Source organism: Kitasatospora purpeofusca, from assembly GCF_000718025.1.
GTDB classification, from domain to species: domain Bacteria; phylum Actinomycetota; class Actinomycetes; order Streptomycetales; family Streptomycetaceae; genus Kitasatospora; species Kitasatospora purpeofusca.
Genome location: NZ_JODS01000023.1, coordinates 1 through 113,346 on the forward strand (window position 1 = coordinate 1; position 113,346 = coordinate 113,346).

The window sequence follows — 113,346 nt, forward strand, 5'->3', positions numbered from 1 at the left end:
GGTGAGGGTGGCGGTCGGAGCGGGGGGCGGGGGCATGGGCGGGGGCTGCGCCGTCCAGCTGGGCGCGGTCTGCGGCTGCGGGGCCGAGGGGGACGGTTCGGGTCCCGGCCGGAGGGTGACGGCGGCGTGCGGCGGGAGCGGCGGCGGGGCGAGCTTCGCGGGCTGCCGGGTGACGGCCGGGGTGGTGGGGGTGGTCGGGACGGTGGCGGTGGTGGGCGCGGTCCGCACGGGCGACGGTGCGGCCGACTCGGGGGACGTGGCAGCGGACGGCGCGGCGGGAGCCGGAGCGGACGGCTGGGCGGACGGCGACGGCGACGGCGACGGCACGGAGGGCGCCGACGGCGAGGAGGACGGCGCGGGCCAGGGCGTGGAGGACGGTGAAGGAGACGGCGACGGGCAGGGCGTCGCGGAGTGCGAAGGGTGCGGGGAGTGCGAAGGGTGCGGGGGATGCGGCGGGAACCACGGCCACGGCGGCCAAAGCCACGACGGTGACGGCACCGCGGGCACCTCCGGCACATCGGGCGCCCCCGGCCCCGGGCCATGGGCATAGTCCATCGCCCGATTGTCGGACCGTCCCACCGACCCCGTCAGCAGCTGACGGCCCCTCACCCGCAGCCGGGCCGTCAAACCCATCGCCCCGGTGAACTCCCCACCCCCGGACCGCGAACGGACGACCGATGCGGGACAATCTGTGCGCCGATCCGGCCGCCGGCCCCGACGCACCCTCGTGCCCGGCGTAAGGGCCGTGACATACTCCCGATCGTGACGACCTCCACCCACGCGACGAGGGCCCTGCGGGCCGCGGTGTTCACCGCGCTCGCCGTGCCGCTGTCCGCGCTGGGCCAGGTGGTGATCACCGGTCGCCCGCTGCCGCTCACCCTGGTGATGGTCGCGACCGCCGTCGTCTTCCTGGTCGCGGCCGTACTGGCCGGCGGGGAGCGGCGGTTGACGCAGATCGCGGCCGTGCTGGTCCCGGTCGAGCTGCTGCTCAACACGACGTTCAATCTGGGCCAGACCAGTTGCGGTCCGGTCCTCGGCGCCGACCTCCCCGCCCGCGGCATGAACCTGCTGGTCTGCGGCGGCGGCTCGGTGGACGGGTCGTCCTTGCTCTACGGCCAGTTGGGGCACTCCGGGCGGTTGGCGCCCGCGGCCACCCAACTGCTGCTCCTGCTGGTGCACCTGGTGATCGCGCTGGCCGCCGCTGCCTGGCTGCGGCTGGGTGACGCGGCCCTGTCCGGCCTGGTGCGGGCGCTGCGCGCGCTGCGCCAGGCGGTCGCCGCGCCGCTGCGCGCGCTGGTCGCGCTGCTGGTCCCGGCACCGGCCCGGCCGGTGCTGCGGGTGCCGCTGCCGGTCCCGGACCGCCGCCGCCCGCACCGCGAGGACGTGGTGCTGAGTCCGGCGCCGCGCCGCGGCCCGCCGCTGCTGGCGCTCGCCCGCTGACGACTCCCTGACGACTCCCTGACGACTGCCCCGTGACGGGCTCGCAGGTGTCCGGGGTGTCCGGCGGGCGGTGCGCGACTCCGCCTCCAGTCCAGTAGTCCCCTCCGGCCCGTACCTGCGCCGGCGCCCCCGCGCGCCCGCGCCGTACGCCGTGCGCCGGGGTAGGGACACCTCCGCGCGCCCCTGGGCGCGCCCCATTACGGAGTTGAACCGACATGGCTCACCCCAACCAGAAGCCCTCCCGCAAGCAGGCCCAGAAGATCAGCGCCCGTGAGCGCATCCAGGAGGCGCAGCGCCTGGAGAAGCAGGCGAACGCGCGCCGCCGGCGGATAGTCGTCAGCGTCTCGCTCGTGGTCGGTCTCGCCCTGGTCGGCGGCACCGCGCTGGCGATCAGCACGGCCGGCGGCGACAGCAAGTCCTCGGCGGCGGACGCGGTCGAGCCGACCGCGATGGTCGTCCCGGCGAACACCTCGGGCGCGGACGGCACGGTCATCACCTACGGCAAGGCGGACGCCGCGCACACCCTCCAGGTGTTCGAGGACTTCCGCTGCCCGGTGTGCAAGAACTTCGAGGCGGCCAACGGGGACGCGGTCCGCAAGCTGGCGGAGGACGGCACGGTCAAGGTCGAGTACCACCTGGCCGCGTTCCTGGACAAGAACCTCGGCGGCAAGGGTTCGCGCACCGCGCTGGCGGCGATCGGCGCCGCGGTGAACGAGGGCGTGGACAAGTTCAAGGCGTACCACGACGTGCTGTACGCCAACCAGCCGGACGAGCGCGAGGACGGCTTCGGCGACGTCAACCACCTGCTGGAGCTGGCCGACAAGGTGCCGGGTCTGAAGTCGGACGCCTTCGTCAAGGCGGTCACGGACCGGACGTACGCGCCATGGGCGAAGAAGGTCGCGGACGCGTTCAACGACAGCGGGGTGACCGGTACCCCGACGGTGAAGGTGGACGGCAAGCCGCTCACGCTGTTCAGCGGCAACAAGGCGCTGACGGCGGAGCAGTTCACCGCGCAGGTGAAGCAGGCCGCGGGCTTGCAGTGAGCACCACCGGCCCGGCCGATCTCCCGGCCGGGCCGGCCCCTTCCCCATCCACGGAGTGCTCTGCCATGACCGCATCGACCGCTCTGCCGTCCCACTCCTCCTCCCGTCCCGCTGCCTCCGGTCCGGCCGTGCCCGCTCCGGGGCCGGTCGGCGCGGGCCGCGCGTTCTCGCTGTTCGTCCTGCTGTGCGCCCTGGTCGGGCTGGCCGCCTCGGCGGTGCTGACCTTCGACAAGCTCCGGATCCTGGAGGATCCCTCCTACATACCGAGCTGCAACATCAATCCGGTGATCAGCTGCGGTTCGGTGATGCGCACCGCGCAGGCCGAGGTGTTCGGCTTCCCGAACCCGCTGCTGGGGCTGGCCGCGTTCGGCGCGCTGGCGGCGGTCGGCGCGGGTCTGCTGGCGGGGGCCGCGTACCGGCGCTGGTTCTGGCTGGGGCTGCAGGCCGGGACGCTGTTCGGGGTGGGGTTCACCCACTGGCTGATCGTCCAGGCGCTGTACGACATCGGCGCGCTGTGCCCGTACTGCATGGTGGTCTGGGTGACGGTGGTGGCGCTGTTCTGGTACACGACGCTGCACAATCTGCGGTCGGGGGTGATCCCGGTGGGGCCCCGGCTGCGGCCGGTGGTCCGGGAGGCGGCCCGCTACCACTGGGCGCTGCCGGTGCTGTGGGCGGCGGTGATCGCGCTGCTGATCCTGAACCGGTTCTGGTCGTACTGGTCGACGCTGCTCTGACCTGCGGCGCCACTGCAGGCACGCCCCGCCGGGCCGTCAGCCGAGGACGGCCCGGCGGAAGGCGTTGCGCAGGTCGGTGAGCGGCCGGAAGTCGCGGTCGTAGTGGACCTTGTTGGTGAGCAGCAGTGCCCAGCGGCCGCGGCGGCGGGAGATCCAGATGCCGGTGCCGGTGAAGCCGTAGTGGACGAAGGTGCCGGCGGCGGGGTCGGTGCCGGCGGCGCAGAGCCAGGACAGGCCGCGGGCGGGGGCGAGGCCGCCGGTGTGGACGCGCAGGGACTCGGTGATCCAGGGTTCGCCCCAGGGCAGTCCGGCGGGTGGGGCGAGCAGGGCGGTGAGGAAGCGTTCCAGGTCGCGGGCGGTGGAGAAGGCGCCGGCGTTGCCGGAGACGCCGCCGAGCAGCCGGGCCGAGGGGTCGTGCACGGTGCCGCACAGGATGCCGCCGGCGGTGCGCTCGTACTCGGTGGGGGCGGTGCGGTGGGCGTTGTCCGGGCTGAGCGGGCCGTAGTGGGTGTCGGTCATGCCGAGCGGCTGCCAGACCTGCCGGGCGGCGAGCCGGTCGAGCGGTGCGCCGGCGAGGTCCTCGACGAGGTGGCCGAGCAGGACGGCGGCCCGGTCGGTGTATTCGACGGCGGCGCCGGGCGGGCGGTGCAGCGGGGCGGCGAGCACGCCGGCCCGGATCGCGGCCGGGTCGTCGCCGTAGAGTTCGGCGAAGCGGGTGCGCAGCGGCATTCCGGCGGTGTGGGTAAGGAGTTGACGGATCGTCACGGCGCCGACGGGGTGCCGGGCGGCCGGGGCCCAGAGGTCGGCGAGGGGGCGGTCGAGCGGGAGCCGGCCGGCCTGTCGGAGGGCTCCGGCGCACGGCCAGAGGGCGACGATCTTGGTGATGCTGGCCAGGTCGAAGAGGGTGTCGTGGTCCATCTCCCGTGCGGCCCAGGCGCCTTGGCCGAGGGGGCCGGTCCGGCCGCGGGCCCGGACGCCGCCGGCGTCGCCCACCGACCAGACGCCGCCGGTCCCGGCGGTGCGCAGGCCCTCGGCCACCAGGCGGGCCAATGGGCCGTCGGGGTCGGCGAGTTCTCCGAGGTCACCGTCTCCGGTGGTTCCGGCGCGTTCGGAGGGCAGTACCGGTCCGGTCATCCGCGGTTCTCCCCCGCCCGTCGCCGGCCGTCGGCCGGCGCCCCTCCCGAGGGGGACCGACCGGTCCCCCTCGGGAGGCTACCCGGCCCGAGCGCGGGTCAGACGGCGGACGCGCCGTCGAACTCCTTGCCCAGGCAGATGCTCTGCGGGTGCTCGCGGTAGATGCCGAACTTCTCGATCGCCGCGTACCCCTCGGAGGCGTACAGGGCGATGGCCTCGGGCTGCTCGGTGCCGGTCTCCAGGACGAACCTGGTCCGGCCGGCGTCGGCGGCGGTCCGCTCCAGGTGGCGCAGCAGCGTGCGGGCCAGGCCTCGGCCGCGCGCCTCGGGTCGGACGAACATCCGCTTCAGTTCGGCGTCGCCGTCGCGGATGCCGAACGGCGCCGCCGACTTGGCGCGCCAGCCGCCGCAGGCGACCGGCCGGTCGTCGAGGTACGCGATGACGAAGAGGCCGGCGGGCGGCTCGAAGTGGTCGGGGTGCAACTGGGTGATGTCGCCCTCGCCGTAGCGGACGACGTACTCCTGCTGGACCTCCGCCGTGAGGAGCTGGGCGTCGGGGTGCCCGAAGCCGGTGACGCGCAGCTCGATGCGGTCACCCGTACGGTCGTGTGCGAAGGTTCCGCCGGTGGTGGTGCTCTCCATGGTCGTCAAGCCTACGACTCTCGCTCAGCCCGCCTCCGCCCGCCCCTCGAACCGGGCGAGCAGAGCCGCCTTCTCGAACATCCGGGCGGTGTCCACGGCGGACGGGGTGCCGGCGGCGGGGTCGGCGCCACCGGCGAGCAGGGCGTCGAGGACGTCGTCGTTGCCCTTGAAGACGGCGCCGGCGAGCGGGGTCTGGCCCCGGTCGTTGGCCCGGTTCGGGTCGGCGCCGCGCTCCAGCAGGGCGGTGACCGCGTCGGCGTGGCCGTGGTAGGCGGCGAGCATCAGCAGGGTGTCGCCGCGGTCGTTGGTGAGGTCGGCCGGGGCACCGGCGTCGACGTAGGCGGCGAGGGTGGCGGAGTCCCCGGCCCGGGCGGCGTCGAAGAGCTTTCCGGCCAGGGCGATCACGTCGGCGTCGGGGGTGTCGGTCATGTCTCGGCCTTTCTCCGCGGCGCGGCCCGGATCGGGGCCGCGCCGGTGTGGTCGGTGGTCGCGCCGGACGCACCGTAGCGCACGACACGCGGGCGGGAAGGTTGCGCGCCCGTTCGGGGGAACTTTGCACCACCCCCGGAAGCTTCCCGCCCGGGGGCCGGGAATGGCTCGGCACGCCGGAAATGCGGCACCCCCGGGCCCCGGCGGGGTCGGTTCGCACACCGCCGTCCGGGTCACAAGGTGGGGCATCTCCGGAGATCCACCCATTTGCACCGTTCCATCATCTATTACTTTTTGTCACGATTATGGCACTTTCCGTGACACTGTCCCCGTCCCCTCCTTCGAGGAGCAGAACGTGATCCTCTCGATTTCCGGCATCGTCCTGTTCGGCACCATCACATTCCTCTTCTTCCGCAGGGACGGACTCAAGGTCTCCCATGCGATCGTCTGCGCCCTTCTCGGTTTCTACATCGCCGGCTCCTCGATCGCGCCGAGCATCACGGCGGGCGGCGCGACCCTCGCCAGCCTGCTCGGCGGCATCAAGTTCTAGCGGGGCTCTTCCGCCCTACGGGCCCGGGCGCGGATCCCACCGCCCCGGGCCCGGTCGTTCCCGCCGGAGCCGCCGGCGGACCGGCCGCTGCCGCCACCGGACCGGCCGTCGCCGCAAGCCCCGTTCCACCCGACCGTCCCACTCGCCCGGGGAGCCAGGAATGCCGCTCAACCGCCACCACCTCAACAAGGGCCGCGACCTCGCCCGCACGGCCGGCGACCACGCCTCCGACATGTTCGCGCCGCTCACCGTCGTCGGCCGGGGGCTGCGCCACCACGTCGGCTGGGCCAAGGCCCGCTGGCAGGCCACCCCGAAGGAGCGGCGCGGGCCGACGGTGTTCCTGGTCGCCGCGATGCTGGTCGGCATCTTCCTGCTGCCGCACGGCCTGCTGTTCGCGCTGGTCGCGCTGATGGCCAGCGCCGCCTGGGCCGGGCGCGCGCCCAAGGCCCCGGCGGCCCCGCCCGAGCCGGACGTCGCCGAGGTCAAGCTCACCGCCCTGTACGCGGCGCTCACCCCGTACCTGGCCGGGCCGGACGAGCTCGCACCGCTCTACCACCACGAGGGCAGCTGGAAGAACGTCTTCACCGGGTGGGAGTTCGACGCCGAGGGCCGCCTCTCCCGGCTGGAGATCGCCTACCCCGCGTACTTCACCGACACCGAGCCGGCCGCCCGGGCCCGGATCGAGCAGGTCGTCCAGGGCAAGGCCGGCCGGGCCCGGGAGTACCGCTTCGACTGGGACGAGGAGACCAACCGGCTGCGGATCGCCGCCCTGGCGCCGCTGCCCACGGACATCGCCGCCCAGCGCTTCGTGGCCGCGCCCGGCGAGATCGTGCTCGGCTTCACCGACGAGGACGGCAGCGCCAGGACCATCCCGGTGCAGCAGGGCGGCATGCCCGCCCAGCAGCCGCCGGTGGTCTGGCGCACCGGCCCGCGCTCGGCCGAGCCGCACCTGCTGGCGCTCGGCGTCAGCGGCTACGGCACCTCCAGCCTGATCCGCTCGATCGCCCTCCAGGTCCTGCCGTACGCCGACCTGATGGTGATCGACGGCGCCGGCACCGGCGAGCACGCCTGCCTGGTCAACCGGCCCGGCGTGCACACCGTGGAGACCAGCCTGCACGGCGCGCTGGCCGCGCTGCACTGGGCGGCCCAGGAGACCGAGCGCCGGCTCACCGCGCTGAACGCCGCCCGGCACGCGGGCGCCGCGCCGCCCGCCGACGTCACCCGGCCGCTGTGGCTGCTGCTGGACCACCCGACCGAGCTGACCGAGCTGGCCCACGCCGAGGGCCGCCCGGACCCGCAGGACCTGCTGGAGCTGCCGCTGCGGCACGGCCGCGCCGCCCGGGTCACCGTGGTGGTCGCCGACGACATCGAGGCGCGGGACCGGATCTCGCCGAGCGTCCGGGCCACCGCCCGGGCCCGGGTGGTGCTCGGCCCGGCCGGCCCGGAGGAGAGCCACGCCGCCCTCGGGGTGCCGCTGGACATCGTGCCCGCCGCGCACGCCCCGGCCGGACGCGGCTACGCCCGGATCGGCACCGGCGCCCCGGTCCGGCTCCAGCTGCCGGCCACCGTCGACCCCCTGGACGAGGAGGCGCCGGCCGCGCTGCGGGACGCCGTGATCACCCTGCTGCCGCACCGCGACACCCGCACCGAGGCCCCCGCGCCGGTCCCCTCCGCGCAGCCGCTGCCGGTGCACCCGGACGGCCTGCCGACCGTCGCGGTGGAGCTCGATCCGGCCGCGCACGCCGGGGTGGACCTCGCCAAGGGCCCGGCCGCGCTACGCTTCCGCCCACTCGCCTGACCTGCGGCCGTACATCCGAAGGGGAGGGGCGGCTTCCGCCGTCGAATCCCGGCCCGGTACGCTCGTCGGGGAAAGGCCGACCGATCACCAGATGTGAAATAGGTGACACCTGGGGTGATATCACCGGCCAGATGTGACAAATCGGGCGCCGGTGGGTACAAACAGGGACGGCACAACAGACGACGCATGTCCCGGGACGGGAATCTTCGTCGGAAGCCGAGCGTTGACCGAACGACGAAGAACAGCGACCACTAGTCCTGTGGGCCATAAGCCCGGGAGGCACGATTCATGAGCGAGCGAGCTCTCCGCGGCACGCGACTCGGGGCCACTAGCTACGAGACCGACCGCGGTATCGATCTGGCTCCCCGCCAGACCGTCGAGTACGCATGTCAGAACGGACACCGATTCGAGGTTCCTTTCTCGGTCGAGGCCGAGATCCCCTCCGCCTGGGAATGCCGCTTCTGCGGCCAGGAGGCGGTACTCCTCGACGGTGACGAGCCCGAGGAGAAGAAGACCAAGCCGACGCGTACCCATTGGGACATGCTGATGGAGCGCCGGACCCGTGAGGAGTTGGAGGAGGTGCTGGCCGAGCGGCTGGCCGTGCTCCGCTCCGGTGGGATGAACCTCGCGGTACACCCGCGGGACACCCGCAAGAGCGCCTGACCCCGCTCCCGCCGACCGGCGGGGGCACGCGAAAAGGGACCCTGGTCACCAGGGTCCCTTTCGCGTTTCCGCCGGCAGGCGCCTCGCGCCCGTCAGCCACTCGCACCGGGTACAGCTGACCGCTGCTCGTACCGGGTGCACGTGACCGTCGGCCGGGTGCACGCGGCCGCCGGCGCTCCGGAACAGGAGCACCGGCGGGCGGGCGCCGACGGGCGGGGTCAGCCGTTGAGGGGCGGACGGTAGCCGGTGTCCGGGCCCTGCGGTCCGGCGGCCGGACCGGCGCCCGGCTCGACCACCTCGCCCTGGATCACCTTGCCGTCCGGGCGGTGGATCCGCAGCTGCTCCTGCAGCCGCATCGCGTCCGCCAGCGGGTCGGTGCCGGCGGTGGCGGCGGAGCGCAGCACCTTGTCGGCCGCCCGGCGTCCGGCCGCCCGCCACAGCGCGCGGGTCGGCGGGAACAGCAGGGTCAGCGCCAGCCCGTCCGAGAGGAAGCCGGGCAGGATCAGCAGCAGACCGGCCAGCACGGTCAGGCTGGTCCCGGTCTGCGGCTGCTCCGGTCGCGGGTCGCGGGTCTGCTCGAAGGCCGCCGACAGGGCGCGGGCGCCGGCCCGCTTGATCAGCGAGCCGCCGATCAGCGCGCCCGCGATCAGCAGCAGCACCACGGTCAGGCCGCCCAGCCAGGAGCCCACCTGCACCAGCAGCCAGATCTCCAGCACCAGCCAGGCGGTCAGCAGCAGCGGCAGCGCGCGCCGTAGCTTCGAGCGCGGGGCCGGACGGGTGGGGGTGTCTTGCCGGGTCACGGTACGAATCCACTCCATGCGGTGCTCTGCGCGCCGCACGGGAGGTCCGGGCCGGCTACGGCACCACCTGGTCCAACGGTCGGCCGGCGGCCGGTGTTCCACCGGGCGCGGGCCCGGTGGAACAGCGGGTCACTCGCCGGGGGTGGGCGCGCCGCCGCGGGCGGTGGTGCCGGTCTCCCCGGCGGTGGTGGTGCCGGCGTCCCCCGCAGCGGTCGTACGGCGGCGGCGGGTCAGCAGCACGCCCCCGGCGCAGGCCAGCAGGCCGGCCACCGCGAGTGTCCACTCGGGGGCGGCGCCGACCCGGTCGGCGACGGTGGTGCCGTCGCGAAGCGGGACGGTCGCGATCAGCTCGGCGGCGGTCAGCTCCTCGGTGCGCTGGACGACCTTGCCGTCCGGGGCGATGACCGCGCTGATGCCGCTGGTCGCGGCGATCAGCACCGCGCGGCCGTGCTCGACGGCGCGCAGCCGGCTCATCGCGAGCTGCTGCTCCGGCTGTCCGGTCTTGGCGTAGGTGGCGTTGTTGGTCTGCACGACGAGGACCCGGGCGCCCTGGTCGACGGTGTCGCGGACGATCTCGTCGTAGGCGACCTCGAAGCAGATGACGTCGCCGATCCGGGCCGGGCCGAGCTGCATGACGCCGTTGTGGTCGCCGGGGTAGAAGTCGCGGGCGACCCGCTGGAGGCGGGTGATGACCTTGGAGAGCTGGTCACGGAAGGGCACGTACTCGCCGAACGGCACGGGGTGCTGCTTGGTGTAGGAGGCGCCGGGGCCGGTCTTCGGGTCCCAGACGATGCCCTCGTTCTGCACGTGCTGCTCGTCGGGGCCGTCGACGAGGGTGCCGACCAGGGTGGGCACGCCGATCGCGCGGACGGCCTCGTCGATCCGCCGGTAGGCCAGCGGGTCGGAGAACGGGTCGAGGTCGGAGGAGTTCTCCGGCCAGATCACGATGTCCGGCTTCTCGGCCCGGCCGGCCCTGATGTCCTCGGCGAGCTTCTCGGTGGCGGCGGCGTGGTTGTTGAGGACCATCATCGGGCGGCCGAGGAAGTCCATGCCGGGGTTGGGCACGTTGCCCTGGATGACGGCGACCTTGACGGTGTCGGCGGGCGCGGTGGGCACCGGCACCAGGAACCCGGCGAGCATGGTGGCGACGGCGCCGAGCGCGGCGAGCGCGGCCGCGACCGGGCGGCGGTCGGTGCCGCGGCCGGTGGCCCGCACGGCGGCCCAGGCGAGCAGGGTGCCGGACAGGGCGACGGCGAAGGTCACCAGCGGGGCGCCGCCGAGCGCGGCCAGCGGGGTGAACGGGGTGGCGGTGTTGGCGAAGGCCAGCCGGCCCCAGGGGAAGCCGCCGAGCGGCAGCCGGTCCCGGGCCCACTCCTGGGTGATCCACAGGCAGGCGCCCCAGAGCGGCCAGCCGGGCAGCCGGGAGGTGACGGCGAGGCCGGAACCCAGGGCGGCCAGGAAGAGCGCCTCGACGACGGACAGGCCGACCGTGGCGTCCCAGCCGACCACCCGCAGCCAGCTGAGCAGCATCAGGAAGAACGGCAGGCCGAAGGCGAAGCCGGTCCAGGCGGCCTGGCGGACGGTGCGGCCCCGGGTGAGCAGGGACAGCGCGGCGACACCGAGCAGGGACAGCGGCCACAGGTCGAACGGCGGGAAGGCCAGCGCGAGCAGCAGCCCGGCGAGCGCCGCCAGTCCGGTGCGGGGCAGGCCGGCCCGGATCCTGGCGAGGGCCCGGGCGCCGCGGCCGGGGCCGGGACCGGGTTCCTCGTCGGGGGTTTCGGGTGCGGTACCGGACCGCTCCTGGGTGACGGGCATGACCACCGTCGCACCATCTCTCTCGACGCCGTCCCGCTGTGGTGTACCGGGACGGCTGTTCGGACGCTGTCCGAAGAAGGTACCCCGTCCGGACACCCCGCCGTGAGGTGAGGGTCGCTTTGCGCCGTCCCGCCGGGCCGGCGCGGCGGCCCGGCGGGCGTCGCCCCGGCCCGGTCAGCGCGGGGCGTACGTCACCTCGGCGAACGGCCAGGCGGTGGCGAGCCAGTCGGAGACCGCGCGGTGGAGCGGGGCGTCCAGCTCGGCCCGGTCGGCGCGGACCCAGGAGCTGGCCTCGGCGGCGCCGGGCCGTTCCTGGTCCGGGTAGAGGTAGACGCAGCCGACGACGGCGTCGCCGGGCACGGCCAGGACGCTGTAGGTGAAGCCCCGGCGGGCCTCGAAGTCGGCGGCGTGCCGGCGCAGGTCGGCGAGGTTGCGGTCGAGGTCCATGCCCTCGGCCGGCGGCCAGGTGCCGTCTCCGAAGCCGGGGGTGGCCCGGATGTGCGCGACGCTGCCGGTCCAGGCGGCGTGGTCGGCCTCGTTGTGCTGCTCGCCGAGGGGTTCCAGGCGGAACCCCTCGGCGTCGAGGGCGCGGGGGACGGTGAAGTCGGCGGGGACGAACGGCTGATCGGTCATGGGCGCCAACCTACGGCGGCCGGCCCGCTCCGATCATCCGGTTTTCCGCCGGTTCCGGTGCCGGTCTACGCGCCGGTGGCCGCACCGGTGTCCGTGCCGGTGGCCGTGCTGCTCACGGCCTCGGCGAGGTGGACGGTGCGGCCCCGGACCACGGTGCGCAGGCAGGTGGGCAGCGGGTGGCCCGGGGTGAGGTCGGGCAGGCCGGGGGTGCCGGAGCGCGGGTCGGTGGACCAGCCGGCCACCCGGTCGTCCGGGGCCTGGACGACCAGGTCGGTGGCGGCCCAGATCGCGTAGCTGGCGACCGCGCCGGGGACGAGCACGCCGTCCTGGTCGCGGCCGACCGCCCGCCAGCCGCCCCGGGTGTGGGCGGTGAACGCGGCCCGGACCGAGATCCGGTGCTCGGGGGTGCGGTGGAAGGCGGCGGCCCGGACGGTGCCCCAGGGGTCGAGCGGGGTGACCGGGGCGTCCGAGCCGAAGGCCAGCGGGACGCCGGAGCGCAGCAGCGCGGCGAACGGGTTGAGCGCGGCGGCCCGCTCGGCACCGAGGCGCTGCACGTACATGCCGTCCGGGCCGCCCCAGGCGGCGTCGAAGGCGGGCTGCACGGAGGCGGTGAGGCCGAGTTCGGCGAAGGCGGCGACGGTCTTCTCGTCGAGGGCCTCGGCGTGCTCGACCCGGTGGCGCAGCGCCCGGACGCGGTCGGCGCCGACCCGGTCGCCGGCCGCCCGCACGCCGTCCAGGACGGCGGCGACCGCGGCGTCCCCGATGGCGTGGAAGCCGGCCTGGAGGCCGGCCTCGGTGCAGGCGGCGACGTGGTCGGCGACCTGGGCGGCGGTCAGGTAGGAGGTGCCGGTGTGGGCGGCGTCGGCGTAGTCGTGCTGCAGGCAGGCGGTGTGCGAGCCGAGGGCGCCGTCGACGAAGAGGTCGCCGCCGGCGCCGACGGCGCCGAGCCGGCGGGCGGTCTCGACGCCGCCGTGCTCGGCGAGCTCGCCCCAGTAGCCGAACACCTCGGGGCCGTCGCCCTCGGCGGCCAGCTCCAGCAGGGCCGTGAGGTCCTGCTCGGAGGAGATCTGGGGGCCGGCGCACTCGTGCAGGGCGCCGATGCCGAGTTCGGCGGCGCGGGCGAGGGCGGCGCGCTGGGCGTGGCGGCGCTGGGCGGGGGTGAGGCGGGCGAGCGCGGTCGCGCGGACGGCGTGGTGGGCGTCGCGGGTGAGCGGGCCGTCGGGGTGGTGGCCGGGCCGGTCGGCGAGGCCCTCGGTGAGGTCGCGCAGCGCGGTGGTGGCGAGCGCGGAGTGCACGTCGGTGCGGGAGAGGTAGACGGCTGCGCCGCCGGCGGCGGCGTCCAGTTCGGCGAGGGTCGGCGGGCGGCCCTCGGGCCAGCCGGTCTCGTCCCAGCCGTGGCCGATGAGGACTCCGCCGGGCTGCTGACGGGCGGTGAAGGCGGTGACGGCGGCCAGGGCGGCGGCCAGCGAGGGGGTGCCGGTGAGGTCGAGGCCGGTGAGCGCGAGGCCGGTGGCGGTGGCGTGCGCGTGGGCGTCGACGAAGGCCGGGGTGACCAGGGCGCCGTCGAGTTCGACGATCTCGTCGGCGGTCCGCGCGTAGGCCTCGGCGGCACCGTCGCTGCCGACCCAGGCGACGTGCTCGCCCTCGACGAGCATGGCGGTGGCGAAGGGGTCGGCGGGGCTGTAGACGGCGCCGCCGCGCAGCAGGACGGTCCGTGAGGTGCGTTCGGTCATGGGCCAAGTCTGCACCCCGCGGAGGGCCGGTCAGAGCCTCGGGGGGCGGGCCTCGTAGGGGGTGGAGAGGACGACGGTGGTGCGGGTGGAGACGCCGGCGGCGCTGCGGATGCGTGCCAGCAGGTCCTCCAGGTCGCCGGGGGCGCCGACGCGGACCTTGAGGATGTAGTTCTCCTCGCCGGCGACGCTGTGGCAGGCCTCGATCTCGGGCAGGTCGGCCAGCCGCTCCGGTGTGTCGTCGGGGGCGCTGGGGTCGAAGGGTTTGACCGAGATGAACGCGGTGAGCGCGAGGTCGACGGCGTCGGGGTCGATGATCGCGGTGTAGCCGCGGATCACCCCGCGCTGTTCGAGGCGGCGCACCCGCTGGTGCACCGCCGAGGTGGACAGGCCGGTGGCCTTGCCCAGGTCCGTGTAGCTCATCCGGCCGTCCTGGAGAAGCAGTCGGACGATGCGTTGATCGAGATCCTCCACAAGGCGCAAACCTACCCCCTCGTGGGCGCGCGGATCGCGGCGGCGGGGGGCGCGGGCGGCGGCGGACCGGGGGCGCACGCGGGACCGGGAGGGGGCGCGGAGCGGCACCCGGCGCGCCCCGGAGTGCCGTACGGGCACATGCCGGACGAATGTGGCGAAGGACACACCCGGTGCATCACAGTGCGCCGAACTGCAGGGTTATGAGTCCGCGTCGGCGGGAAATGCTGGTTGTGGCCCCGGGCGACCACGCCGGGCCCGATCCGAGGGGGATCACCATGCGCGTTACCGACCAGCGCCCGACGGGCGCGGACGACGCCCACGATACGACCGACCGCGAGGACCTCGCGGTCCCCTACGACGCCGCGCCGGGGGTGGATCCGGGCGAGGCCGAGCCGTGGGAGACCGTCCGGGTCGACTGCCCGTCCTGCCGGCGTCCGATCGCCCTGGTGGGCGACGAGGCGCGGCTGCCGCAGCACGCCGTGCTGCCCCGGGCCTGGCACCCCTTCTCCCCCACCCTGTGCCCGGGCTCGGGCACGCCGACCGACGACCTGGCCGAGGTGGAGTGCGCCGAGGAGGCCGACTCGGCCGGCCTGGCCGCGCTGCTCGCGCTGCCGGGCGAGCACGACTGGCGCACCCAGCCGTTCTCGCACGCGCTGGTGCACCGCCCGGTCCGCTCGGGCTCCGCGCCGGTCATTCCGGAGCAGCGCGGCCGATTCTCCCGGCGCTGAGCGCCGGCCGCGCGCCCGGGCATCGCGCGTCGGCCCCGATGATCGGCAGAACGGCCCCCGGCCACGCTCCGCACCCAGGAGCGACGCCGGGGGCCGTTCGCGTGCCGCCCGCCGGGCCCCCGGGAGGGGACTGCGGCCGGTCGGCGGTCAGCCCTTGGTGAGGTGGCGGCCGATCACCAGGCGCTGGATCTGGTTGGTGCCCTCGACGATCTGCAGCACCTTGGCCTCGCGCATGTAGCGCTCGGCCGGGAAGTCCTGGGTGTAGCCGTAGCCGCCGAGCACCTGGACGGCGTCGGTGGTCACCCGCATCGCGGCGTCGGTGCAGAACAGCTTCGCCATCGCCGCCTCCTTGGAGAACGCCTGGCCGGCGTCGCGGCGGCGGGCGGCGGACAGGTAGAGCGCGCGGCCGGCCTCGATCTGGGTGGCCATGTCGGCGAGCATGAAGGACAGGCCCTGGAAGTCGGCGATCGGCCGGCCGAACTGGTGGCGCTCGCGCGCGTAGTCGACGGCGGTGTCGAGCGCGGCCTGGGCGACACCGATCGCGCAGGCGGCGATGCCGAGCCGGCCGGAGTCCAGCGCGGCGAGCGCGATCTGGAAGCCCTGGCCCTCGCTGCCGATCAGCCGCTCCCGGGAGACCCTGGCGCCGTCGAAGTGCAGCTGGGCGGTGGGCGAGGACTTCATGCCCATCTTGTGCTCGGGCGGGGCGGCCGACAGGCCGGGCTGGGTGCCGGGCACCAGCAGGCAGCTGATCCCCCGGGCGCCCTCCTCGCCGGTGCGCACCAGGGCGCTGTAGAAGTCGGCCTGGCCGCCGTGGGTGATCCAGGCCTTGGTGCCGCCGACGACGTACTCCTCGCCGTCCAGGTCGGCCCGGGTGCGCAGGGCGGCGGCGTCGGAGCCGGACTGCGGCTCGGACAGGCAGTAGGCGCCGAGCTGCTCGCCGGAGAGCATCCCGGGCAGCCAGCGCTCGCGCTGCTCGTCGGTGCCGAAGGTGGCGAGCGCGTGGCAGGAGAGGGTGTGCACGCTGACGCCCAGGCCGACGGCCAGCCAGCCGGACGCCAGCTCCTCCAGCACCTGGAGGTAGACCTCGTACGGCTGCTCGCCGCCGCCGTACTTCTCGTCGTAGGGGAGGGAGAGCAGGCCGGCCTCGCCGAGCGTGCGGAAGACCTCGCGCGGGAAGCGGCCGGCGGCCTCGTCCTCCGCGGCGCGCGGCTTCAGCTCACGCTGGACGAGGTCCCGGGTGAGGTTCAGGAGCTCGCGGGCCTCCTCGCTGGGCAGCTGGCGGTCCACGGACTTCGCGGGGGAGGTGGTCATAGCGGCTGGTCGCCTCCTCGGTCGTGCGCCGGGCCCCGGGGTGTGGTCGGGCCCGCGCAGGGTGTGGCAGCCTCGGCCGGGCGGCACCGGATCGCGGTGAACGGCCGTTCACAGGCATGGCGATGCGAGTATGCCTGATCAGGGCGCCGCCGTCACGGGCAGGACTCGAACACTGTCCGGACCGGCGCGGAGTCCGCCGTAGGGTTGACGTTGTGGCTTCTTCCGAGACTTCCGCCGCCCCGGTAATGGGGCCCGTCACCCGGTCCGTCGCCCGGTCCGTCGTGCGGCCCGGCGCGCGGCCCGTGGTGCGGCCCGGCCCGGGCGGACCCGCGGCGTCCCCGGCGGCCTCCGACGCGCCGGCGGCCCCCGACCAGCTGGCCGCCCTCGCCGCCGAGCTGCGGGCGCTGCCGCCGTCCTGCGGTCCGGTGCGGCTGGTCGCGGTGGACGGCCACGCGGGCTCGGGCAAGACCACCTTCGCCGCCCGGCTGGCGGCCGCGCTCGGCGGCGCCCCGGTGGTGCACCTGGACGACCTGGCGACCCACGCCGAGCCGTTCGGCTGGACCGAACGGCTGCGCGGCCAGGTGCTGGAGCCGCTCGCGTCGGGCCGGGACGCGGAGTACGAGGTCTACGACTGGACGCTGCGCCGGTTCGCCGGGACGGCCGCGGTGCCGCTCGCGCCGGTGGTCCTGGTCGAGGGGGTCGGCGCCGGGCGGCGCGCGGTGCGGCCGGAGCTGGCCCGCCTGGTGTGGATGGAGCTGGACGCTGCGGCGGCCCGGCGGCGGGGCGAGCGGCGGGACGGTCCGGGGCTGGCGGAGTTCTGGGCCGGCTGGGCGCTCGCCGAATCGGCACATTTCGCCGCGGACCCGAGCCGCCCGCACGCCGGCACCCTGGTCGACGGGGTGACCGGGCGGATCGCGCCGGGCACCGTCGGTGAACCTTCAACCATGCCCTTGACCTGCGACGTCGCCAGGAAATAAGTTCTCCCTCGTTCGCGGAATTGTTGATTCCGCAACTTCGGACCCGGCATCCCCGGCTTGTTCCCCCGTGAGCCGGGGATGCCGTCCGACTCCCCCGCCCCGGGGCCGGCCACCCCTCAACGGCCCTCCGCCCGATCGCTTTTGACATCGTGCGGCACCCTTCCGGATCAGCGCCGCGCCGGTACGATTCCAGGCAGGCGCATATGCGCCCCGTGGGCAGACGACCACCGGCGGGTCCGCACACCGCCGCACCGGCCGGGCCCCGAGCCACATCGCGGGGGGCGTTGAGTGGAGAGTTCCGACAGCAACACCGCGGGCGGCCCGGCTCCGAACCGGCTCGCCGACCGCGCCTGGCTGCGTGCCATGGACGCCTACACGGCCGGGGCGTACACCCGGGCCGAGGAGGAGTTCCGCGCCGCCGTCCGGCTCGACCCCGGCATGGCCGACGCCTGGCTCGGCCTGCACGCGCTGCGCAGCGACACCTCCGGCGCGCTGCTCGCGATGCACCGGCACCGGGAACGCTTCGGCGAGCAGCGGCGGCGGCACGGACGCCCGCTCAGTTCCTGGTACTGGCTGGGCTGGTGGGTGCAGCCGGTACTGGAGACCGGCCGGGACCTGGCCCTCGCGCACGCCTCGCACTGGCTGGACGGACGCCACCTCACCGAGCTGGACCACGCCCTGGAGCAGTGCCCGGCCCCCGCCGAGGACCCGTCCGCGCGCTTCCTGCACGCCTGCCGCTCCTACCTCCTCAAGGACTGGGAGCAGCTGATCCGGGACACCGACCGGCTGCTCGACGACCCGCTGCTCGGCATCGAGGCCGGGCTGTTCGCCGGTATGGCCCGGGTCCGGCTGGACATGTGCGCGCAGGCCCAGCCGCCGCTCGCCGCCTCGCTCGCCCGCTGCCGCTCCGAGCAGCCGCAGCGCAAGGAGCTGCGCTACTGGCTGGCCCGCGCCTACGAGGGCGCCGGGCGCAGCGCGGCCGCGCTGCCGCTGTACCGGGCCGTGCACCGGGCCGACCCGGCGTTCATGGACACCGCCGCCCGGCTCGCGGCGATCTCGGCGGAGGACGGCCTCGCGGACGCCCTGCTGGACGGCGCCGGGATCGGCGGCCGGGACGCGGGGCGCGGGGCGGAGGACGACGCGATCGACGCGGCGCTGCTGGACGCGGCCGTCCTGGAGCAGGCCGGCTTCGAGGCGCTCGGTGCGGGCTCGGAGTTCGGCGCGAGCGCGGAGTTCGGGACGGGTGCGGAGTTCGGGACGGAGCAGGCGGAGTCGGAGCAGGCGACGGCCTTCGCGGGCGCCGAGCTGTCCGGTCCGGAGTTGCCGCCGGGCGCCGAACCACCGGGTGCCGAGCTGTCGGGTGGCGAGCTGCCGGGAGCCGGTGCGTTCGGCGGGCCCGGGTTCGCGGACCCGTTCGGAAGTCCGTCTCCCGGCGGGCCGGTCGAGGCCGACAACGACGAGGCGGACGACGGCCACCCGGCCCTGCCCACCTCGGCCGGACCGGGCAGCGGCACCGGCACCGGCGGCACCGGCGGTACGGGCGGTACGGGGAACAGGCCCGGCGGCGGAGCGGGCGCACCGCCCCCGCTGGTCGGCAACGGGCGCTCCGGCTCGACCGCCCCGCAGCCCGCCGCCGCCTCCCCGGCCGCCGCGGCGGCACGCGGCGAGACGGCGCTGGCCCAGGCGGCGAGCACCAGCGCGATGTCCGAATGCGACGACCACCGGGCCGAGTTGGACGCCGCGCTGGCCGAACTCTCCCGGATGGTCGGCCTGGAGCCGGTCAAGCGGCAGGTCCGGGCACTCTCGGCGCAGCTGCGGATGGCCCGGCTGCGCGCCGAGCAGGGCCTGCCGGTCCAGCCGCCCAAGCGGCACTTCGTCTTCTCCGGCCCGTCCGGCACCGGCAAGACCACCGTCGCCCGGATCCTCGGCCGGGTCTTCCACGCCCTCGGCCTGCTCTCCGGGGACCACCTGGTGGAGGCCCAACGGGCCGACCTGGTCGGGGAGTTCCTCGGCCAGACGGCGGTGAAGGCGAACGAGCTGATCGACTCCGCGCTGGACGGCGTGCTCTTCATCGACGAGGCCTACAGCCTCTCCAACTCCGGTTACAGCAAGGGCGACGCGTACGGCGACGAGGCCCTGCAGGTGCTGCTCAAGCGGGCCGAGGACAACCGGGACCGGCTGGTGGTGATCCTGGCCGGCTACCCGGAGGGCATGAACCGGCTGCTGGCCACCAATCCCGGGCTCAACTCCCGCTTCACCACCCGGGTCGACTTCCCCAGCTACCGCCCCGGCGAGCTGACCGCGATCGGCGCGGCGCTCGCCGGGCAGGACGGCGACGGGTGGGACGAGGACGCGGCCGAGGAGCTGGCCTCGATCTGCACCCATGTGGTCCGTGAGGGCTGGATCGACGATCTCGGCAACGGCCGCTTCATCCGCACCCTGTACGAGAAGTCCTGCGCCTACCGGGACCTGCGGCTCACCCTGCTGCGCGAGCCGCCCGGCCGGGAGGACCTCGCCACGCTGCGGCTGCCGGACCTGCTGCAGGCGTACGGCGAGCTGATCGACGGCCGGGGCTGAGGCCGGGCCGGACCCGGCCCCGCCCGGCCCGGCCCGCTCGTCGGGCTCGGACTCGGACTCGGGCACGGGCGCGGCCATGGGTTGCGGCGTCGGTCGTCAGCCGCCCAGCGCCGCGGCCTCCAGCTCCGGGTCCAGGCCGACGGTCGGCCGGTCCGGGCGCTGCGGCGCGGCCCCGCCGATCGACCGCAGCCACGCCCAGGTGTCGGCCACCGTCTCCGCCGCCGGTCGGCAGCGCAGCCCGGCGGCCAGCGCCTTGCTCACGTCCGCGCCGTGCACGGTGTCGTACAGCTCGCCCGGCGGGACCCAGAACGGCAGCTGGACCCACGGGGCGATACCGGCCTCGGCGATCGCCTCCGGCGCCGTCCAGCGCAGCTCGGGCTCGGCGCCGGTGGCCTTCGCGCAGGCCTCCAGCAGCTCGCCCATGGTGCTGTGCCCGCGCGGGCCGACCAGGTCGTACGGGCCGCCGAGGCCGGCCGCGACCGCGTCCAGGGTCCAGATCGCGAGGTCGCGGACGTCGATGAACTGCACCGCGAGGTCGCGCGGACCGGGGGCGAGCACCGGGCCGCCGCGGGCGATCCGGCCGAGCCACCAGGGCAGCCGGCCGATGTTCTCGTACGGTCCGACGATCAGCCCGGCCCGGACCAGCAGCGCCCGGTCGCCGAAGGCGTCCAGGGCCGCCAGCTCGCCGCCGCGCTTGGACTCCGCGTAGGGCATCTCACCGTCGTCCGGCGAGCCCTCGACCAGCGGGGCGCTCTCGTCCGCGCCGGCCGGCGTCGGGTACGCGTACACCGACCGGCTGGAGACGTACGCGTAGCGCCCGACCCGGCCGGCCAGCAGGCGGGCGCTGTCGCGCACCGCCGACGGGGCGGCGGACCAGGTGTCCACCACCGCGTCCCACTCCCCCTCGGCCAGGGCCGCGAGCCCGCCCTCGGCCGTCCGGTCCCCGTGCAGTACCCGGGCGCCCGCCGGCGCGGCGTGCGTGCCCCGGTGGAAAACCGTCACCTCCCAGCCCCGCTCCAGTGCCGCCTCCGCGACGGCCCGCCCCACGAATTCCGTCCCACCCAGCAGGAGAAGTCTCATGCCGACCACCCTGCCCGGCGAGGGTCCGCAGCGGAACGCCCCCACGCTCAGAGCGGAATCGCCGAGAGCGAAGCGGCCCCGGGAACCCCGGGCGGAACCGGGGTTCCCGGGGCCTCCCGGGGTGTGCGCGGGGCCGCGCGGGCGGCCCGGGCGGCCTACGCGGCCGAGCGGTGGTCCGGGTCGTGCACCTCGCCGACCAGCTCCTCCAGCACGTCCTCCAGCATCACCACGCCGAGCGTCCGCCCGTCCTGGTCGAGCACGGCCGCGAGGTGGCAGGTGGCCCGGCGCATCGCGCCGAGCGCGTCGTCCAGCGGCAGGGTGCCGCGGAGCACGGTGATCGGCCGCCACAGCCGGGCCGGGACGGGCACCGACGGGTCGTCGACCTCCAGGATGTCCTTGAGGTGCAGGTACCCCAGGTAGCCGTGGCCGGCCGGGTCGCCGTCGGTGACCGGGAAGCGCGAGAAGCCGGTGCGCAGCGCCAGCTCCTCGACCTGGGCGGCGGTCACCTTGGTGTCCACGGTGACCAGCTGCTCGGGGGTGAGCAGCACCTCGGTCAGCGGGCGGCGGCCCAGTTCGAGGGCGTCCTCCAGCCGCTCCTGGCGGTCCTTCGCCAGCAGTCCGGCGTCGCCGGAGTCGGCGAGCAGGTAGATCAGCTGCTCGGTGGTGAAGACCGACTCGACCTCGTCCTTGCCCTCGACCTTGAACAGCCTCAGCACGCCGTTGGCGAAGGCGTTGAGGAAGGCGATCACCGGGGCCAGCCAGCGGGCCAGCCGGTCCAGCGGCGGGCCGAGCCAGAGCGCGGCCTTCTCCGGGCCGGCCAGCGCCATGTTCTTGGGCACCATCTCGCCCATGACCATGTGCAGGTAGACCACGACGGCCAGCGCGATCCCGTAGGAGAGCGGGTGCATCAGGCCGGCCGGGACGCCGAGCGCGTGGAACGGCCCCTCCAGCAGGTGGGCGATGGTCGGTTCGGCGAGCGCGCCCAGGCCCAGCGAGCAGACGGTGATGCCGAGTTGCGCGGCGGCGAGCATCGCGGAGACGTTGGACAGCGCGTGCAGCACGGTGCGGGCGCGCTTGTTGCCGGCCTCGGCGAGCGGTTCGATCTGGCTGCGTCGCACCGAGACCACGGCGAACTCGGCGCCCACGAAGAAGGCGTTGCCGAGCAGCAGGACGAGGGCGACGGCGAGTTGGAGCGCGGTCATCGGGTGCGGCCCTCGTCCTCGGTGCTGTGCGGGTGGTCGTGCCCGGCGGTGCGTTCCACCCGGACCCTGCTGGTCCGGTGGCGGTCCACGGCCTCGACGGTGAACCGCCAGCCGGGCAGTTCGGCCCGGTCGCCGGGGGCGGGCAGCCGGCCGAGCAGGTCGGTGACCAGGCCGGCCAGCGTCTCGTAGGGGCCCTCCGGGGCGTGCAGGCCGATGGCCTCCAGCTGGTCGAGCCGGGCCCGGCCGTCGGCCGCCCAGACGGGCTGTCCGTCGACCGGGGGCAGCGGCAGCAGTTCGGGGCGGTCGGCCGGGTCGTGCTCGTCCTGCACCTCGCCGACGATCTCCTCGACGATGTCCTCGACGGTGACCACGCCGGCGGTGCCGCCGTACTCGTCGACCACGATGGCCATCGGCTGGAGGCGGCGCAGCTGGTCGAGCAGCCGCTCGGCGGGGAGGCTCTCGGGCACCAGCAGCGGCGGGACGGCGAGGTCGCCGACCCGGACGGTGCCGCGCCGGGCGGCGGGGACGGCGAGCGCGTCCTTGAGGGTGACGGTGCCGGTGACCTCGTCCAGGGTGTCGGTGTACACCGGGAAGCGGGACAGGCCGGTGGCCCGGGTGAGGTTGAGGACGTCGGCGGCGCTGGCGTCCCGCTGGAGCGCGGAGACGTCCACGCGGGGGGTCATCACGGACTCGGCGGTGAGGTCGCCGAGGCCGAGGGTCCGCACGAACAGGGTGGCCGACTCCTCGTCTATGGCGCCGGCCCGGGCGGAGTGCCGGGCGAGCGAGACCAGCTCGGCGGGCGTGCGGGCGTGGTCCAGCTCCTCCTGCGGCTCGATGCCGAAGGCGCGCACGGTGCGGTCGGCCGAGCCGTTGAGGACCCGGATCAGCGGGCGGCAGGCCCGGGAGAACGCCATGTGCGGGGCGGCGACCGCGCGGGCCACCTGGAGCGGGCGGGAGATCGCCCAGTTCTTCGGGACGAGCTCGCCGATCACCATCTGGACGACGGTGGCGAGCAGCATGCCGAGCACCACGGAGACGCCGCGGGAGGCGCCGGCGGAGAGGCCGACGGCTTCGAACAGGGGCTTCAGCAGGGTCGACAGCGCGGGCTCGGCGAGCATGCCGACGACCAGCGAGGTGACGGTGATGCCCAGCTGGGCGCCGGAGAGTTCGAAGGAGAGGTGGCGCAGGGCCCGGGAGACCCGGCGGGCCTTGGCGTCCCCCGTGGCGGTGGCGCGCTCGACGGCGCCGCGCTCCACGGTCACGAAGGCGAACTCGGCGGCCACGAAGAGGCCGTTGGCGAGGATGAGCAGGAGGGCCGCGAGAAGCAGCAACCAGGCCGTGATCACAGTGCCGCCTGCCGTCCGTCGGTCGGAGGGTGGGCGGCGCAGGTACTACCGGACGGATCGTCCATGGACGGGGAGTGTCACTCCTCAGGTCGATTTCGGGCAGGGCAATGCCTTTGCCCCGCTTTTGCCAGCGTAGACCATACCCGTGCGAGGGTCGGATTCACGTTCGGGCGCGGCCGGACGTCGGATTCCGGTCACCGGGCGCCGGTCACCGGGCCTCCGCCGACGGGCGTCGGTCGGCGGCTGTTCAGCCGCCGTGCCGCGCGACCAGGTCGCGCAGGGCGCGGGCGTCGGCGATCGCCTGGTTCCGGCCCACGCCGGGCTGGATGCCGACGGCGGCCAGCGAGGTGCCGTCGGCGAGGTCGAGGGAGGCCCACGGGTCGCCCTGGCGGAAGTTCACGCCGACGATCTCCGCCCAGGCCAGCCGACGGCTGCGGACGAAGTTGACCACGGTCACGCCCTCGGCGTCGGCGCTGACCCGCGGCCGCGCCAGCATCAGGCCGACGGAGGCGAAGAGCAGCCCGCTGAGCGCCATCATGATCCGGTCGTTGAGCTGCCAGTTGGCCGGGAGGGCGACCGCGATCACGGCGAACAGCACGACCAGCACGACGCAGACCGGCAGCAGCACGGCGCGGGTGCGGCGCGGGGCCCAGGTGACGGGGAACTCGGCGGGGGTGGACACGAGGGGCTCCGGGGTGGTTCGAGGGGTGGGGCGGTCGGACGGCGAACGGGGTCGGACCACGGAAACGGGGTGGGGCGCCGACGGCGGCCCCACCCCATTCAACCGGTGCTTATGCCGGCGCCGCTCAGAGGCGGCAGGCGTGGATGTTGGTGACCAGGATCGCCCGGGCGCCGATGCCCCACAGGTCGTCCATGATCTGCTGGGCCTCCTTGCGGAGCACCATCGAGCGGACGGCCACCCAGCCCTCGGTGTGCAGCGGGGAGACGGTCGGCGACTCCAGGCCCGGGGTCAGGGCGACGGCGGCGCCGACGTTCTCGGCGCGGATGTCGTAGTCCATCAGCACGTAGCGGCGGGCCACCAGCACGCCCTGCAGCCGGCGCAGGAACTGGTCGACGCGGGGGTCCTCGCCGGCGCCCTTGGGGCGGATCACCACGGAGTCGGAGATCAGGATCGGCTCTCCGAACACCTCCAGGCCGGCGTTGCGCAGGCTGGTGCCGGTCTCCACCACGTCGGCGATCACATCGGCGACGCCCAGCTGCACCGCGGTCTCCACCGCGCCGTCCAGCTTGGTGACGGTGGCCTTCACACCGCGGTCGGCCAGGTGCTGCTCGACCAGGCCGGTGTAGGAGGTGGCGATCCGCAGGCCCTCGAGGTCCGCGACGTCCTCGACCGCCGCGCCGACCGGGCGGGCGAACCGGAAGGTCGAGCCGGCGAAGCCGAGCGCGAGCACCTCCTCGGCGTTGGAGTGCGAGTCCAGCAGCAGGTCCCGGCCGGTGATGCCGACGTCCAGGCGGCCGGAGCCGACGTAGACGGCGATGTCGCGCGGGCGCAGGAAGAAGAACTCGACCTGGTTGCCCGGGTCGACCAGCACCAGTTCCTTGGAGTCCTTGCGCTGCCGGTAGCCGGCCTCATGGAGCATCTCCGCCGCGGGACCCGAGAGCGAACCCTTGTTGGGCACGGCGATGCGCAGCATGGAGGTCAGTTCCTTACCTGTTCGGTGTGGGTGGGGTTTCCGGGCGGCCGGGGCGGACCGGTGGTCCGGGCGGCCGGTCGGAGGTCCGGCGGTCTAGAGGTACTTGTAGACGTCGTCGAGCGTCAGCCCGCGGGCGACCATCATCACCTGAAGGTGGTAGAGGAGTTGCGAGATCTCCTCGGCGGTCTGCTCGTCGGACTGGAACTCGGCGGCCATCCAGACCTCGGCGGCCTCCTCGACGACCTTCTTGCCGATCGCATGGACGCCCTGCTGGACGAGCTGCGCGGTACGGGAGGACGAGGGGTCGCCGGTGGCGGCCTTCTGCTGGAGCTCGGTGAAGAGCTCCTCGAATGTCTTCGAAGCCATGATGGGACTCACCATACGGCGTGCGGGCGGACCGGCGGTAAACAGTTCCGGACCGTGGACAGTCCGGTGGACGTCCACGGTCCGGGTGGCGCTCCGGCCGATCGGCCGGAGACCGGCCCTCTAGAGGGCGCGCAGCGCGAGGGCGGTCGCGACGGCCGCGGTGACCGCCTCGTGGCCCTTGTCCTCGGTGGAGCCGGGCAGGCCGGCGCGGTCCACCGCCTGCTGCTCGTTGTCGCAGGTCAGTACGCCGAAGCCGACCGGGACGCCGGTGTCCACGGAGACCTGGGTGAGGCCCGCGGTGGCGGCCTGGCAGACGTAGTCGAAGTGCGGGGTGCCGCCGCGGACGACCACACCGAGGGCGACCACGGCGTCGTAGCCGCGCTCGGCGAGGCGCTTGGCGGCCACCGGCAGCTCGAAGGTGCCGGGGACGCGCAGGACGGTCGGCTCGGCGACGCCCAGTTCCTTGAGGGCGCGGTGGGCACCGTCGAGCAGGCCGTTCATCACCTGCTCGTGCCACTGGGCGGCGATCACGGCGACCTTGAGGTCGGCGGCGTTGTCGATGGTCAGCTCGGGGGCTCCGTGGCCGCTCATGTGCGGTGCCTTTCGGTGGTTCGGGTTGCTGGTTGCGGGTTGCGGATCAGTACGGGGGTCCGGGTGCGGATCAGTACGGGGGTGCGGGTGCGGGTCGGTGCAGGGGGTGGTGCGGCCGGGTCAGCCGTCGAGGCCGGGCAGGTCGTGGCCCATCCGGTCGCGCTTGGTCCGCAGGTAGCGCGCGTTGTGCTCGCCGGCCGGGATCTCCACCGGCTCGCGGCCCTTGACCTTGAGCCCGTGCTCGGTGAGCGCGGTGAGCTTGTCCGGGTTGTTGGTCAGCAGCGTCAGCGAGCGGACGCCGAGGTCGCCGAGCATCTGGGCGCCGATGCTGTAGTCCCGGGCGTCCGCGGGCAGGCCCAGGTCGAGGTTGGCGTCGACGGTGTCCCGGCCGCGCTCCTGGAGCTCGTAGGCGCGCAGCTTGTGTGCCAGGCCGATGCCCCGGCCCTCGTGGCCGCGCAGGTAGAGCACCACGCCGCGGCCGGCCTCGGCGACCCGGCGCAGCGAGGCCTGCAGCTGGGGGCCGCAGTCGCAGCGCAGCGAGCCGAGCACGTCGCCGGTCAGGCACTCGGAGTGGACCCGGACCAGGACGTCCTCGCCGTCGGGGAGCCGGCCGTCCTCGGCGAGTCCGCCGGCGACCAGCGCGATGTGCTCGACGCCGTCGAGGGTGCCCCGGTAGCCGACGGCGGTGAACTCGCCGAACGCGGTCGGCAGGGAGGTGACGGCGGCCCGGTCGACGTGCAGCTCGGTGCGGCGGCGGTAGGCGATGAGGTCCTCGATCGAGATGATCGCCAGGTTGTGCTCGCGGGCGAAGGCCACCAGTTCGGGCAGCCGGGCCATGGTGCCGTCGTCGTTGACCACCTCGGCGATCGCGCCGGCCGGCGGCAGGCCGGCCAGCCGGGCCAGGTCGACCGCGGCCTCGGTGTGGCCGGGGCGGACCAGCACGCCGCCCTCGACGGCGCGCAGCGGGAAGACGTGTCCCGGCCGGGCGAGGTCGGCGGGGCCGGTGCCGGGCGAGGCGAGCAGGCGCACGGTGCGGGCCCGGTCGGCGGCCGAGATGCCGGTGTCGACGCCGTCCCTGGCGTCCACCGAGACGGCGTAGGCGGTGCCCTTGCGGTCCTCGTTGACCTGGGTCATCGGCGGGAGCTTGAGGCGGTCCAGTTCGGCGCCGGTCATCGGGGCGCAGATCACGCCGGAGCTGTAGCGGACGGTGAAGGCCATCAGCTCGGGGGTGGCGGCGGAGGCGGCGAAGACGATGTCGCCCTCGTTCTCGCGGTCCTCGTCGTCGACGACGATCACGGCGCGGCCGAGCGCGATGTCGGCGACGGCCCGCTCGACCGGGTCGAGGACGAACTCGGCGGCGCTGTCCCCGGCCGGGGTCGCGGTGGGGTGCTCTGCCGGACGCGTGGTGGGGTTCTCGGTCATGCGGAGGCTCCCTGGAGGGCGGGGTCGGTCACGGGGTGTGCGGTGCGGCCGCGGAGCCACCAGGCGCGCAGGCCGAGCAGGACCAGGACGAAGTACACGGAGTAGGTGAAGCCGGAGAAGACCAGCCCGTTGTCGAAGGCGAGCGGCACGCCGACCAGGTCGACGGCGATCCAGGCGAACCAGAACTCGACCCAGCCGCGGGCCTGGGCGACCATCGCGGCCAGGGTGCCGACGAAGATGTAGGCGTCCGGCCAGGCGTCCCAGGACAGTTGCGGGACGGCGGTGAAGAGCGTGCCGACCGCCAGGGTGCCGAGCGCGGTGCCGCCGATCAGCGCGGCGCGCTCACGGCCGGTGGCGAAGCGCACGGCGACGTCGCCGTCGCCCCGCCTGCCGCGCTGCCACCGGGTCCAGCCCCACACGGCGGCCGTGATCACGACTATCTGCTTGCCGACGCCGCCGCTGAGGTGGGCGCTCCAGTAGGCGCCGACCAGGACCAGGCCGGAGAGCAACTGGACCGGCCAGGTCAGCCGGGAGCGCTGCCAGCCGAGGGCGAGCGCGGCGAGGCCGAGCAGGTTGCCGATGATGTCGGAGCGGTAGACGTCCTGGCCGAGCAGGTGGACGGTGCCGTTGAGCCAGTTCACCGTTCCTCCCCCGGGGTGGCGTCGGTCGCGTCCGGCACGTTCGCCCCGGGCAGCGGCGGGAGGGTGCGGGCCTCCAGCAGCCGCTCCACGTACTTGGCGAGGACGTCGACCTCCAGGTTGACGCTGTCGCCGACGGCCCTGGTGCCGAGGGTGGTCAGCGCGAGGGTGGCCGGGATGAGGCTGACGGTGAAGCTGTCGCGGGCGGCCTCGACCACGGTGAGGCTGACGCCGTCGACGGTGATCGAGCCCTTCTCGACCAGGTAGCGCGAGACGGAGTCGGGCAGCGAGAACCGCAGCACCTCCCAGCGGAGTTCGCCGGCCGCGTCGCGCTCCCCCGGTTCGCGGCCCAACAGCCGCCCGGTGGCGTCGACATGACCCTGCACCAGATGTCCGCCGAGCCGGGCGCCGAGCGTCATGGCGCGCTCCAGGTTGACCCGTCCGCCGGGCTTCAACTCGCCCAGGCTGGAACGGTGCAGTGTCTCGGCCATCACGTCGGCGCTGAACTCGCCGGTGCCCGCCGCGAGTTCCTCGGGGCTGTCGACGACGGTCAGGCAGACGCCGTTGACCGCGATGGAGTCCCCGTGCCGCGCGCCCTCGCAGACCACCGGGCCGCGCAGACGGATTCGCGAGGAGTCGCCGATCTCCTCGATCGACACGACCTCGCCGAGCTCTTCGATGATGCCGGTGAACACCCGGGTTCTCCTCGCGCTTGGGGCGCGGACTCCGGGGTGCGGCACGGGAGAAGGACGCGGACAGGCGCGGGCAAGGGGTACACGGGCGCCGGACGGCAACGGGACCCGTCACCGGGCTGCCGCCGAACCGGGCGCCGGAACGAGGGGGGACCCCGTCCGTCGCCGCACACCGCCTCCCGAGGTCCACCGGGGGACCACGGGCCCTGCTCACTCGTCCGCCGCGCACACCTCCCATCCGGACTTTAACCGTCGGTCCAGGAATTTCACCTGGTCAACCGGCCGCTGGCTGCGGACGGGTCGCGGACTGTAACCGCCGGTTCGGATTTTCACCGACCCCGGAGTGCGCTGAACGTCACTGCTGATTCTGCCGTCATTCTGCCATGATCCGCGCGGAGCCAGGGAGAGGTGTCCACTGTGGCCTCTTTCACTCGGCGCCGGGGAATGGACGACGCGGGTCGCCGGAGGGGGTTCGCCGCCCGCGCGGGGCCTCCGGCGGCGCGCCCGCGCGGGGCGTCCGGTGGCGGCCCGGGGTGCGGCGGGCGCAGGCTGGTGGTACCGGGGCGGCGGCACGCGCCGTCGCGGGCGACCGCAGGAGGTGCGGGAGCTATGGCCAAGTTCATGGACGTCCACCACGGGATGGCCGGCATCACCGAGGAAGAGTTGCGGATGGCGCACCAGGCGGACCTGGCGATCCAGGCCGACGAGGGCGTGACCTTCGAGCAGGCCTGGGCCGATCCGGAGTCGGGCCACGTCTACTGCCTGTCCGAGGCTCCGTCGAAGGAGGCCGTGCAGCGGATCCACGAGCGCACCGGGCATCCGGCGGCCGAGGTGCACCCGGTTCCGCTGATCGTCTGAGCACGACCCGGCGGCGGGCCCCGGCGGATCAGGGCGCGGGGACCGGCGTGAAGTGGGTGACCTCCGGCGGGTGGGCCAGGTACCGCAGTTCGCCCTCCGACCAGACCGGCCGGATCCGCCACATCGGCCCCGCGTAGCCGAGCAGCGCCGCCTCGTCGCGCCAGCGGCTGACCACGAGCACCCGGTGCCCGCCCTCGGTGACGGAGCGCAACAGCTCGCCGCCGAGGCAGCCCTCGGTGCGCCCGAGTTGTGGCAGCACCTTGCTGGTCAGCACCTCGCAGAACTCCTCGATGTGCCCGGCCATGACCTGCCCGGCCCAGATTCTGATGATCACGGCGACCACCTGCCCCGAAAGCGTCCTGGCCCCATTATCGACGCGAAAGCGCTGGTGGCGAGGGGTTCGGGCAGGATTTCCCGACGGTGACGGGCCGCGTCGGCACGGGCTCGGTTACGTTGATCGGTATGACCAGCACACCGGAATCCGTTGTTCCGTCAACACCCGGGCCGGACCGGCCCTCCGGCCTGTTCGAGGCGCTCGCCGCCACCTCCGTGCGTGACGCGGCCGGGCTGCGGGAGGTCTACGAGCAGCCCGGGGACCACGCGCGCCGCAAGCAGGTGGACCGCATCCACGAGGTCGCCCGGCAGCTGATCGCCTGCTCCTCGCTGGTCCTCCTGGCCAGCACGGACGCCGAGGGACGCTGCGACGTGTCGCCGCGCGGCGGACCGGCCGGACTCGTGTCCGTGCTGGACGAGTTCACCCTGGCGATCCCGGACGCGACCGGCAACAAGCGGCTGGACACCCTCCACAACATCGTCGGGACCGGCCGGATCGGGCTGCTGTTCGTCGTGCCGGGCCGGGACACCACGCTGCGGGTCAACGGGCGGGCCTGCGTCTCCACCGATCCCCGGCTGCTGGAGCAGCTGACGGCGGTCGGCAAGCCGCCGCGCAGCGCGATCGTGGTCGCGGTCGAGGAGGTGTTCGCGCACTGCCCGAAGGCGTTCCTGCGCGCCTCGGCGTGGAAGCCGGAGAACTGGCTCGCCGAGGACGCCCAGCCGAGTTCGGCCGAGGTCACGCTCTCGCACCTGGCGGACCCGTCGCTGACCGTCGAGGCGATCGAGCAGAACGAGCGGGAGGCCCTGCTCTACCGCTACGAGTAACGGCGGGAGCGTGGGCGGGAACGACGGTGCGGGGCCGGGCCGGGGCTGCTCGTGCCGCCCCGTCCGGCCCCGCACGACCGCCGGGGTCAGGCCGCGGCCCCGGACTTGGCGACGTCCACCACGCTCGCGCCGTTCGCCGCCCGCTGGACGGCCTCGACGCCCTTGTGGGCGGCGTCCTTGCTCGCGTAGCCCTGGCCGGTGGCGACGATCTCGCCGTTGCCCGCCTTGAGCCGGAACCGGAACTTGCCGCCGGCGTCCTCGTACACCTCGAACTTGCCCGCCATCCGGGCCACCTCCTCGTCGACGGGACGCGCCGCGCGCCCCACCTGCACGGTGCGCCCGGGCGCCGTCGGCCCGCACCCGCTCGGGGTCCGGACGGGTGACCCCGGCCGGAGCGGGTGCCGGGGCGGCCCGGGGCCGGTTGAATGGACGGATGGACTGCGTCTTCTGCGCGGTGGTCGCCGGCACGGAGCCCGCGCACCGGGTGCTGGACGACGAGGTGGCGGTGGCCTTCCTGGACCGCCGGCCGCTCTTCCCCGGCCATGTGCTGGTGGTCCCCCGCGACCACCGCCCCACCCTCACGGACCTGCCGCCGGCGGACGTGGGCCCGTTCTTCCTGCGGGTGCGGCGGGTGGCGGCCGCGGTGGAACTCGGCCTGGGGGCGGCGGGGAGCTTCGTCGCGGCGAACAACCGGGTCAGCCAGTCGGTGCCGCACCTCCACGTCCATGTGGTGCCGCGCAACCCGAAGGACGGGCTGCGCGGCTTCTTCTGGCCGCGCCGGGCGTACTCCGACGAGGCGGACGCGGCGCTGGTCGCCGAGCGGCTGCGCGCCGCGCTCGCCCCCTGAAGCCGTTGCCGCCGGAGCCGCCCGGCCTCAGGTCCGGCCCTCCGGCTCAGCCGACCCGGACGTTGTCGACCACCCAGTACCAGTTGTTGCTGCCGGTGTACCGGAAGCGCAGCCGCAGCCGGCTCGCGCCCGCCGGGACGGCCAGGTCCAGCCGCTGGCGGCCGTTGGTGTCGGCGGTGTAGCTCTTCACCTCGACCGGCGTGCCGCCGTCCCAGACCGCGAGCACCCGGGCGGTCTGCACGCCCTCCGGTCGGTAGAAGGTGTTGAAGGTGACCGGGACGCTGCTCCGGCCCGCCACCGGGTACTCCGGGCTGACCAGGGTGGAGTCGTAGTTCCCCTGGAAGGTCTTGTCGGCCCACTCGTCGGAGTCGGCGACGGCGAAGACGTTGCGGGAGCGGACGTTGAGCTCGCGGTTCTGGTCGCGCTGGGCCTTGGTCCAGAACTCGTCGGTGGTGAACGACCAGCCGCGCCACTCGGTGACGCCGCCGGTGCCCATCGCCGAGTTGTCGACGGACCAGCCGGCCGGCGCGGTGCGGGTGAAGCCGAGGACGCCGGCCGGGATGCCGGTCTCGTCGACCCGGCCGGTGAGCTGCGGGCGCAGCGCGTCGAAGTCGTCCGGGACCAGGGCCGGGATCGGGGTGCCGTCGAGGCCCCAGGCGGGGTCGGCGGTGATGCCGAGGTGAGCCAGGGCGGTGGGCGCGATGTCGACCATCCGCACGTCGTAACGGACCGAACCGGCCGGGAACGCCGAGCCGTTGGCGATCACGAAGGTCTGCCGCTCCTCCCAGGTGGAGCCGCCGTGGCCGCCGGTGGGGGTGTGGCCGTGGTCGGCGGTGATCATCACCAGCCAGTCCTCCTGGGCGTAGCCGGCCCGGCCGCGGACGGCGGTGAGGATCTGGCCGACCTGGGTGTCCACGCCCCGGATCGCGTCCAGGTAGGCCTGGCTGGCGGAGCCGCTGCTGTGGCCGGCGTGGTCGACGTTGTCGAGCTGGACGAAGACCGCGTCGGGGTTGCCGTCGCGCAGCCGGGCGACGGCGCGGGAGGTGGTGCCGGTGTCGTACTCGGCGGACGGGGTGGCGACCCGGGTGTCGACCCGGCCGGAGTAGATGGTGTCGGCGATCGGCGCCCAGGACGCCACCACGTAGGTGGAGAGCGCCGGGTTCGCCGTCTCGACCCGGGTCAGGAAGTCGGGGTAGGTCGCGAAGGCGGGGGCGGTGAAGTTGTTGTCGAGGACGTTGTGCTTGTCCGGCCAGACGCCGGTGGCGATGGTGGACCAGCCGGGGCCGGAGGAGGTGCCGGCCATCGGGCTGGTGTAGAGGCTGCTCGCGGCGGTGAGGCCGCCGGCCATCAGGGCGGCGAGGTTCGGGGCGCCGGAGTCCTTGATGCGGGTGAGCATGGTGCCGTCCAGGCCGATGACCAGGACCTTGGGGGTGCGGGCGGCGGCAGCGACGGCGGTGGCCGCGCGGGCGGCGGTGGCGGCCAGCGGGCCGGTGGCGAGGGCCGCGGCGGCGGTGCCGAGGAGCAGGCCGCGGCGGGACAGTCCGGGGGCGGCGGGGCTCTGCGGGGTGGCGTGGGTGTGCTGCGCGGCGGGGGTCCGGGCGTTCACGTCGTTCTCCTGATGCGTCGTCATGGCGCGGAACGGGGCGGTGACTACGGTCGGAGCAGCGGATGGCCGGGGGTCGCCGGGTTTCCGACCCGGGTGTGAACAACGCCCGAATTCGGTCCAGACCCGTTATCTTTCTGTGATCAAGGCCGACCCGTGAAGGAAGTCGGAGGAGGGGGCCGGAGGAGGGGCCGGGGGAAGGTCAGTCCGCCTCGAGGCGGGTGGTGAAGCTGAAGCGGTCGCCCCGGTAGAGCGAGCGGACCCGCTCCACCGGCCGGTCGGCGGAATCCCTGGTCAGCCGGTGCAGCAGCAGCATCGGGAGGGCGGGCGGCGTGCCGATCAGCAGCGCCTCGCGCGGGGTCGCCAGCACGGTCTCGATCCGCTCGTCCGCGGCGCCGAAGGAGATGCCCACCTTCTCGCCGAGGTACGCGTACAGCGAGGACCCGGGGTCGAACTCGTCCTCCAGCCCCGGCACCCGCCCGACCGCCAGGTAGGTGCTCTCCAGGCCCACCCGCTCGCCGTCCGCGAGCAGCACCCGCTCCAGGTGCCAGACCGGATCGCCGGCGTCGATCCGCAGCTGCCCGGCCAACTGGGGGTCGGCGCCGAGTCGTTCGAGCCCGATCAGGGTCCGGCCCGGCACCCGGCCCTGGCGCCGCACGCCCTCGGTGTAGCTGGCCAGCGAGAGCGGCTGCTCCAGCTTGGGGCCGGCCACCACCGTGCTGCGGCCGCGCCGCCGGACCCGGCCCTGGATCAGCAGCTCGCGCAGGGCCTGGCGGAGGGTCTCCCGGGCCACCTCGAAGCGGGCGGCGAGCTCGCGCTCGGTCGGCAGCACGCCCCCCTCGCCGAGCTCGTCCAGCAGCGCCTCCAGCTGGCCCTTGACGGCGTAGTACTTGGGCACCCGGCCGTGCTCCGGGATGCCCGACCTGATCGGTGCGCCGGGGCCCGACCGGGCGTCGGCGTCGGGGGTCTGATCCACCCGGACATCCTCCCAGACCCGGCAGCCGGGCCATGACAGGCCGTCGGGCCGCCGCCGGTCCGCCCGCCGACGGACGCATTCCGGGCGATTCGCCCCGACCCCCTTGACAGGTATAGACCACTCCGCTTGAGTCTGGAACAGCCCCGCACCCGGCCCGCACCCCGGTCGGCCCGTCCCCCACGACGCGCCCCCCACCGCGGGGCCCCGGCTCCCCTGCCCCGACGTCCCGTCCTCCACGACCGTGCGGCCCCCACCGCACAAGGGGTGATCAAGTGTCCACGAAACGCCTGCTCGCACTGCTCTCCGCCGTCCTCACGGCGCTCGCGGTGATCCTGCTGCTGCCCGCCGCCAACGCCAGCGCCGCCGTCTGCGCGACGCCCTGGAACTCCTCCGCCGTCTACACCGGCGGGGCCGCCGTCTCGTACAACGGCCACAACTGGCTCGCCAAGTGGTGGACCCAGAACGAGCCGCCGAGCACCGGCGGTTCGGGCGTCTGGTCCGACCAGGGCGGCTGCGGCACCGGCCCGAACCCGACCGGAACGCCCACCCCCACGGGCACCGTCAACCCCGGCGGATTCCCGGTCAGCCAGGCGCAGTTCAACCAGATGTTCCCGAACCGGAACCCCTTCTACACCTACCAGGGCCTGATCGACGCCCTCTCCGCGTACCCCGCGTTCGCCGCCACCGGCACCGACACCGTGCGCAAGCAGGAAGCCGCGGCGTTCCTCGCCAACGTCAACCACGAAACCGGCGCGCTGGTCTACGTGGTGGAGCAGAACACCGCCAACTACCCGCACTACTGCGACACTTCCCAGCCCTACGGCTGCCCCGCCGGACAGGCCGCCTACTACGGGCGCGGGCCGATCCAGCTGAGCTGGAACTTCAACTACAAGGCCGCCGGCGACGCCCTCGGCATCGACCTGCTGCACAACCCCAACCTGGTGCAGACCGACCCGGCCGTGGCCTGGAAGACCGCGCTCTGGTACTGGAACACCCAGAACGGGCCCGGCACCATGACCCCCCACAACGCCATGGTCAACGGCGCGGGCTTCGGCGAGACCATCCGCAGCATCAACGGCTCGCTGGAGTGCAACGGCGGCAACCCCGCGCAGGTGCAGAGCCGGATCAACGCCTACCAGCGCTTCACCCAGCTGCTCGGCACCGTCCCCGGCAACAACCTGAGCTGCTGACGGACCGGCGGGACGGCGGCGCCGTACCTCCGGGGGACGAGCGGCGGGTGCCGAAATCGTCGCCGCGGTGGACGAAACCACCGTCCCGCCCCTCCTAGGCTCGGACTCATGAACGATCTTGGCAGCCTCGTCCAGCAGACCGCCGACCGCCTCGCCGGCCAACAGGTCGGCGCGGTGGTCGCCGGGCTCGCCCGCGGCACGGTGGAGATCCGCGGCGCCGGACGCACCGGCCCCGGGGCCGCGGGCGGACCCCCCGGACCGGACACGCTCTTCGAGATCGGCTCGGTGACCAAGGTCTTCACCTCGCTCGCGCTCGCCCGGCTGACGCTGGCGGGCACCGTCACCCTCGACGACCCGCTCGCCGAGGTCCTCGCCGACGCCCTCCCGGCCGGCGCCGCCGTCCCGGCCAAGGGCCCCGAGCCGCTCGCCCTGCGGCACCTCGCCACCCACACCTCCGGCCTGCCCAGGCTGCCCGCCGGCATGCTGCTGTCCTCCCTCCTCAGCCCCAACAAGCCCGACCCGTACGCGCACTGCACCGCCGACGCCCTGCTGACCGGCCTCGGCCGGACCAGGCTCCGGGCCGCCCCCGGCCGCAGCTTCCGCTACTCCAACCTCGGCGCCGGACTCCTCGGCCTCGCCCTCGCCCACCGGGCCGGCGTCGGCTACGGGGAACTCGTCCGGCGGGAGATCTGCGAACCGCTCGGCCTGCGGGACACCGTCCTGGAGCCCTCCCCGGAGCAGACCGCCCGGCTCGCCCCCGGCCACACCACCGGCGGACGGCCCGTCCCCGCCTGGCAGCTCGCCGACCTCGCCGGCGCGGGCGGCCTGCGCTCCACCGCGGCCGACCTGGCGGTCCTGCTCCAGGCCCAACTGGCCGGCGACACCGGCTCCGCACCGCTCGGCCCCGCGATCGCCCTCACCCGTGAGGTGCGGCACCGGGTCAACCCGGTCGCCTGGATGCACCTCGGCTGGCTCGGCCACCGCCTCCACGCCCGCCAGGGCGGCCACCTCCAGATCTGGCACAACGGCGGCACGGGCGGCTACCGCTCCTTCGTCGCCTTCGACCCCGAACGCCAGGTCGGCGTCATCGTCCTCGCCAACACCCGCCGCTCCGTCGACACCCCCGCCGTCCGCCTCCTCCGCACCCTCCAGACCACCCGCGCCACCTTCCCGGGCCAGTAGCGTGGCCCGAACAGGGAGAACCGCGTTTCGCACCGACCGACCGGAGGACCTGACCGAGCCGGTCGGCCAGGTCCACACCGCGCTCGTGACCCTCCGGGGTACCGGAGTCCGACACCTCACGAGCTCGACCCCGGGAACCGGCCGGCAGGTCGTCCGGGGAGCGAACCCGCCACCGCCGCAGGTACCGACCGCCGCTCCTTGAGGCGGCGGCCGACCACCGGTGGTCGCCGGCCCGGCGGCCCATGAGAACTGGAGCGGCGAACCTCCACCCGGCCCGTCCGGAACGCGGATCCCGCCCGTGCCGACACCGTTCGCAGCAGGTGTGTCGTGCGGGGTCGGTGGGGGGCGTGGGAGGATGGCAGGGCTGATGGGGACGACCTCCGGGCGGTGCTGGCCATGGTGACCGAGCATGGTGAACGAGCGTCCTGAGCACGAGGCCGGCGGGCCCGGACGGGTGCCGTCCGGGGACGGGGTGCGCCCGGAACCGGCCGAGGGCCCGGACGCGCTGCTGATGGTGCCGATCGCCACCGCGCTGATCGAGGCGGACGGGCGGATCCTGCACTGGAGCGGTGACGCCGAGGCCCTGCTCGGCTACTCCGCGGCCGAGGCGATCGGCGCGCGGGCCGCGCAGCTGCTGGCCTCCGAGGAGGACCGGCCGGAGGTGCTGGAGCTGTTCCAGCGGATCCTGGACGGCCGCGGCTGGTCCGGGGTGTTCCCGGTACGCCACCGGGACGGGCACCACGTCAACCTGGAGTTCCGCACCCATCCGATCGCCGGTCCCGGTGGCAGCCCGCTGGTGCTCGCGGTGGCCTCCGACGTGACCACGCTGGAGCGGATCCAGGCGGACCTGGCACTGCTGGACGGCTTCTTCTCGCAGGCGCCGGTCGGGATGGCCGTCTACGACGCCCAGCTGGCCTTCGTACGGATCAACGAGGCGCTGGCCCGGGTCAACGGGCTGCCGGTCGAGCGGCACCTCGGGCACCGGCTGACCGAGCTGCTGCCCGGGATCAACGGCGCCGAGAGCGAGGCCGTGATGCGCCGGGTGCTGGAGACCGGCGAACCGGTGGTGGACGCCCGCTCGCACGGCCGCACCCCGGGCGACCCGACCCACGACCACGCGTGGTCCGCCTCCTACTTCCGGCTGGAGGAGCCGGGCGGGCAGGTGCTCGGCGTGAGTTCGACCATCATCGACATCACCGAGCGCTTCCGGGCCGACGCCCGCGCCGCGCGCGCGCAGGAGCGGCTCGCCCTGCTGGTCGAGGCCTCCGCCTCGATCGGCACCACGCTGGACCTGCGGCAGACCGCCCGGGAGCTGGCCGACGCCATGGTGCCCAAGGTGGCCGACATCAGCGGCGTCTTCGCCCTGGAGGCGCTGGCGGCCGGCCGCACCGTGGAGCCGCTGGACCCGACCGCGCCGCAGCACGTGCGCCGGCTGGCCCTGGCGACCTCCGATCCGCTGTACCCGGCCGAGGCGCTGCCGGTCGACACCGTGTACGAGGTGAACCCGGACACCCCGTACGCGCGGGCGCTGGCCACCGGGCGGACGGTGGTGGTGCCGTCCTGGGAACTGCCACCGCTGAGCGACGCGATCACCGAGAGTCGCCGGCAGGCGTTCCTCGGCGACCGCCCGCGTTCGGTGCGGATCACCCCGCTGGTGGCGCGCGGCACCACGCTCGGCATGATCGTCTACTCCCGGCGCGGCGAACGGGAGTCCTTCGCCGAGGCCGACATCACGCTCGGTGACGAACTGGCCTCCCGGGCCGCCGTGGCCATCGACAACGCCCGGCTCTACCTGCGCCAGCACCAGATCGTGCTCGCCCGCCAGCAGGCGCTGCGCGAGGCGAAGGCCGCGCAGGAGCGCCTCGCCCTGGTGAATGTGGCCTCCACCCGGATCGGCACCACCCTCGACCTCACCCAGACCGCCGAGGAACTGGCCGCCGTAGCGACCCCCCGGCTGGCCGACACGGTGGTGGTCGAGGTGCTCGACGACCTGGTGCGCGGCGAGCGCGAGGCGCGGCCGTCCGGCGACGGCTCGGCGCTGCTGCGGCGGATGGCCTTCCACTCGGCGGACCGCTCCACCCTGCGCCCGATCGACCGCAGCGGCGGGGTGCACCGCTTCCCGCCCTCCTCCCCCTACGCCTGGGCGCTGCGCCACCGCCGTCCGGTACTGGTCCCGCGGATGGACGAGGCCGGGATGGCCTGGTTCCGGGACGATCCGGTGCGGGCCGCGGCGGTGCACGAGCAGCAGGTGCGCTCGTTCATGGTGGTGCCGCTGATCGCCCGCGGTTCGCCGGTCGGCGTGGCGGCGTTCTACCGGACGGTGCTGGAGCGCCCGTACGAGGACGACGACCTGGCGCTGGCCGGGGAGTTGGCGGCGCGGGCGGCCGTCTCGATCGACAACGCGCTGCTGTTCACCCGGGAGCGGGACGCGGCGGCCGCCCGGCAGCGCGCGCTCGACGAGGCGTGGGCCGCGCAGCAGCGGCTGTCGCTGCTCAACGAGGCGTCCAACCGGATCGGCACCACCCTCGATCTCCACCGCACCGCGCACGAGTTGATCGAGGTGGTGATCCCCCGGTTCGCCGACTTCGTCACCGTCGACCTGCGCGAGGCGGTGCTCGGCGGCGAGGACCCGGCGCCCGTGCCGCCGGACGGCTCGGTGCTGATGCGGGCGGTGGCGGTCGGTGAACTGGACGCCGACGGGCTGATGTCGGACGCCGCCGACGCGGTCGGCGAGACCTCGCAGTCGGCCAAGGTGTACGCGGAGAGCCTGCGCACCGGGCGTTCGATCCTGGTGTCGGAGGTCGACGAGGCGGCGCTGCGCCGGATCGTCGCCTCCGAGGACCGGGTGCAGCCGGGGCTGGAAGCGGGCGTGCACTCGTACCTGATGGTGCCGTTGATGGCACGCGGACTGGTGCTGGGCGGTGCGGAGTTCATCCGCACCCGCAATCCCCTGCCGTTCGGCCCGGCGGACCGCGCGCTGGCCGAGGAGTTGGTCGGCCGCACCGCGCTGGCCATCGACAACGGCCGGCTCTACCGGCGCGAGCGGGAGACGGCGCTCACCCTCCAGCGCAGCCTGCTGCCGCAGGAGATCCACCGCACGCTGGGGCTGGAGATCGCCTACCGCTATCTGCCGAGCAGTGTGGTGAGCGAGGTCGGCGGGGACTGGTTCGACGTCGTCCCGCTCTCCTCGGGCCGGGTCGCTCTGGTGGTCGGCGACGTCATGGGGCACGGCATCAGGGCGGCCGCGACCATGGGGCAACTGCGTACCGTGGCAAGAACGTTGATCACCCTGGAGCTGGCGCCCGACCGGGTGATGCAGCGGCTGGACGAGGCCACCACGGCGATCGGCGAGGGCCAGTTCGCCACCTGCGTCTGTGTCGTGTACGACCCCGTCGACCGGAGCTGCACCGCTGCCTGCGCCGGCCACCTGCCGCCGGTGGTGGCCGACACCGCCGGGAACGCCCGGCTGCTGGAGCTGCCGCCCGGCGCGCCGCTCGGGGTCGGCGGAGTCCCGTTCGAGAGCGTCGGGTTCACCCTCCCCGAGGAGGGACTGCTCGCCCTCTACACCGACGGCCTGGTCGAACGGCGCGGCCGCGACCTCGACGAGGGGCTGCAGTTGCTGTGCCGCACCATCGCGGACCGGCGCGGTTCGCTGGAGCAGACCTGCGACGCCGTGCTCTCCGAACTCACCGGCCGCAGCAGCGAGGACGACATCGCGGTCATCATGGCGCAGGCCCGGCCGGTCGGTTCGGACCGGATCGCCACCCTCGCGCTCGACGACGACCACGCGATGGTGGCCCACTCGCGCCGGTTCACCCGGGAGACGCTGACCGGCTGGGGGCTGGCGCAACTGGCCGACTGGGCGGAGCTGCTGACCAGCGAACTGATCACCAACGCGCTGGTGCACGCGGGTTCGCCGACCCAGCTGCGGCTGCTGTGCAACCGCACCCTGACCGTGGAGGTGGCCGACCGGGACGCCGGCACCCCCCGGATGCGGCGCGCCGACGAGGAGGACGAGGGCGGTCGCGGCATCCACCTGGTGAACGAACTCGCCCACCGCTGGGGCACCCGGCAGACGCCGGACGGCAAGGTGGTGTGGTTCGAACTCGAGCTGCCACCGGGGCTGTCGGAGCGGTGACGGCGCCGCCGCACCGGCGGACGGCGCCGGATGTCCTGGGACCGGCGGCCTCAGGCTTCCTCGGCCGCCAGCAGGTGTTCCAGGACCGGGAGGGCGGCGAGCAGGACGGCCTGTTCGTCCGGGGTGAGGGTCTGCATCCGGCGGGCGAGGAGTTCGGAGCGCTGTCGGCGGATGCCCGCGAGCAGTTCGGCGCCGGCCGGGGCGACGGCCACCAGGAAGGACCGGCCGTCCGTGGGGTCGGGGAGCCGTTCGACCACCCCGGCCGTCACCAGCGGGCCGACGGTGCGGGTCATGGAGGGCGCGGACACCCCTTCCAGGGCGGCGAGTTCGCCGAGCCGCAGCGGTCCGTGCTGCTCGATCCTGGCGATCGCGGACTGCTGGGCGAAGGTGAACTCCTGGCCGGCCGAGGACTGCGCGAGGCGGCGGTGCAGGCGGGCGATCACCAGCCGCAACCGGGCGACGGCCGCCGCGTCCGGGGCGTCGGGGCCCTGGGGTTCGGGGGTGGTCACGAGCGCGCTCCCCCGGTCGCCGCGCGGGGCTTCCCCGCTCCGCCGCTACCGCCCCCGGCCCCCGGGCCGGCCGGGGCCCGGCCGGTGCGCCCGCGCAGCAGCGAGGCGACGGCGGCGACGAGCGACATCGCGATGGCGAGCGAGAACACCACCATCAGGCCGTCGTGGAACGGGCCGGAGATCAGGTGGGGGAAGAACTCCCGGCCGGTGAGCGTCTCCGCGTTACCGGCGGGCACTTGGGCGAGGACCTGCGGGCCGAGCAGTTCACGGACCGGGTTGTAGCCCAGGAACGCCGCGAACAGCGTGCCGACCGGGGGCAGTTGGGCGACGGCGTGGGCGTCCGCGGCGGGCACGCCCTGGGCGGTGAGCCCGTCGGAGAGGGTGTGCGGCAGGGAACCGGCCAGGCCGGCGACCATGAGCGAGAAGAAGACGCCGATGGAGAGCACCATGCCGGCGTTCTGGAAGGTGGCCCGCATGCCGGAGGCGGCTCCCCGGTCGGCGGCGGGCACGCTGGACATCACCAGCGCGGTGTTGGGCGCGGCGAACAGGCCGCCGCCGAGGCCGTTGAGGAACACCAGCAGCGCGAACGCCGGGTACCCGAAGTCGGTGGGCAGGGCGAGCAGTCCGGCGAAGGAGGCGGCCATCACCAGCAGGCCGCCCGCGGCGAAGAGCCTGGCCCCGAACCGGTCGGACAGGTACCCGGCGACCGGCCCCGCGGCGAGGAAGCCCACGGTGAGCGGGACGAGGTAGATGCCCGCCCACAGCGGGGTGTCGGCGTAGTCGTACCCGTGCAGCGGCAGCCAGATGCCCTGGAGCCAGACGATCAGCATGAACTGGAGGCCGCCCCGGGCGATCGAGCCCAGCAGGGTGGCGAGGTTGCCGCCGGTGAACACCGGGTCGCGGAAGAGCCGCAGCGGGAACATGGGTTCGGCGACCCGGCTCTCGACCACGCAGAACACGCCGAGCACGGCGGCGCCGCCGAGCAGCCCGGCCAGGACCCACGGGTTGGTCCAGCCCATGGTGTGCCCGCCGTAGGGCTGGATGCCGTAGGTGATCGCGGCGAGCAACGCGGTCAGGCCGACGGCGAAGGTGATGTTGCCCCACCAGTCGATGCGGCCCGGGCGGCGGACGCCGGTCTCGCGCAGCGAGCGGTAGGCCCAGACGGTGCCGATCACGCCGATCGGCACGTTCACCCAGAAGATGGACCGCCAGTTCCACTCGGCGAGCAGTCCGCCGAGCACGAGCCCGACGAAGGAGCCGGCGATCGCGGCCACCATGTTGACGCCCAGGGCCATGCCGCGCTGCCGGGCGGGGAAGGCGTCGGTGATGATCGCGGCGGAGTTCGCCATCAGCATGGCGCCGCCGACCGCCTGCACCACCCGCCAGCCGATCAGCCAGAGCGCACCGCCCCCGCCCTGGAGCGGGTCGAGGGAGAGGACGACCGAGGTGAGGGTGAAGATCAGGAAGCCGGCGTTGTAGATCCGCACCCGGCCCCAGATGTCGCCGAGCCGTCCGAGGGTGACCACGAGCACCGCCGTGACCAGCATGTAGCCCATCAGCATCCACAACAGGTAGCCGACGTTGCCGGGCCGGAGCGGGTCCAGGTGGATGCCGTTGAAGATCGCGGGCAGCGAGATCAGCACGATCGAGGAGTTGATCGTGGCGATCAGCATGCCCAGCGTGGTGTTGGAGAGCGCCACCCATTTGTAGCGCGGGTGGTCCGTGTCGACGTCCATCGCCCCGTCCTCCCCCGGATGGGCCGGGCCCCGGCCGGGCCCGGGATTATTTAGCTGAGGTCAACTAAATTACTCCGTTCGGGGCTCCGGGAGAAGGCCCGCGCGGACCCGGGCGCGCGGGCGCGGCGGACAGTCGCGGCAGGCGCGGAATGCGCGGCGGGCGCGGAATGCGCGGCGGGCGCGGAATGCGCGGCGGGCGCGGAATGCGCGGCAGACGGGCTACCAGGACTCCGGGTCCGACCAGGCCGCCAGGGTCCGGCGGCTCTCGAAGCGGCACGGACGGCCGGTCAGCGGATCGGTGAACTCCATCGCGGCGGAGAGCAGCTGCAGCGGGCGGCGGAAGTCGTCCGGGGCGGGCTCCGGCAGCACCACCGGGTACACCGGGTCGCCCAGGATCGGCAGGCCCAGACCGCTCATGTGCAGCCGCAGCTGGTGCGTGCGGCCGGTCGACGGCCGGAGCAGGTAGTGGCCCAGCGCGCCGCGCCGCTCCAGCAGGCCGATCCGGCTCTCGCTGTTCGGCGGCGCGTCCAGCTCCTGGGCGGCGATCACCCCGCGCTCCTTCACGATGTGGCTGCGCACGGTGCGGGGCAGCTCCACCGCGGGGTCGTAGGCCGCCACCGCCCGGTACTCCTTGCGGACCAGCCGGTCCCGGAACAGCGACTGGTAGGCGCCACGGTCCTGCGGCCGCACCACGAACATCGCCAGCCCCGCCGTCAACCGGTCCAGCCGGTGCGCCGGGCTCAGCGCGGGCAGGTCCAGCGTGTGCCGCAGCCGGCTCAGCGCCGTCTCCACCACGTGCCGACCGCGCGGCGTGGTGGCCAGGAAGTGCGGCTTGTCGACCACCACCAGGTGCTCGTCCCGGTGCAGCACCTCCAGTTCGAACGGGACCGGCACCTCGGCCGGCAGCTCCCGGTAGAACCACAGGTGGGCACCCGGCCGGAACGGGTCGGCCGGACCGACGGACCGGCCGTCCTCGCCGACCACCTCGCCGGCCCGCAGCAGCCCGTCCACCCGCTCCGCCGCCACCGCGGGCAGCCGCTCCCCCAGGTACTCCCGCACGGTCTCCCACGGCCCGCCGGTCACCGGCAGCCGCAGGTGCACCGGATCGACCCCCTGCCGCTGCGGCAGGGGGGAGGTCGGGGCCGCGCTCCTACGTCTCATCGCGTCCGTCAGCCTAGTTCGTCGCGACCCCCGGCCGGACGGCGGGCGGAGGGCGGCCCCCGGCCGGAGGGCAGCCGGAATGCGCGCGGGCGGGCCGCCGGGATGCCGGTGGGGCGGGCGGCGGTGGAGAGTGGACGGAGGGGGCGGCACTCCTGCGGGCGCCGCCGTCGAGTCGTCGGACCGTCGAGTGGCCTGGAGGCGGGTGCGTGAGCGCGAGCGGCGAGGGCCCCGAGGGCCCCGAGGGCGCCGAGGCACCGGACCGGGTGCCGCTGCCCCGGCTGCCGCGGCGGACCAGGCTGCTGCTCGGCGGCGCCTTCCTGCTGCTGGTCGGGGCCGTCGTGACGGACCTGCTGACCGGCCCCGGCAGCACCCTCTCCCCCGTGCTCGCCGCCGCGCCCGTCCTGGTCGGGGCCACCACCCGCCGGGCCCGGGTGCCGCTCGCCACCGGCGCGGCCGCCGTCGTCGTGGCCGGTCTGCTGGAGGAGGCCAACTCCCACCTGCCGCTCTCCGTCCACCTCGCCTCGCTGATCACCATCACCGCCACCACCCTCGCCAGCACCGCCAACGTCGTACTGATCGCCGCCCGCGAGCGCGAGCTGTTCCAGGTGCGGACCGTCGCCGAGGCCGCCCAGCGGGCCCTGCTGCGCCCGCCGCCCGAACGGATCGGGCCGCTGCGGATCGCCGTCCGGTACATGGCGGCGGCCGCCGAGGCGAGGATCGGCGGGGACCTCTACGACGTGGTGGACACGCCGTTCGGGATCCGGATCCTGCTCGGGGACGTCCAGGGCCACGGCCTGCCCGCCGTCGAGACGGCGGCGGACGTGCTCGGCGCCTTCCGCACGGCGGCGCGCACCGAACCGGACCTCGCCCGGCTCGCCGAGCACCTGGACGCCGCGCTGGCCGGGCGGCCCGCCGACGGACGGTTCGTGACCGCGGTACTGCTCGCCGTGGACCGGGGGGACAGCGCGGCCCTGCTGGTCAACTGCGGCCATCCGCACCCGCTGCTGCGCCGTGGCGGCCGGGTCACCGAACTCGTCCCCACCCGGCACGCCCCGCCGCTGGGCCTGCTCGGCCTGCTGGGCGACGGCCGCTACACGGCCGAGCCGGTCGACCCGTGGCCCGGCGACCTGCTGCTGCTGTACACCGACGGGGTCTCCGAGGCCCGTGACACGGCGGGCGAGTTCTACCCCCTCCCCGACCGCTTCGCCGCGCTCCCGGCCGGGACCCCGGAGGACCTGATGGACGCCCTGCTGCCCGACCTCGCCTCCTGGGTCTCCCCGGGCGGCCTCGCCGACGACGCCGCCGCGCTCGCCGTCCGCTGGGACCGCTGACCCCCGTCGGCCCGCCGACCCGCTGACCCGCCGATCCGCCGGCCCCGCCGGCCGTTCCGGGGCGGTTGTCGGTGGTGCGTGCGAGGGTGGGTCCGCGGTCGGTACCGGCCGGGCGCACGGGCTTTCGTCGAGGGGACGGTGCGATGGGCGGCAGGGCGAGTGGGGCCTTCGAGGTGACGGCGTTCGAGCCGGAGGAGTCGGACGAGCAGCCGGGCGCGACGCTCGGCCGCGTCCGGCTCACCAAGGAGTTCACGGGTGGGCTGACCGGCGCGAGCGTGGTGCGGATGCTGTCGGTGCTGGACGGCGCGGGCGGCCCGGCCGCGTACGTGGCGGTGGAGCGGTTCACGGGCGCGCTGGACGGGCGGCAGGGGTCGTTCGTGCTGCAGCACTCGGCGCCGGGGAGCCACGGCGAGCGATTGGCGATCCGGGTGGTCGCGGGCACGGGCGCGGGCGAGCTGGCGGGGATCACCGGGGTGTTCGAGCTGGAGGTGGACGAGGAGGGCCGGCACACGTACGTCCTGGAGTACGACCTGGGCTGAGGCGCGGCGCCGGTGCGACACCCCCCCACTGCTGTCACGATGATGCGATCAATACACGATCGACATCGGAGAGTGACGGATGGTCGGGGTGCCCACAGGAAGCCCGGACGGGGCACGGGGGATCGACGGCGTGGTCCGGCGGCTGCGGGCGATCGCGGCCGGACTCCCGCCCACCGACGGGGTGGCGGTGTTCAACCGGATGTATCTGACGGTCACCGAGGGCGTCCGGACCGGACTGGGCGGGTTCACCGATCCGCCCGCCGTGGCCGAGCTGGACGTGCTCTTCGCCGGGCGCTACCTGCTGGCGGTGGACGCGGTCGCGGCGGGGCGGCGGCCACCGGCCTGCTGGCGGCCGCTGTTCGAGCAGCGCGCCGACCCGGAGGTGCACCCGCTGCAGTTCGCGCTGGCCGGGATGAACGCCCACATCCAGCACGACCTGCCGCTCGCCGTCGTCGACACCTGCCTGCGGCTCGGCCGCGAGCCGGAGCAACTGGAGGACGACTACCACCGGATCAACGGTCTGCTGGCGGAGGTCGAGACGGCCGTGCGCGAGCAGCTGATGCCCGGGCCCGACGTGCTGGAGCGGCTGGAGCCGATGACGCACCGGATCGGGGCGTGGTCGGTCGGCACCGCGCGGGAGGCCGCCTGGGGCTCGGTGCAGCTGCTCTGGGGGCTGCGCGGGCGGCCGGCGGCGGCGCGGGCGTGCGCGGCGGCGCTGGACGGGGCGGTCGGGCTGCTCGGCCGCGCCCTGCTCCTGCCGCTGGGCCTGCGGGAGCCCGCGGTGGGCGGCGCGCCCACCGCCGCCGCACCGGTGCCCGGAACGCCGGTGGCCGGTCTGCTCCCCGTGGCGAGGAGCAGACCGGCCACCGACACGACGCGCGCCGGGCGGTGATCAGGCCCAGCTGGAGTGCAGCGGCTTGCCCTCGGCGTAGCCGGCCGCGCTCTGGATGCCGACCACGGCCTTCTCGTGGAACTCCTCCAGGCTGGCCGCGCCCGCGTAGGTGCAGGAGCTGCGCACGCCCGCGACGATGGAGTCGATGAGGTCCTCGACGCCCGGGCGGGCCGGGTCGAGGAACATCCGGGAGTGCGAGATGCCCTCCTCGAACAGCGCCTTGCGGGCACGGTCGTACGAGGAGTCCTGGGCGGTGCGGTTGCTCACGGCCCGCTTGGAGGCCATGCCGAAGGACTCCTTGTACTGGCGGCCGTCGGCGGCGGTCTGGAGGTCGCCGGGCGACTCGTAGGTGCCGGCGAACCAGGAGCCGACCATCACGTTGGACGCGCCGGCGGCCAGCGCCATCGCGACGTCGCGCGGGTGGCGCACGCCGCCGTCGGCCCAGACGTGCTTGCCCAGGCGGCGGGCCTCGGCGGCGCACTCCAGCACGGCGGAGAACTGCGGGCGGCCGACGCCGGTCATCATCCGGGTGGTGCACATGGCGCCCGGGCCGACGCCGACCTTCAGGATGTCCGCGCCGGCCTCGACCAGGTCGCGCACACCGGCCGCGGAGACGACGTTGCCCGCGACGATCGGGACCTGCGGGTCGAGCCCGCGCACGGCGCGCAGCGCGCTGATCATCGACTCCTGGTGGCCGTGCGCGGTGTCCACGACGAGCGTGTCGGCGCCGGCCTCCAGCAGGGCCTTGGCCTTGCCGGCCACATCGCCGTTGATGCCGACGGTGGCGGCGATCCGCAGCTTGCCGGCGGCGTCGACGGCCGGGGTGTAGAGGGTGGCGCGCAGCGCGTTCTTGCGGGTGAGCAGGCCGACCAGGCGGCCGTCGGCGTCGACGACCGGGGCGAGCTTGCGGTGCGCCTCGCTGAGCTTGTCGAAGGCGTCGCGCGGGTCGATGCCCTCGTCGAGCAGCAGAAGGTCGCGGGACATCACCTCGGCGAGCGAGGTGAAGCGGTCGACGCCCTGGCAGTCGGAGTCGGTGACGACGCCGACCGGGCGGCCGTCCTCGACCACGACCAGCGCGCCGTGGGCGCGCTTGGGCAGCAGCGAGAGCGCCTCGGCGACGGTGGCGCCGGGGTCGAGGGTGATGGCGGTGTCGTGCACCAGGTGGCGCTGCTTGACCCAGCCGACGACCTCGGCGATGACCTCGGTCGGGATGTCCTGCGGGATGGCGACCAGGCCGCCGCGGCGGGCGACGGTCTCGGCCATCCGGCGGCCGGCGATGGCGGTCATGTTGGCCACGACCAGCGGGATGGTGGTGCCGGTGCCGTCGTTGGAGGACAGGTCGACAGCCTGGCGGGAGCCCACGGCGGATCGGCTGGGGACCATGAATACGTCGTCGTACGTAAGGTCGTACGAGGGCATGAGGTCGTTCAGGAAGCGCATGAAACGGGGCTCTCTGGCTGGGAGAAATTACACCTCGGGTGCGGGTGCGGCACGGCCGCAGGGCGCACTCGGGCGCCCCTGCACCCAACGTTCGATTCTCCGGTACCGGTAGGACAAACGCCAGCTGGCCGCCGTTTGCTGGGGCTGCGTACAAGCCATGATCAAAGCTTCGCGCGTAGATATGGAGGATCCTCCAAATCCCGGGCTTTCGCCCCGGCCGGGGCCGCTCCCGTAGCATTCACGCGGTAGACGCGGCGGACGCCGTGATCGGCGAGGCGAGCGGGAACGGCAGAGGCATGGCGGCGGGATCGACGGCAACAGCGGGCGTGGACAGCGGGCAGCGGCGGGGCGACGAGGACATCGAGGAGATCGACTACGGCCCCGGCCTCGACCCCGAGCGGCTCCGGCTCTGCCTGGAGGTGCTGGCCGAGCTGGACGAGCTGCACGTCGACCACCCGGACGCGATCACCGTCCGCCAGGCCGTCGGCGGCATATTCCGCACCCTCAAGCAGCGCCGCCGCCAGGAGACCCGGGCCCGCAAGACCGCCAACGACCGCGAGGTCACCGCGCGCACCGCGACCGGCGCCCCGAGCCGGATCGACGACGAGACGGCCGGCGCCTTCGGCCTGACCACCGTCACCACCACGGAGATCGCCGGGATCCTGGAGCGCCCCCGCTCCTGCTACATCTGCAAGCAGCGCTACATCGAGGTCGACGCGTTCTACCACAACCTCTGCCAGGGCTGTGCGACCAAGAACCGGGCCCGGCGCGACGCCCGCGCCGACCTGACCGGCAAGCGCGCGCTGCTGACCGGCGGCCGCGCCAAGATCGGTATGTACATCGCGCTGATGCTGCTGCGCGACGGCGCGCACACCACCATCACCACCCGCTTCCCCAACGACGCGATCCGCCGCTTCACCGCGATGCCGGACAGCGCCGAGTGGCTGCACCGACTGAAGATCGTCGGCATCGACCTGCGCGACCCGGCCCAGGTGATGGCGCTGGCCGACGAGGTCGCCGCGGACGGTCCGCTGGACATCCTGATCAACAACGCCGCGCAGACCGTGCGCCGCCCGCCGGAGTCCTACCGGGAGCTGGTCGCCGCCGAGTCGGCGCCGCTGCCGGCCGGCGAGCTGCCGCAGTCGACCACCATCGGCCGGTTCAACAGCGGCAGCGTCGACCTGCCCGCGCTGCCGCACCAGGCCTCGGACAGCGCCGAGCGGATCTCGGCCGAGGACGTCACCTCGCTCGCCCTGGTCACCGGTTCGGCGACGCCGGAGCGGATCCAGGCCGGGACGGCGATCGACGCCGGCGGCCTGGTCCCGGACCTCGCGGACACCAACAGCTGGGTGCAGACCGTCAACGAGGTCGGCCCGGTCGAGCTGCTGGAGGTGCAGCTCTGCAACTCCACCGCGCCGTTCATCCTGATCAGCCGGCTGCGCCCGGCGATGGCCGCCTCGGCCTCCCGCCGCAAGTACGTGGTCAACGTCTCGGCGATGGAGGGCGTGTTCCGGCGCGGCTACAAGGGCGCCGGCCACCCGCACACCAACATGGCCAAGGCCGCGCTGAACATGCTCACCCGTACCAGCGCGCAGGAGATGTTCGAGACCGACGGCATCCTGATGACCGCCGTCGACACCGGCTGGATCACCGACGAGCGCCCGCACCCGGACAAGATGCGCCTCGCCGAGGAGGGCTTCCACGCCCCGCTCGACCTGGTCGACGGCGCGGCCCGGGTCTACGACCCGATCGTGCGCGGCGAGCAGGGCGAGGACCTCTTCGGGTGCTTCCTGAAGGACTTCGACCGCTCCGCCTGGTAGCCGTCCGGCAGGGCGTCGCGTCACCGCGGCGTCCTGCCGCACCTGCCGGACCCACCACCCCTGCCGGACCCACCGCCCCTGCCGCACCGTCGCCCTGTCGCCCGTTCGGAGGAACCCCGACGTGACCCACGCACCGCTGCTCGGCGCCGGAGTGATCGTGCCCACCGGGGACGGCCGGGTGCTGATCGGCCGCCGCACCACGGCCGGCGAGCCGCCGACCTGGAGCCTGCCCGGCGGCAAGGTCGACCCCGGCGAGTCCTTCGAGCGGACGGCCGCGCGCGAGCTCGCGGAGGAGACCGGCATCGTGCTCCCCGCCGAGGAGATGCGGGTGCTGGCGCTGCTGCTCGACCACGAGCTGGGCCGCCCCCGGCTCACCGCCGCGGTGCTCGCCCCGCCGAGCCTCGCGGAAGCGGTGGTCACCGAGCCGCACTCCTGCGGCGGCTGGGAGCGGCTGCCGCTGGACGCGCTGCCGGAGCCGATGTTCTACCCGTCCGGGCTGGTGCTGGGCGCCTGGCGGGCGGAACTGGGCTTCGCGCCCCGGCCGGGAACGCACGCGTACGCCGTCCGGGACTGACCCGGCGCCGGTCCGCCCGGGTGACTCCCCGCACTTTGCAAAGTCGCCCGCCACTTTGCAAAGTGCGGAGCGGCTTTGCAAAGTGGCCGGGACGCACGCACGCGAACCCCGCTCCCCCGTTTCGAGGGAGCGGGGTTCGCGCTTGTCCGGCCGGGTTCGCGCTTGTCCGGCCGGGTTCACGCGGCTCCGGCCGGGCCCACGCGTCGCACCGGGCCGGAGGTCAGCCGTTGCGGGCCGCCTCCGGGCCGGTGATCCGCTTCAGCAGCGGCAGCGTGGAGGCGATGATCCCGAGCGAGGACACCAGCCCGAGCAGCACCAGGCCGAAGAACACCCCGCCGGGCGACACCAGGTCGTAGTCCATCTGCGACTTGAGGAACATCGCGGCCGCGGCGAAGCCCGTCCCGATCGCGAGGGCCGCCACCACCAGCAGCGGCAGCGCGCTCTCCAGGCCGATCACCGCCCGCAGCATCCGCAGCGGCGCCCCCGTGAGCCGGAGCATCGCGAACGGCCGGCGCCGGTCGGACAGACCCGCGACCACGCTCACCGCCAGGCTGCAGCCGGCGATCGGCAGGGTGGTGAGCAGCACCACGTCGGCCAGCTGCCGCCAGCCGGCGAGCTCCTGCTGCTGGGTGGAGCCCCAGTCCTGGACCATCCGGGCGTGGTAGTCCGGGAAGGCCCGGCTGAGCACCGTGCGAACGCGCTCCTTCGTGACCGTCGCCCCGTCCGTCGTCACATAGAGGGACTGCACCGGCAGCCGGGCGGCGGCCTCCGCCGTGATCGGCGCGGTCGGCCACTCGGTGGCCTCCTGCGACACCAGGTCCAGGAAGCCGAACGGCTCGACGGCCGCGACCTCGGCACCGGGGGCGCAGTGGCCGACCACCGGGGCCTGCGCGAGGTCGGAGCAGAGGGCCAGCACGGGCGGGGGGAAGTCCTTGGGCACCGAGGGGTCGCGGGCCAGGCCGTCCGGGTTGGCATGGGCGACGGCGAGGCCCCGGAAGCCGGGCACGGCCCGCACGTCCGCGAGGACCCGGTCCGGGACAGCATCGGTCATCGGCGGCTCGCCGGACATGGCGCCGTGCTCCACCGCGACCCGGGTCTGCGGATCTCCGCTGAGCACACCGCGGTTGGTGTCGATGGTGCCGATGATGGCGACCGTGGCGGTGGTGACGAACAGGGCCAGGATCAGGCCGGCCACCGAGCGGAACCCGGCCTTGGGGTCGTCGGCGAGCCGGCGCACGGCGATCAGGGTCGCCGGGCGGCTCGTCCGGGCGGCGACCAGGCGGGCCACGGCCATGGTCAGCCACGGGCCGGCGATCACCAGGCCGAGCATGACCACCAGGAAGCCGGTCAGATAGGCGGCGGTCTGGCCGTTGGTGGTGTCCGGGCGGCGGCCGACGAACCAGGCGAGTTCGGCGAGCCCGGCCACCAGCGGCGCCGCCCGCCAGGCGGACGGCGGCTTCGGCGTGGTGCGGCGGCTGACGCCGAGCGGGGAGACGGTGACCCGGCGCAGGGCGAGCCGGGCGGCGACGGCCGCCGCCACCGGGACGCCGACCAGTACCGCCAGCCCCTGCGGCACGGTGAGGACAAGGTCGTCCTGGAAGAAGCGGTCCCCGGTGAACGGGACGTCCGCGACCAGCGGGCGCAGCAGCAGGAAGAGCCCGAAGCCGAGGACGGTGCCGGCCACGGCGGCGACGGTGGACTCGGCGGCCGCGATCAGGGTGATCTGCCGGGGTGTCGCCCCGACCAGGCGCATCGCGGCGTAGCGCTGCTCGCGGGTGGCGGCGGAGAGCCGGGTGGCCGTGCCGATGAAGATCACCACGGGGAAGAGCAGGGCGCCCGCGACCACCGAGAGGATGAGCGTCATGGCGTCCCCGCGGACGCCGGTGCCCGGGCAGTCGGCGTGGCAGGCCGGGAGCCGGTCGGCGATGGTGGTGATCGGTCGGGCGTCGGGGCGGGCCGCGAGGGCCGTCCGGTCCTGGCCGCCGACCAGGACCAGGGAGTCCGGGGAGGTGAGCGCGGCCTTGCCGATCTCGCCGACGAGCCGGCCCGGGAAGCGGTCGGCCAGTTGGTCGGCCGGCGTCTCGCGGATCAGTTTCGCGAGGGCGGGCGAGGCGTAGTACTCGCCCGCCGCGGGGAGCTTCGTCAGGCCCGGCGGGACCGGCGAGGTGGGACCGGTGGCGGCGACCTCGATGAACAGCAGCCGCTTGCCGTCGTAGAACTCGGGGCCGTGGTCGCGCCACCAGAGCGGGTCCACGGCCGCGCTCTCGGTGCGGCTCTTGGCGCCGCTGTTGGCCCAGAGCACGCGTTCGTTGGTGGCTCCGACGGCGTTGACGGCGGCGAGTGTGGAGAGCAGCAGGCCGACGCCGACGGCGGTGGCGGCGGTGATGGTGAGCAGCCGGGCGGCGGCCTGGCGGCCGCCGCTGACGGCGAGGCGCAGGGCGAAGGCGATCACGGGGCGACCCGCTCCGCCGCGACCGGCGCGGACCCGGTGGAGAGTGTCCGGGCCCGGCCGTCCCGGACCACGGCCTCGCGGTCGGCGTAGGCGGCGACCCGGGGTTCGTGGGTGACCAGGACGACGGTGGTGCCCTGTTCGCGGGCGGCGCCGACCATCAGCTCCATGACCTGCTCGCCGGTGAGGGAGTCCAGCGCGCCGGTCGGCTCGTCGGCGAAGAGCACCCGGGGGCGGGTGACCAGGCCGCGGGCGAGCGCGACCCGCTGGGCCTGGCCGCCGGAGAGTTCGCCGGAGCGGCGGCCGCCGAGGCCGTCGAGGCCGAGCCGGGCGAACCAGGGCCGGGCCTCGGCGAGGGCGGCGGCCCGGCGGACGCCGCCGAGCAGCAGCGGCAGGGCGATGTTCTCCTCGGCCGTCAGTTCCGGGACGAGCTGGCCGAACTGGAACACGAAGCCGAAGGCGTCCCGCCGTAACGCGCTGCGCCGGTTCTCGTCCAGCCGGTCGATCCGCTGTCCGTCGAAGTGCACCTCGCCCGCGTCGGGGACGAGGATGCCGGCCAGGCAGTGCAGCAGGGTGGACTTGCCGGAGCCGCTGGCGCCCATCACGGCGAGCACCTCCCCGGCCTCGGCGGCCAGGCTGGCGCCGCGCAGGGCGGGGGTCTCGCCGAAGGCGAGTTCGATGTCGCGGGCTTCTATCAGGGGGCTCATGCGCGTACCTCCGCGGCGAGGGCGTCCAGGCGGGCAGTGGTGAGGTCGATCCAGCGGAGGTCCGCCTCCAGGTGGAAGAGGCCGTGGTCGGCGAGCAGGGCGTCGACCAGCGGGCCGGTGCGGCGCAGTTCGGTGAGCTCGCGCATCCGGCGCAGGTGGGCGGCGCGCTGGGTGTCGAGGTACGCCTCGGCGTCGCGGCCGAGCAGCAGGGCGAGCACGACCTTGGTGAACAGCACCGACTGGAGGGTGGGTTCGGGGGCGACTGGCTCGCCGAGCCAGTGCTCGAACTCGGTCACCCCGGCCTCGGTGATGACGTAGCGCTTGCGTTCGGGCCCGTCGCCGGGCTCGGCCTCGCCGGCGACGACCTTGCCGTCCCGGGCCAGTCGGCCGAGCGTGGAGTAGACCTGACCGTACGGCAGGGGCTTGCCGCGCCCGAAGAAGGCGTCGTAGTCGCGCTTGAGGTCGTAGCCGTGGCTCGGCTCGCGCTCCAGCAGCCCGAGAAGGGTGAGGGGAACACTCATGGGAGGAACATACACCAGGGATATACACCGAGTGTATATCTCGCGAGAATACGGCGCTGAGCTGGGAAAACGTCGTGCCGACCGGCCATCGACCGGCCATCGACCGGCTGACGCCCGGCCAGGACCGGTCCAGGAACGCCGCGAGCGGGGGACGGCCCCGAACCCCGTCCCCCGCCCTGCACGGCGGCCCGGCGAGCCCCCACAGCGGGCCGGACCACCGCGCCCCCGGCACGGAGGGCGCGGCCGGTGCCAGCCTGCCCCCTCGACCCCCGGCCCGCCGAGGGCCGAACGTCCCGGTCCCGGCACGAACATCCCGTCCCGGCGCGAACGTCCCGGTCCCCGCGCGCACGTCCCCGTCCCGGCACGAAGGTCCCGGTCCCCGAACCCGACCCGGGACCGGAAGTCCCCCGCACCGGCGGCCCGACCGACTCTTGTGCCCGGGGGCGGTGCCGGGGGAAATTGGAGTCGACGGGGCCCACGCACGCCGACCGCCGTGAGGAGCACGCATCGTGTCCAGGACACCCCGCCCTGCCCGCACCGTGCCGCCGCCCCGGCGGGCCGGCCGCGCGCTGCGCCGCGCCCTCGGCCGCCGACACACCGTCCGGGCCCGCGAACCCCTCGCCCGCCCGGTCGACCGCGCCCGCAGCCGCGCCTGGCTCGCCGCCGGCCTCGCCCTGGCGCTCGGCCTGGCCGGGATCGCCGCCGCCGCAGTCCTCGGCCACCGCGCCGCCGGGCGCACCGCCGAGGCCGAACGCGGCCGGCTGCACCGCACCGAGGCCCTCGTGCTCGGCCGGCTCCGTGCGGAGGACACCGGCGCCGGCCGGTGGAGCGGCGGCTACGAGAAGCGGGTCGACACCTCGGTCTCCTGGACCTCCCCCGACGGCCTGGCCCGCACCGGCACCGTCGAGGCCCCGCGCAGCGCCGCCATCGGATCCACCGTCACCCTCTGGGTGGACGACGACGGGCGGCCCGCCACTCCCCCGGCCACCGCGGTCGGCCTGGCCGTCGGGGTGGTCTGCACCGGACTGGCCGGTACCGCCACCCTGGCCGCCCTGATCGGCGGTCTGCTCACCCTGCGGCTGCGCGTCCTCGACCGGCGGGCCGCCCGCGACTGGGAACGCTCCTGGGCCCACTGGGAGCCCCGCTGGTCCGGCCGCGCCAGCCAGCCGCAGGACGACTGACACGACGTCCGAGAACCCTCGAAGACCCGATGGAGACGCCCTTGTTCAGCACCGAACGGCTGACCGCCCGCCTCTGGCAGCACGCCGACGCCGAGCGCGCGTTCGACACCTACGCGCGCTGGGAGGTCGCCCGGTGGCTGGGCGCCGCCCCTCGGGTCCTGGAGTCGCCCGCCGAGGTACCGGCCATGATCGACCGCTGGCGGCAGCGCTCGGCCGACCCCCGCTACGGGATCTGGGCCCTGGAGCGCAAGGACACCGGTGTGGTGGTCGGCTCGGTGATCCTGATCCCGCTGCCGGACGAGGACGGCACCGGCAACGGCGAGATCGAGGTCGGCTGGCACCTGCACCCGGACTCCTGGGGCCACGGATTCGCCACCGAGGCGGCCGGCGCAGCCCTCGCCAAGGGCTTCGCCGACGGCCTCGCCGAGATCCACGCCGTGGTCCGCCCCGGCAACGACCGCTCCGCCGCGGTCTGCCGCCGCCTCGGCATGGTCCCGCAGGGCCGCACCACCCGCTGGTACGGCGCCGAGTTCGACGCCTTCCTCGCGACCCGCCCCTGAGTCCGGCCGGGCATCCCGGGAGAGCCGGCCGGTCAGCGGCCGGGGTCGGGACGGGTCCAGGGCGCGGCGGGGTGGCCGGAGGCGTGGTGGGTGAGGGCGGCGACGGTGAGCAGGAGGGCGAGGGCGGCGGCGAGGGCGACCGGGACGGCGGCGTGCAGGACGAGCACCGCGCCGAGCAGGGCGCCCGCGAACATCCAGGCGGCCGAGGCCAGGCGGCGGGGGCCGGCCCGCTCGGCGGCCAGGGCGGTGAGGGTCATCGTCAGCACGGTGGTGGTCAGGTCGGGAACCTTGAGCGCGCGGACCACCGCGTTCTGCAGTCCCATCGCGCCGCCCAGCACGCAGATCAGGGTGTAGCGGACCGGTTCGGCGGTGTGGCCGAGGAACGCGCTGAGGAGGGCGCAGCCGGCGAACAGCGCCGACTGGACCGCCACGGTGAGGACCAGCAGCCGCCCGCGGTGGGCGGGGCGGCGCCGGGCGAGGTGGCCGCCCGCGAGCGCGCCGGCCAGGAAGGCGGCGAGGGCGGCCAGCGAGGCCCGCGCGGAGAGGCCGGGCGCGCCGGCCAGGGCGAAGCCGAGGAAGATCACATTGCCGGTCATATTGGCGACGAAGACGTGCCCGAGGGCGAGGTAGCTGACGGCGTCGACCAGCCCGGTGACCACGGTGAGCAGCAGCAGCATCGTCACCAGTGGCCCGTGCCGGGGGTCGTGCATCCTGGCCCTCCTGCCGCTCGCCTCGCCTCCCGGCAGCCTAGCCGGGACGCGCCGGTGGGGCCCGGCACGCGCGTGCCGGGCCCCACCGGGCGGACCGTCCGTCAGACGGCGAGCGCCGGGCGGTGGTGGTCCAGCCAGAGCGCGAGGTCGACGACCCGCTCCAGCCGGAGCCGGTGGCCCCACTCCAGCTGGTCGGCCGGGGTGTCCAGGCTGGCCTTGATCACCGTCTCGTCGGCGATGTCGCGCACGTGCGGCGCGTCCAGCGCCTCGCGGGCGAGCCGCTGCAGCCCGCCGTTGTAGTCGGCGTGGTGGGTCGCCGGGTAGTGGTTCTTGGGCCGCCAGAGCACCGAGTCCGGGGCGATGCCCTGGCCGGCCGCGCGCAGCAGGCTCTTCTCCCGGCCGTCGTAGCTCTTCATCGCCCAGGGGGTGTTGAACGCGTACTCGACCAGCCGGTGGTCGCAGTACGGCACCCGCACCTCCAGGCCCTGGGCCATCGAGAGGCGGTCCTTGCGGTGCAGCAGCTGGCGCAGCCAGCGGGTCATCGACAGGTGCTGCATCTCGCGCTGGCGGTGCTCCTCGGGGCTCTCGCCGTCCGCGTGCGGGACGGCGGCCAGCGCGCTGCGGTAGGTGTCGTCGCGGAACTCGGCGATCCGCAGGTGGGCGGCGAGGTCCGGGTTGATCGGCATGGCCGCCTCGTCCCCGGTGACCAGCAGCCAGGGGAAGGTCTGCGCGGCGAGCGCCTTGGGGTTGTGGAACCACGGGTAGCCGCCGAACACCTCGTCGGCCGCCTCGCCGGAGAGCGCGACCGTGGAGTGCTTGCGGATCTCGCCGAACAGCAGGTAGAGCGAGGTGTCCATGTCGCCGACGCCGATCGGCGAGTCCCGGGAGACGACGACGGCGCGGCGGTGCTCGAGGTCCAGCAGGGTGCGCGGGTCGAGCACCACGGTGGAGTGGTCGCTGCCGATGAACGCGCCGGCCTCGGCGGCGAACGGGGTGTCGTGGCCGGTGCGCAGCACGTCGCCGGTGAACTGCTCGGCCTGGTCGCTGTAGTCGACGGCGTAGGAGCGCAGCTTGGCCTCCGGGCCCTCCTGGAGGCGCAGTTCGTCGGCGACCAGGGCGGTGACGATGGTCGAGTCCAGGCCGCCGGAGAGCAGGCTGCAGAGCGGGACGTCGGCCTCCAGCTGGGCGCGGGCGGCGCGGTTGACGAGCTCGCCGATCCGCTCCTTGGTGGCGTCCAGGTCGTCGGTGTGGGGGCGGGCGGTGAGCTCCCAGTAGCGGGTCTCGCGGACGCCGTTGCGGTCCAGGACGAGCAGGGCGCCGGGGTGGACCTCGCGGACGCCGGCCCAGACCGTCGGCCCGGTGTTGAAGAGCAGGCTGTAGGCCTCGCGCAGGCCGTCGGCGTCCACCGTGGGGGTGATCTCCGGGTGGGCGAAGAGCGCCTTGGGCTCGGAGCCGAAGGCGACGCCGCCGTCGATCTCGGCCCAGAACAGCGGCTTGACGCCGAGCCGGTCGCGGACCAGCAGCAGGCGCTGCTCGCGCTCGTCCCAGACGGCGAAGGCGTACATGCCCTCCAGCCGCTCGACGAGGGCGTCGCCCCACTCCTGGTAGGCGCGGAGCACCACCTCGGTGTCGCTGCGGGTCTCGAAGCGGTGGCCCTTGGCGCGGAGTTCGGCGCGCAGCTGGTGGTGGTTGTAGACCTCGCCGCTGTAGGTGAGGACGACGCCGGGCTCGTCCCGGCGGTCGGGCATCGGCTGGGCGCCGCCGTCGATGTCGATGACGGCGAGGCGGCGGTGGCCGAGGGCGGCGTGGCGGCCGAGCCAGACGCCGCCGGCGTCGGGGCCGCGCAGGGTCATGGTGGCGGTCATCGCCTCGATGACGGGGGCACTGTGGCGGACGTCCTGGTGGAAGGACACCCAGCCGGTGATTCCGCACATGCGCGAGCACTCCTTGAACGAGCTTGAGCGAGCTTGGGCGAGCAGACGATCGGATCCGGACCACCAGTCGGGTGAGCGGCGGTGGTGGTTCCACGGATTCGGACACATTTCCGGCCATCTGCTGGCGACACCGGCATTTTGAACACGTTCAGGTCGACCGCTAGGGTGCGCACGACCAATCGTTTCGAGGGGGAGCAACGATGAGGATCGTCATACCGGGCGGGACCGGCCAGATCGGGCGCATCCTGGACCGGGCGCTCAGCGAGGACGGCCACGAGGTCGTGGTGCTGACCCGCCGGCCCAGCCGTGACCAGGAGATCTTCTGGGACGGCCGCTCGCTGGGCCGCTGGACCGCCGCGATCGACGGCGCCGACGCCGTCGTCAACCTCGCCGGGCGCAGCGTCGACTGCCGCTACACCGAGGAGAACCTGCGCGACATGATGGACTCCCGGGTGCACTCCACCCGGGCCGTCGGCCGTGCGATCGCGGGCGCCCGGCGCCCGCCCCGGGTCTGGCTGCAGATGAGCACCGCCACCATCTACTCCCACACCTACGGCGCCCCGCACGACGAGGACACCGGCGTCATCGGCGGCCAGGAGCCCGGCGTCCCCGCGTACTGGGAGCGCAGCGTGCGGATCGCCCGCGCCTGGGAGCGCGAGCAGACCGACGCGGCCACCCCGCACACCCGGCGGGTCGCGCTGCGCTGCGCCATGGTGATGAGCCCGGAGGCGGGCGGTGCCTTCGACCAGTTGCTGCGGCTGGCCAGGACCGGCCTGGGCGGGTCGGTCGACGGCGGCGCCCAGTACCTGTCGTGGATCCACGACCGGGACCTGGTCCGCTCGGTCCGCTTCCTGCTCGACCGGGAGGACATCGCCGGACCGGTCAACCTCGCCGCGCCGACGCCGGTGCCGCAGCGGGTGTTCATGCGCACGATCCGGCGGGCCAAGGGCATCCCGGTGGGGCTCCCGGCCACCCGGTGGATGGCCGAACTGGGCGCGTTCGCGCTCCGCTCGGACACCGAACTGCTGCTGAAGAGCCGGGCGGTGGCCCCGGGCCGGCTGCTGGCGGCCGGGTTCGGCTTCGAGCACCCGCACTGGCCCGCGGCGGCCACCGACCTGCTCCGCCGGATGCGCCGCTGACGCCGGGCCCGGGGCCCCGCCCTCGCGGCGGGGCGCGGCCGTACGATGGGCGGGCGCCGGGCACAGGAACAGGAGACCCGGGGGCGGGACGGCGGAGGAGCGGACGGGTGCTGCGCGGACTGGGCGATCTGGAGGCCGAGATCATGGACCGGCTCTGGTCCTGGGACCGGCCGGCCACCGTGCGCGAGATCGTCGACGACCTGCAGCGGCAGCGCCCCGTCGCCTACACCACCGTCAACACCGTCGCCGACATCCTGCACACCAAGGAGTGGCTGCGGCGGACCAAGGTCGGCCGGGCCTGGGTCTACGAGCCGACCTGCACCCGGGAGTCGTACACCGCGCAGCTGATGCACCAGGCGCTGGAGACCAGCCCGGACCGCGCCGGGGCCCTGCTGCACTTCGTCGACCGGATCAGCGGCGACGAGGCGACGGCCCTGCGCGCCGCCCTGGCACAGGTCGAGGCGCGGGGCGAGGCGCGGGGCGACGACCGGTGACCCTGGCCCTGCTGGCGCTCCACCTGCTCCTGGTCGGCGTCCTGCTCCCGAGGCGGCTGGCCGGCTCGCCGCGCCTCCAGTCCCGGCCGGCCCTCGGCGCCGCCGTCTGGCTCGCGCTGATGGCCTCCTTCGGCACCGGACTGCTGCTGGCCGCCCACCACCTGGTGGCGCCGCTCGGACACGAACCGGCCGGGCTCGTCGGCCTGCTCCCGCACCTGGAGCCGGCCGTCGCGCCGCACGCCCACGACTGGTGGGCCCCGGTCGCGGCCGCCGGCGCGGTCGCGGCGGTCACCGCCGTGCTCGCCGCGCGGGCCGCCCTGGCCCGGCGGCGGCACCGGGAGACGCTCGACCTGGTGGCCACCCGGGACCGGGGGCGCCGGCTGCTCGTCCTGGAGGACCCCCGGCCCGCCGTCTACTGCCTGCCCGGCCGCCGGGCCCGGGTGGTGGCCACCCGGGGCGCCGTCGACCTGCTGGACGAGCGCGGCCTCGCCGCCGCCGTCGCCCACGAGCACGGGCACCTGCACGGACGCCACCACCTGGTCCTGCTCGCCGCCGACACCTTCGCGCTCCTCCTCGGCCGGCTCCCGCTGGCCCGGCTCGGGCGGACCGAGGTGGCGCTGCTGCTGGAGATGGCGGCCGACGACGCCGCGCTCGCCCGGGTGACCCCCGGTGAACTCGCGGGCGCGCTCTACGCCCTGGCCACCGCCGGGAGCGGGGCGGGACCGGCCGGCATCGCCGCCGCGTCCACCGGCGTGCTCGCCCGGGTACGGCGCCTCGCCCGGACCCCCGCGCCCCCGGCCCCCGCCTACCGGCTGGCCGCCCTCGCCGCCCCGCTCCTCCCCTATCTGCTGGCCTGCGCCCCGCACCCGTAGCGCGCCGGGGGTGGCACCGGCGCCAGGGGTGCGGCCGTGCCTCAGGGCCGGACGGCGCCGACGTAGGGCATGGCGGAGATCGGGAGGACCTCCACGTTCTTCCCCGTGCGCGGAGCGTGGATCATCCTGCCGTCGCCGATGTAGAGGCCGACGTGGTGCAGGTCGCCGTAGAAGAAGACCAGGTCGCCCGGCTGGAGGTCGGCGCGGGCGATGCGGGCGCCGGCGTTCCACTGGGCCTGGGAGACGCGCGGCAGCTGGACCCCGGCCGCGCGGTAGGCGGCGCCGGTGAGGCCGGAGCAGTCGTAGCCGGACGGGCCGGTGGCGCCCCAGACGTACGGCTTGCCGAGCTCGGAGTAGGCGAACTGGACCACGGCGGCGGCCCGTCCGGAGACGGGGCCGGTGAAGGCGGGCCGCTCGGCGGCGGAGCGGGAGGCGCGGGTGGCGGCGGGCTCCTGGGCGTTGACCTTGGCCCGGTCGGCGGCGCTCAACTTGTTGAGCAGCGCCTGGGCCTTGGCCAGCTTGTCCTGGACCGCCTTCTTCTCGCCCGCGAGCGCGGTGGCCGCCTGGTCGAGCTGGGCGAGGGTGGCGGTCGCCTCGGCGCGGTCCTGGTCGAGCCGGCGCTGCTCGGCCAGGGCCTGGCGCAGCAGGGCCGCCTGCGAGTCGACGACCTGGTTCTGGGCGGCGGCCCGGGCCAGGTAGGCGCCGGGGTCGGAGTCGAGCATCAGCTGGACGGACGGGTCGATGCCGCCGTTGCGGTACTGGTCGGCCGCGACGGCGCCGAGCTGGGTGCGCAGTTCGTTCATCGCGTCCTGGCCCCGGGCCACCTTCTCCTGGATCCGGCTCGCCTCGCCCTGGAGCTTCTGCTGCTTCTCCTGGAAGCCGTTGTAGCGCTCGATCGACTGCTCGGCCTCCTCGTTGAGCCGGTCGACCTCCTCCTTCACGGTGGCGAGGCCCGGCGCCGGCTCGGCCTGGGCCGGTCCCGCGGTGAGGACGACGCCGCCGGCCATCGCGGTGGTGAGGACCGCCAGACGGGCCCGGCCGGGCGGGCTGGGCTTGCGGCGTTTTCCCATGGTGTGCGGTCTCCTGGCGGCGAGAAGGGGCGAAGTCCGGGCCGGAAGGACCGAACGGGGTGAATGGACTGAACAGAGCGAATGGAGCGGACGGGGTGAACACGGGCGGGTGAAAGGGCAGGCCGGCGTGCGCCGGGCGTGCGCGCCCGCTCCACCCGCGTTCTCCTAAGCAATTTAGTAGATAACCGCCGGGCTTGCGCAAGCCGCCTGCGGACAGCCACCGGGTCCGCCCGCCCCGGCCGGGCCCGCACCCCCTCACAACCCCCTCACGAGCGCCCTCGCGCACCCCCTCACAACCCCCTGGTGGCACCGGTAGTGCAACAGAGTGCACAGAGAGGGCAAGGTCACACCCTTCGCCTCTCCTGCGCCCCCGCGCACGGGCGCTAACCTGCGGGGCATGACGGTCCCGCCCGAAGGGCTTCCCCTGGCCGCCGAGTTCCCGGCCGCCCACCGCGAGCAGTGGCAGACCCTCGTCGAGGGTGTGCTCCGCAAGGCGGGGGCGCAGCCCGAGGACGGCGCCGCGGCCGAGCACGCGCTCGGTACCGCGCTCCAGGACGGGCTGCGCGCCCGCCCGCTGTACACCGCCGAGGACGCCCCGGCCGACCCCGGCCTCCCCGGCTTCCCGCCGTTCGTGCGCGGCGCCCGGCCGCAGGGCGCCTCGGTCTCGGGCTGGGACGTCCGCCAGCGGCACAGCGACCCCGATCCGCGCCGCACCAACCAGGCCGCACTGGCCGACCTGGAGCACGGCGGCGGTTCGCTCTGGCTGGAGCTCGGCGGCGCGGGCCTGCCGGTCACCGCGCTGGGCGAGGCGCTCACCGGTGTCTACCTCGACCTGGCCGGCGTGGTCCTCGACGCGGGTGCCGAGTTCCCCGCCGCCGCCGAGCAGCTGTTCGCGCTGTACCGCGAGCGCGAGGTCTCCCCCGGCTCCGCCGTCGCCACCCTGGGCGCCGACCCGCTCGGCCTCCAGGCCCGCACCGGCGACGCCGCGCGCACCGACGCCCTGCTCGCCGAGGCCGCCGCGCTCGCCACCCGCTGCGCCGAGGGCTTCCCCGGCGTGCGTGCGCTGGCCGTCGACGCCCTGCCGTACCACGGGGCCGGCGCCTCGCCCGCCCAGGAGCTGGGCGCCTCGGTCGCCACCGGCGTCGCCTACCTGCGCGCGCTCACCACCGCCGGCCTCTCCGTGGACGCCGCGCTCGGCCAGCTGGAGTTCCGCTACGCGGCGGACGCCGACCAGTTCCTGACGATCGCCAAGCTCCGCGCCGCGCGCCGGCTCTGGGCCCGGGTGGCCGAGGCCTCCGGCGCCACCCCGGCCGCCTCGGCGCAGCGCCAGCACGCCGTCACCTCCGACGTGATGATGACCGCCCGCGACCCGTGGGTGAACATGCTGCGCACCACCATCGCCTGCCTGGCCGCAGGTGTCGGCGGGGCCGACGCGGTGACCGTGCTGCCGTTCGACACCGCCGTCGGCCTGCCGGACGCCTTCGCCCGCCGGATCGCCCGCAACACCCAGGCGATCCTGCTGGAGGAGTCGCACCTGGCCCGGGTCGTCGACCCGGCCGGCGGCTCCTGGTACGTGGAACGGCTGACCGACGAACTCGCCCACGCCGCCTGGGCGTGGTTCCAGGAGATCGAGCGGGCCGGCGGCCAGCGCGCCGCCCTGGAGTCCGGCCTGGTCGAGGAGCGGATCGCCGCCACCTGGGCCGAGCGCTCGGTCCGGCTCGCCAAGCGGCGCGAACCGGTCACCGGCGTCAGCGAGTTCCCCAACCTCGGCGAGCAGGCGCTCGTCCGCGAGCCGGCCCCGGCCGGCCCCGGCGGCGGACTGCCGACGGTGCGGCGCGCCGAGGCCTACGAGGCACTGCGCGACCGCTCGGACGCACACCTCGCGGCCACCGGCGGGCGCCCGGCGCTGTTCCTGGCGTCGATCGGCACCGCCTCCGCGCACACCGCGCGCACCACCTTCGCCGCCAACCTGTTCCAGGCCGGCGGCATCGCCACCACCGCGCACGAGGGCACCGACCCGGCGGCCTTCGCCGAGGCGTTCGCCGCGAGCGGCGCCGCGGTGGCCTGCCTCTGCTCCAGCGACGCCCTGTACGGCGAGCACGCCGAGGCGGTGGCCGGCGCGCTCAAGGCGGCCGGCGCGCGACGCGTCCTGCTGGCCGGCCGCCCGGGCGAGAACCCGCCCGCGGACGTGGACGGCTTCGTCTTCGCCGGCGGCGACGCCGTCGCCGTCCTCACCTCCCTGCTCGACGAGATCGGAGTGGCCCGATGATCCCCGACTTCACCGCGATCGGGCTCGACCCGGACGCCGACGGCGCCTCCGCCGACCGTCCGGACGCCACGGCCACCACCAGCAGCGCCACGGCCACCGCCACCGAGGGCCAGTGGCGCGCCGCCTGGCGGCAGGCCACCGGCAAGGACGTCGACGAGCAGCTCTGGGACACCCCCGAGGGCATTGGCGTCAAGCCGCTGTACACCGCCGAGGACCTCGCCGGCCTGGACTTCCTGGGCACCTACCCGGGCATCGCCCCGTACCTGCGCGGCCCGTACCCGACGATGTACGTCAACCAGCCGTGGACGGTCCGGCAGTACGCCGGCTTCTCCACCGCCGAGGAGTCCAACGCCTTCTACCGCCGCAACCTGGCGGCCGGCCAGAAGGGCCTGTCGGTCGCCTTCGACCTGCCGACCCACCGCGGCTACGACAGCGACCACCCGCGGGTCACCGGCGACGTCGGCATGGCGGGCGTGGCGATCGACTCGATCTACGACATGCGCCAGCTGTTCGACGGCATCCCGCTGGACCGGATGTCCGTCTCGATGACCATGAACGGCGCGGTGCTGCCGGTACTGGCGCTGTACATCGTGGCGGCCGAGGAGCAGGGGGTGCCGCCGGAGAAGCTGGCCGGGACCATCCAGAACGACATCCTCAAGGAGTTCATGGTCCGCAACACCTACATCTACCCGCCGCAGCCCTCGATGCGGATCATCTCCGACATCTTCGCGTACACCTCGCAGAAGATGCCCCGGTACAACTCGATCTCCATCTCCGGCTACCACATCCAGGAGGCCGGGGCCACCGCCGACCTGGAGCTGGCCTACACCCTGGCCGACGGCGTCGAGTACCTGCGCGCCGGACTGGACGTCGGCCTGGACGTGGACGCGTTCGCCCCCCGGCTGTCGTTCTTCTGGGCGATCGGCATGAACTTCTTCATGGAGGTCGCCAAGCTGCGCGCGGCCCGGCTGCTCTGGGCCAAGCTGGTCAAGCAGTTCGACCCGAAGAACGCCAAGTCGCTGTCGCTGCGCACCCATTCGCAGACCTCCGGCTGGTCGCTCACCGCCCAGGACGTCTTCAACAACGTCGCCCGCACCTGCGTGGAGGCGATGGCCGCCACCCAGGGCCACACCCAGTCGCTGCACACCAACGCGCTGGACGAGGCGCTCGCGCTGCCGACCGACTTCTCCGCCCGGATCGCCCGCAACACCCAGCTGCTGCTGCAGCAGGAGTCCGGCACCTGCCGGGTCATCGACCCGTGGGGGGGCTCGGCCTACGTCGAGAAGCTCACCCACGACCTCGCGAACCGCGCCTGGCAGCACATCCAGGAGGTCGAGGCGGCCGGCGGCATGGCCAAGGCGATCGACGCCGGCATCCCCAAGCTGCGGGTCGAGGAGGCCGCCGCCCGCACCCAGGCGCGGATCGACTCCGGCCGCCAGCCGGTGATCGGCGTCAACAAGTACCGGGTGGAGAGCGACGAGCAGATCGACGTGCTCAAGGTCGACAACTCCGCGGTGCGCGCCGCCCAGATCGAGAAGCTGCGCCGGCTGCGCGCGGAGCGCGACGAGACCGCCACCCGCGCCGCCCTGGACGCGCTCACCCGGGCCGCCGAGGCCGGGCCCTCGCGCGGCGGCTCGCTCGACGGCAACCTGCTGCACCTGGCCGTGAACGCGGCCCGCGCCAAGGCCACCGTCGGCGAGATCTCCGACGCCCTGGAGAAGGTGTACGGCCGCCACTCGGGCCAGATCCGTACCATCTCCGGTGTGTACCGAGACGAAGCGGGCGCCTCCGCCCCCCTGCAGCGCACCCGGGAACTGGTCGAGCGGTTCGAGCGGGCCGAGGGCCGCCGCCCGCGCATCCTGGTCGCCAAGATGGGCCAGGACGGCCACGACCGCGGCCAGAAGGTGATCGCCACCGCCTTCGCCGACCTCGGTTTCACCGTGGACGTCGGCCCGCTGTTCCAGACCCCGGCCGAGGTCGCCCGGCAGGCCGTCGAGGCGGACGTGCACATCGTCGGCGTCTCCTCGCTCGCCGCCGGCCACCTCACCCTGGTGCCCGCGCTGCGCGCCGAACTCGCCGCCGCCGGACGCGAGGACATCACCATCGTGGTCGGCGGGGTGATCCCCCCGCAGGACTTCGACGCCCTCTACGAGGCGGGCGCCGCGGCGGTCTTCCCGCCCGGCACGGTGATCCCGGAGGCCGCCTACGACCTCCTCAAGTCGCTCGCCGCCGACCTCGGCCACGAGATCTGAGGCCCGGGTCGGATGCCGCCCCGGACGATCGACCTCGACAGCTACGCGACGGGTGTACGGGAGGGCTCGCGCGCGTACATCGCGCGGGCCATCACCCTCGTCGAGTCCACCCGGCCCGACCACCGCGCGCTGGCGCAGCAGCTGCTGACGAGGCTGCTGCCGCACTCCGGCGGGGCGGTCCGGGTGGGCATCACGGGGGTGCCCGGGGTCGGCAAGTCGACCTTCATCGACGCCTTCGGCACCATGCTCACCGCGCAGGGCCACAAGGTCGCGGTGCTGGCCGTCGACCCGACCTCCAGCCGGACCGGCGGCTCGATCCTGGGTGACAAGACCCGGATGGAACGCCTGGCGGTGGACCCGAACGCCTTCGTCCGGCCGTCCCCGACCTCCGGCACCCTCGGCGGGGTGGCCAAGGCCACCCGGGAGTCGATGCTGGTGATGGAGGCGGCGGGCTACGACGTGGTGCTGATCGAGACGGTCGGCGTCGGCCAGTCGGAGACCACCGTGGCCGGCATGGTCGACTCCTTCCTGCTGCTCTCCCTGGCCCGCACCGGCGACCAGTTGCAGGGCATCAAGAAGGGCGTCCTGGAACTCGCCGACGTCATCGCGGTCAACAAGGCCGACGGCCCGCACGAACTCGACGCCAAGGCCGCCGCCCGCGAACTCGCTGGCGCGCTCAGGCTGTTGCAGGCCCCCGACGCGCCGTGGACGCCGCCCGTGCTCACCTGCTCGGGCCGCGACGGCGGCGGCCTGGACGTGCTCTGGGAGCGCCTCCAGCAGCACCGCAAGGTGCTGGACGCGACCGGCGCGCTGGCCGCCAAGCGCCGCGACCAGCAGGTCGAGTGGACCTGGGCGATGGTCCACGACCAGCTGCTCGCCCGACTCCACTCCCACCCCGAGGTGGGCCGCCTGGTCCCGGAGCTGGAGCGCCGGGTGCGCGAAGGCACGATGACCGCCACGCTGGCGGCGGACAGAATCCTGGACGCCTTCAGCACGCCACCGGCGAGCTGAACACGAGGCCGAGCGCCGTGCCCCACCCATGCGTGGGGCACGGCGCTTCGTGCTGCTCGGAGACCTCGAACCAGACCACCTTCCCCGGGCCTTCGGGGTACCAGCCCCACGCAACGGCCAGGGCTTCCACCAGCAACAGCCCGCGCCCACTGGTCGCTTCGGCCCCGCGCTCCCGCCTCGGGAGCGCGGGGCACCGGTCGGTCACCTCAACTCTCAGGCGCCCCAGCCGCCGCAACACCGTTACGACGCAGCGGTCCCCGGTGTGCAACAGCGCATTGGCGATCACCTCACTGGCACACAGCTCCAGGTCCCTGAGGGCGTCGTCCGCGAGCGGCACACCCCATTCCCGCACGATCGCCCCCACCAGCCACCGCGCCGCCGGCACCGCCTCCGGTGCCGGCGGCGCCCCCCATTCCAGCGGAACCGGGAACCGGGCACTGCTGAGCGGGCTGACCACCATGAACGCCTCCACGTCGACGGGGCAGGATTGCTGCCGGTGCGAGGCCGCGCGTCGAACAGAGCGACCTGTCACCGACAGTCAACAACTGGTCACGTGTGTGGGACGATCGATGATGCGGCGCCCGCATACGCGTATGCGGGCGCCGCATCGGAGCGCGTCACCGGCCCCGGGTGGGCCCGTAGCTTTGGGTGGGCTGGTGAACTGGAACTCGGTCGTGGTCCGGGAAGCGTCCCGGACCGGGAACTACGGCAAGGTCGTCGAACTGGCCCGAATCCACCGGCGGCTGACCCAACTGCAGTTGGGTACGGCGTGCGGACTGTCGCAGTCGGCCGTCTCCCGGCTGGAGAAGCGCGGCAGCGGACCGTACGCCATGGACGTCCTGCTGCGGATCTCACGACATCTGGAGATCCCGCCGGCCGTGCTGGGCCTGGCCGGCCCGCCGACGCGGACGACGAAGGGAGGCGAGAACGTGAAAAGGCGTCAGTTCCTGGGCGCGGCGGCGTCGATCGCCGTCACCGTGCCCGTTCTCGCCGTCGTCGACCACGTCATGGACGAGACCGAGCCGCAGGCGTCGGCGCTCCGGCTCGCCACAACCTCGTACCGGAGGCTGGACGGATCGACGCCCTCCCGCGAGCTGGCCGAGGCCGTGCACGCGCATCTGCGGCTGATTCAGGGACTCATGCGCACAGCGCCGACCGAAGCCGCACGGATCGGACTCGCCGGTGTCGCGAGCGAGGCCGCGAGCCTGGCGGCCTGGCTGGCCTGGGACATGGGCGACCACGGCTCGGCGCGTTCGTTCTACGGGGCCGCGATCAAGGCGGCCCGGTCGAGTTCGAACCCACTCCTCACGGCCTACCAGTCAGGAAGTCTCGCCCAGTTCGAAGCGCACTCCGGCAACGCCGTCCAAGCGCTGAGCCTTGCACGAAGCGCTCGAAGGTGCCTCGAACCGGACTCTCCGCCGATCGCCGACGCCTGGCTCTCGTCGGTCGAGGCCCTGGGACATGCCGCTGCGGGCGATCGGCGCAGCGCCGATCGCGCGTTGACGCGGAGCCGGGCAGTGATCGAAGGCAGCTCGGACGGGGAACGACCGCCCTGGCCCTGGGTGTTCACCTTCGACGAATCCAAGATCGCCGCGGTCCGCGTCAACTGTGGCGCCAAGTTGGGGCTCTCCGCATGGACGTCCGAGGGCGTCCACTCCCCGGCCGCCACCGGTCACGCGAAACAGCGGGCGTTGCTGTTCATGGATGTGGCGGCGGGCCACCTGGCCGCGGGGCAGGTCGAGGCGGCGTTCGCGCTCGGCGGCCAAGCCCTGGAGATCGGTCTCCAGTACCGCTCGGGACGGATCGTCGAAAGAGGCCGTTCCCTGCGGAGATCGTTCAGCACGTCCTCGCCGTCCAAGGCCGTCCGTGAATTCGACGAGCGGCTGCACGGCGTCCACCTCTAGGAAGGAGCACGATGCGGATCGGGATCACGGGGCACCGGGGGTTGGACGCCGAGCTGGAGCGGAAGGTCCGACAGTTGCTGGCCGACTCACTGGCGGGCGAAGACACGTCCGAACTCACCGTCGTGTCCTGCATCGCGGACGGGCCGGACGCGTGGATCGCCGAGCTCGCGCTCGACCGGGGTGCCCGGCTCGAAGTGGTCGTCCCCGCCGAGCGGTACCGCGAGGGCCTGCCGGAGTGGCACCACCCGGTCTACGACCGTCTCCTCCGGGACGCCTCCGAGCAGCACCGCACCGGCCGGGCGGAGTCCGACGAGGCAGCCCACATGGCCGGGAGCGAGCTGCTCGTCGGCCAGGTCGACCGGCTGATCGCCGTCTGGGACGGCCTGCCCGCCCGGGGCTTCGGCGGGACTGCGGACGTGGTCGCCCACGCGCGGCGGCTGGGCGTTCCCGTCCAGGTGCTCTGGCCCGCCGGGGCCCGGCGCTGAGCGATCGAGGAAGGGGAGGAGCATGGGATTCGGCCTCGTTGTACGGTTCGTGGCCCGTGATGCGACAGCCGCTCACGCCTTCGACGAACTGGCACGGGAAGCACTCGAAGGGATCCGCGCGAAGGAGCCCGGGACTCTCGTCTACGTCAATCACGCCGTGCCGGACGAGCCGCGGGTCCGGGTCTTCTACGAGCTGTACGCGGACCGCGAGGCGTTCGAGGAGCACGAGCGGCAGCCCCATGTCCGCCGGTTCCTGGCGGAGCGCGGCCGGTACCTCGAATCGTTCGAGGTCACGCTCCTGGACGAGATCGATGGCAAGGGGTCTGCCTGACGTGCACGAAAGGGCCCCCGGACGGTTCGCACCGTTCGGGGGCCCTTCGTTACCTGCCCTGCCCTGGGTCAGGTGATTTTGGGCGACTCACCCCAGAAAGGAGGGGTCAGGCGCTCTTCGCCGCCGTGAAGCGGGCCGAGACGTCCTGCCAGTTGACGACGTCCCACAGGCGGGTGACGTAGTCGGGGCGGACGTTGCGGTACTGCAGGTAGTAGGCGTGCTCCCAGGCGTCGAAGGCCAGCAGCGGGGTGGTGCCCTGGCCGACGTTGCCGTGGTGGTCGTAGACCTGCTCGACGATCAGGCGGCCGGCCAGCGGCTCCCAGGAGAGGATGCCCCAGCCCGAGCCCTGGACGCCGGTGGTGGCGGTGGTCAGCTGCTTCTTGAAGGCGTCGAAGCTGCCGAAGTGCTCGGTGATGGCGTCGGCCAGCTCGCCCTCGGGGCGGTCGCCGCCCTCCGGGGAGAGGTTCTGCCAGAACAGCGAGTGCAGCACGTGGCCGGACAGGTGGAAGGCGAAGGTCTTCTGCAGCCCGACCAGGCCGCCGAACTGCTCCTTGTCCCGCGCCTCGGCGAGCTGCTCCAGGGTGTCGTTGGCGCCCTTGACGTACGCGGCGTGGTGCTTGGAGTGGTGCAGCTCCAGGATCTCCGCGGACATCGCGCGCTCCAGCGCGGAGTAGTCGTACGGGAGGTCGGGAAGCGAGTAGGTGCTCATCAGGAGACGGGCCCTTTCGGCGAGTTCAACGGTGACGATCGTGCCGGGTCAACACTATTGCGTATCAGTTGCAGAAACTAAGCACCGGCTCCTGCGTATTCCTCCCACCCCGGAGATCTTCACCGCGGATCCTTGTTGCACAATAGTTGCAGGTAGTAGACGCAAGCAATAAGGGTGGACACTGTGGCCGGATCGCCGGTGGTGCTGGGCATCGAGTCGTCCTGCGACGAGACCGGCGCGGGGCTGGTGCGCGACGGCGTGCTGCTCGGCCAGGCGGTGGCGTCCTCGATGGACGAGCACGCCCGCTACGGCGGCGTGGTCCCCGAGATCGCCGCCCGCGCGCACCTCCAGGCGATGGCGCCGGTGGTCGACGAGGCCCTGCGGCGGGCCGGGCTCACCCTGGCCGACATCGGCGCGGTGGCGGTGACGACCGGTCCGGGCCTGGCCGGGGCGCTGCAGATCGGGGTGGCGGCCGCCAAGGCGTACTCCTTCTCGCTCGGCGTCCCGCTGTACGGGGTGCACCACCTCGCCGGGCACGTGGCCGCCGCGACGCTCGACGGCGGTCCGCTGCCGGACCCGTGCATCGTGCTCATCGTCTCCGGCGGGCACACCTCGCTGCTGCTGGTGCGCGACCTGGCCCGCGACCCCGTCGTCCACCTCGGGGACACCCTGGACGACGCGGCCGGCGAGTGCTTCGACAAGGTCGCCCGGATCCTGCACCTGCCCTACCCGGGCGGTCCGGCGATCGACCGGGCGGCCCGGGACGGCGACCGGCGCGCGGTGCGCCTCCCGCGCCCCCTGAGCGGACCGAACGACCCGCCCTACGCCTTCTCCTTCTCCGGCCTGAAGACCGCCGCCGCCCGCTGGGTGGAGGGACAGCGGGCCGCCGGCACCGAGCCGAACGTCCCGGACGCGGCCGCCGCACTCCAGGAGGCGATCGCCGACGTACTGACCCGCAAGGCCGTCAGGGCCTGCCTGGACCACGGGATCGGCACGCTGGTGGTGGTCGGCGGGGTGGCCGCCAACTCGCGGGTGCGGGAGCTGGCCGAGCGGCGCTGCGCCTCGGCCGGGATCGCGCTGCGGGTGCCGCCGCTGCGGCTGTGCACCGACAACGGGGCGATGGTCGCGGCCGTCGGCGACCTGCTGGTCCGGGCCGGCGCCGAGCCGGCGCCGGCGGACCTCTCGGTCGACCCCTCGGCCCCGCTGGAGGCCGCGGCGCTCACCCCGCGGGCCGCCGCCGCACGCCCTGCCGCACCGGCCGCCTGAGCCCTACCAGGACAAATGCCCCACCACGGGGCCCCCTGACAACGTTTCGGTTGCGGCGAACGATTATTCGACGCCCGGGCCTTCCCGGCGGCTGGCGGTGTGTGCCATTTTACATGTCACACATCGAGTGGCCGCGCCCCCCAAATCGCGGCCCCGAACGGCCCCGGAGGCCCCCACAGATGCGTCCCTCCCGGATAAACACGGCCAACGCGCGCAAGCTCCCTGCGCTCGGCGCGGCCTTCTTCATCGCCCTCGGACTGTTGGCCCCGCAGGCCTCCCAGGCCGCCCCGGCCGGCGCCGCCACCCCGACCGGCACCAAGGCCGCGACCTCCACCCCGCGGTCGATCCCGGTCCCCAAGTCGCCCGATGCCAAGAGCACCAGCGCCTACAAGATCTCCGCCCAGGACAGCACCACGGCGCACACCCCGCCGGCCGCTCCGGTCACCGCTCCGGTCAAGGCCGCCAAGGGCTTCTCGGCCGCCGCCGCGGACCCCTGTCCCGACCTGTCCGGGGTGCTCAACGCCTCGGGCAGCGCCCTGGTCCAGCAGCTCAAGGCCCTGCCGCGGGTCGAGTGCACCTGGCCGCTGTTCAACATCGACGTCAACGCCTCGGGCTCCGCCTTCCGCGAGGCCAACATGGTGACCGTCGCCAACGCGCTGCGCGACGCCGCCCCGGCCTACCCGGGCGACAACAGCACGGCCGTCGGCCAGCTGGTGCTCTTCCTGCGGGCGGGCTACTACCTGCACGAGACCAACCCGAACGCCATCGGCAGCTACGGCCCGACGCTGGCCGCCGCCACCCGCGGCGGGCTGGACGCGTTCTTCGCCAACAACCACAGCAAGGACGCCACCGCCGCCAACGGCGACCTCATGGTCGAGGTCGTCAAGGTGATCGGCCAGACCGACACCCTCGGCCGCTACGCCGGCTACTTCAAGTGGCTGCTCGACAACTACACCGGCACCTGGCCCGAGCGGATGACGGCCACCGTCGCCGAGTTCGACTGGGTCCTCAAGGACGGCTTCGCGGCCGCCAACGACAGCAAGGGCTGGAAGGCCGCCCTCAAGGCCGACCCCAGCATCCTGAACTCCTGGTCCGGCTTCATCACCCGCAACGACTCGCTGCTGAACCGCTTCGACATCGTCAGCAACATCGGCCGCTACCTCGGTTACGCGCTGGACGTGCCGGAGCTGAAGACCCAGCTGCGACCGATCATGAAGGACCTGATCAACCGCTACCCGAACGTCGGCCCGACCGCCCCGATCACCATGAACCTGGGCTGGGCGACGCGCAAGTTCGACAAGGGCCACTGCGCGGACTTCGGCATCTGCGACCTGAACACCCGCCTCATGCCGGTCATCCTGCCGATCCAGAAGGTCTGCAACGACGGCCTGAAGATCAAGGCCCAGGACATGTCCCCGGGTCAGCTTGCGACCACCTGCACCAGCCTGATCAACCAGGATGCCTACTTCCACAAGATCATCGGTGACAAGGGCGCCATCCCCGGCGATGTGAACACCAACCTCGAGGTCGTCGCCTTCGACGACTACGACCAGTACTCGCTGTACGCCTGGGCCTTCTACGACATCGACGTCGACAACGGCGGCATGTACGAGGAGGGCAACCCGGCGGTGGCCGGCAACCAGGCCCGCTTCATCGCCCACGAGGCGTCCTGGATCCGCCCGGAGTTCCAGATCTGGAACCTCAACCACGAGTACACCCACTACCTCGACGGCCGCTACAACATGTACGGCGACTTCGAGGCCGGCATCGTGACCCCGACCATCTGGTGGGTCGAGGGCATCGCCGAGAACATCTCCTACGGTTACCGCAACGTGCGCAACGCCGACGCGATCGCCGAGGCCGCCAAGAAGACCTACAAGCTCAGCGAGCTCTTCGACACCGTCTACGACCAGACCGCCGACGCCGACGTCAACTCCAACCGGGTCTACCGCTGGGGCTGGCTGGCCACCCGCTACATGCTGCAGCAGCACCGCTCCGACATGGACGCCGTGCTCGCCAAGTACCGCACGGGTGACTGGAACGGCGCCCGCACCATCCTGAAGACCACCATCGGCACCCGCTACGACGCCGACTTCAGCAACTGGCTCGGCGCCTGCGCCACCAACGACTGCGGCCCGCTCCCGGAGGCCCCGACCGGCCCGGTCACCCCGACCACCCCGGTCTGCACCATCCCGGACACCCGCCAGTTCGACAACAACTGCCGCCGGGACAACCTGGCCGCCGCCACCGGCAACTACAGCTACCACTTCCTGAACCTGCCGGCCGGCGTCAAGACGCTGACCATCACCAGCAGCGGCGGCACCGGCAACGCCGACCTGTACTACGGCGGCTCCAACTGGGCCACCACCAGCAACTTCCTCGCCAAGTCCACCAACGCCGGCAACGGCGAGACGCTGACGATCACCAACCCGCCGGCCGGCTGGGTCTACTTCAGCCTCGCCGCCCAGCAGGGCTTCGCGGGCACCACCCTCTCCGTGCAGTACCAGTAGCAGCACCCCCGGGCATCAGCACTGCCCCAGGAGGCCTCGTCACGTGTGACGGGGCCTCCGTCGTGCGCCCCGCTCCCCGCCGACCGTGGCCGAGGAACCGGCGGGGATCAGAGCAGGGCCTCCGGGGGGAGGCGGTGGACGCCGGGGAGGTGGGAGTCGAGTTCGCCCGGTTCGAAGCGGCACATGCCGACGGCGTGCCAGAACTCGCCGGCGACGTCGCCCTCGCACTTGTAGGCGCCGGAGGGCAGCAGGGCGGCCCAGCCGTCGGGGGTGCCGAGCAGGGTGGCGAGCGCGGTGGGGCGGCCCTCCGCGGGGATGCGCCAGAGCCGGATCGTGCCGTCCTCGCCGCCGCTGGCCAGCAGGGAGCCGTCCGGGCTGAACGTGACGGCCAGGATCCGGCCGGTGTGGCCGCGCAGCCCCGCCACCTCGGTGCCGGCGAGCGGGTCCCAGAGCCGGACCACCCGGTCGTCCCCGGCGGTGGCGAGCAGCGGGCGGCTCGGGTGCGCGGCGGCGGTCCACAGCCGACCGACGTGGCCGGTCAGCCGGTGCCGGACGGCCCGGTCCACCCAGATCACCGCGGTGCCGTCCCAGGAGGCGCTGGCCAGCCAGGTGCTGTCGGCGGCCGGCGAGACGGCGTACACCCGGTCGGTGTGGCCGTCGAGTTCGGCCACCACCCGCCCGGCATCGATGTCGGAGATCCGCACCCGGCTGTCGTCGCAGCCGGTCAGCAGCTGCCGCCCGTCCGGGCTGAACGCGATCGAGCGGACCCGGCCCCGGTGCTCGCGGAGCGTGTTGAGGTGGGCGCCGGTGCGCCGGTACCAGATCCGGACGGTGTCGTCGTCGTTGGCGGTGGCCACCAGGACGCCGTCGGCGCTGAACGCCTCCGCCCAGACGTGCTCGGTCTCGACGTCCATCTCGCGCAGGTACTCGCCGGTGCGGGCGTTCCACAGGCACAGGTCGCCGTCGTTGGTGGCGGTGGCCAGCACCGCCTCCTCCGGGCTGAACACGGCCGAGACCAGCCGGCTGCTGCGGCCCGAGAGCTCGCGCAGCCGGCGGCCGGTGGACGGCTCCCACAGCCGGACCCGGCCGTCGTTGCCGCCGGCCGCCAGCAGGGTGCCGTCGCCGCTGAAGGTGAGCGAGCCGATCCGCCGGCCGTGGCCGCGCAGCAGCTGGCGGCTGCGGCCCGAGGACGGGTCCCAGAGCCGGACCCGGCCGTCGTTGGCGCCGGTGACCAGCAGCGGGTCGCTCTCCGCGCCGCCCCGGCCGGAACCGGGCCGGAACCGGCAGGCCCAGACCGAGCCCCGGTGCTCGGGCGGCTGCCGGCGCAGCGGCGTCACCTCCCGGGCGCCGCCGGTGCCGTCGGCGGGGCCGACCCGCCAGACCCGGACGCCGCCGTCGCTGTCACTGGCCGCGAACCGGGTGCCGGCCTCGTCGAAGGTGACCTGGTAGATCTTGCCGGTGGAGTCCTCCGGGCGGCCGACCGCGGTGCCGTCGAGCGGGTTCCAGAGCCGGATCTGGCCCTCGGTGTCGCCACTGGCGAGCAGGTCGCCCTCGGGGTGGAAGGCGAGGGTGTAGATCCGTCCGGCGTGGCCGGGCATGCTGTGGCGCAGCCGGCGGGAGGCGACCTCCCAGATCCGCACGGTGCCGCCGGTGCCGTCGTCGGGGCCGCCGTCGGCGGTGGCCACCAGGGTGCCGTCCGGGCTGAACGCGGAGCGGTAGAGGGTGCCGCGGTGGCCGGGGAGTTCGGCGAGCCGGCGGCCGTTCGCGGTGGACCACAGCCGGCCGCCGCCGCGCTGGTCACCGGTGACCAGCAGGGCGCCGTCGGGGCTGAACACGGCCGTGTAGACGGGCGCGGCGTGGCCGGGCAGGCGGTGCCGGGGCTCGCCGGTGACGGTGTCCCAGAGGGTGACCACGCCGTTGAGGTCGCCGGTGGCGACCAGCCGTCCGTCCCGGGCGAGCGAGAGCGGCCAGACGCCGCCGGGGTGCACGTCGAGGCGGTGGCGGCACTCGCCGGAGACCGGGTCCCAGAGCCGGACGGTGCCGTCGGCGCTGCCGGTCGCGAGCACGTCGTCGGCGAACTTGACCGAGTAGACCCGCCCGATGTGGTCCTTGAGGGTGCGCAGGGCGATGCCGGTGACGGCGTCGCAGATCAGCACGCTGCCGTCCTCGGAGCCGACGGCGAGCAGATGGCCGTCGCGGCTGAAGGCGACCGGTTCGGGCAGCCGGGTGGAGCGCACGTCGAAGCCGTAGGGGACGCCGACCTCGGAGGGACTGAACCCGGCCTCGACCGGCAGCCCGGGGGCGATCGCGGCGGCGCGCAGCTCGGGGGCGGCGAGCACCTCCTCGTCGGTGACGGCGGAGATCAGCGCGGACCGCTGCCAGTGGCTGCCGCGCAGCCGGGCGCCGCGCAGGTCGGTGCGGACCAGCCGGGCGCCGCGCAGATCGGCGAAGCGCAGGTCCGCGCCGGTGAGGTCGGCGGAATCGAGGCGGGCGCCGGCCAGCCGGGCGCCGCGCAGGTCCGCGCCCGAGAGGTTGGCGCCGAGCAGCCGGGCGCCGCGCAGGTCCGCGCCGAACAGGTCGACGCCGGACAGGTCGCGGTGCGACAGGTCCTCGCCGGCCAGGGTGGCACCGCGCAGGTCGGTGTGGGCGGGGACGCGCAGCCGGTCGAGCACCTTGACGGCGTTGAGCCGGGCCGCCTCGGTGGCGGTCTCGGGGGCGTCCAGGACGGAGCGGGCCCACTGCTGGCAGGCCTGGTGGTCGGCCAGGTCGCAGAGGAACTCGACGGCGAGCCGGCTGAGCGGGCCGCGGGCGAGCAGGGTGGTGTCCGCGCGGGCCAGCGCCTCGGCGGCGGCGCGGGCGACCAGCCACTCCCCCACCGAGCCGTGGATGAAGTGGAACATGCCCTCGTCGGAGCGGACCAGCAGGCTGCCGGAGCCGACGGCGTGGGCGACCTGCGGGGTGGGCATCCGGTTCTCGGCGAGGCCGTTGAGCACATTGGCGATGTCGACGATCTCGTCCAGCGGGATGGAGCTGCGCCCGCTTTCCCACAGCCGCAGGGCGAGCAGGGTGACGGCCTGCCAGAGCTGGTCGAGCCCGAGTCCGGGCGCGGCGCCGGGGCCGCCGTGGCCGCGGCGCTCCTCGAACCGCAGCCAGGAGGTGAACACCTCCTCGTACAGGCCGGCGGCGCTGAGTGCCCGCCCGGCGCCGGCGACGGCGCGCAGCCGGTCGTGGTCGAGGTCGGCGACGAAGCTCAGCAGCCGGGGGTTGCGGCACAGCGCGAGCAGGTCGGGGACGGCCTCCAGCAGCCGCATCCGGCGGCTCGCGGTCTCCTCGTCGCCGTAGCGGTTGCCGAGGTAGCCGCGGATCTGGTGCGGGGTGAAGTCCTGGACGGCGATCAGCCGGCGCTGCGGGAGCAGGCCGACCCGCTCGCCGAGGGCGGTGAGCACCTGCTCGTGGGAGCTGAAGTGCTGGGTGCGGCTGGTGACGACGATCTTGGCGTTGTCCACGGCCGCGTCCAGCAGCACCTGGAGGTGGTCGGCGGCGCGTTCGTAGCTGACCCGGTTGACCAGCTCGTCGAAGCCGTCGAACAGCAGCACCACCCGCCCCTGCCGGAGCATGTAGCGGAAGGCCCGCAGGTCGAGGGTGTCGATGCCGTGCTCGGTGAGGTGGGCGGCGACCAGGCCGTCCAGCGAGTGCGCCTTGTCGAGCGCGCTGAGTTCGATGAACAGGGGTGCCAGGTGCGGGAGTTCGGCGGGCAGCCGGCGGGCCAGCTCGCGCAGGGCGAAGGTCTTGCCGCGGCCGAAGTCGCCGAGCAGCAGCACGAAGCGGCCGTGGTCGGAGTCCAGCAGCCGCAGCAGTTCGTCGACCAGGCCCTCGCGCTCGTCGGCGTCGGGGCGTTCGGCGTCGCGGTAGCGCTGGGCGAGGTAGAGGTCGGGGTGGTACTGGCTGTCGGTGGAGAGCCGTTCGGTCTGGGCGCCGACGTAGCCGCGCAGGTCCAGCAGGCCCTGGAACTCCAGGAAGCTGCGCAGCCGCACGCCGCGGCGGCGGGCCCGGTCGCGCAGGTCGCGGGAGGGCGGCGGGCCGTCGTGGACGAGTTCCGCGTCGAGCCCGGCGCCGTCGCCGTGCACGGCGTCGACGAACTGCTCGACCTCCTGCTCGGTGGGGGTGCCGACGCAGGCGGCCACCCGCTGCTGGCGGACCAGCCCGGACTCGGCCCAGGTGACGAAGAGCTGGGTCGTGGTACCGGCCACCGGGCGGATCTGGGCGCCGGGGTGGCGGGTGCGGCAGACCTCGGCGACCCGGGCCAGCAGGGCCTCCTGGGGGGAGGCGAGGGCGCGGGTCTCGTGGTCGGTGTCGGCGGGTGCCCGGGACTCCTCCAGTTGCGGGGGTCCGGAGCGGGGGGTCGGCGCGGGGACGGGGAAGGCGCGCTCGGCGCGGCGCCAGGCGACGGTGAGGCGGTGGGGGGTGGTGGGGCCCGCGGTGGCCCCGGGGGTGGGGCTGCCCGGTGCGGAGGCGGGCCAGCGGGTGAGGCCGTCGCGGGTGAGCCGCAGCAGTTGGTGGGCGCCGGGGGCGGTGGCGCCGAGCACGGGCAGTTCGCCGGCCGTGGTGGTGAGCAGGTGCGGGGGGAGCGGGCGCGCGGCGGGGCCGCGGCCGGGGCCGCCGGAGTCGGTGGCGGCGTCGGTGGCGGGGCCGTGCAGCAGCAGGTGGAGGCGGGGGGCGGTGAGCCGGGTGAAGCGGTCGGCGTCGCGCAGCGGTCCGACGCCTCCGGCGGGCCCCGGCCCGGCCTGTCCGGCGGCGACCGGGTGCCTGACCGCGCCGATCCGCAGCCACCCGTCGTTCTCGTAGGGGCGCAGCGCCTGGGCGAACCAGGCCGCCTGCTCGGGCCCGAGCCAGCCGTAGCGGTCCTCGGGCCGGTGGGTCCAGGCCATCGAGGAGTTGAGCCCGGCGACGACGGTGCCGAGTTCGGGCACCGGGAAGAGCGTCCAGGGCTGGGCGCTGTCGAAGACCACGTCCAGGCCCTGGTAGAACTCCTGGAACAGCCGGGAGTAGTGCCGCCACTTGGGCCAGTACGGTGCGGCGGGCCGCAGTTCGTCGGCCTCGCAGGTGGCGAAGTAGGCGCGGGAGGCGGCCTGGCTGACGTCCAGGCCGCCGGGCAGGACGGCCACCCGGTGCGGTTCGAGCCCGAGCAGGGAGCGGATCCCGGTCAGGAAGGTCAGCGCCTGCTCGCACTCGCGGGGGCTGCCGGTGGCGGTGAGGTCGCCGGTGACGACGACGAGTTCGGGCGCGGGGGCTCCGGCGTCGGCGAGTTCGACGAGGTCGCCCCAGAGGGCCGACTGGAGGTCCACCGGGTCGGCGCCCCGGCCGAAGGCGGGGCCGGCCAGGTGGAGGACGGAGACCTCCTCGCGTCCGGCGGCGCGGCCGGCGGCCTGCGGGTACTCGGGCCGGGCGGAGGGGCGGCGGCGCCCGGCCCGGCCGGTGTCGCTGCCCGGGCGGGGGGCGGGGACGAGGTCCTGGGCGGTGCCGGTGCCGGTGCCACTGCCGCTGCCCGTGCCTGTGCCTGTGCCTGTGCCCGTGCCTGCCGCCGGGCCGTTCCCGTTGCCCGGGTAGCCGGGGGACAGTTCGGGGCGGGCCCGGCCGTCCATCGCCTGCGCGACCCGGGTGAGCAGCAGCCCCCGGGCGCGGTCGGGCTCGGTGACGCCGACCAGGTCGATGTAGGTGAGGGTGGCGAGCAGGCCGTCCACCGGGATGTCCTCGATCCGGACCGTCACCAGTCGCCGCTCCGGGTCGTCCGGGTCGGCGCGCAGCGCGGCCTGCCACTCCATCCGGCCGTAGCGGGAGCGCTCGTAGTTGCGCGAGAGCAGCGCGATCACCGCGGCGGACTCGGTGATGCCCCGGTCCATGAAGTCGACGAAGTTGGTCCCGGGCACGAAGTCCCAGGCCTGGAGGAAGGCCCGGTAGCCCGCCTCCTCCAGGGTCCAGGCGATCCAGGCCGCCCAGCGCTCGTCGGCCGGAGAGTAGCTGATGAAGAAGTCGATCGGCCCGGGGCCACCCGGGATCGCGTCAAGAGCCCCCATGGGAGGAGCTTATGACCGATCGGGAGGGGCTCAACCCTGTTTCACCGCAATGGATTCGGGTGGTTTTTCGGTCGCTCGGCACGAACACCCGGTCGAGCGGTGGCCGGATGTTCGCACGGCGGCCTCGCCCCGAAACCCCTCGTGTGCGACCCTGACGTCCGTGTTCGCATACCGGCCCGCCGTCAAACGGCTTCATCCCCTGGACCTGCTGGCGGCGGGGCTGCTCGCCTGCGGCCTGCTGTTCCTCGCCACCGGGCTCCTCCCGACGGACGCCGCCGGGTCGGCCTTCCAACGGATCGTGCCGCTGCTGGCCTTCCTGGGCTCGGTGATCGTGCTCGCCGAGCTGACCAGCGCGGCCGAGGTGTTCGACGTGGTCGCGGCCTGGGTGGCACGGGCCGGGCGGGGCAGCTATCCCGCGCTGTTCCTGCTCTGCGTCGGCTTCGCCGCGCTGACCACCACCGTGCTCAACCTCGACACCACCGCCGTGCTGCTGACCCCCGTCATGCTGGCCCTCGCCACCCGGGTCGGCATCGCCCCGCTGCCGCTGGCCATGACCACGGTCTGGCTGGCCAACACGGCGAGCCTGCTGCTGCCGGTCTCCAACCTCACCAACCTGCTGGCCGCCGACCGGGTCGCGCTCTCCCCGGCCGGCCTGGCCCGCGCCATGTGGGCGCCGCAGCTGGCCGCGCTGCTGGCCACCATGGCCTGCCTGTGGGCCTTCTACTGGCGGCGCGGACGGCGCGGCGCGGACGACTACCGGCCGCCGGCCGCCCACCGGCCCGGGGACCGGGTGCTGTTCCGGATCTGCGCGCTGGCCTGCATCGGCTTCCTGGTGGCCAGCCTGGCGGCGGTCGTCCCGCTCTGGGTGGCCTCGGGCGCGGCGGCCGCCGTCGTGGTCGCGGCCTTCGCGCTGCGACGGCCGGAGGCGCTGCGGGCCTCGTTGGTCCCGTGGCGGCTGCTGGTGATGGTGCCCGGCATGTTCCTGGTGGTGCAGACGGTGGACGCGCACGGGCTGCACCGGCTGCTCGCCGACGCGATCGGCACCGACGGCGGCACCCTCGGCCTGTTCCGGGCCTCGGCGGTCGGCGCGGGCCTGTCCAACCTGCTGAACAACCTGCCCGTCTACCTGGCCGGGGAGGCCGCGGTCCCGGCGGGCAACCACACCCAGCTGCTGGCGCTGCTGATCGGCACCAACGTCGGCCCGCTGGTGGCCCCCTGGGCCTCGCTGGCCACCCTGCTCTGGTACGAGCGCTGCCGCTCGGCCGGCCTGCGGGTGCCGCTGCGCGGGGTGGCCGGGGCGAGCGCGGTGCTGGCGGTCGGCGGCGTCGCCCTGGCGACGGCGGCGCTGGCGCTGACGGCCTGAGAGCTGCTCCGCCGAGGTGTCAGCCGGCCCCGGCCCCGGCGACCAGGTCGAGCAGGTAGGGCAGCAGCTCCGGACGCCCCGCGACATAGCTGCGGGCCGTCTCCGGCTGCCCGGTCCGGGGGCTGAACGGTCCACCGTCCAGCCCCCGGACCTGCACCCCCGCCTCGGTGGCCAGCAGACAGCCGGCCGGCAGGTCGATCTCCTCCGCCCGGTAGCCGACGAAGCCGTCGATCAGCCCGCCGGCCAGCAGGGCCCAGGTCAGCAGCGGCGCCCAGAGCTGCAGCACCCGGCGGGCACCGCCCTCCAACCCGTCCTTGAGCGCCCGCGCCACCGGGTCGCCGCCCACCCTGTGCCCCTGCGTCCACCCGAGCACGGGGCGTCCGGCGCCGGACGGCCGCGCCGGCAGCCGCAACCGCCCCCCGGGCCCGTACGCCCCCGCACCGCGCACCGCCCGCCAGGTACGGCCGGCCACCGGGTCGTGCACCACCCCGAGCACCGGCTCCCCGTCCACGCACAGCGCGATGCCCACCACGTACGCCGGCAGGCCGACGACCACGTTGTTGCTGCCGTCCAGCGGGTCGACCAGCCAGGTGCGGCGGCTGCCGGGCGGCCCGGCCACCTCGCCGCCCTCCTCGGCCCGGATCCGGTCGGCGGGGAAGCGCCCGGCCAGCCGCCGGGTGACCAGCTCCTCGGCGAGCAGGTCGAGTTCGGTGACCACGTCGCCGTCCGTGCCCTTGCTGTCCACCCGGAAGGCGTCCAGGAAGCGCGACCTCAGCAGTGCGCCCGCCGCCTCGGCGGCCTCCACCGCCACCCGGCACTCCTCCGCGAACCCGCCCGCCCCGTCACCCGGGGCCGCCGACGTACCGTCCACCGATCCTCCTGGCGACCTCCCCCGCGATCCGGGCCGTCCGGTCCGCGTCGCACAACCGCCGCACCACCCGCCGGGCGCCCCCGTCCACCGGCCCCAGCACCACGTCCACCGGCCCCGGCACGGTGCGGCCCAGCACCACGGTGGCGGCGGCCCGGCCGTCCGGCAGCGCCGTGACATGGAACTCCCCCGCCGCCAGCGTGTACGTCTCGCCCCGCCCGCTGACCTCCTCGCCCAAGGGCTCCCAGCGGACCAACCGCGCCGTGGGCCGGACCTCGTCCACCCCGGCGGCCGCGTCGCTGTACACCTCGAAGGCCCGGTGGCTCGGCCGCACGGCCTCGTCGTACACACCGACCCGCAGATTGCCGACCCGCCCGTACAGCACGCTGCTCTTCAGCTCCCAGCTGTGACAGTGGATCTCGCGCCGCCCGGCAGCCCTGACCGGGTCGAACACGTGCACACACACCCCGAGCGCGCCCTCGCGCAGCACCGGCAGACAGTAGAACCCCAGCGGATGGTCCACCGCCCGCAGCACCCGTCTGCCGTCCGCCACCTCCGCCAGCAGCCCGCCCACCAGACCGTCCAGCCCCGGCCCGGCGGCAGTGCGCCCGGCGGCCCGGTCGAGCGTCGTGAAGAGTTCGTTCATCGCTCCCCCAGTGTCCCCCGTCAACATGCTAGGCCCGGGGACGAGTTGGCGGCCATACACCGGACGGGCCGGTCCCGGCGGACGGGAGCGCGAGCGGCGCACGAACGGCCCGGGCCCGCGACGCGTGGTGCGTCGCGGGCCCGGGGGTGTGTATCGGCGTTACGGTCAGGCGGTGTTGGGGGACAGCGTCCAGCGCTGGTTGGCGTTGCCGTAGCAACCCCAGATGCCCACGGCCGTGCCGTTGGCGCCGTTCCAGCCCGGCAGCTCCAGGCAGGAGTCCGAGGCGGGGTTGTAGATCGAGCCGTCCTCGCGGAACGTCCAGACCTGGCCGGTGGCGGCCTGGCAGTCCGTGATCACGACCGGCGCGCCCCAGTCGGTCCGGTTGTCCTCGACGCCGACGCAGCGGCCGCCGGTGCGCAGGGTGCCGTCGGAGGCGAACCAGAAGTCCTGGCTGGCGCCGTTCCAGCAGTCGTACAGGCGCAGCGCGCTGTTGTTCGACGCACCGTAGTTGTCGAGGCAGCGGCCCTGGGCGTGGATGGAACCGATGTTGTAACCGGCCGGCTGGGCCGAGAGCGCCCGCGGCTCACCGAAGCGCGGCAGGTCCCCCTCCGGGGCGATGCCCGGGTAGCGCACCTTGCGGCCGTCGGCGAAGGCGACCACGAGGTCGGCGTGGCCGTCCGCGTCGAGGTCACCGGGCGAGTCCACGAGCGGGGCGACACCGGCGGCGAGCCCGAGCGGGAGCACGGCGCGAGTGGCGGGCACCGTCCACCGGTCGCTCGCCGCGTCCTGGCAGTCGCCGATCACCAGGTGGGTGCCCGGCCCGGCGGTGCCGGGCGCGTCGAGGCACTTGCCCGCGTTCGGGTTCATCAGCGTGCCCGGGTGGGGACCGGCGACCCACTTCTGGGCCGGGCTGTTGTTGCAGTCCCACAGGTTGACGGGCGAACCGCTCTCGGTCAGCGCGTCGGTGACGTCCAGGCACTTGCCGAGGACGTGCGCCGAACCGTCGGTGCCCAGGGTGAACGCCTGGCTGGAGGCCGCGCCCTGGTCCGAGCAGGCACTCAGCACGGCGGCGGTGCCGTTGCCGGTCCGGCCGTGGTCGATGTCGGCGCACAGGCTCGCGCCGCCGTCGCCCTGGAGCGCGGACAGCAGGGGCTTGTGGGCGGGCAGCGGCAGCGGCGCGGAGCCGTCCAGGGGCCAGCCATTGGGGTCCAGCGGCAGCACCAGACTGGAGACAGCCCCGGTCACGGTGTCACGCACCCAGAGCGTCGGAATCCCGCTGATGTCACCCGGGTACATGAGGGTGAAGCCGCTCCAGTCGTCGCCCGGGGCACCGAGCTCGACACCGGCATTGAGGCAGTTGTTGGAACCGCTGCGGGTGTTGCTGTAGTACCGCAGGTGGCCCTGCTCGACCGTGACCAGCCCGGCCCCGCCGGTGCCCCGCTGCACGGCGGCCATCCGGGTGATGTGGTTCCAGGTGCCGTCGATGCCGTTGTCGCAGAGGGTTCTGTCTCCCACCGGACCGACGGTGCGGGTGAAGCGCCCGAACACCGGGTTCGGCGTCGCGTTGCCGTCGTTGGCGTAGAGGAAGAGCTGCTTGGTGCCCTTGTGGTAGGCGAAGAGCGAGTCGCCCTGCCCGACGACGGCCCCTCGGTGGGCCAGCAGGTAGTTGTTCCAGTCGTCGTGCAGGGGGCTGCTCGCGGCCGGGGACACCGTCTCCGGCTCGGACGCGGCACCGCTGCCGCCGCGGAACAGCGCCAGCGAGCCGTCGGCGGTCGGAGCCAGGAAGTCGGGTACGCCGTCGACGTCGACGTCGCCGGCCACGTCCGGGCGGTCCAGCTTCGCCGGCGCGTAGAAGTTGTAGATTGCCGTCCGCGGATCGGAGTTGCCGGCCCCGTCGACAGCGCTGACCGTCAACTGGTGCGAGCCCCAATTGCCGGCTCCGACGCTGATCGGGACATCGGCGAACGCGGTGCCGTCCGCCGCCAGGGAGGCCGGGACGGTGCCGGTGACGCCGGACCAACTGCCATCGAGGGTGTACTGGAACTCGCGGACGCCGCTGGCGAGGCAGCCGTCGGCGCAGCCGGTAGGCACCGGGTCCTTGCTGGTGACCCGGACGGTGATGCCGGGATCACCGGCGTGGCCGGTGGGCTTGGCGCCACTGCCCTGCGGCGGGAACACCGAGGAAGGCGCGATGGACGCCAGGGTGGGCGCGGAGAGGTCGACCTTGAAGGCGCAGTCCGCCGTCACGGGGCTGTTCACGCCGCCGCCGGTCGTCCAGGCGTTCCAGCCGTACTGGTGACCGTCCGCGAGGACGCGGCCGACGGTGGCCTGTCCCCAGCCTCCGGTGCCGACGACGCTCTGGCTGGTCCGCGTGACACCACCGGTGTCACCGGACTCGCCGGCCGTGGTGTCCCACACCCGGAAGCCGACGGTGACGGTCCCGACGCCGGGCTGCGCAGCGCCGCTCCAGGCGTTCAGGCGGACGTCGGACGTGCCGTCCGACAGGGGAACGGTCTTGCCGATCCACCCGGGCGCGCCGGCTCCGCAGCCGTCGCCGCCCTGGCCCACGGGCTGTGGCTTGACGGACAGCTTGCTGGGGGTGGACGGTGCGGGACCGTCCGCGGCCTGGGCCGGGGTCGGAGCCTGGGCCTGGGCCTGCTCGGCCGGCGGTGCCGCATCCTGGGCCGTCGGGACACTGGTCGGGGCTCCAGTCGGGGCCTCGGTCGGGACGCCGGTCGGGACGCCGGTCGGGGTCGCGCCGGGATCCGCGAACGCGGCTCCGGGGGCTGCCAGCACGAGGCCGATCGCGAGCAGCGGCGCCAGGTGCCTCGCCGACCGGCCGCGCGGCGGCGCGGATGAACGGGTTTCTCGCATGAGGTGTCAGTTCGCCTTCGCAGCAGGGACCCCTCGGTCGCGGTCGATCGTCGGCTGTCTGCCGCAATTGACGCGAACGAGAGGATTTGTCCGAGTGTGGTGCGTGTTCCGACCGCGCGTCAGGTGACGTGCTCGCGCCTCGGCGATCGGTGCGCGGTCGAACGTTAGTGCGTGGCGATCCTGGCTGGCAATCCCGTTTCCGCGCGCGCCGGACGTGTCCCGTTCTGTACATCGGCGCAGGTCACGGGAGGGCCGGAGACCGAAGCGCCCGCCCCCGAACAACGGGGGCGGGCACCGGGTCGAAGGGACGACGAGGGGTCAGCGCAGGTCGAAGACCAGGCGGGCGGGGGTGCGGCCGGAGAGGACCTCGTCGAAGCAGGTGTTGACGTCGGCGAGGCGGCGGGTCTCGCGGATGACGCGGGTGCGGCCGAGGGCGTGGAGGCGGAAGACCTCGGCGAGGTCCTGGCGGGTGCCGACGATGGAGCCGATCACCCGGGTGCCGTTCAGGACGGTGTCGAAGACCGGGAGTTCGAGCCTGCCCTCGGCGGGCAGGGCGACCAGGACGAGGGTGCCGCCGCGGCGCAGCGAGGCGTAGGCGGCCTGGAAGGAGGCGTTGCTGACGGCGAGTGCGATCGCGGCGTGGGCACCGCCGAGCTTCTGGACCTCGGCGGCGACGTCCTGGACCCGGGCGTCGAGGACGTGGTCCGCGCCGAGTTCGCGGGCGAGGGCGAGCTTGTCGTCGGTGACGTCGACGGCGACGGTCTCGGCGCCGGCCAGGCGGGCGTACTGGAGGGCGAGGTGGCCGAGGCCGCCGATGCCCGAGACCAGGACGCGGGTGCCGGGGCCCGCGCCGGAGACCTTGAGCGCCTTGTAGGTGGTGACACCGGCGCAGGACAGCGGGGCTGCGTCCAGCGGGTCGAGGCCGTCGGGGACGGGGACGACGTAGTCGCCGTGGGCGAGGGCCTGCTCGGCGTAGGCGCCGTCGACGGAGTAGCCGCTGTTGTGCTGCCGGGTGCAGAGGGTCTCCCAGCCGGAGACGCAGTGGTCGCAGCGGCCGCAGGCATCGGCCAGCCACGGGATCGCCACCCGCTCCCCCACCGTGACGTGCCGGACCTCGGCGCCCGCCGCCTCGACGATGCCGACGCCCTCGTGTCCGGGCACGAACGGCGGGGTCGGCCGGACCGGCCAGTCGCCGTGCGCGGCGTGGATGTCGGTGTGGCAAAGACCGGAGGCCTCGATCCGCACCCGCACCTGGTGCGGGCCGGGCTCGGGGACCGGGCGCTCCTCGATCACGAGCGGCTGGGTGAAGTCGTGGACGACGGCGGCCTTCATGTTCGTACTCCTGCCCTTCGTGCCGCCGGAGCCGCTTCCCGACCCCCCGGGCCCCGGTCACCTCCATCCCACCCCCGGACCGGGCCCGCCACCAGGGCCGGACGGGTGGAACCGGGCGGGCCGATGGTCCCGCGTGCGTGGTCCCGCGTGCGCCGGGGGCGGTGGTCGGCCGGTGGACCGGTGGACCGTGGTCGGCCGGTGGAATTCGGTCGAACCGGGTCCGGCGGTCCGAGTAGCGTCGCCCCCATGGTGGATGAGGAGCGGTACGCCCTGTACCGACAGGAATCGAAGGTGCTGGCCGCGATCGGGGAGCACGTCCACTCCCAGGTCGGCCGGGTGACGGTGCGGCTGCCCCGGGCCGTGGCGCAGGCCGCGGTGGATGCCTGGGAGCGCGACGACCCGGACGACGGGCTGCGCGGCGAGACCATCGAGCAGTACGAGCTGCGGGGCCGGGCGGGCGACGTGGCCCTGATCGGCCTCGTCATCTCGGAGCACGGCCGCTGGGAGGACGAGGAGGTCGTCGTCGACCTGGACGTCACGTCCGCGGGGTCGGCCCTGCTGACGTACATCGAGGAGGCGGGACCGAACTACCGGCCGAACGAGCGGTCGGAGGGGTAGCCGAAGGGACGGCCGAAGGGACGGCCGAAGGGACGGCCGAAGCCGTCGGGAGGCCAGGAGCCTGAAGGCTAGGTCCTTTCTTTTGGATCAGCGGGCGGACCAGATGAAGATGCCTGCGATGTGGAGTCCGGCCTGGTAGACGGTGGCGGTCTTCTCGTAGCGGGTGGCCAGGCCGCGCCAGTTCTTCAGGCGGTTGATGCACCGTTCGACGGTGTTGCGCTGTTTGTAGGCCTCTCGGTCGAAGGCCGGAGGGCGACCGCCTCGGCAGCCTTTGCGTTTGCGGTTGGCGATCTGGTCGGCGGGCTGCGGGATCACCGCCCGGATGCTGCGCCTTCGCAGGTGTTCGCGGATGGCCCTCGACGAGTAGGCCCGGTCCGCCAGGACCACGAGGGGCCGGGTGCGTGGTCGTCCGACCGGCCTGGGCACGCGCAGGGCGGCCATGACGTGCTCGAACGCGGGCGCGTCGCCGGCCTGGCCGGGCGTGAGCACGAAGCACAACGGGCGGCAGCGGCTGTCCGCTGCCAGATGGATCTTCGTGGTCAGCCCGCCGCGGGAACGTCCGACGGCGTGGTGGGCGGGTTCGTCGGTCGGGGCCCCTTTTGACGGGCCCCGGCCGCGTTCTGGTGCGCGCGAACGATCGTGGAGTCGACCGCCACGACCCAGTCCAGGTCGCCCTCGGCGTCGGCCTGCGCGAGCAGGGCGGTGAAGACCCGCTCCCAGGTTCCGTCGATCGCCCAGTTCCGGAGCCGGGTGTAGGCGCCCTTCCACGAGCCGTACTTCTCGGGCAGGTGCACCCACTGCGAGCCGGTCTGGAACTTCCACGCGATCGCGTCGATCACCTCCCGGTGATCACGCCACCGCCCGCCCCGCTTCGGCGTCCGGTCCGGCAACAACGGCTCTATCCGCGCCCACTGCGCGTCACTCAACGGCACGACCAGACCAACGATCCGATGATCGGAAAGAAACGCCCTAGCGGGGCCGGGCGATGCGGTCGGCCTCCCAGGAGATCAGCATGCGCAGGGCGTCCTCGGAGGGGCTGCCGGGGTCGGCGGTGTAGGTGACCAGGGCCTGGTCGGGGTCGTCGGCGGAGCGGAGGGTGTCGTAGACCAGTTCCATCCGGCCGACCAGCGGATGGTGGAACACCTTGTGGCCGGAGGTCTTGTCGCGCACCGGGTGCTCCGCCCACCACTGGCGGAACTCCTGGCTGCGCACCGAGAGTTCGCCGATCAGTTCGGCGAGCCTGGGGTCGTCGGGGCGGCGGCCGGCCTCCAGGTGGAGGAAGGCGACGTTCTCGCGCGCGCAGGCCACCCAGTCGTCGTAGAGGGTGCGCGAGGCCGGGTCGAGGAAGGTGATCCGGGCGATGTTCCGCTCGGCGGGGGCGAGTGTCCCGTAGTCGCCGAGGAGGGCGACAGCGGCGCTGTTCCAGGCCAGGATGTCCATCCGGCGGCCCATCACCACGGCGGGGACGTCGGGCATCGCGTCGAGCAGCCGGACCATCGACGGCCGCACCTTCTGCAGGGCGGCGGCCCCCCGGGCCTGGCTGCGACCGGCGCCACCGGTACCTCCGGCGCCACCGGCCCGGGTCGGGCGGGTGCGGGCGAGGCGGTGCAGGTGGCCGGCCTCCTCGGGGTCGAGGCGCAGCGCGCGGGCGACGGCGTCGAGCACGGCGTCGGAGGGGTTGCCGACCCGCCCCTGTTCGAGCCGGGTGTAGTAGTCGACGCTGACACCGGCGAGCTGGGCGAGCTCCTCGCGGCGCAGGCCCGCCACCCGGCGGCGGCCGCCGAAGTCGGGGAGGTCGACGTCCTCGGGGCGGAGGCGGGAGCGGCGGGTGCGCAGGAACTCGGCGAGGCCGCTCGCAGCGCCGACGCTGGTGGCAATGCCGGGGACGGCGCTGGTCACGGCGCTCACGGCGGTGCCGGGGGTGGGGTCGGGGCGGCTCGTTCGGTTCGCGCTCATGCCGTCATTCTGTCCGTTCGGCGCCCGGTCTGCCTGGCCCTGCCAGGACCAGGCAGACCGGGGTGGAGCCGGGGAACCGCGCGTCACCAGGGACTCGCGACCGCCACCACGCCGCCGTCCACCACGATGTCCTGGCCGGTGATGTAGGCGGCCCGGGGCGAGAGCAGGAAGGCGACGGTCTCGGCGACGTCCGCCGCCTCGCCGAGCCGGCCGAGCGGCACCCGTGCCCGCACGGCTTCCTGCTGGGCCGGTTCGGTGATCACCTCGTGGAACATCCCGGTGACGATGTAGCCCGGGCTCACCGAGTTGATCCGGACGCCGCGCCCGGCGAACTCGCTGCCGAGGGTACGGGCGAGGTTGTGCACGGCGGCCTTGGTCGCCGCGTACACCGGGGCGTTGGGCAGGCCGCGGTGCAGGGTCCAGGAGGCGTTGAGGACGATCGCGGCGCCACCGCCCGGGGCCTGCTCCAGCAGCGGCAGGGCGTGCTGGACGGTGAAGAAGACGCCCTTGAAGTTGACGTCCACGGTGCGGTCGAAGCTCTCCTCGGTCACCTCGGCCGAGTTCTCGAAGACACCGACCCCCGCGTTGGCGAACACCCCGTGCAGGTGGCCGTACCGCTCCCCCACCCGCTCGGCCAACCGGGCCAGGTCGGCCGGGCGGGCGGAGTCGGCGCGTACCGCGAACACCCGCTCGCCTGCGGCGAGTCCGGCTCCGGCCGGTGCGGCCTCGGCGAGTCGGGCTTCGGCGCGGGCGAGGCGGGCGTCGTCGCGGCCCGTGATCACCACGTTGGCGCCGCGCTCCAGCAGCACCCGCGCGGTGGCGAGGCCCATGCCGCTCGTGCCGCCGGTGACCAGCACGGTCCGGCCGTCGAAGTCCTGATCCTGGGCGGTGGGGTTGTTCCCTGCGGCCGGGGTGATCTCGCCGGCAGGGGTGGTGGGGGTGTTCCGGTGGTTGTTGGTCATGTGCCCAGCCTCGCCGCCGGACAGTCGGCCGGACCAGGCCCGTTCCGACCCTGGGTCCGGCGGGACCACCCTGGCGAGGATCCGGCGATGGCCGGACGTGCGTCCGCCCCCGCCGGGGGTCGGCGGGGGCGGACGCGGTCGCGGGGTCGCGGCGGGGGCGGGGGCGGGGGTCGCGGCGGGGTCGCGGCACAGGCGTGGTCGCGGGGTCGCGGGGGCGCGGCGCGAGCGGTCAGGACTCCCGGCGGGCGCCTGCGGAGGGCACGGCCCGGTAGACGTGCGGCTCGGCCCAACCCTCCGCCAGGAAGGCCTCGGTGACCGCCTTGGCCACCGCGTCCGCGTCGGCCGTACGGGTCAGGGCGATCACCGAGCCGCCGAAGCCGCCGCCGGTCATCCGCGCGCCGAGCGCCCCGGCCGCGACGGCGACGGCGACGGCGAGGTCCGTCTCCGGGCAGGACGTCCGGTAGTCGTCGCGCAGCGAGGCGTGGCCGGCGGTGAGGATCGGCCCGAGGGCGACCGGACCGTGCTGCTCCAGCTCCTGCATGGTCTGCTCGACCCGGCCGTTCTCGGTCACCACGTGCCGGACCAGCGGGACCAGTTCGGCCGGCAGCCGGTCCAGGGCGGCGGGGAGGTCGGAAGCGGAGAGGTCCCGCAGCGCCGGCAGCCCCAGGAGCGCGGCTGCGCGTTCGCAACCGGCCCGCAGAGCGGCGTAGGCGCCGTCGGCGAGGTCGTGCTGCACCCGGGTGTCGAGCACCAGGAGGGTGAGGCCCGAACCCGCCAGGTCGAGCGGAACGTACCGGGCGGAGAGGTCGCGCGTGTCCAGGTGGAGGGCGGTCCCGGCGGTGCAGGCCATCGAGGCCATCTGGTCCATGATCCCGCAGGGGACGCCGACGAAGTCGTTCTCGGCGCGCTGCGCGACCAGGGCCAGTTCGGCTGCTTCCAGGCCGAGTTCGTACAGGTCGTTGTAGGTGATCGCGACCGCGCACTCCAGCGCGGCGGAGGAGGAGAGGCCGGCGCCGCCGGGCACGTCGCTGTCGAGCAGGACGTCGGCGCCGCCGAGCGCGTGGCCCGCCTCGCGCAGCGTCCACACGACCGCGGCGGGGTACGCGGCCCAGCCGGACACGCCGCCCGGGGCCAGCCCGGCGACGTCCAGCTCGACGACCTCGCCGGGGACCCGGGTCGAGGCGAGGCGCAGCACGCCGTCAGCGCGGCGGCGGGCGTAGGCGCGGACGGCCTGCGGGAGGGCGATCGGGAGGACGAACCCGTCGTTGTAGTCGGTGTGTTCGCCGATCAGGTTGACCCGGCCGGGCGCCGCCCAGACGCCCTCGGGGGCGTGGCCGTAGAGCTCCTCGAAGGCGGCGGACGGGGGCGTGGGGGACGTGGGGGTCATCGCTGCGCTTCCTCGGCGGTCGTCTCGGGGGTCGTGTCGTCGGTTGTCTCGGGGGTCGAAGCAGCTGCGGGGGCCTTTCCGACCTCGCGCAGCCGCCGGGCGGCGAACTCCGGGGCGACGTCGTTCATGAAGGCTTCCACGCCGGACTCGGTGCCGGCCAGGTACTTGAGCTTGTCCGCCGTCCGTCGGACGGTGAACAGCTCCAGGTGGAGGGCGAGTTCGTCCTCGTGGCCGGCCGGAGCCTGGTGCCAGGCGGCGATGTAGGGCGCGCGGACCTGCCGCTCGCCGTCACCGAACAGCCGGTCGAAGCGGCGCAGCAGGTCGAGGTAGATCCGCGGGAACTCGGCGCGCTCGTCCTCGTTCAGCCCGGTGAAGTCGGGGACGCGGCGGTTGGGGAAGAGGTGGACCTCGTAGGGCCAGCGGGCCGCGAAGGGCACGAAGGCGGTCCAGTGCTCCCCCGCCAGGACGACCCGGCTGTCCTCGGGGTAGTCGCTCGGGGAGTTGCCGGCGGGGCTGTCGGCGGAGGCGCTGGCGACGGAGCCGCTGCCGACGGAGGCGCGCTCGGCGGCCACGAGGTCGTCGAAGAGGTTGCGGCCGGTGGCGGCACGGTACCGGGCGGCCCGGTCGATCATCTTGGCCGTGCGCGGGGGGACGAACGGCAGCGCGTAGACCTGGCCGTGCGGGTGGGCGAGCGTGACGCCGATCTCGGTGCCGCGGTTCTCGAAGCAGTAGACCTGCCGGACGCCGGGCAGCGCGGAGAGTTCGGCGGTGCGGTCGGTCCAGGCGTCCAGCACCAGGCGGGCGTGGTCCTCGTCGAGGTCGGCGAAGGAGGCGTCGTGGTCGGCGGTGAAGCAGACCACCTCGCACCGGCCGATGCCCGGCCCGCGGCTGTGCAGCGGGTCGTCGAGGGCCGCCAGCACCGGGTGGGTGCCGGGCTCGCCCGCGAGGGAGGGGAAGCGGTTCTCGAAGACGGCCACCTGGTAGTCGCCGGCCGGGATCTCGCTCAGCCGGCCCTCGCGGCTGGGGCAGAGCGGGCACTCGTCGGCCGGCGGGTGGTAGGTGCGCGCCTGCCGGTGGGCGGCGACGGTCACCCAGGCGCCGGTCATCGGATCCTGCCGGACCTCCGAGGAGGGCGCGACGGCGTCCAGCGGACGCAGGTCGGCGACGGCCCTGGCGGTGGGCGGCGTGCCCCGGTCGTAGTAGATCAGCTCGCGGCCGTCGGCCAGTTCGGTGACCGTCCTCGTCGTCGCACCGGCCTGCCCGCTCGTACCGGCCTGAGCACCTGCGCCGGCCTGAGCGCTCGAGCCTGCCGACGCGGCGGTACCGGTCGTTCCGCTTGCAGCGGCCGTTCCGCTCGCGCCTGCCGATCCGTTCGCGCCGGGCTGGCCGGTCGCGTCGGTCACCGTTGGGGCCATGACGTGCTCCCTCTCCTGGGGCTTCCCTTCAACCACATGAACAAACAATATCGAACATGATTCAACATTGGAGCCCGGAGGCCACCCCGATTCCGGAATCAGCCTCCGATCGGGCGCAAGGGCCGCTCCTCCCGTGCCCGGCGGGGCGCTTCACGCTGCGCGGCTCGGCCCGTTGGCCTTCCAACGTTTCCTCCCGCCCACCGGCACTCGCGGACCAGCCTAGAAGTCGGCGCGGACCGCACCCACCTGTCTGGGGCAACGACTTCGACGGGCGGGCGTCACCCGGACCGTCGACGTGCGGACGGCCCGGACCGGGGGCGGGCCGCGGCTGCGCCGCGGCGGGCCTTTACGTCCTCGCGCTTCCCCCTCGGCACTTTGCAAAGAGGAGCTATTTGCAAAGCACCGATGACGTACCAGCAGCTCAGCGCGCTACAGGCAGCCCTTTCCCGCACTTTGCAAAGTCACACTTTGCAAAGTGCGGGCATGAGGAAGGTGGCAGGACGTGAAGCGCCCCCGGGAGCGAAGGCTCCCGGGGGCGCTGCGGGCGGTCACCCTCAGGGGGCCGCGGGGTGGCGGTGGTGGTGATGCCGGACCAGGGCACGACCGGACGGGGCGTGCAGCGGGCGCCGGTGGACGGGCCGACGGGCCTGGCGGTGGTGGGGGCGGACCGTCACGACGGCCGGCGCGGCGTCCGGCACTGCGCCGGTGACAGGCCGGGCGGCCGTGGTCCCGGTGCGCCAGACCCGGGCCGCCAGGCCCGCCGAGGCCAGAGCGAGGACGGCGAGGGCGACCGTGGCGGCGGGGAGCCCGGCGGTGGCGCCGAGCCAGCCGGCCAGCGGATAGGCGAGCAGCCAGCAGACGTGGGTGAGCGAGAACTGCGCGGCGAAGGCCGCCGGGAGGTCGGCCGGCGGGACGGCGGACCGCAGCAGGCGGCCACCTGGCGTCAGGATCAGCGAACCCGCCGCGCCGAGCCCGGCCCACAGGGCGAGCAGCGCGGGCCAGCGCCACGCCCCGCCGCCCGCCGTGGTGACGACCGCCAGGGCGGCGAGCAGACCCGCGACCGCGAAGGCGGCCGGCAGCATCACCGTTCGGTCGGCGACCCGGTCCAGCACCCGGGGCAGCAGCAGCGCGACCAGCATCGAGCCTCCGCCGTACGCGCCGAGGGCAAGCGGGACGTCGCTCGCCGGGCGGCCCAACTCCTCGCGGACGTAGACGACCGTGTTGACGATCACCATGGCGCCGCCGGCGGCCACCGCGAGGTCCAGGGCGAGCAGCGCCCGCAGGCGCGGCACGGAGAGGAACAGCCGGATCCCGGCCAGGGAACGCGCGCCGACCGAACGCGCGCCGGTGCCTCCATGGGCCGGGACGGGGTTGCTCCGCGCGGCCAGGACCGCGGCGGGCAGGACCACCGAGACGACGAGGACCGCCGAGGCGAGGAAGCCGATCACCGTCCCCCAGAACAGCCACCGGTAGCCGACGAGCGCGAGCAACGCGGCCGCCAGTACTGGGCTGACCAGGGTCTCCGTGTCGTACGCGAGCCGGGAGAGCGACAGCGCCCGGGTGTAGTCGCGCTCCTCGGGCAGCACATCGGGGATCACCGACTGGAAGGCCGGGGTGAAGGTGGCCGAAGCCGCTTGGAGGACGAAGATCAGCAGGTAGACCTGCCACACCGAACCGACGAACGGCAGCGCGAGCGCCACACCCGCGCGGGCCAGGTCGGCGGCGACCAGCAGCCGTCGGCGCGGGATCCGGTGCGCGAGCGCGGCCACGACCGGAGCGATTCCGACGTAGGCGACCATCTTGATCGCCAGCGCCGTGCCGAGCACCGACCCGGCGTCGGCCCCGGCGAGATCGTAGGCGAGCAGGCCCAGCGCCACGGTGGCCAGGCCGGTCCCGGCGAGGGCGACGACCTGGGCGACGAACAGGTGCCGGTAGGTGCGGTTGCGGAGGACGGAGAGCATCGGGGACTCCGTTCGTGCGGAGCGCGCCGAGGCGGCGCGGGCCGGTGGGGTCCCTTCCAGGATAGGACAACATGTGCGTACGCGTGCACCTATTGGGAAGAAGAAGACTCCCCGACGAACACCCGCAAGGGATGACGCGGCGCAGCTCAGTCGTGCGGCGGCAGCCCACTGATCTGGTGATCGGCCACGCTCAGCGCCTCCTGCACCAGCCGCCGCAGATGCCCGTGCCGCAACGCGTACACGACCCGGCGCCCGTCCTTGCGCGTGGACACCAGCCCGGCCAGCCGGAGCTTCCCGAGGTGCTGGCTGACCGACGGACGCGCCGCACCGGCCGCCTCGGTCAGCGTCGTCACATCCGCCTCCCCCTCACTCAGCCGCTGCAGCAGCGCGAGCCGGGTCCGGTCGGCCAACAGAGCAAGGATCCCGGCAGCGACATCCAGCCGTTCATCCCCCTCGGCCACCTGCGAGCCATGTGCACCTGATACTTGGAGGCTCCCGCTCATGACCTCATCGTAGACATCGCACGACCACGCCTCACCCTCCTGGCTTTTTTCGGCGGCTTCGGCTCCGACCCGAGCCCCGTGGAGGTTCACGCTGTACCACCGCAGCGGAAGGTGGTCAGAGCTGGTTTGCCGGGTGCCTGGCGCTCCAGAAGCCGATGGTCGCCGCTCGCTGCTCGTCGAGGTTCACGACGTCTTCGGGGGATGCCGGGGCGAATATGTCGACTGTCCCAAGGGCTCCACTCGACAGTTCCGAGTGGTGAACATATGCCTCTCGCCCGTTGGTGAACTGCCGTAGTTGTCCGGAGGGGTGAACATTGGGCCGAGCCCCTTGGCAGCACAGCAGGCGGCCATCACGTTCCAGTTGTCGCCGGGCCTGAGCGAGGCAGTCGAGATAGTCGGTCCCACTGAACTCCGTACGTGAGCCGGCATCGAGGAGTTCGATCAGAGCCATGGAAGGATCGCCGAGACAGATGCTGACGTGACGAACCAGACCTGCCGCATCGATGGTCTGCAGGCTAATCTCCTCGCTCCACTTGGGCCGAGGAACGCTATTGGCATCGGCCGCGTCCTGCTTGGGCCGGCCATTCATGTCAACCATGATCTCTACCGTTTTCAGGTCAGGGAAGGCAGTGCCAGTGGCGGGCGACTGCCCGCTCGGCCGCCTCGCCGAGGGGAAGTTGTGCCACAGGTGCCACCGGCGACCTGGACGGCCTTCGGCGCTCCCGCGGTGACGCCCTCGGCGGGGAACGGACCCAGGACACCCGACAGCGCGGACGGCGACACCTGGGTCGCGGGGCGCGGGTGTGTCAGCGAGGGGTGCGGCGGACGCGGGTGCTCAGGGCGTCCTGGGATTCGACGTACTTCACCATCAGGCGGGCGAACTCCAGTCGCTCGCTCTCGGGCCATTCGGCGGTGATCTGCTCGAAGGCCGAACGCTGGTACTGGCGGAAGCGCTCCATCAGGTCCTCGCCCTCGGGGCTGAGGAGCAGGACTGTCCGGCGGCCGTCCTGCTGGGAGGCGGCGCGGACCAGATAGCCGGCGGAGATGCAGTCGGACACCATGCGACTGCCCACCGAGGGATCGACGCCCAGGTGCTCGGCGACGGCGCCGACGGTCACCTCGCGGCCGTCGTGACGCGCGACGTCCTGGATGACCCGCAGGACCAGCGTCCGACTGAGGTCCTTCTGGGAGATCGGGTCCTCGACATCGAGCAGCGAGGAGCGCCGCAGCCGCCCGAAGGCCGGCCCCACGGCGTTCAGGAGGTCCTCGCCCTCACCCGGACCGGGCTTCGTCGTCATGCGGCCAGCCTATCCGCATGCGTGAACCGACGAAGACATGTGTTGACATGAAAACGTGTGCAAGACATCATGCATATGTGGACGAGCACTTATCCTGCTGAGGTTAGCTCACTTGGGCCCGTCGGCCCTCACCACTCGACGAAAACGAACGGACTCCTCCCCATGACCACCACCCTCGTCACCGGCGCTCGCGGCAAGGTCGGGCAGGGCGTCATCGCCCGCCTGCACGCCGCCGGGCACTCCGTGCGCGCCGCCAGCGCCCGCCCTGGCGACCTGACCGTCCCCGACGGCGTCGAGCGCGCCGAGCTCGCCCTCGACCACCCCGAGGCGTTCGGTGCCGCGCTGCACGGCGTCCAGCAGGTCTTCCTCTATCCCCAGCCCGCCGGCATCCACGCGTTCGCCGAGGCCGCCGAAGCGGCCGGCGTCGAACACGTCGTCCTGCTCTCCTCGTCCTCCGTGCTCGGCCCCGATGCCGAGAACGACCCGCTCGCGAGCCACAGCCTTCTCGTCGAGCGCGCGCTCGCCGACTCCGGCCTCAACTGCACCTTCCTGCGGCCCGATGCCTTCGCCAGCAACTCCCTCGGCTGGGCGTACTTCATCGGCCAGGGCCTGCCGATCCAACTCGCCCACCCGGATGCTCACATCGCACCCGTCCACCCGGAGGACCTCGCCGACATCGCCGCCGAGGCCCTGGCCGGCGGCTCCCTCACCGGCTCCGCGCCCACCCTGACCGGCCCCGAGTCACTCACCTTCCGCGAGCAGCTCGCCGTCCTCGCCGAGGCCCTCGGCCGCGAGATCGTGGTCGAGCGGATCACCCGCGCCGAGGCCGAGGAACAGATGGGACGTCACATGCCCGCTCCTGTCGTCACCTCCCTGCTCAACCTCTGGGAAGCCGCGACCCATGGGCCCGCTCCCGTTCACGACACCACCCTGACCCTTCTCGGCCGCCCCGCGCGGACCTTCCGCCAGTGGGCCCACGAGAACACCGCCGCGTTCACCCGGGCCTGAACCGGCACAGTCCTCAAGGTCACAACCGACTCGGGAGAACGACGTGAAACCCATCGGCTACTGGCTCAACCGCACCGACCTGGCCCTCACCACCACCATGAACGCCATGCTCGCCGGATCCGGCCTCACCCGGCTGACCTGGCAGGTGCTCAACGTCCTCGAGGCCGACCCACAGGCCACCGACACCACCGTCCGCATGTCTCTGACCGCCAACGCCTCACCCGCCGAACTGGCCGACGTCATCGCCACCGTTCTCGCCAACGGCTGGGTCGTCCGACCGGCGGCGGAGCACCTCGCCCTGACCGAGGACGGCCGCGCTCGCCTCTCCCGGGTCGGCGAGCGTGTCGCCGCCTTCCGCGAAGCCTCGGTCGCCGGCGTCTCCCCCGAGGAGTACCGGACCGCGGTCGCCGTCCTGGAGCAGATGACTCTCAATGTGGAGTCCGGCCAGGGGTGCTGAGGCATGGCCCCGACGGGCTGGTGCCACCAGCGGACCTCGCGCCTCAGCTCACTTCTGCCCCTCCCCTCGACCCTCCCGGAGGTCCTCGATCCGGCGGATCTTGCCGACCGAACGCTCCAGCGTGTACGGGTCCACCACCTCGACGTCCACACTCACCCCGACGCCGTCCTTCACCCCTCGCACAATCGCCCCGACGGCTTCCTCGCGCTGGCCGGGTCCGGCGTCCGGCCGCGCTTCGACCCGCACCGTCATGTGGTCCAGTCGGCCCCGTCGGGTCAGCCGCAGCAGGAAGTGCGGTGCGACGGCGGGCACCCGCAGCAGGATCTCCTCGATCTGGGTCGGGAAGACGTTGACCCCGCGCAGGATGATCATGTCATCGCTGCGCCCCGTCACCTTGGCCATCCGGCGGAACGCGGGGCGCGCGGTGCCGGGCAGCAGCCGGGTGAGGTCGCGAGTGCGGTAGCGGATGACCGGCAGCGCCTCCTTGGTGAGTGAGGTGAAGACGAGTTCGCCGCCCTCGCCGTCCGGCAGCACCTCGTCGGTCAGCGGGTCGACGATCTCCGGGTAGAAGTGGTCCTCCCAGATGTGCAGGCCGTCCTTGGTCTCCACGCACTCCTGCGCGACACCCGGCCCCATCACCTCGGAGAGTCCGTAGATGTCCACGGCGTGGATGTCCATCCGCCGCTCGATCTCGGCCCGCATCTCCTCCGTCCACGGTTCGGCGCCGAAGACTCCGATCCGCAGCGAGGTGCCGCGCGGGTCGACGCCCTGCCGCTCGAACTCGTCCAGCAGGGTGAGCAGGTAGGACGGGGTGACCATGATGACCTCGGGCCGGAGGTCCTGGATGAGGCGGACCTGGCGGGCCGTCATGCCACCGGACGCCGGGATCACGGTGCACCCGGCACGCTCGGCACCCGCGTGCGCGCCCAGCCCGCCGGTGAACAGGCCGTAGCCGTAGGCGATGTGCACCGTCTGGCCGGGCCGCCCGCCGGCCGCCCGGATCGAGCGGGCCACCACGTCCGCCCAGACGTCCAGGTCGTGCTCGGTGTAGCCGACCACGGTCGGCAGGCCGGTGGTCCCGCTGGAGGCGTGGATCCGGCGGACCTTCTCCTTCGGGACGGCGAACATGCCGAACGGGTAGGTGTCGCGCAGGTCCGCCTTGGTCGTGAAGGGGAAGCGGGCGAGGTCGGCGAGGGTGCGGCAGTCCTCGGGTGTCACACCGGCCGCGTCGAACTTCCGCCGGTACAGCTCGACGTTCTCGTAGGCGTGGCGCAGCGTGGCCCGCAGGTGTTCGAGCTGGTGCGCCCGCAGCTCCTCGGCGGTCATCCGCTCGCCGGCGTCCAGGAGTTCCGCCGGCGGTGCCTCGCCGAGACGCACCGGCGCCCGCACCTCTCCGCCCGGACCCACGGGCGTACCCGGATCCGTCGCTCCGCCGCTCATCGTGCCTCCTTCAGAAATCGCTACCGACCATTCGGTCGGCCCTGGCCGGAGCCAAGTAATCCAGTGCCCGAACCACCTGTCAAGGCTCGGCACACCGGTGACCTCGCAGGTCGGCGCCCGTCGCCCTCGCTCAGAACTTTGCCCTCGCCCCCGGGCGCCAACCTGTGCCGATCGGCAGGTTCTCGCTCCGAAAAAAGGCGCCGGATCTATGCCGATCGGCAGATGGCAGGGCGCTGCCGACCGGGAAGGCTGGTCGCCGTCAGTCACCATCCCCACCCACGACCGGGAGAACGGAGCAGGGGCACATGAGCCGATCCGATGTCACACCCCACCTCGAACTGACCGACGTCAGCAAGGTCTACCGGGGCGGCAAGCACGCCGTCGACGGCCTCTCACTGCGGCTCGGGCCCGGGCTGCTCGGTCTCCTCGGACCGAACGGCGCGGGCAAGTCCTCGCTGATGCGGATCGTCGCCACGGTGACCCGGCCCACCTCCGGACGGATCACCTACCGGGGGGCCGACGTGCTCGCCCACCCCGATCTGCTCCGGCGCGAGCTCGGCTTCCTCCCGCAGGACTTCGGTGTCCACCCGCACCTCACCTCGCGCGAGTTCCTGTCCTACCTGGCAGCCGCCAAGGGGCTTCCCGCCCGCGCCGCCCGGGCCCGGATCGAGGAACTGCTCGTGCTGGTCAACCTGACCGAGGCGGTGCGTAGGCCGCTCGGTGCCTACTCGGGCGGCATGCTGCGGCGGGTCGGCATCGCCCAGGCGCTGCTCGGTGACCCGAGCGTCATCGTCGTCGACGAGCCCACCGCCGGCCTCGATCCGGAGGAGCGGGTGCGCTTCCGGAACCTGCTGAGCACCCTCGCCGAGGACCGGGTGGTGGTGCTGTCCACCCACATCGTCTCCGACATCGAGTCGGTGGCCGGGGACATCGCGGTCCTCGCCGGCGGGCGGCTGCTGCGCCGGGGCGGTCCGGAGGAACTGCTGCGCGGCCAGGCCGGCCGGGTGTGGGAGGTCCTGGTGGACGCGGGCTCGGTGGCGGCCGTGCAGCAGCACTTCGTGGTGAGCCGGATGGTGCGCGCGGGGGACGGGCGGGTGCGGCTGCGGCTCCTCGCCGACGTGCCGCCGACCGCCGAGGCGGTGCAGGTCGCGCCGGACCTGGAGGACGCCTACCTGGGGCTGGTCCGGTCGGTGCCCGACGGGCCCGCCTTCGCCCCGTCGGCCGCCGCGGCCCGTGCGGGGGTGCGGCGATGACCGGGAGCGTTCTTCACCCGTCCCGCCCGGACGGGTCCCGAGCGCCGACCGACCGTGCTCCGGGCCCCACCGCCGGTGGGTCCGAGCGGCCCGGCCCGGTGAGCCGGATCGGCCGGCTGGCGCTCGGCGACTTCCGGGACCGGATCCGCCGCCCCGCCTACGCGGTGACGCTCCTGGCCGCGGTGGGCCTGGGCCTGCTCGCCGTCCCGCCCACCGACGGGCACTGGGCGATCCTCGCGCTCGGCTCCTACCGGGGGGAGTACAACAGCGCGTACGTCGGCGCGGCGACCGCGCTGGCGGGCGCGTTGTGGCTCACCCTCGGCGGGTTCTACGTGGTTCGCAAGGGCCTGGGCCGCGACGAGGAGACCGGGGTCGGCCAGCTCCTGGCCGCGGCCCCGCTGCGGAACGTCGATCTGATGCTGGCGAAGTTCCTCGGAAACCTGCTGGTGCTCGGTTCGATGCTCGGCTTGCTCGCACTCACCGCGCCCGCCCTGCAACTGGTCCGGGGCGAGGACCGCGCGCTCGACCCGATCGCGCTGCTGACGCCGTTCCTGGTACTGACACTGCCGCTGCTCGCGGCGACCGCGGCACTGGCCGTCCTGTTCGAGACGGTGCCGCTGCTGCGCGGGGGGCTGGGCAATGTCACCTGGTTCGCCTTCGCACCGGCCCTCCTGATCGCCGGGGAGGCACCGGGCGCGCCCTTCGGCGGACTCGGCCTCGGCCCGGTGGCCGACTCGCTGCGCGACACGCTGGCCGCGCGCGGCGTCGACCTGGGCGGCGACGACTTCAGCCTCGGTCTGACCAGAATGGACTCCCCGCTGGAGGCGTTCCACTGGGACGGCGCGGACTTCGGGACCGGGTTCGTCGCCCAGCGGCTGCTGCTCGTCCTGCTCGCGGTGGCGCTGGCCGCGCTGCCGGCTGCCTGGTTCACCCGCTTCGACCCCGCGCGCGCCAGGGTTGCCGAGCGGCACCCCGACCGCACGGCGCCTGCCCCCCTTCCCGCGCCCGTCCCTGGTCCTGTCCACACGGCGGCTCCGCGCGTCGCGCCGCCGGCCGCACCCGGACTCGCCTCGCCCGCCTACCGCCGGTCCCGCTCCCGGTTCGGCTCCCACTACGGTCGGCTGCTGCTCGGTGAGGCGCGGATCCTGTTCGCCGACGGCTCGCGCTGGTGGTGGCTCGGGGCGGCCGGCCTGGTGCTGGCCGGGCTCTCCGTGCCACCGGACACCGGCGTCGGCGCGGTGCTGCCCGCCGCCTGGGTCTGGCCGGTACTGCTCTGGTCCCGCCTCGGGAGCCGCTCGGCCGAGAACGACCTGGAGGTTCTGCTCCGCGCCTACCCGGCCGCCCGCGCCCGGCTGCTCGCCGAATGGGCCGCCGGGGTGCTGCTCACCGCCCTGATCGGCGCGGGTGTCCTGGTCCGGCTCGCCGCGGCCGGCGACGCCGCCGGGGTGGCGGCCTGGTCGGCCGGCGCCCTGTTCATCCCCTCGCTCGCCCTCGCCCTCGGCACCCTCTCCCGCACCCACCGCCTCTTCCAAGCCCTCTACCTGCCGCTCTGGTACCTGGTGGTGAACCAGATCGCCGCCGCCGACTTCATGGGCGCCGTCCGCCGCGCCGGCCACCCCGCCGGCCCCTCCCCCGTCCTGGTCACCGCCGTCACCCTGTCCCTTCTCACTGTCGCCCTGCTCACCACGACGGCCCGCCGTGCGCTCCGCGACTGAGTTCCGGACAGAACGGCGGCCTTCCACCGCGCAGGGAGGCATCCGCTGCCCGAGCCACTCCCCGCCGGTGGCCACCCGGGCACCGCCGAAGCGGTCGGGCAGCGGCCTCGCGCGCTTCGTCAGGAGGCCGACCCGGCGGCCCGGAGGGCGGCCTGGACCGGGCAGGACATGGGGCCATGGGCCGGGCCGAAACCCCTTGGACGGCGCCGGGACCAGCTCGCTGGAATGGGGGACGGTCACTTGCCGAAGTCGCAGGAGTCACAGGGAGGCGGCGATGAGCGGGATCAGGCTGCACCTGTCGGTGCGCGACCTCACCGAGGTGGACCTGCCGTCCTGCGGCTGGGCCGGCTCTCCCAAGCACGTGCGCGAGCTGGTCCACCAGATCCGCCGCGCCGAAGCGGGCGAGGTCGACTACCTGGCGGTCTGCACGCGGGTCGGGCTCCCGGTGGGGGTCGGCGGCATCGACTACACGGTCAGGCCCGGCGCCGGAACGCTCTGGCAGCTCGGCGTCCACCCGGCCCTCCAGTCCTGCGGGATCGGCACACTGCTGGTCCGCTCCGCCGAGCAGCGGATCGTCACCAGGGGCCCGACCCGCGCCGAACTCGCCGTCGAGGAGAGCAACCCGCGTGCCCTCGCCCACTACGGACGCCTGGGCTACCGGGCCTTCGGCCGCGAGCTCGAATCCTGGGACGTGGAGGCCGAGGACGGCTCACTCCGGCGGTACGAGGCGGCGTGCACGCTGATGGGCAAGGACCTTGCGTGATGCCGGACTTCGCCGCGTTCGCCAGCGAAGCGACGGCAGCTCCGGTTCTTGTCGGGCGCCGTCGCCCACTCCCGGGTGCTGCTCGACCGCGGCGACGGTGAGGTCACCCGGACAGTCGCCGTGATCGGACGTCTCGGTCCCGGGGCCTTCCGATCGGCCGCCGCACTTGCTGGACGCCCGGAGCGAGGATCCGCTCCCGATGCGGCCCTGCCCGGAATCCCCGACCCACCAGCCAACCCACCCAACGGCCAACAACCCACCTGAGCGGGGCCACCACCGGTCGCGCAACCGGCCGCCGACGGCACTGGCATCATTCCGCGATGGTGCTACTCTCACTAGCACCATGTTGCTGAAGCTGGAGGCCGGGGACTCCCGGCCATTGCACGAGCAGGTTGCCGGAGCGATCCGGCGGGCCGTCGCTGAGGGCGAATGCGTGCCCGGGGAGCGGTTGCCGCCCGCGCGGGACTTGGCGCGGGCGCTCGGGGTGAACGCGAACACGGTGCTGCGGGCACTACGCGCACTGCGGGACGAAGGAGTACTGGAGTTCCGCCGGGGACGCGGCATCAGCGTCGCCCTGGGTGCCGACCGTCGCGCCGAACTGCTGGACGCGGCGCGTCGGCTGGTCGCGGACGCGGCGCACGCAGGCTTCAGCCGGGAGGAGCTCGTCGAGATGATCAGGGGGCTGGAGTGAAGAAGGTTTCGCAGGAGGAGGGGCGCAACGCCCGCAAGGACGCGGCGGCCCGGGCGATCGGACTGCTCGCGTTCGGTGCACTCGCCCTCGGGGTGCTGGCGCTGCTGCTCGGGCTGCCGTGGGTGGCGCGTGACCGGTTGCCGGAGCCCTTGGCCACGCACTGGAACGGGACACGAGCGGACGGTTCGATGTCGTTCGCGGCCGCGGTGGGCTTCCCCGCCGCACTGTGGGCGGCCTCGGTCACGGCGGCCGCCGTCGCCCGGTGGCGCGGCGGGGAGCAGGGGAAGGCCTGGTCGGCGGTCGGGCTCGGCTTCGGGGGTGCGCTGCTGACAGGCGCGCAGGCTTCGATCGTCTCGGCCAACCTGGACCGGCCGACCTGGCAGGAGGCCCGGCCGCTGGGTGCCGAGGTGCTGCTGGTCCTGGTGGCGGCGGTCGCGGCCGGCGCGCTGGCCTGGTGGCTCGCCCGGCCGCAGGGCCCGGGGCCGCTCACCGCGACCGCCGCCGACGGCCCCCGCCTGGACCTGCCGGAGGGGCAGCGCGCCGTCTGGCTCTCCCGGGCGGTCAATCCCTGGCTGGGACTGCTGGCCGCGGTGGCCGGGCTGGGCGCGGCGGGGGCGGCACTGGCCGGGTTCGCCGGGCTGGGCGGGGCGGCCTGGGCGACGGCCGCACCGCTGGCGGTCGTCGCGCTGGCGGGGCTCGGCTGCTCCTCGGTGCAGGCGCGGGTGACCGAGCGCGGCCTGGATGTGGCGTTCGGCCCGCTCGGCCGGCCGTCCCGGCACTGGGATCCGGAGGAGATCGTCTCGGCCCGGGCCGAGACCCGCACCCCGGCCCAGGTGGGCGGCTGGGGCTACCGGCTGAGCGGCCTGGGCACCACGGTCATGCTGCGCCGCGGCGAGTGCCTGGTGATCCGGCCCCGACAGGGCGCGGAGTTCGCGGTGAGCGTGGACGACGCCGAGCGCGGCGCCGCCCTGCTGAACACCCTGACCGCACCCCGGAGCGCCTGACCGGCCGAGGGGCCGTACAGCCGCCGGGCCGCCGGGGCCGCCGGCCGGCGCACCCACCCGGCACGGCCGGCGGCGGGGAACGTCAGCCGCGACGCTTCGGACGGCCGCGCCGGGCGGCCGCCGCGCCACCGGACGACGATCCGGAACCACCCCGGGCGCGCCCACCGGCGGTGGCGCGGCCTCCCGCGGCCGGCTTGCCCGAGCCCTTGGGGGCACCGCCCTTGGCCGCACCGCCCTTGCCGGTGCCGCCCTTCGCCCCACCGGTGCCGCCCTTCGAGCCGCCGGTACGGCCCGGGGCGGACTTCGCCGCCGGGACCTCGGCCGAGGTCGCGGCCGTCTGGCCCCGGCCGCGCGAGCTGTTGACCGTGCGGCCCCGGACGATGCCGATGAACTCCTCCACCAGGTCGGTGGTCTGCTCCTCCGGCCAGGACAGCGCGATCCGGGACTGCGGGGCGTCCGCCATCGTCCGGTAGGTGAGGTCGCGCCGGTGGTGCAGGCGTGCCAGCGACTGCGGGACGAGCAGCACCCCGACCCCGGCCGCGACCAGCTCGATCGCGTCGGCCGTGGTCGCCGGCCGCTCGATGGCGGGCCGCCCGGGCAGCTGCTCCCATTCGAGGGTGTCGTCGAGCGGGTGGAAGACCACATCGTCGGCGAGGTCCGCGACAGTGACCTCCTCGGCCGCCGCCAGCCAGTGGTCCTTGGGGAACACCACCACCGTCGTCTCGGTGTACAGCGGGATCGCGCTCAGACCGGTCCGGTCGACCGGCAGCCGCAGCAGCCCCGCGTCCGCGTCGCCCGCGCGCAGCGTCGGCTCCCCGTCGGCGGCTTCGACCGCGACCAGGGCGAGCGGAACGTCCGGGAGACGCTCCGACCAGACGCGCGCCCACTTGCCGGGGGTCACGCCCGGGACGTACGCCAACCGGAACGAGGGTGTCACCTGCATCTCTGTCACCCGCCCAAGGCTACCGACCGTGACAGCGGGCGTCGGCCGCTCGCTTACCCTGGTGACCATGACATCGCTCAAGCAGAAGACCACGCAGACCATGAAGCCGGCGACGGCGGCGAAGAAGCTCGGGGTCTACCTCGGCGCCACCCCTGCCGACTTCCAGTCGGGCGTGATCTCCCGCGAGGAGCTCACCGCCCTGCAGACCGAGCCGCCGCAGTGGCTCCAGGACCTGCGCCGCAACGGCCCGCACCCGCGTTCCGTGGTGGCCACCCGGCTCGGCGTCTCCGCGTCCGGCCTGGCGCGCGGCGGCATCACCGAGGCGCTCACCACCGAGCAGATCGAGGAGCTCCGCGAGGAGAACCCGGAGTGGCTCCGGCGCGAGCGGACGATCCAGGAGGAGGTCCGCAAGGAGTCCGTGCGCGTCAAGGAGAAGCACGAGAAGGAGGAGAAGCAGCGCCAGCAGGCCGCTGCGGCGGCCGAGCGCGAGAAGCGCGGCTGACCTGCGGAGTTCCACCTGCTCCACGCTGCTCCTCCCCGGCCCCCCGGCGCTCGCGCCGGGGGGCCGTCGTTCGTCCGGGGACAGGCACACGGGGACAGTCCGGGAGGGCGTCGGGCAAGCCTTCGACAAGGCGTCCGGCGCGGCCTCCGGCCGAGCAGGACGGGCACGGGCGACTCGCACAGACGCACGAGCGAGGGCCCTCGAAATCGGTCGAAAATCCACTCCAATGCCGCACATCGACTCGAAAGGGTTCGTGCGCGTTCGACCACGTAAGCACCGTCACCGGGCCCGACGATCCGGTCGGACGTCCCGAAGGGCCGGCCCGACCGGTGGGACGGGAGCCGCCCGGGTGGCGACGCGGAGCCGGGCGGGTGACCTGCTCGACGTGTCGGCGGGGATTCGGCAGGCCCGGCGTGCGTCGGTGGGAACGCGCCGCTCCCGAGCGGCGCGCGCCCCTGCCCCCGGACCTGAGAGCCGCCGATGCCCCCCATCGCGCACCTGCGCCGCCTGCTCCCCACCGCCGTGTGCACCCTGGCCGCCGTCCTCGCCGCCCCCGCCGCGGCGCACGCCGCGCCACCGGGCTCAGGAGGCAGAGCGGGCATCGATCGGGGGACAGTGATCGACTGGGAGCGGGTCGCCGCCTGCGAGAGCAGCGGGGACTGGCACATCAACACCGGCAACGGCTACTTCGGCGGCCTCCAGTTCGACGAGCCGACCTGGGAGGAGACCGGCGGCCTCCGCTACGCCCCGCGCGCCGACCTGGCCAGCCGGGACGAGCAGATCGCCGTCGCCAACGCCCTCGCCGAACAACGCGGGCTCACCCCGTGGCCGGTCTGCGGCGCCCGCGCCGACCGCGACCGCGAACGCCCCCCGGTCGATTCGGCCGCCGAACGGGCGGAGACGCCCACCCCCGGCACCCCCGCCGCCCCTCCCCCGCCCGGGGGCCCCGCCACCTGGACGGTGCGCGACGACGACACCCTCGACAGCATCGCCGAGCAGTTGCAGGTCCCCGGCGGCTGGCAGGCGCTGTACGACCGGAACCGCGCGGTCCTCGGCGAGGACCCCGACCTCATCCAGCCCGGCCAGGAGCTGACCCTCCCCGTCTGACCCCGCCCCGAGGCCCAGCGCGAACCAGCGCACACCGCACACCGCACACCGCACACCGCGAAGCCTCCGACCGGCCGGTGCCCCCGCTCCCACGGGGGCGCCGGCCGCATCCGTCCGCATCCGTCCGCGTCAGCCGACGGTGGGAGGCCAGGGGCCGTCCTCGGGACGGGCTTCGGTGGTGGAGCCGTCCGGCCAGGGCGGCATGGTGATGGCGACAATGCGCAGCGGGCCGGGGCTGTCCGGATCGGCACGGAACTGGAAGGCCGTTCCCAGGGGTACCGAGACCGATGTTCCCGCCCGCAGGACGTCCACGGACTCCCGGCCGGACTGCCGCCGCCAGATCCGGCCCCGGCCGGCCGTGACGTACCAGAGCTCCTGCACGGTGGCGTGGGAGACGGCGCGGGTGACAACACCGGGAGCGAGTTCGAAGACGGCCTGACTGCCGAGGCCGTCCAGGGTCAGCAACGGCCGGACGGTAGCACCGTCCGGGGCGACCACGACCGGGGCGTTCTCGACCTCGGCGGTGCGGAACGGCTGCTCGTCCATACGAACCGGACCCCTCTCGACACGGGCACCCCCACGCGCCCACTCGCGATGGGACCACACCCCGGACCGTCCCGCCAGAGCGCACCCTCCGCCGCAACGCCGCGATACCGGGCTCCTTGCAGGTGGCGACCGCTCCGCGCCCGCCCGGGCGGCTCCGGGCCCGCGGAACCGCAGGTCGGCGAGCTCCGGAGCGCGACCGGGCATCCTCGGGTCGGCTCTCGAAGAGCGCCTGGTGGGCCCGGTCGGTCTCCGGGCCTCCGTGGTGGACGGTGCCGGTGACCGTGATGCCGGTTCGACGCGAGCACCTGCCCGCCCGGCACGCCGGCGAGATCCCGGTGCGGTGGCCGTCCGGGCCGGGCGACCGGCGCCTACGCCCCGGGAGGTTGCACCCATGGGGCCAGGCGCTCGCCGGGCGCGGGACTCGGCCGCCAGTACCGGAAGACGGTTCCCTGGACGATTTCGAGGCCGCCGGCTGCGATCAGCCCGGCAGCGGGCTCCGGGCCCCCCGCGTCGGCCTCGAACGCGACCACCAGCGCAGGGATCTCGCCGGTCTGCCGCGAGACCACCCGCACCTCTTCCGGTGTCGGCTCACGGAAGGTCGGATCCTGGAATGCGGCGGGACAGGTGACGAAGAGCGGGTCGCTGAAGACAAGCTCCAGACCGTGGTGGTACGACAGGTCGGAGCCAGCGCCCAGCCTCAACCGCCCGGCATTCCATTCGACAACGTCCCAGTCCCACCATGACCCCTCGGGAAGTTGGATCACGAGCCCGCCCCCAGATCGATGATCAGGCAGGCTACCCCGGGGGCGGGGCGGGTTCCTCGTCGACCGCTTCGGCTGCGCGGGCGGTGTCAGTGCCGCGGTGTCAGTGCGGGGGTGTGTGGCCGCTCGGGGGCCATGGGCGGACGAAGGGGTGGTTGAGGTGGGCGGTGCCGAGGAGCGCGCCGGTGCGGCGGGCCTCGGCGAGGAGTTCTTCACGGGTGCGGCGGGCTGTGTCCGGGTCGGCCTCGAAGAGGTAGCGCACGGCGGGGGTGGCGAGTTGGACGGCGTGGACCAGGACGTCGCCGGTGAGCAGCAGGCGGTCCCCGCCGCCGTCGACCAGGACCGACTGGTGGCCCGGTGTGTGGCCGGGGGTCGGGAGCAGGGTGATCGCGCCGCCTCCGGGACCGGCCCGGCCGGCGAGCACCGTGCGGCCGTCGACCTCGTGCAACTGTCCGGCGCGCAGCAGCGGTTCGACGACGTAGGTGCGTGCCGTCCGGGTCGGGCCGAGCGCCGCGACCTCGGCGTGCTGCACCACGTAGCGGGCGTTCGGGAACACCGGTACGCCCTCGGGGGTGACCGACCAGCCGTAGTGGTCCTCGTGGAGGTGGGTCAGGACCACCGCTTCGACGTCCGCCGGGGCGATCCCGGTCCGGGCCAGGACGGCGGGCAGCCGGCCGGGGACGGGCGCCCAGCCGGAGGCCGGGCTGCCGACCGGGCCGATACCGGTGTCCACCAGGGTGACCCGGCCGCCGGGGCGGCGGACGGCGTAGCAGCGGAAGTCGAGTTGCCAGGTGTCGTTCGGGCCGAAGGCGGCCGGGTCGAGGCGGCGGGCGCGCTCCCAGTCGGTGGCCGTCGCGTCGGGGAAGGCGGCCTGTGCGGTGCCGGGGAACGGGCCGTGGGCGTCGAGCAGCGCCAGCACCTCGTACCGGCCGAACCGCCGCACCACGACGGCACCGGCCGACGCGGCGGAACCGGCGGGCTCGGCGGGCTCGGCGGCGGCGGGCGTTGCCGCGACGAGCGGGCGCAGCGCCACCGCGCCCGCGACGGCGAGCGCGCCGCGCAGCACCCGGCGGCGCCCGGGCCGGTCGGACACGGCCTCGGGTCCGGCTCCGGGGCCGGAGCCAGAGCCGGGGTCTTCGGCGAAGGGGACGGTGGGAACGGTCGGATCGTTCATCGGGACTCCTCGGAGGGGACGCGGACTGAGCGGGGGCCGAAGAGCGACTCAATGACTCGGGGTCGGCGCCCCGACCCCCGTACGGGGCGCCGACCGGTTCCACTGTCCCGCCGCGCCCGCCCCGGCGGCTTGTCGTTTCTTGTGCAATCCGTTCGCACCTGTGGAATCCGTTGGCGCGCGGGTAAGCACCGTGCGAGCATCGCCGGATGATCGACCAGGAGCCTGTGTCGGCCGCCGACCTGGTCGGCGCCCGCCTGACCCGGGTGACCGCCGCCCTCCAGGACCGGCAGTCCGCCACCGCGCCGCAGCTGTCGCACCTGTGGCTCCATCTGGAGGACCTCGGGCCCGTGCTCGTCCGTTCGCCCGGCACCGGCCTGTCGTTCCGGGCCGCCGACGTGACCGGAGTGCCCGCCGGGGCGGGCACGACCACCGATCCGGCGGATCTGCCGCTGACGCGCTTCCTCGGGCGGCCGATCCGGTCGGTGAGCACGATCGAGTACCGGGAGGGCGGGACCGCCACGACCACCGGGACCGCCTTGCCCTCCGGGACCGCCTTGCCCACCGGAACCGCCTTCACCGCCGGGCTGGCCCTCGGCTTCGAGGGCGGACGTGTCCGGTTGCTGGGTCTGGACGGCGCGCTGCTGGTCGTCGGTCCCGAGGAGCACCTGGGCGGCGTCGAGGCCCGGCTCCACGAGGACACCGCGCTCGCGCGAGTGGTGTGGACCTGCAGCAGCAGCCCCTCGCAGTGGAACGCCTGGACGACCGGCGGCCGGTACCTGTACTTCCGCTACCGGCACGGCGAGGGCAGCGTCGAGCACTTCCCCGGCGGCCCGGATCCGGACACCTGGGACGAGGAGGGCTCCGGCCTGCTCGCCCGGTGGCACGACGGGAGCCGCGGCGGGGCGATCGACCTGGTGGACTTCCTCGTCCTGGCCGGCCTCCGGCTGGCGCCGAACTCCGAGGTGCTGGACGGCCGGTGACGGACGACGACAGCGGGTCGCCCCGCGAGTAGGGTGCTGGCATGGCGGTCGAACGTGCGACCCTGTTGAACGGGGACGACCTGTGTGTCGCCGACGTGTCCTGCCAGGACCCGCCGGAGGGGTGGACGGAGTTGCGGCCGGCGCCGGTGTTCGGGCTGGTGATGGTGCGGCGGGGGATGTTCCGGGGGCGGATCGACGGGGTCGACCAGGTGCTGGACCCGGCCTGCGTGTATGTCGAACGGGTCGGCTCCGAGCAGCAGTTCGCGCATCCGTGCGGCGGTGATCTCTACACCGAGCTGGTGCTCTCCGAGCCGCGGACCGCCGAACTGCTGGGCGGCGACCCGGAGGTGCCGCAGGGGCTGGTGTTCACCACGCCGCGGATGGCACTGGCGCACCGGATGCTCGTCGTCCGGGCGCGCGGCGGCGCGGACCCGTTCGAACTCGCCGAGCGTGCGGTCACCTTGGCGGGCGAGGTGCTGACGGCACTGGCGCCGGCGAGGGTGGAGAGCGGCCGGCCGGTCCGGGACGCGGCGCGCCGTCGCCTGGTGGACGCCGCACGGGCCGCGCTGGCGGCGGACCTCGGGCTCGGGCTGGACGAGCTGGCCCGGGCGGTCGGCTGTTCGCCGCACCACCTGAGCCGGATCTTCCGGGCCTGCACCGGCGAGGGGATCGCGCGCTACCGCAACCGGCTGCGGGTCACCCTCGCCCTGGAGCGGCTGACCGAGGGGGAGACGCGACTCGCCCTGCTGGCGCAGGAGTTGGGGTTCACCGACCAGGCGCATCTGACCCGGGTGGTGCACCGCGCGGCCGGACTGCCGCCCGGCCGGCTCCGGGCCCTGCTCGGTCCGCGGCCCGCCGGGTCCGGCGCGGTGACCGCCCCGGAGCACGCGTAGGCTCGGCAGGTGTCCTCGACCCCGGCCTCCGCCCACCCCTCTGCCCCTGCCGCCC

General features: G+C 74.2%; 101 protein-coding genes, 1 pseudogene and 1 riboswitch (1 of these 103 only partly in view). Of the genes and pseudogenes, 47 read left to right on the forward strand and 55 right to left on the reverse strand.

Translation table 11 applies throughout. The features are described from left to right. A pseudogene (locus IF01_RS49370) lies at positions 1-228 on the reverse strand (sigma-70 family RNA polymerase sigma factor); the annotation flags it as partial. Positions 229-762: 534 nt separating this feature from the next. Between IF01_RS49370 and IF01_RS0128060 the strand changes: the two are divergent. The 3 genes from IF01_RS0128060 to IF01_RS0128070 all read left to right on the forward strand — a co-directional run bounded on the left by IF01_RS0128060 (position 763) and on the right by IF01_RS0128070 (position 3,217). Next, positions 763-1,440, forward strand: coding sequence for a hypothetical protein (locus IF01_RS0128060; protein ID WP_030396350.1), 678 nt, complete (start codon positions 763-765; stop codon positions 1,438-1,440). Between the two features lie 215 nt (positions 1,441-1,655). Continuing rightward, a complete protein-coding gene (locus tag IF01_RS0128065) occupies positions 1,656-2,483 on the forward strand; it encodes a DsbA family protein (RefSeq protein WP_030396351.1) in 828 nt (275 codons plus the stop codon). A 65-nt stretch (positions 2,484-2,548) separates the two neighbouring features. After that, on the forward strand, positions 2,549-3,217 hold the full coding sequence (locus IF01_RS0128070) for a vitamin K epoxide reductase family protein (RefSeq protein WP_078880370.1): 669 nt from the start codon (positions 2,549-2,551) through the stop codon (positions 3,215-3,217). A 36-nt stretch (positions 3,218-3,253) separates the two neighbouring features. Here the strand turns inward: IF01_RS0128070 and IF01_RS0128075 are convergent, their stop codons facing one another. From IF01_RS0128075 to IF01_RS0128085, 3 genes are all read right to left on the reverse strand, one after another. Beyond that, on the reverse strand, positions 3,254-4,351 hold the full coding sequence (locus IF01_RS0128075) for a serine hydrolase domain-containing protein (RefSeq protein WP_078880371.1): 1,098 nt from the start codon (positions 4,349-4,351) through the stop codon (positions 3,254-3,256). A 98-nt stretch (positions 4,352-4,449) separates the two neighbouring features. Beyond that, positions 4,450-4,938, reverse strand: a complete 489-nt coding sequence (locus tag IF01_RS0128080; RefSeq protein WP_030396354.1) for a GNAT family N-acetyltransferase — start codon at positions 4,936-4,938, stop codon at positions 4,450-4,452. Positions 4,939-5,016: 78 nt separating this feature from the next. Next, complete coding sequence (locus IF01_RS0128085) at positions 5,017-5,421, reverse strand: ankyrin repeat domain-containing protein (RefSeq protein ID WP_030396355.1); 405 nt, start codon at positions 5,419-5,421, stop codon at positions 5,017-5,019. A gap of 355 nt (positions 5,422-5,776) precedes the next feature. On the opposite strand from IF01_RS0128085, the gene IF01_RS0128090 reads away from it, so the two are divergent. The 3 genes from IF01_RS0128090 (at position 5,777) to IF01_RS0128100 (ending at position 8,432) form a co-directional block, all read left to right on the forward strand. Then, positions 5,777-5,971, forward strand: coding sequence for a hypothetical protein (locus IF01_RS0128090; protein WP_030306123.1), 195 nt, complete (start codon positions 5,777-5,779; stop codon positions 5,969-5,971). Between the two features lie 160 nt (positions 5,972-6,131). Continuing rightward, on the forward strand, positions 6,132-7,769 hold the full coding sequence (locus tag IF01_RS0128095; protein WP_078880373.1) for an FtsK/SpoIIIE domain-containing protein: 1,638 nt from the start codon (positions 6,132-6,134) through the stop codon (positions 7,767-7,769). 288 nt (positions 7,770-8,057) lie between these two features. Then, positions 8,058-8,432, forward strand: a complete 375-nt coding sequence (locus tag IF01_RS0128100) for an RNA polymerase-binding protein RbpA (protein WP_030396357.1) — start codon at positions 8,058-8,060, stop codon at positions 8,430-8,432. A gap of 218 nt (positions 8,433-8,650) precedes the next feature. Here IF01_RS0128100 and fxsA read toward each other — a convergent pair whose 3' ends face one another. The 5 genes from fxsA to IF01_RS0128125 form a co-directional block, all read right to left on the reverse strand. Continuing rightward, a complete protein-coding gene (fxsA, locus tag IF01_RS0128105; protein WP_030396358.1) occupies positions 8,651-9,232 on the reverse strand; it encodes an FxsA family membrane protein in 582 nt (193 codons plus the stop codon). A 129-nt stretch (positions 9,233-9,361) separates the two neighbouring features. After that, a complete protein-coding gene (lnt, locus tag IF01_RS0128110; RefSeq protein ID WP_051756410.1) occupies positions 9,362-11,047 on the reverse strand; it encodes an apolipoprotein N-acyltransferase in 1,686 nt (561 codons plus the stop codon). A gap of 174 nt (positions 11,048-11,221) precedes the next feature. Then, positions 11,222-11,680, reverse strand: coding sequence for a GNAT family N-acetyltransferase (locus IF01_RS0128115; protein WP_030396360.1), 459 nt, complete (start codon positions 11,678-11,680; stop codon positions 11,222-11,224). A 65-nt stretch (positions 11,681-11,745) separates the two neighbouring features. After that, on the reverse strand, positions 11,746-13,413 hold the full coding sequence (locus IF01_RS0128120) for an amidohydrolase (RefSeq protein WP_051756369.1): 1,668 nt from the start codon (positions 13,411-13,413) through the stop codon (positions 11,746-11,748). Between the two features lie 30 nt (positions 13,414-13,443). Next, on the reverse strand, positions 13,444-13,884 hold the full coding sequence (locus IF01_RS0128125) for an Lrp/AsnC family transcriptional regulator (RefSeq protein ID WP_030396362.1): 441 nt from the start codon (positions 13,882-13,884) through the stop codon (positions 13,444-13,446). A 275-nt stretch (positions 13,885-14,159) separates the two neighbouring features. Between IF01_RS0128125 and IF01_RS0128130 the strand changes: the two genes are divergently transcribed. Beyond that, a complete protein-coding gene (locus IF01_RS0128130) occupies positions 14,160-14,612 on the forward strand; it encodes a hypothetical protein (RefSeq protein WP_037781425.1) in 453 nt (150 codons plus the stop codon). A 147-nt stretch (positions 14,613-14,759) separates the two neighbouring features. On the opposite strand, the gene IF01_RS0128135 is transcribed toward IF01_RS0128130, so the two are convergent. Further along, positions 14,760-15,923: an acyl-CoA dehydrogenase family protein gene (locus IF01_RS0128135; RefSeq protein ID WP_030396364.1), complete on the reverse strand. Its 1,164-nt coding sequence runs from the start codon at positions 15,921-15,923 to the stop codon at positions 14,760-14,762. A 212-nt stretch (positions 15,924-16,135) separates the two neighbouring features. Here IF01_RS0128135 and IF01_RS0128140 point away from each other — a divergent pair, with 212 nt between their 5' ends. Both IF01_RS0128140 and IF01_RS0128145 read left to right on the forward strand, forming a co-directional pair. Next, positions 16,136-16,900, forward strand: coding sequence for a uridine kinase family protein (locus IF01_RS0128140; RefSeq protein ID WP_233290316.1), 765 nt, complete (start codon positions 16,136-16,138; stop codon positions 16,898-16,900). Positions 16,901-17,188: 288 nt separating this feature from the next. Beyond that, entirely contained in the window at positions 17,189-19,477 is a 2,289-nt protein-coding gene (locus tag IF01_RS0128145; protein ID WP_030396366.1) for an AAA family ATPase, read from the forward strand. A gap of 96 nt (positions 19,478-19,573) precedes the next feature. Here IF01_RS0128145 and IF01_RS0128150 read toward each other — a convergent pair whose 3' ends face one another. The 10 genes from IF01_RS0128150 to IF01_RS0128195 all read right to left on the reverse strand — a co-directional run bounded on the left by IF01_RS0128150 (position 19,574) and on the right by IF01_RS0128195 (position 28,472). Then, entirely contained in the window at positions 19,574-20,557 is a 984-nt protein-coding gene (locus IF01_RS0128150; protein WP_030396367.1) for an NAD-dependent epimerase/dehydratase family protein, read from the reverse strand. 155 nt (positions 20,558-20,712) lie between these two features. Beyond that, positions 20,713-21,759 carry a hemolysin family protein gene (locus IF01_RS0128155; protein WP_030396368.1) on the reverse strand — a complete coding sequence of 349 codons (1,047 nt, stop codon included), beginning with the start codon at positions 21,757-21,759 and terminating at the stop codon, positions 20,713-20,715. After that, positions 21,756-23,105 carry a hemolysin family protein gene (locus tag IF01_RS0128160; RefSeq protein ID WP_030396369.1) on the reverse strand — a complete coding sequence of 450 codons (1,350 nt, stop codon included), beginning with the start codon at positions 23,103-23,105 and terminating at the stop codon, positions 21,756-21,758. Before IF01_RS0128160 ends, IF01_RS0128155 begins: the two co-directional genes overlap by 4 nt. 247 nt (positions 23,106-23,352) lie before the next feature. Then, positions 23,353-23,787 carry a PH domain-containing protein gene (locus tag IF01_RS0128165; protein ID WP_030396370.1) on the reverse strand — a complete coding sequence of 145 codons (435 nt, stop codon included), beginning with the start codon at positions 23,785-23,787 and terminating at the stop codon, positions 23,353-23,355. A gap of 124 nt (positions 23,788-23,911) precedes the next feature. Continuing rightward, entirely contained in the window at positions 23,912-24,760 is an 849-nt protein-coding gene (hisG, locus tag IF01_RS0128170; protein ID WP_030396371.1) for an ATP phosphoribosyltransferase, read from the reverse strand. A gap of 93 nt (positions 24,761-24,853) precedes the next feature. Then, entirely contained in the window at positions 24,854-25,126 is a 273-nt protein-coding gene (locus tag IF01_RS0128175) for a phosphoribosyl-ATP diphosphatase (RefSeq protein WP_030306151.1), read from the reverse strand. A gap of 120 nt (positions 25,127-25,246) precedes the next feature. Then, complete coding sequence (ribH, locus tag IF01_RS0128180) at positions 25,247-25,717, reverse strand: 6,7-dimethyl-8-ribityllumazine synthase (RefSeq protein WP_030396372.1); 471 nt, start codon at positions 25,715-25,717, stop codon at positions 25,247-25,249. 120 nt (positions 25,718-25,837) lie between these two features. Then, positions 25,838-27,139, reverse strand: coding sequence for a bifunctional 3,4-dihydroxy-2-butanone-4-phosphate synthase/GTP cyclohydrolase II (locus tag IF01_RS0128185; protein WP_030396373.1), 1,302 nt, complete (start codon positions 27,137-27,139; stop codon positions 25,838-25,840). Next, on the reverse strand, positions 27,136-27,780 hold the full coding sequence (locus IF01_RS0128190) for a nicotinamide mononucleotide transporter family protein (RefSeq protein WP_030396374.1): 645 nt from the start codon (positions 27,778-27,780) through the stop codon (positions 27,136-27,138). The genes IF01_RS0128185 and IF01_RS0128190 overlap by 4 nt, the downstream gene beginning before the upstream one ends. After that, positions 27,777-28,472 carry a riboflavin synthase gene (locus IF01_RS0128195; protein WP_051756372.1) on the reverse strand — a complete coding sequence of 232 codons (696 nt, stop codon included), beginning with the start codon at positions 28,470-28,472 and terminating at the stop codon, positions 27,777-27,779. The genes IF01_RS0128190 and IF01_RS0128195 overlap by 4 nt, the downstream gene beginning before the upstream one ends. Before the next feature lie 219 nt (positions 28,473-28,691). Further along, positions 28,692-28,819, reverse strand: a riboswitch (FMN riboswitch). Between the two features lie 259 nt (positions 28,820-29,078). Here IF01_RS0128195 and IF01_RS0128200 point away from each other — a divergent pair. After that, positions 29,079-29,327 carry an SCO4226 family nickel-binding protein gene (locus IF01_RS0128200; RefSeq protein ID WP_030396376.1) on the forward strand — a complete coding sequence of 83 codons (249 nt, stop codon included), beginning with the start codon at positions 29,079-29,081 and terminating at the stop codon, positions 29,325-29,327. 28 nt (positions 29,328-29,355) lie between these two features. On the opposite strand, the gene IF01_RS42370 is transcribed toward IF01_RS0128200, so the two are convergent. Then, positions 29,356-29,661, reverse strand: coding sequence for an antibiotic biosynthesis monooxygenase family protein (locus tag IF01_RS42370; protein WP_157855373.1), 306 nt, complete (start codon positions 29,659-29,661; stop codon positions 29,356-29,358). Between the two features lie 128 nt (positions 29,662-29,789). Here IF01_RS42370 and IF01_RS0128210 point away from each other — a divergent pair, with 128 nt between their 5' ends. Next, on the forward strand, positions 29,790-30,485 hold the full coding sequence (locus IF01_RS0128210; protein ID WP_078880374.1) for an MSMEG_1061 family FMN-dependent PPOX-type flavoprotein: 696 nt from the start codon (positions 29,790-29,792) through the stop codon (positions 30,483-30,485). Positions 30,486-30,571: 86 nt separating this feature from the next. Here IF01_RS0128210 and IF01_RS0128215 read toward each other — a convergent pair whose 3' ends face one another. Beyond that, entirely contained in the window at positions 30,572-30,769 is a 198-nt protein-coding gene (locus IF01_RS0128215) for a YegP family protein (protein ID WP_030396379.1), read from the reverse strand. A gap of 149 nt (positions 30,770-30,918) precedes the next feature. Here IF01_RS0128215 and IF01_RS0128220 point away from each other — a divergent pair, with 149 nt between their 5' ends. Then, a complete protein-coding gene (locus IF01_RS0128220; RefSeq protein WP_030396380.1) occupies positions 30,919-31,332 on the forward strand; it encodes an HIT family protein in 414 nt (137 codons plus the stop codon). Positions 31,333-31,378: 46 nt separating this feature from the next. On the opposite strand, the gene IF01_RS0128225 is transcribed toward IF01_RS0128220, so the two are convergent. Both IF01_RS0128225 and IF01_RS0128230 read right to left on the reverse strand, forming a co-directional pair. Then, entirely contained in the window at positions 31,379-32,962 is a 1,584-nt protein-coding gene (locus IF01_RS0128225; protein ID WP_208624368.1) for an alkaline phosphatase family protein, read from the reverse strand. Between the two features lie 175 nt (positions 32,963-33,137). Continuing rightward, positions 33,138-33,911: a GntR family transcriptional regulator gene (locus tag IF01_RS0128230; protein WP_030396382.1), complete on the reverse strand. Its 774-nt coding sequence runs from the start codon at positions 33,909-33,911 to the stop codon at positions 33,138-33,140. Between the two features lie 272 nt (positions 33,912-34,183). Here IF01_RS0128230 and IF01_RS0128235 point away from each other — a divergent pair, with 272 nt between their 5' ends. The 3 genes from IF01_RS0128235 to IF01_RS44360 all read left to right on the forward strand — a co-directional run bounded on the left by IF01_RS0128235 (position 34,184) and on the right by IF01_RS44360 (position 40,421). After that, positions 34,184-35,101: a glycoside hydrolase family 19 protein gene (locus tag IF01_RS0128235; RefSeq protein ID WP_030396383.1), complete on the forward strand. Its 918-nt coding sequence runs from the start codon at positions 34,184-34,186 to the stop codon at positions 35,099-35,101. Positions 35,102-35,209: 108 nt separating this feature from the next. Continuing rightward, positions 35,210-36,283: a serine hydrolase domain-containing protein gene (locus IF01_RS0128240; protein ID WP_051742097.1), complete on the forward strand. Its 1,074-nt coding sequence runs from the start codon at positions 35,210-35,212 to the stop codon at positions 36,281-36,283. 409 nt (positions 36,284-36,692) lie between these two features. Next, positions 36,693-40,421, forward strand: a complete 3,729-nt coding sequence (locus IF01_RS44360) for a SpoIIE family protein phosphatase (RefSeq protein WP_051756377.1) — start codon at positions 36,693-36,695, stop codon at positions 40,419-40,421. A gap of 50 nt (positions 40,422-40,471) precedes the next feature. Here IF01_RS44360 and IF01_RS0128250 read toward each other — a convergent pair whose 3' ends face one another. From IF01_RS0128250 to IF01_RS0128260, 3 genes are all read right to left on the reverse strand, one after another. Next, a complete protein-coding gene (locus IF01_RS0128250; protein ID WP_037781408.1) occupies positions 40,472-40,930 on the reverse strand; it encodes a MarR family winged helix-turn-helix transcriptional regulator in 459 nt (152 codons plus the stop codon). Then, positions 40,927-42,666, reverse strand: a complete 1,740-nt coding sequence (locus IF01_RS0128255) for an MFS transporter (RefSeq protein WP_244215651.1) — start codon at positions 42,664-42,666, stop codon at positions 40,927-40,929. Before IF01_RS0128255 ends, IF01_RS0128250 begins: the two co-directional genes overlap by 4 nt. A gap of 219 nt (positions 42,667-42,885) precedes the next feature. Next, positions 42,886-43,827 (reverse strand): pseudouridine synthase, encoded by a 942-nt coding sequence (locus tag IF01_RS0128260; protein WP_030396388.1) that lies wholly within the window; start codon positions 43,825-43,827, stop codon positions 42,886-42,888. A 206-nt stretch (positions 43,828-44,033) separates the two neighbouring features. Between IF01_RS0128260 and IF01_RS0128265 the strand changes: the two genes are divergently transcribed. The 3 genes from IF01_RS0128265 (at position 44,034) to IF01_RS0128275 (ending at position 46,589) form a co-directional block, all read left to right on the forward strand. Then, positions 44,034-45,158, forward strand: coding sequence for a PP2C family protein-serine/threonine phosphatase (locus IF01_RS0128265; protein ID WP_037781410.1), 1,125 nt, complete (start codon positions 44,034-44,036; stop codon positions 45,156-45,158). A gap of 143 nt (positions 45,159-45,301) precedes the next feature. Continuing rightward, positions 45,302-45,697, forward strand: a complete 396-nt coding sequence (locus tag IF01_RS0128270; RefSeq protein WP_030396390.1) for a DUF3224 domain-containing protein — start codon at positions 45,302-45,304, stop codon at positions 45,695-45,697. A gap of 88 nt (positions 45,698-45,785) precedes the next feature. Next, positions 45,786-46,589, forward strand: a complete 804-nt coding sequence (locus IF01_RS0128275) for a DUF5995 family protein (protein ID WP_341845508.1) — start codon at positions 45,786-45,788, stop codon at positions 46,587-46,589. Here IF01_RS0128275 and IF01_RS0128280 read toward each other — a convergent pair whose 3' ends face one another. After that, positions 46,590-48,029, reverse strand: a complete 1,440-nt coding sequence (locus IF01_RS0128280) for a GuaB1 family IMP dehydrogenase-related protein (protein ID WP_030396392.1) — start codon at positions 48,027-48,029, stop codon at positions 46,590-46,592. It abuts the gene before it with no gap. Between the two features lie 296 nt (positions 48,030-48,325). Between IF01_RS0128280 and IF01_RS0128285 the strand changes: the two genes are divergently transcribed. Together IF01_RS0128285 and IF01_RS42380 are read left to right on the forward strand one after the other, a co-directional pair. Next, positions 48,326-49,849, forward strand: coding sequence for an SDR family NAD(P)-dependent oxidoreductase (locus IF01_RS0128285; protein WP_078880375.1), 1,524 nt, complete (start codon positions 48,326-48,328; stop codon positions 49,847-49,849). A gap of 121 nt (positions 49,850-49,970) precedes the next feature. Further along, positions 49,971-50,423: a nucleotide triphosphate diphosphatase NUDT15 gene (locus tag IF01_RS42380; protein WP_051756380.1), complete on the forward strand. Its 453-nt coding sequence runs from the start codon at positions 49,971-49,973 to the stop codon at positions 50,421-50,423. 220 nt (positions 50,424-50,643) lie between these two features. Here the strand turns inward: IF01_RS42380 and IF01_RS0128295 are convergent, their stop codons facing one another. From IF01_RS0128295 to IF01_RS0128305, 3 genes are read right to left on the reverse strand one after another with little or no spacing between them, the layout of a single operon-like run. Next, entirely contained in the window at positions 50,644-52,875 is a 2,232-nt protein-coding gene (locus tag IF01_RS0128295) for an FtsX-like permease family protein (protein ID WP_030396395.1), read from the reverse strand. After that, entirely contained in the window at positions 52,872-53,579 is a 708-nt protein-coding gene (locus IF01_RS0128300) for an ABC transporter ATP-binding protein (protein WP_030396396.1), read from the reverse strand. The genes IF01_RS0128295 and IF01_RS0128300 overlap by 4 nt, the downstream gene beginning before the upstream one ends. Continuing rightward, on the reverse strand, positions 53,576-54,100 hold the full coding sequence (locus IF01_RS0128305) for a PadR family transcriptional regulator (protein WP_030396397.1): 525 nt from the start codon (positions 54,098-54,100) through the stop codon (positions 53,576-53,578). The genes IF01_RS0128300 and IF01_RS0128305 overlap by 4 nt, the downstream gene beginning before the upstream one ends. Positions 54,101-54,609: 509 nt before the next feature. Between IF01_RS0128305 and IF01_RS44365 the strand changes: the two genes are divergently transcribed. Then, positions 54,610-55,281: an Rv1733c family protein gene (locus IF01_RS44365; RefSeq protein ID WP_157855374.1), complete on the forward strand. Its 672-nt coding sequence runs from the start codon at positions 54,610-54,612 to the stop codon at positions 55,279-55,281. Between the two features lie 41 nt (positions 55,282-55,322). Further along, positions 55,323-55,841 (forward strand): GNAT family N-acetyltransferase, encoded by a 519-nt coding sequence (locus IF01_RS0128315; RefSeq protein WP_244215652.1) that lies wholly within the window; start codon positions 55,323-55,325, stop codon positions 55,839-55,841. A gap of 32 nt (positions 55,842-55,873) precedes the next feature. On the opposite strand, the gene IF01_RS0128320 is transcribed toward IF01_RS0128315, so the two are convergent. Together IF01_RS0128320 and asnB are read right to left on the reverse strand one after the other, a co-directional pair. Continuing rightward, positions 55,874-56,551 carry a YoaK family protein gene (locus tag IF01_RS0128320; protein ID WP_051742103.1) on the reverse strand — a complete coding sequence of 226 codons (678 nt, stop codon included), beginning with the start codon at positions 56,549-56,551 and terminating at the stop codon, positions 55,874-55,876. Positions 56,552-56,652: 101 nt separating this feature from the next. Beyond that, positions 56,653-58,485 (reverse strand): asparagine synthase (glutamine-hydrolyzing), encoded by a 1,833-nt coding sequence (gene asnB / locus IF01_RS0128325; RefSeq protein WP_030396401.1) that lies wholly within the window; start codon positions 58,483-58,485, stop codon positions 56,653-56,655. Positions 58,486-58,685: 200 nt separating this feature from the next. On the opposite strand from asnB, the gene IF01_RS0128330 reads away from it, so the two are divergent. The 3 genes from IF01_RS0128330 to IF01_RS0128340 all read left to right on the forward strand — a co-directional run bounded on the left by IF01_RS0128330 (position 58,686) and on the right by IF01_RS0128340 (position 60,990). Beyond that, complete coding sequence (locus IF01_RS0128330; protein WP_030396402.1) at positions 58,686-59,624, forward strand: TIGR01777 family oxidoreductase; 939 nt, start codon at positions 58,686-58,688, stop codon at positions 59,622-59,624. 110 nt (positions 59,625-59,734) lie between these two features. Further along, entirely contained in the window at positions 59,735-60,118 is a 384-nt protein-coding gene (locus tag IF01_RS0128335) for a BlaI/MecI/CopY family transcriptional regulator (RefSeq protein ID WP_030396403.1), read from the forward strand. Continuing rightward, positions 60,115-60,990, forward strand: coding sequence for a M48 family metalloprotease (locus tag IF01_RS0128340; RefSeq protein ID WP_030396404.1), 876 nt, complete (start codon positions 60,115-60,117; stop codon positions 60,988-60,990). Before IF01_RS0128335 ends, IF01_RS0128340 begins: the two co-directional genes overlap by 4 nt. 41 nt (positions 60,991-61,031) lie before the next feature. Here the strand turns inward: IF01_RS0128340 and IF01_RS0128345 are convergent, their stop codons facing one another. Beyond that, positions 61,032-62,060, reverse strand: a complete 1,029-nt coding sequence (locus IF01_RS0128345; protein WP_030396405.1) for a C40 family peptidase — start codon at positions 62,058-62,060, stop codon at positions 61,032-61,034. A gap of 397 nt (positions 62,061-62,457) precedes the next feature. Between IF01_RS0128345 and IF01_RS0128350 the strand changes: the two genes are divergently transcribed. From IF01_RS0128350 to meaB, 3 genes are read left to right on the forward strand one after another with little or no spacing between them, the layout of a single operon-like run. Beyond that, positions 62,458-64,329, forward strand: coding sequence for a methylmalonyl-CoA mutase family protein (locus tag IF01_RS0128350; protein ID WP_030396406.1), 1,872 nt, complete (start codon positions 62,458-62,460; stop codon positions 64,327-64,329). After that, positions 64,326-66,581, forward strand: a complete 2,256-nt coding sequence (scpA, locus tag IF01_RS0128355) for a methylmalonyl-CoA mutase (protein ID WP_030396407.1) — start codon at positions 64,326-64,328, stop codon at positions 66,579-66,581. Before IF01_RS0128350 ends, scpA begins: the two co-directional genes overlap by 4 nt. A 12-nt stretch (positions 66,582-66,593) precedes the next feature. Next, positions 66,594-67,592 (forward strand): methylmalonyl Co-A mutase-associated GTPase MeaB, encoded by a 999-nt coding sequence (meaB, locus tag IF01_RS0128360; protein ID WP_030396408.1) that lies wholly within the window; start codon positions 66,594-66,596, stop codon positions 67,590-67,592. On the opposite strand, the gene IF01_RS44370 is transcribed toward meaB, so the two are convergent. Continuing rightward, positions 67,570-68,052 (reverse strand): ATP-binding protein, encoded by a 483-nt coding sequence (locus IF01_RS44370; RefSeq protein ID WP_051756386.1) that lies wholly within the window; start codon positions 68,050-68,052, stop codon positions 67,570-67,572. The two genes, meaB and IF01_RS44370, sit on opposite strands and share 23 nt — an antisense overlap. Before the next feature lie 196 nt (positions 68,053-68,248). Between IF01_RS44370 and IF01_RS42390 the strand changes: the two genes are divergently transcribed. The 3 genes from IF01_RS42390 to IF01_RS0128380 are packed head-to-tail and all read left to right on the forward strand — an operon-like array spanning position 68,249 to position 70,312. Then, positions 68,249-69,496: a helix-turn-helix domain-containing protein gene (locus IF01_RS42390; RefSeq protein ID WP_030396410.1), complete on the forward strand. Its 1,248-nt coding sequence runs from the start codon at positions 68,249-68,251 to the stop codon at positions 69,494-69,496. Between the two features lie 11 nt (positions 69,497-69,507). Continuing rightward, positions 69,508-69,981 carry a hypothetical protein gene (locus IF01_RS0128375; RefSeq protein ID WP_030396411.1) on the forward strand — a complete coding sequence of 158 codons (474 nt, stop codon included), beginning with the start codon at positions 69,508-69,510 and terminating at the stop codon, positions 69,979-69,981. Between the two features lie 22 nt (positions 69,982-70,003). Beyond that, positions 70,004-70,312, forward strand: a complete 309-nt coding sequence (locus tag IF01_RS0128380) for a putative quinol monooxygenase (protein WP_030396412.1) — start codon at positions 70,004-70,006, stop codon at positions 70,310-70,312. A gap of 106 nt (positions 70,313-70,418) precedes the next feature. Here IF01_RS0128380 and IF01_RS0128385 read toward each other — a convergent pair whose 3' ends face one another. Then, positions 70,419-71,021: a superoxide dismutase gene (locus tag IF01_RS0128385; protein ID WP_030396413.1), complete on the reverse strand. Its 603-nt coding sequence runs from the start codon at positions 71,019-71,021 to the stop codon at positions 70,419-70,421. Positions 71,022-71,219: 198 nt separating this feature from the next. Between IF01_RS0128385 and tsaD the strand changes: the two genes are divergently transcribed. Beyond that, the gene (tsaD, locus tag IF01_RS0128390) at positions 71,220-72,287 is read left to right on the forward strand and encodes a tRNA (adenosine(37)-N6)-threonylcarbamoyltransferase complex transferase subunit TsaD (RefSeq protein WP_375341006.1); all 1,068 of its coding nucleotides are present in this window, start codon (positions 71,220-71,222) and stop codon (positions 72,285-72,287) included. A 179-nt stretch (positions 72,288-72,466) separates the two neighbouring features. Then, positions 72,467-74,797: a M9 family metallopeptidase gene (locus IF01_RS0128395; protein ID WP_051756389.1), complete on the forward strand. Its 2,331-nt coding sequence runs from the start codon at positions 72,467-72,469 to the stop codon at positions 74,795-74,797. Positions 74,798-74,904: 107 nt separating this feature from the next. On the opposite strand, the gene IF01_RS0128400 is transcribed toward IF01_RS0128395, so the two are convergent. Further along, positions 74,905-80,871, reverse strand: a complete 5,967-nt coding sequence (locus IF01_RS0128400; protein ID WP_051756392.1) for a WD40 domain-containing protein — start codon at positions 80,869-80,871, stop codon at positions 74,905-74,907. A gap of 160 nt (positions 80,872-81,031) precedes the next feature. Here IF01_RS0128400 and IF01_RS0128405 point away from each other — a divergent pair, with 160 nt between their 5' ends. Further along, on the forward strand, positions 81,032-82,234 hold the full coding sequence (locus tag IF01_RS0128405; protein ID WP_244215653.1) for an ArsB/NhaD family transporter: 1,203 nt from the start codon (positions 81,032-81,034) through the stop codon (positions 82,232-82,234). 19 nt (positions 82,235-82,253) lie between these two features. Here IF01_RS0128405 and IF01_RS0128410 read toward each other — a convergent pair whose 3' ends face one another. The 4 genes from IF01_RS0128410 to adhP form a co-directional block, all read right to left on the reverse strand. Continuing rightward, positions 82,254-83,105 (reverse strand): inositol monophosphatase family protein, encoded by an 852-nt coding sequence (locus tag IF01_RS0128410; RefSeq protein ID WP_037781413.1) that lies wholly within the window; start codon positions 83,103-83,105, stop codon positions 82,254-82,256. After that, a complete protein-coding gene (locus IF01_RS0128415; protein ID WP_030396419.1) occupies positions 83,077-83,748 on the reverse strand; it encodes a hypothetical protein in 672 nt (223 codons plus the stop codon). The genes IF01_RS0128410 and IF01_RS0128415 overlap by 29 nt, the downstream gene beginning before the upstream one ends. 165 nt (positions 83,749-83,913) lie before the next feature. Then, positions 83,914-86,622: a ricin-type beta-trefoil lectin domain protein gene (locus tag IF01_RS0128420; protein WP_030396420.1), complete on the reverse strand. Its 2,709-nt coding sequence runs from the start codon at positions 86,620-86,622 to the stop codon at positions 83,914-83,916. Positions 86,623-86,940: 318 nt separating this feature from the next. After that, positions 86,941-87,954: an alcohol dehydrogenase AdhP gene (gene adhP, locus IF01_RS0128425; RefSeq protein ID WP_030396421.1), complete on the reverse strand. Its 1,014-nt coding sequence runs from the start codon at positions 87,952-87,954 to the stop codon at positions 86,941-86,943. Positions 87,955-88,200: 246 nt separating this feature from the next. Here adhP and IF01_RS0128430 point away from each other — a divergent pair, with 246 nt between their 5' ends. Continuing rightward, complete coding sequence (locus IF01_RS0128430) at positions 88,201-88,572, forward strand: hypothetical protein (protein ID WP_051742108.1); 372 nt, start codon at positions 88,201-88,203, stop codon at positions 88,570-88,572. 87 nt (positions 88,573-88,659) lie between these two features. Here IF01_RS0128430 and IF01_RS45990 read toward each other — a convergent pair. The 9 genes from IF01_RS45990 to IF01_RS0128475 form a co-directional block, all read right to left on the reverse strand. Continuing rightward, a protein-coding gene (locus IF01_RS45990; protein ID WP_375341007.1) for an IS5 family transposase occupies positions 88,660-89,510 on the reverse strand; the annotation gives its coding sequence in 2 pieces (ribosomal slippage) (positions 88,660-89,174 and positions 89,174-89,510; 852 coding nt in all). A gap of 31 nt (positions 89,511-89,541) precedes the next feature. After that, positions 89,542-90,528 (reverse strand): MmyB family transcriptional regulator, encoded by a 987-nt coding sequence (locus tag IF01_RS0128445; RefSeq protein ID WP_078880380.1) that lies wholly within the window; start codon positions 90,526-90,528, stop codon positions 89,542-89,544. A gap of 83 nt (positions 90,529-90,611) precedes the next feature. Further along, positions 90,612-91,490, reverse strand: a complete 879-nt coding sequence (locus IF01_RS0128450; protein ID WP_078880381.1) for an SDR family NAD(P)-dependent oxidoreductase — start codon at positions 91,488-91,490, stop codon at positions 90,612-90,614. A 229-nt stretch (positions 91,491-91,719) separates the two neighbouring features. Next, positions 91,720-92,877: a galactokinase gene (galK, locus tag IF01_RS0128455; RefSeq protein ID WP_030396427.1), complete on the reverse strand. Its 1,158-nt coding sequence runs from the start codon at positions 92,875-92,877 to the stop codon at positions 91,720-91,722. Continuing rightward, positions 92,874-94,292 carry a galactose-1-phosphate uridylyltransferase gene (locus IF01_RS0128460; RefSeq protein ID WP_078880382.1) on the reverse strand — a complete coding sequence of 473 codons (1,419 nt, stop codon included), beginning with the start codon at positions 94,290-94,292 and terminating at the stop codon, positions 92,874-92,876. Before IF01_RS0128460 ends, galK begins: the two co-directional genes overlap by 4 nt. Before the next feature lie 554 nt (positions 94,293-94,846). Further along, entirely contained in the window at positions 94,847-96,253 is a 1,407-nt protein-coding gene (locus IF01_RS0128465; protein WP_051756395.1) for an MFS transporter, read from the reverse strand. A gap of 146 nt (positions 96,254-96,399) precedes the next feature. Then, positions 96,400-96,756 carry an ArsR/SmtB family transcription factor gene (locus IF01_RS0128470; protein ID WP_030396430.1) on the reverse strand — a complete coding sequence of 119 codons (357 nt, stop codon included), beginning with the start codon at positions 96,754-96,756 and terminating at the stop codon, positions 96,400-96,402. A 115-nt stretch (positions 96,757-96,871) separates the two neighbouring features. Then, positions 96,872-97,354, reverse strand: coding sequence for a hypothetical protein (locus tag IF01_RS48545; protein WP_157855375.1), 483 nt, complete (start codon positions 97,352-97,354; stop codon positions 96,872-96,874). Between the two features lie 208 nt (positions 97,355-97,562). Beyond that, complete coding sequence (locus tag IF01_RS0128475) at positions 97,563-98,054, reverse strand: MarR family winged helix-turn-helix transcriptional regulator (RefSeq protein WP_030396431.1); 492 nt, start codon at positions 98,052-98,054, stop codon at positions 97,563-97,565. A 162-nt stretch (positions 98,055-98,216) separates the two neighbouring features. Here IF01_RS0128475 and IF01_RS0128480 point away from each other — a divergent pair, with 162 nt between their 5' ends. Together IF01_RS0128480 and IF01_RS0128485 are read left to right on the forward strand one after the other, a co-directional pair. After that, the gene (locus tag IF01_RS0128480) at positions 98,217-99,062 is read left to right on the forward strand and encodes an NAD(P)H-binding protein (protein ID WP_030396432.1); all 846 of its coding nucleotides are present in this window, start codon (positions 98,217-98,219) and stop codon (positions 99,060-99,062) included. A 43-nt stretch (positions 99,063-99,105) separates the two neighbouring features. After that, positions 99,106-99,519 carry a MarR family winged helix-turn-helix transcriptional regulator gene (locus tag IF01_RS0128485; protein WP_030396433.1) on the forward strand — a complete coding sequence of 138 codons (414 nt, stop codon included), beginning with the start codon at positions 99,106-99,108 and terminating at the stop codon, positions 99,517-99,519. A 48-nt stretch (positions 99,520-99,567) separates the two neighbouring features. On the opposite strand, the gene paaK is transcribed toward IF01_RS0128485, so the two are convergent. Then, a complete protein-coding gene (gene paaK / locus IF01_RS0128490) occupies positions 99,568-100,959 on the reverse strand; it encodes a phenylacetate--CoA ligase PaaK (RefSeq protein ID WP_030396434.1) in 1,392 nt (463 codons plus the stop codon). Between the two features lie 305 nt (positions 100,960-101,264). On the opposite strand from paaK, the gene IF01_RS0128495 reads away from it, so the two are divergent. The 5 genes from IF01_RS0128495 (at position 101,265) to IF01_RS0128515 (ending at position 106,385) form a co-directional block, all read left to right on the forward strand. Beyond that, entirely contained in the window at positions 101,265-102,212 is a 948-nt protein-coding gene (locus IF01_RS0128495; protein WP_051742110.1) for an ATP-binding cassette domain-containing protein, read from the forward strand. Positions 102,213-102,319: 107 nt separating this feature from the next. After that, on the forward strand, positions 102,320-103,927 hold the full coding sequence (locus IF01_RS0128500) for a hypothetical protein (RefSeq protein WP_445972087.1): 1,608 nt from the start codon (positions 102,320-102,322) through the stop codon (positions 103,925-103,927). Positions 103,928-104,201: 274 nt separating this feature from the next. Continuing rightward, a complete protein-coding gene (locus IF01_RS0128505) occupies positions 104,202-104,690 on the forward strand; it encodes a GNAT family N-acetyltransferase (protein WP_030396437.1) in 489 nt (162 codons plus the stop codon). A gap of 343 nt (positions 104,691-105,033) precedes the next feature. Next, positions 105,034-105,381 carry a GntR family transcriptional regulator gene (locus IF01_RS0128510; RefSeq protein WP_030396438.1) on the forward strand — a complete coding sequence of 116 codons (348 nt, stop codon included), beginning with the start codon at positions 105,034-105,036 and terminating at the stop codon, positions 105,379-105,381. Continuing rightward, positions 105,378-106,385, forward strand: coding sequence for a DUF1648 domain-containing protein (locus tag IF01_RS0128515; RefSeq protein ID WP_106981244.1), 1,008 nt, complete (start codon positions 105,378-105,380; stop codon positions 106,383-106,385). The genes IF01_RS0128510 and IF01_RS0128515 overlap by 4 nt, the downstream gene beginning before the upstream one ends. Before the next feature lie 82 nt (positions 106,386-106,467). On the opposite strand, the gene IF01_RS0128520 is transcribed toward IF01_RS0128515, so the two are convergent. Beyond that, positions 106,468-107,337, reverse strand: a complete 870-nt coding sequence (locus tag IF01_RS0128520; protein WP_375341005.1) for a LysR family substrate-binding domain-containing protein — start codon at positions 107,335-107,337, stop codon at positions 106,468-106,470. 58 nt (positions 107,338-107,395) lie between these two features. Here IF01_RS0128520 and IF01_RS0128525 point away from each other — a divergent pair, with 58 nt between their 5' ends. Both IF01_RS0128525 and IF01_RS51150 read left to right on the forward strand, forming a co-directional pair. Then, entirely contained in the window at positions 107,396-107,830 is a 435-nt protein-coding gene (locus tag IF01_RS0128525) for a DUF5997 family protein (RefSeq protein ID WP_030396441.1), read from the forward strand. Between the two features lie 480 nt (positions 107,831-108,310). Next, positions 108,311-108,937, forward strand: a complete 627-nt coding sequence (locus tag IF01_RS51150) for a LysM peptidoglycan-binding domain-containing protein (RefSeq protein WP_078880383.1) — start codon at positions 108,311-108,313, stop codon at positions 108,935-108,937. 129 nt (positions 108,938-109,066) lie between these two features. On the opposite strand, the gene IF01_RS0128535 is transcribed toward IF01_RS51150, so the two are convergent. The 3 genes from IF01_RS0128535 to IF01_RS51155 all read right to left on the reverse strand — a co-directional run bounded on the left by IF01_RS0128535 (position 109,067) and on the right by IF01_RS51155 (position 111,418). Then, complete coding sequence (locus IF01_RS0128535; RefSeq protein ID WP_051756403.1) at positions 109,067-109,483, reverse strand: cupin domain-containing protein; 417 nt, start codon at positions 109,481-109,483, stop codon at positions 109,067-109,069. 368 nt (positions 109,484-109,851) lie between these two features. Then, positions 109,852-110,247, reverse strand: a complete 396-nt coding sequence (locus tag IF01_RS0128540; protein ID WP_157855376.1) for a hypothetical protein — start codon at positions 110,245-110,247, stop codon at positions 109,852-109,854. A gap of 100 nt (positions 110,248-110,347) precedes the next feature. Further along, a complete protein-coding gene (locus IF01_RS51155) occupies positions 110,348-111,418 on the reverse strand; it encodes an MBL fold metallo-hydrolase (protein ID WP_078880384.1) in 1,071 nt (356 codons plus the stop codon). A 206-nt stretch (positions 111,419-111,624) separates the two neighbouring features. On the opposite strand from IF01_RS51155, the gene IF01_RS50320 reads away from it, so the two are divergent. The 3 genes in view from IF01_RS50320 to IF01_RS0128560 are tightly spaced (at most 41 nt apart) and all read left to right on the forward strand, a layout consistent with a single transcriptional unit that may run on beyond the window. Continuing rightward, positions 111,625-112,398 (forward strand): hypothetical protein, encoded by a 774-nt coding sequence (locus tag IF01_RS50320; protein WP_244215654.1) that lies wholly within the window; start codon positions 111,625-111,627, stop codon positions 112,396-112,398. 41 nt (positions 112,399-112,439) lie between these two features. After that, positions 112,440-113,291, forward strand: a complete 852-nt coding sequence (locus IF01_RS0128555; protein ID WP_030396447.1) for a helix-turn-helix domain-containing protein — start codon at positions 112,440-112,442, stop codon at positions 113,289-113,291. Between the two features lie 9 nt (positions 113,292-113,300). Continuing rightward, a protein-coding gene (locus IF01_RS0128560; protein ID WP_244215655.1) for a GNAT family N-acetyltransferase crosses the window boundary here: on the forward strand, positions 113,301-113,346 show its 5' end (the start). Its footprint extends 809 nt past the window's final position; only the first 46 of its 855 coding nucleotides appear in the window; it begins with the start codon at positions 113,301-113,303; its stop codon lies off the right edge, out of view.

Bases quoted from the DNA above. Each gene is read 5' to 3' on its own strand.
- IF01_RS0128350 (WP_030396406.1), top strand. From the start codon at position 62,458: ATGACGGTCCCGCCCGAAGGGCTTCCCCTGGCCGCCGAGTTCCCGGCC.
- IF01_RS0128305 (WP_030396397.1), bottom strand. From the start codon at position 54,100: ATGAGTGTTCCCCTCACCCTTCTCGGGCTGCTGGAGCGCGAGCCGAGC.
- IF01_RS0128100 (WP_030396357.1), top strand. From the start codon at position 8,058: ATGAGCGAGCGAGCTCTCCGCGGCACGCGACTCGGGGCCACTAGCTAC.
- IF01_RS0128460 (WP_078880382.1), bottom strand. From the start codon at position 94,292: ATGGCCCCAACGGTGACCGACGCGACCGGCCAGCCCGGCGCGAACGGA.
- IF01_RS51155 (WP_078880384.1), bottom strand. From the start codon at position 111,418: ATGAACGATCCGACCGTTCCCACCGTCCCCTTCGCCGAAGACCCCGGC.
- IF01_RS51150 (WP_078880383.1), top strand. From the start codon at position 108,311: ATGCCCCCCATCGCGCACCTGCGCCGCCTGCTCCCCACCGCCGTGTGC.
- IF01_RS0128555 (WP_030396447.1), top strand. From the start codon at position 112,440: ATGGCGGTCGAACGTGCGACCCTGTTGAACGGGGACGACCTGTGTGTC.
- IF01_RS0128450 (WP_078880381.1), bottom strand. From the start codon at position 91,490: ATGACCAACAACCACCGGAACACCCCCACCACCCCTGCCGGCGAGATC.
- IF01_RS0128095 (WP_078880373.1), top strand. From the start codon at position 6,132: ATGCCGCTCAACCGCCACCACCTCAACAAGGGCCGCGACCTCGCCCGC.
- hisG (WP_030396371.1), bottom strand. From the start codon at position 24,760: ATGCTGCGCATCGCCGTGCCCAACAAGGGTTCGCTCTCGGGTCCCGCG.
- IF01_RS0128260 (WP_030396388.1), bottom strand. From the start codon at position 43,827: ATGAGACGTAGGAGCGCGGCCCCGACCTCCCCCCTGCCGCAGCGGCAG.
- IF01_RS0128535 (WP_051756403.1), bottom strand. From the start codon at position 109,483: ATGGACGAGCAGCCGTTCCGCACCGCCGAGGTCGAGAACGCCCCGGTC.
- IF01_RS50320 (WP_244215654.1), top strand. From the start codon at position 111,625: ATGATCGACCAGGAGCCTGTGTCGGCCGCCGACCTGGTCGGCGCCCGC.
- IF01_RS0128175 (WP_030306151.1), bottom strand. From the start codon at position 25,126: ATGGCTTCGAAGACATTCGAGGAGCTCTTCACCGAGCTCCAGCAGAAG.
- IF01_RS0128240 (WP_051742097.1), top strand. From the start codon at position 35,210: ATGAACGATCTTGGCAGCCTCGTCCAGCAGACCGCCGACCGCCTCGCC.
- IF01_RS0128470 (WP_030396430.1), bottom strand. From the start codon at position 96,756: ATGAGCGGGAGCCTCCAAGTATCAGGTGCACATGGCTCGCAGGTGGCC.
- IF01_RS0128380 (WP_030396412.1), top strand. From the start codon at position 70,004: ATGGGATTCGGCCTCGTTGTACGGTTCGTGGCCCGTGATGCGACAGCC.
- IF01_RS0128070 (WP_078880370.1), top strand. From the start codon at position 2,549: ATGACCGCATCGACCGCTCTGCCGTCCCACTCCTCCTCCCGTCCCGCT.
- IF01_RS0128215 (WP_030396379.1), bottom strand. From the start codon at position 30,769: ATGGCGGGCAAGTTCGAGGTGTACGAGGACGCCGGCGGCAAGTTCCGG.
- IF01_RS0128270 (WP_030396390.1), top strand. From the start codon at position 45,302: ATGGGCGGCAGGGCGAGTGGGGCCTTCGAGGTGACGGCGTTCGAGCCG.
- ribH (WP_030396372.1), bottom strand. From the start codon at position 25,717: ATGAGCGGCCACGGAGCCCCCGAGCTGACCATCGACAACGCCGCCGAC.
- adhP (WP_030396421.1), bottom strand. From the start codon at position 87,954: ATGAAGGCCGCCGTCGTCCACGACTTCACCCAGCCGCTCGTGATCGAG.
- IF01_RS0128220 (WP_030396380.1), top strand. From the start codon at position 30,919: ATGGACTGCGTCTTCTGCGCGGTGGTCGCCGGCACGGAGCCCGCGCAC.
- IF01_RS0128465 (WP_051756395.1), bottom strand. From the start codon at position 96,253: ATGCTCTCCGTCCTCCGCAACCGCACCTACCGGCACCTGTTCGTCGCC.
- IF01_RS0128120 (WP_051756369.1), bottom strand. From the start codon at position 13,413: ATGACCGAACGCACCTCACGGACCGTCCTGCTGCGCGGCGGCGCCGTC.
- IF01_RS0128395 (WP_051756389.1), top strand. From the start codon at position 72,467: ATGCGTCCCTCCCGGATAAACACGGCCAACGCGCGCAAGCTCCCTGCG.
- IF01_RS0128185 (WP_030396373.1), bottom strand. From the start codon at position 27,139: ATGACCGAGAACCCCACCACGCGTCCGGCAGAGCACCCCACCGCGACC.
- IF01_RS0128480 (WP_030396432.1), top strand. From the start codon at position 98,217: ATGACCACCACCCTCGTCACCGGCGCTCGCGGCAAGGTCGGGCAGGGC.
- IF01_RS0128115 (WP_030396360.1), bottom strand. From the start codon at position 11,680: ATGACCGATCAGCCGTTCGTCCCCGCCGACTTCACCGTCCCCCGCGCC.
- IF01_RS0128300 (WP_030396396.1), bottom strand. From the start codon at position 53,579: ATGAGCCCCCTGATAGAAGCCCGCGACATCGAACTCGCCTTCGGCGAG.
- IF01_RS0128330 (WP_030396402.1), top strand. From the start codon at position 58,686: ATGAGGATCGTCATACCGGGCGGGACCGGCCAGATCGGGCGCATCCTG.
- IF01_RS44360 (WP_051756377.1), top strand. From the start codon at position 36,693: ATGGTGAACGAGCGTCCTGAGCACGAGGCCGGCGGGCCCGGACGGGTG.
- IF01_RS0128200 (WP_030396376.1), top strand. From the start codon at position 29,079: ATGGCCAAGTTCATGGACGTCCACCACGGGATGGCCGGCATCACCGAG.
- IF01_RS0128415 (WP_030396419.1), bottom strand. From the start codon at position 83,748: ATGAACGAACTCTTCACGACGCTCGACCGGGCCGCCGGGCGCACTGCC.
- IF01_RS0128225 (WP_208624368.1), bottom strand. From the start codon at position 32,962: ATGACGACGCATCAGGAGAACGACGTGAACGCCCGGACCCCCGCCGCG.
- IF01_RS0128445 (WP_078880380.1), bottom strand. From the start codon at position 90,528: ATGAGCGCGAACCGAACGAGCCGCCCCGACCCCACCCCCGGCACCGCC.
- IF01_RS0128085 (WP_030396355.1), bottom strand. From the start codon at position 5,421: ATGACCGACACCCCCGACGCCGACGTGATCGCCCTGGCCGGAAAGCTC.
- IF01_RS0128385 (WP_030396413.1), bottom strand. From the start codon at position 71,021: ATGAGCACCTACTCGCTTCCCGACCTCCCGTACGACTACTCCGCGCTG.
- IF01_RS0128345 (WP_030396405.1), bottom strand. From the start codon at position 62,060: ATGGGAAAACGCCGCAAGCCCAGCCCGCCCGGCCGGGCCCGTCTGGCG.
- IF01_RS0128430 (WP_051742108.1), top strand. From the start codon at position 88,201: ATGGTGGATGAGGAGCGGTACGCCCTGTACCGACAGGAATCGAAGGTG.
- IF01_RS0128130 (WP_037781425.1), top strand. From the start codon at position 14,160: ATGCGCGTTACCGACCAGCGCCCGACGGGCGCGGACGACGCCCACGAT.
- IF01_RS0128285 (WP_078880375.1), top strand. From the start codon at position 48,326: ATGGCGGCGGGATCGACGGCAACAGCGGGCGTGGACAGCGGGCAGCGG.
- IF01_RS44370 (WP_051756386.1), bottom strand. From the start codon at position 68,052: ATGGTGGTCAGCCCGCTCAGCAGTGCCCGGTTCCCGGTTCCGCTGGAA.
- IF01_RS0128255 (WP_244215651.1), bottom strand. From the start codon at position 42,666: ATGGACGTCGACACGGACCACCCGCGCTACAAATGGGTGGCGCTCTCC.
- IF01_RS0128505 (WP_030396437.1), top strand. From the start codon at position 104,202: ATGAGCGGGATCAGGCTGCACCTGTCGGTGCGCGACCTCACCGAGGTG.
- asnB (WP_030396401.1), bottom strand. From the start codon at position 58,485: ATGTGCGGAATCACCGGCTGGGTGTCCTTCCACCAGGACGTCCGCCAC.
- IF01_RS0128210 (WP_078880374.1), top strand. From the start codon at position 29,790: ATGACCAGCACACCGGAATCCGTTGTTCCGTCAACACCCGGGCCGGAC.
- IF01_RS0128420 (WP_030396420.1), bottom strand. From the start codon at position 86,622: ATGCGAGAAACCCGTTCATCCGCGCCGCCGCGCGGCCGGTCGGCGAGG.
- lnt (WP_051756410.1), bottom strand. From the start codon at position 11,047: ATGCCCGTCACCCAGGAGCGGTCCGGTACCGCACCCGAAACCCCCGAC.
- IF01_RS0128135 (WP_030396364.1), bottom strand. From the start codon at position 15,923: ATGACCACCTCCCCCGCGAAGTCCGTGGACCGCCAGCTGCCCAGCGAG.
- IF01_RS0128320 (WP_051742103.1), bottom strand. From the start codon at position 56,551: ATGCACGACCCCCGGCACGGGCCACTGGTGACGATGCTGCTGCTGCTC.
- IF01_RS0128075 (WP_078880371.1), bottom strand. From the start codon at position 4,351: ATGACCGGACCGGTACTGCCCTCCGAACGCGCCGGAACCACCGGAGAC.
- scpA (WP_030396407.1), top strand. From the start codon at position 64,326: ATGATCCCCGACTTCACCGCGATCGGGCTCGACCCGGACGCCGACGGC.
- IF01_RS0128155 (WP_030396368.1), bottom strand. From the start codon at position 21,759: ATGACCGCGCTCCAACTCGCCGTCGCCCTCGTCCTGCTGCTCGGCAAC.
- IF01_RS0128510 (WP_030396438.1), top strand. From the start codon at position 105,034: ATGTTGCTGAAGCTGGAGGCCGGGGACTCCCGGCCATTGCACGAGCAG.
- paaK (WP_030396434.1), bottom strand. From the start codon at position 100,959: ATGAGCGGCGGAGCGACGGATCCGGGTACGCCCGTGGGTCCGGGCGGA.
- IF01_RS0128065 (WP_030396351.1), top strand. From the start codon at position 1,656: ATGGCTCACCCCAACCAGAAGCCCTCCCGCAAGCAGGCCCAGAAGATC.
- IF01_RS0128375 (WP_030396411.1), top strand. From the start codon at position 69,508: ATGCGGATCGGGATCACGGGGCACCGGGGGTTGGACGCCGAGCTGGAG.
- IF01_RS0128400 (WP_051756392.1), bottom strand. From the start codon at position 80,871: ATGGGGGCTCTTGACGCGATCCCGGGTGGCCCCGGGCCGATCGACTTC.
- IF01_RS0128280 (WP_030396392.1), bottom strand. From the start codon at position 48,029: ATGCGCTTCCTGAACGACCTCATGCCCTCGTACGACCTTACGTACGAC.
- IF01_RS0128495 (WP_051742110.1), top strand. From the start codon at position 101,265: ATGAGCCGATCCGATGTCACACCCCACCTCGAACTGACCGACGTCAGC.
- galK (WP_030396427.1), bottom strand. From the start codon at position 92,877: ATGACCCCCACGTCCCCCACGCCCCCGTCCGCCGCCTTCGAGGAGCTC.
- IF01_RS48545 (WP_157855375.1), bottom strand. From the start codon at position 97,354: ATGGTTGACATGAATGGCCGGCCCAAGCAGGACGCGGCCGATGCCAAT.
- IF01_RS0128525 (WP_030396441.1), top strand. From the start codon at position 107,396: ATGACATCGCTCAAGCAGAAGACCACGCAGACCATGAAGCCGGCGACG.
- IF01_RS0128475 (WP_030396431.1), bottom strand. From the start codon at position 98,054: ATGACGACGAAGCCCGGTCCGGGTGAGGGCGAGGACCTCCTGAACGCC.
- IF01_RS0128150 (WP_030396367.1), bottom strand. From the start codon at position 20,557: ATGAGACTTCTCCTGCTGGGTGGGACGGAATTCGTGGGGCGGGCCGTC.
- meaB (WP_030396408.1), top strand. From the start codon at position 66,594: ATGCCGCCCCGGACGATCGACCTCGACAGCTACGCGACGGGTGTACGG.